This is a genomic window from Pseudomonas sp., assembly GCF_033723075.1.
Lineage (GTDB): Bacteria > Pseudomonadota > Gammaproteobacteria > Pseudomonadales > Pseudomonadaceae > Aquipseudomonas.
The window spans coordinates 1-114733 of record NZ_JAWVXU010000008.1 but is presented as its reverse complement, the minus strand read 5'-3'; the positions used below and the strand labels follow the sequence as shown (position 1 = coordinate 114733).

Annotated in this window: 109 protein-coding genes, 3 tRNA genes, 1 rRNA gene and 2 pseudogenes (1 of these 115 cut by a window edge); 58 read left to right on the top strand and 57 right to left on the bottom strand. The window is 62.0% G+C overall.

Going from position 1 to position 114733, the window contains the following annotated elements:
- Together R3355_RS11685 and R3355_RS11680 are read right to left on the bottom strand one after the other, a co-directional pair.
- On the bottom strand, positions 1 to 839 hold the 5' portion of the coding sequence (locus R3355_RS11685) for a GMC family oxidoreductase (RefSeq protein WP_318961331.1). It extends 823 nt beyond the left edge of the window; 839 of the gene's 1662 nt are visible here — the first part of the coding sequence; its start codon is at positions 837 to 839; its stop codon lies beyond the left edge, outside the window.
- 220 nt (positions 840 to 1059) lie between these two features.
- Complete coding sequence (locus R3355_RS11680) at positions 1060 to 1788, bottom strand: tellurite resistance TerB family protein (protein ID WP_318961329.1); 729 nt, start codon at positions 1786 to 1788, stop codon at positions 1060 to 1062.
- A 228-nt stretch (positions 1789 to 2016) separates the two neighbouring features.
- On the opposite strand from R3355_RS11680, the gene R3355_RS11675 reads away from it, so the two are divergent.
- From R3355_RS11675 to R3355_RS11635, 9 genes are all read left to right on the top strand, one after another.
- Entirely contained in the window at positions 2017 to 2928 is a 912-nt protein-coding gene (locus R3355_RS11675) for a LysR family transcriptional regulator (RefSeq protein WP_318961328.1), read from the top strand.
- A 139-nt stretch (positions 2929 to 3067) separates the two neighbouring features.
- On the top strand, positions 3068 to 4534 hold the full coding sequence (locus tag R3355_RS11670; RefSeq protein WP_318961327.1) for a gamma-aminobutyraldehyde dehydrogenase: 1467 nt from the start codon (positions 3068 to 3070) through the stop codon (positions 4532 to 4534).
- Between the two features lie 88 nt (positions 4535 to 4622).
- On the top strand, positions 4623 to 5774 hold the full coding sequence (gene ydcS, locus R3355_RS11665) for a putative ABC transporter substrate-binding protein YdcS (protein WP_318961326.1): 1152 nt from the start codon (positions 4623 to 4625) through the stop codon (positions 5772 to 5774).
- A 214-nt stretch (positions 5775 to 5988) separates the two neighbouring features.
- On the top strand, positions 5989 to 7032 hold the full coding sequence (locus R3355_RS11660) for an ABC transporter ATP-binding protein (protein ID WP_318950923.1): 1044 nt from the start codon (positions 5989 to 5991) through the stop codon (positions 7030 to 7032).
- Position 7033: 1 nt separating this feature from the next.
- Positions 7034 to 7984 (top strand): ABC transporter permease, encoded by a 951-nt coding sequence (locus R3355_RS11655; RefSeq protein WP_318950922.1) that lies wholly within the window; start codon positions 7034 to 7036, stop codon positions 7982 to 7984.
- Positions 7974 to 8783, top strand: a complete 810-nt coding sequence (locus R3355_RS11650) for an ABC transporter permease (protein WP_318950921.1) — start codon at positions 7974 to 7976, stop codon at positions 8781 to 8783. The genes R3355_RS11655 and R3355_RS11650 overlap by 11 nt, the downstream gene beginning before the upstream one ends.
- Before the next feature lie 47 nt (positions 8784 to 8830).
- A complete protein-coding gene (locus R3355_RS11645) occupies positions 8831 to 10255 on the top strand; it encodes a gamma-aminobutyraldehyde dehydrogenase (protein WP_318961325.1) in 1425 nt (474 codons plus the stop codon).
- A gap of 140 nt (positions 10256 to 10395) precedes the next feature.
- The gene (locus tag R3355_RS11640; RefSeq protein ID WP_318961324.1) at positions 10396 to 10872 is read left to right on the top strand and encodes an ester cyclase; all 477 of its coding nucleotides are present in this window, start codon (positions 10396 to 10398) and stop codon (positions 10870 to 10872) included.
- A gap of 235 nt (positions 10873 to 11107) precedes the next feature.
- On the top strand, positions 11108 to 11779 hold the full coding sequence (locus R3355_RS11635) for a transglutaminase-like cysteine peptidase (protein WP_318961323.1): 672 nt from the start codon (positions 11108 to 11110) through the stop codon (positions 11777 to 11779).
- 180 nt (positions 11780 to 11959) lie between these two features.
- On the opposite strand, the gene recJ is transcribed toward R3355_RS11635, so the two are convergent.
- Together recJ and R3355_RS11625 are read right to left on the bottom strand one after the other, a co-directional pair.
- A complete protein-coding gene (gene recJ, locus R3355_RS11630; protein WP_318961322.1) occupies positions 11960 to 13672 on the bottom strand; it encodes a single-stranded-DNA-specific exonuclease RecJ in 1713 nt (570 codons plus the stop codon).
- 119 nt (positions 13673 to 13791) lie between these two features.
- Positions 13792 to 14331: a YaeQ family protein gene (locus R3355_RS11625; RefSeq protein WP_318961321.1), complete on the bottom strand. Its 540-nt coding sequence runs from the start codon at positions 14329 to 14331 to the stop codon at positions 13792 to 13794.
- Between the two features lie 817 nt (positions 14332 to 15148).
- On the opposite strand from R3355_RS11625, the gene R3355_RS11620 reads away from it, so the two are divergent.
- From R3355_RS11620 to R3355_RS11570, 11 genes are all read left to right on the top strand, one after another.
- A complete protein-coding gene (locus R3355_RS11620) occupies positions 15149 to 15421 on the top strand; it encodes a hypothetical protein (protein WP_318961320.1) in 273 nt (90 codons plus the stop codon).
- Positions 15422 to 15528: 107 nt separating this feature from the next.
- Positions 15529 to 16014 carry a hypothetical protein gene (locus R3355_RS11615; protein WP_318961319.1) on the top strand — a complete coding sequence of 162 codons (486 nt, stop codon included), beginning with the start codon at positions 15529 to 15531 and terminating at the stop codon, positions 16012 to 16014.
- A gap of 118 nt (positions 16015 to 16132) precedes the next feature.
- Positions 16133 to 16750, top strand: coding sequence for a hypothetical protein (locus R3355_RS11610; protein WP_318961318.1), 618 nt, complete (start codon positions 16133 to 16135; stop codon positions 16748 to 16750).
- Positions 16751 to 16895: 145 nt separating this feature from the next.
- On the top strand, positions 16896 to 17534 hold the full coding sequence (locus R3355_RS11605) for an HNH endonuclease signature motif containing protein (protein WP_318961317.1): 639 nt from the start codon (positions 16896 to 16898) through the stop codon (positions 17532 to 17534).
- An 80-nt stretch (positions 17535 to 17614) separates the two neighbouring features.
- The gene (locus R3355_RS11600) at positions 17615 to 18484 is read left to right on the top strand and encodes a DUF5677 domain-containing protein (RefSeq protein WP_318961316.1); all 870 of its coding nucleotides are present in this window, start codon (positions 17615 to 17617) and stop codon (positions 18482 to 18484) included.
- 87 nt (positions 18485 to 18571) lie between these two features.
- Entirely contained in the window at positions 18572 to 18805 is a 234-nt protein-coding gene (locus R3355_RS11595; RefSeq protein ID WP_318961315.1) for a hypothetical protein, read from the top strand.
- A 91-nt stretch (positions 18806 to 18896) separates the two neighbouring features.
- Positions 18897 to 19232, top strand: a complete 336-nt coding sequence (locus tag R3355_RS11590; RefSeq protein WP_318961314.1) for a hypothetical protein — start codon at positions 18897 to 18899, stop codon at positions 19230 to 19232.
- Positions 19233 to 19331: 99 nt separating this feature from the next.
- Positions 19332 to 20126, top strand: a complete 795-nt coding sequence (locus R3355_RS11585) for a DUF5677 domain-containing protein (RefSeq protein WP_318961313.1) — start codon at positions 19332 to 19334, stop codon at positions 20124 to 20126.
- 87 nt (positions 20127 to 20213) lie between these two features.
- Positions 20214 to 20630 carry an SET domain-containing protein-lysine N-methyltransferase gene (locus R3355_RS11580; protein WP_318961312.1) on the top strand — a complete coding sequence of 139 codons (417 nt, stop codon included), beginning with the start codon at positions 20214 to 20216 and terminating at the stop codon, positions 20628 to 20630.
- Positions 20631 to 20727: 97 nt separating this feature from the next.
- Complete coding sequence (locus R3355_RS11575; RefSeq protein WP_318961311.1) at positions 20728 to 21183, top strand: hypothetical protein; 456 nt, start codon at positions 20728 to 20730, stop codon at positions 21181 to 21183.
- Between the two features lie 112 nt (positions 21184 to 21295).
- Complete coding sequence (locus R3355_RS11570) at positions 21296 to 21895, top strand: hypothetical protein (RefSeq protein ID WP_318961310.1); 600 nt, start codon at positions 21296 to 21298, stop codon at positions 21893 to 21895.
- A gap of 565 nt (positions 21896 to 22460) precedes the next feature.
- Here R3355_RS11570 and R3355_RS11565 read toward each other — a convergent pair.
- The 3 genes from R3355_RS11565 to R3355_RS11555 all read right to left on the bottom strand — a co-directional run bounded on the left by R3355_RS11565 (position 22461) and on the right by R3355_RS11555 (position 26966).
- The gene (locus tag R3355_RS11565) at positions 22461 to 23765 is read right to left on the bottom strand and encodes an amidohydrolase (protein ID WP_318961309.1); all 1305 of its coding nucleotides are present in this window, start codon (positions 23763 to 23765) and stop codon (positions 22461 to 22463) included.
- 43 nt (positions 23766 to 23808) lie between these two features.
- The gene (locus tag R3355_RS11560) at positions 23809 to 25236 is read right to left on the bottom strand and encodes an aldehyde dehydrogenase family protein (protein ID WP_318961308.1); all 1428 of its coding nucleotides are present in this window, start codon (positions 25234 to 25236) and stop codon (positions 23809 to 23811) included.
- Between the two features lie 311 nt (positions 25237 to 25547).
- Positions 25548 to 26966 carry a Xaa-Pro peptidase family protein gene (locus R3355_RS11555; protein WP_318961307.1) on the bottom strand — a complete coding sequence of 473 codons (1419 nt, stop codon included), beginning with the start codon at positions 26964 to 26966 and terminating at the stop codon, positions 25548 to 25550.
- A gap of 568 nt (positions 26967 to 27534) precedes the next feature.
- Here R3355_RS11555 and R3355_RS11550 point away from each other — a divergent pair.
- Both R3355_RS11550 and R3355_RS11545 read left to right on the top strand, forming a co-directional pair.
- Positions 27535 to 28734, top strand: a complete 1200-nt coding sequence (locus tag R3355_RS11550) for a CaiB/BaiF CoA-transferase family protein (RefSeq protein ID WP_318961306.1) — start codon at positions 27535 to 27537, stop codon at positions 28732 to 28734.
- Between the two features lie 20 nt (positions 28735 to 28754).
- Positions 28755 to 29018 carry a hypothetical protein gene (locus tag R3355_RS11545; RefSeq protein WP_318950077.1) on the top strand — a complete coding sequence of 88 codons (264 nt, stop codon included), beginning with the start codon at positions 28755 to 28757 and terminating at the stop codon, positions 29016 to 29018.
- 50 nt (positions 29019 to 29068) lie between these two features.
- On the opposite strand, the gene R3355_RS11540 is transcribed toward R3355_RS11545, so the two are convergent.
- The 4 genes from R3355_RS11540 to R3355_RS11525 all read right to left on the bottom strand — a co-directional run bounded on the left by R3355_RS11540 (position 29069) and on the right by R3355_RS11525 (position 32980).
- Positions 29069 to 29326 carry a ribosomal protein L7/L12 gene (locus tag R3355_RS11540; RefSeq protein WP_318961305.1) on the bottom strand — a complete coding sequence of 86 codons (258 nt, stop codon included), beginning with the start codon at positions 29324 to 29326 and terminating at the stop codon, positions 29069 to 29071.
- Between the two features lie 153 nt (positions 29327 to 29479).
- On the bottom strand, positions 29480 to 30811 hold the full coding sequence (locus tag R3355_RS11535; RefSeq protein WP_318961304.1) for an MFS transporter: 1332 nt from the start codon (positions 30809 to 30811) through the stop codon (positions 29480 to 29482).
- A gap of 228 nt (positions 30812 to 31039) precedes the next feature.
- Entirely contained in the window at positions 31040 to 32062 is a 1023-nt protein-coding gene (gene hemH, locus R3355_RS11530; protein WP_318961303.1) for a ferrochelatase, read from the bottom strand.
- Positions 32063 to 32074: 12 nt separating this feature from the next.
- Positions 32075 to 32980 (bottom strand): TIGR01777 family oxidoreductase, encoded by a 906-nt coding sequence (locus R3355_RS11525; protein WP_318961302.1) that lies wholly within the window; start codon positions 32978 to 32980, stop codon positions 32075 to 32077.
- 376 nt (positions 32981 to 33356) lie between these two features.
- Here R3355_RS11525 and R3355_RS11520 point away from each other — a divergent pair, with 376 nt between their 5' ends.
- The 12 genes from R3355_RS11520 to R3355_RS11465 all read left to right on the top strand — a co-directional run bounded on the left by R3355_RS11520 (position 33357) and on the right by R3355_RS11465 (position 43829).
- On the top strand, positions 33357 to 34343 hold the full coding sequence (locus R3355_RS11520; protein WP_318961301.1) for an NAD(P)/FAD-dependent oxidoreductase: 987 nt from the start codon (positions 33357 to 33359) through the stop codon (positions 34341 to 34343).
- Entirely contained in the window at positions 34340 to 34585 is a 246-nt protein-coding gene (locus tag R3355_RS11515) for a TIGR02450 family Trp-rich protein (protein ID WP_318961300.1), read from the top strand. Before R3355_RS11520 ends, R3355_RS11515 begins: the two co-directional genes overlap by 4 nt.
- A gap of 414 nt (positions 34586 to 34999) precedes the next feature.
- Positions 35000 to 35968 (top strand): YbgA family protein, encoded by a 969-nt coding sequence (locus R3355_RS11510; RefSeq protein ID WP_413243502.1) that lies wholly within the window; start codon positions 35000 to 35002, stop codon positions 35966 to 35968.
- Positions 35969 to 35970: 2 nt separating this feature from the next.
- Positions 35971 to 36933 (top strand): MerR family transcriptional regulator, encoded by a 963-nt coding sequence (locus R3355_RS11505; RefSeq protein ID WP_318961299.1) that lies wholly within the window; start codon positions 35971 to 35973, stop codon positions 36931 to 36933.
- Positions 36930 to 38378 (top strand): deoxyribodipyrimidine photo-lyase, encoded by a 1449-nt coding sequence (gene phrB / locus R3355_RS11500; protein ID WP_318961298.1) that lies wholly within the window; start codon positions 36930 to 36932, stop codon positions 38376 to 38378. Before R3355_RS11505 ends, phrB begins: the two co-directional genes overlap by 4 nt.
- On the top strand, positions 38375 to 38797 hold the full coding sequence (locus R3355_RS11495; RefSeq protein WP_318961297.1) for a nuclear transport factor 2 family protein: 423 nt from the start codon (positions 38375 to 38377) through the stop codon (positions 38795 to 38797). Before phrB ends, R3355_RS11495 begins: the two co-directional genes overlap by 4 nt.
- Positions 38794 to 39552, top strand: a complete 759-nt coding sequence (locus tag R3355_RS11490; protein WP_318961296.1) for an SDR family NAD(P)-dependent oxidoreductase — start codon at positions 38794 to 38796, stop codon at positions 39550 to 39552. Before R3355_RS11495 ends, R3355_RS11490 begins: the two co-directional genes overlap by 4 nt.
- Complete coding sequence (locus R3355_RS11485) at positions 39549 to 40796, top strand: NAD(P)/FAD-dependent oxidoreductase (RefSeq protein WP_318961295.1); 1248 nt, start codon at positions 39549 to 39551, stop codon at positions 40794 to 40796. Before R3355_RS11490 ends, R3355_RS11485 begins: the two co-directional genes overlap by 4 nt.
- Positions 40796 to 41608: a DUF1365 domain-containing protein gene (locus tag R3355_RS11480; RefSeq protein ID WP_318961294.1), complete on the top strand. Its 813-nt coding sequence runs from the start codon at positions 40796 to 40798 to the stop codon at positions 41606 to 41608. Before R3355_RS11485 ends, R3355_RS11480 begins: the two co-directional genes overlap by 1 nt.
- Positions 41595 to 42869 carry a cyclopropane-fatty-acyl-phospholipid synthase family protein gene (locus R3355_RS11475; RefSeq protein WP_318961293.1) on the top strand — a complete coding sequence of 425 codons (1275 nt, stop codon included), beginning with the start codon at positions 41595 to 41597 and terminating at the stop codon, positions 42867 to 42869. The genes R3355_RS11480 and R3355_RS11475 overlap by 14 nt, the downstream gene beginning before the upstream one ends.
- Positions 42862 to 43389 (top strand): DUF2878 domain-containing protein, encoded by a 528-nt coding sequence (locus tag R3355_RS11470; RefSeq protein WP_318961292.1) that lies wholly within the window; start codon positions 42862 to 42864, stop codon positions 43387 to 43389. The genes R3355_RS11475 and R3355_RS11470 overlap by 8 nt, the downstream gene beginning before the upstream one ends.
- A gap of 122 nt (positions 43390 to 43511) precedes the next feature.
- Positions 43512 to 43829, top strand: a complete 318-nt coding sequence (locus R3355_RS11465) for a YkgJ family cysteine cluster protein (protein ID WP_318949783.1) — start codon at positions 43512 to 43514, stop codon at positions 43827 to 43829.
- A 63-nt stretch (positions 43830 to 43892) separates the two neighbouring features.
- Here the strand turns inward: R3355_RS11465 and R3355_RS11460 are convergent, their stop codons facing one another.
- The 6 genes from R3355_RS11460 to hemA all read right to left on the bottom strand — a co-directional run bounded on the left by R3355_RS11460 (position 43893) and on the right by hemA (position 49535).
- A complete protein-coding gene (locus tag R3355_RS11460) occupies positions 43893 to 44408 on the bottom strand; it encodes an acyloxyacyl hydrolase (RefSeq protein WP_318961291.1) in 516 nt (171 codons plus the stop codon).
- 114 nt (positions 44409 to 44522) lie between these two features.
- Positions 44523 to 45311, bottom strand: coding sequence for a glutamate racemase (gene murI, locus R3355_RS11455; RefSeq protein ID WP_318961290.1), 789 nt, complete (start codon positions 45309 to 45311; stop codon positions 44523 to 44525).
- A complete protein-coding gene (locus tag R3355_RS11450) occupies positions 45301 to 46062 on the bottom strand; it encodes a molybdopterin-synthase adenylyltransferase MoeB (RefSeq protein WP_318961289.1) in 762 nt (253 codons plus the stop codon). Before R3355_RS11450 ends, murI begins: the two co-directional genes overlap by 11 nt.
- Positions 46063 to 46143: 81 nt before the next feature.
- Complete coding sequence (gene prmC, locus R3355_RS11445) at positions 46144 to 46971, bottom strand: peptide chain release factor N(5)-glutamine methyltransferase (RefSeq protein ID WP_318961288.1); 828 nt, start codon at positions 46969 to 46971, stop codon at positions 46144 to 46146.
- A gap of 191 nt (positions 46972 to 47162) precedes the next feature.
- A complete protein-coding gene (gene prfA, locus R3355_RS11440) occupies positions 47163 to 48245 on the bottom strand; it encodes a peptide chain release factor 1 (RefSeq protein WP_318949778.1) in 1083 nt (360 codons plus the stop codon).
- A gap of 9 nt (positions 48246 to 48254) precedes the next feature.
- On the bottom strand, positions 48255 to 49535 hold the full coding sequence (gene hemA / locus R3355_RS11435; protein WP_318961287.1) for a glutamyl-tRNA reductase: 1281 nt from the start codon (positions 49533 to 49535) through the stop codon (positions 48255 to 48257).
- A 187-nt stretch (positions 49536 to 49722) separates the two neighbouring features.
- Here hemA and R3355_RS11430 point away from each other — a divergent pair, with 187 nt between their 5' ends.
- The 10 genes from R3355_RS11430 (at position 49723) to R3355_RS11385 (ending at position 57062) form a co-directional block, all read left to right on the top strand.
- Positions 49723 to 51453: a tetratricopeptide repeat protein gene (locus R3355_RS11430; protein ID WP_318961286.1), complete on the top strand. Its 1731-nt coding sequence runs from the start codon at positions 49723 to 49725 to the stop codon at positions 51451 to 51453.
- Entirely contained in the window at positions 51453 to 52070 is a 618-nt protein-coding gene (lolB, locus tag R3355_RS11425; protein WP_318961285.1) for a lipoprotein insertase outer membrane protein LolB, read from the top strand. Before R3355_RS11430 ends, lolB begins: the two co-directional genes overlap by 1 nt.
- On the top strand, positions 52067 to 52942 hold the full coding sequence (gene ispE, locus R3355_RS11420) for a 4-(cytidine 5'-diphospho)-2-C-methyl-D-erythritol kinase (RefSeq protein ID WP_318961284.1): 876 nt from the start codon (positions 52067 to 52069) through the stop codon (positions 52940 to 52942). Before lolB ends, ispE begins: the two co-directional genes overlap by 4 nt.
- A gap of 18 nt (positions 52943 to 52960) precedes the next feature.
- Positions 52961 to 53035: transfer RNA gene (locus R3355_RS11415), tRNA-Gln, on the top strand.
- 55 nt (positions 53036 to 53090) lie between these two features.
- Positions 53091 to 53165, top strand: a tRNA-Gln gene (locus R3355_RS11410).
- Between the two features lie 46 nt (positions 53166 to 53211).
- Entirely contained in the window at positions 53212 to 54153 is a 942-nt protein-coding gene (locus R3355_RS11405; protein WP_090505108.1) for a ribose-phosphate pyrophosphokinase, read from the top strand.
- A 115-nt stretch (positions 54154 to 54268) separates the two neighbouring features.
- Positions 54269 to 54901, top strand: a complete 633-nt coding sequence (locus R3355_RS11400) for a 50S ribosomal protein L25/general stress protein Ctc (RefSeq protein WP_318961283.1) — start codon at positions 54269 to 54271, stop codon at positions 54899 to 54901.
- A 69-nt stretch (positions 54902 to 54970) separates the two neighbouring features.
- Entirely contained in the window at positions 54971 to 55561 is a 591-nt protein-coding gene (gene pth, locus R3355_RS11395; RefSeq protein ID WP_318950990.1) for an aminoacyl-tRNA hydrolase, read from the top strand.
- A gap of 20 nt (positions 55562 to 55581) precedes the next feature.
- Positions 55582 to 56679 (top strand): redox-regulated ATPase YchF, encoded by a 1098-nt coding sequence (gene ychF, locus R3355_RS11390; RefSeq protein ID WP_318950989.1) that lies wholly within the window; start codon positions 55582 to 55584, stop codon positions 56677 to 56679.
- Between the two features lie 185 nt (positions 56680 to 56864).
- Complete coding sequence (locus R3355_RS11385; protein ID WP_318961282.1) at positions 56865 to 57062, top strand: hypothetical protein; 198 nt, start codon at positions 56865 to 56867, stop codon at positions 57060 to 57062.
- A 68-nt stretch (positions 57063 to 57130) separates the two neighbouring features.
- On the opposite strand, the gene R3355_RS11380 is transcribed toward R3355_RS11385, so the two are convergent.
- Positions 57131 to 58555, bottom strand: a complete 1425-nt coding sequence (locus R3355_RS11380; protein ID WP_318961281.1) for a sigma-54 dependent transcriptional regulator — start codon at positions 58553 to 58555, stop codon at positions 57131 to 57133.
- Complete coding sequence (locus R3355_RS11375) at positions 58545 to 60002, bottom strand: HAMP domain-containing sensor histidine kinase (protein ID WP_318961280.1); 1458 nt, start codon at positions 60000 to 60002, stop codon at positions 58545 to 58547. The genes R3355_RS11380 and R3355_RS11375 overlap by 11 nt, the downstream gene beginning before the upstream one ends.
- A 551-nt stretch (positions 60003 to 60553) precedes the next feature.
- On the opposite strand from R3355_RS11375, the gene R3355_RS11370 reads away from it, so the two are divergent.
- The 4 genes from R3355_RS11370 to R3355_RS11355 all read left to right on the top strand — a co-directional run bounded on the left by R3355_RS11370 (position 60554) and on the right by R3355_RS11355 (position 66222).
- On the top strand, positions 60554 to 61909 hold the full coding sequence (locus R3355_RS11370) for a hypothetical protein (protein ID WP_318961410.1): 1356 nt from the start codon (positions 60554 to 60556) through the stop codon (positions 61907 to 61909).
- A 38-nt stretch (positions 61910 to 61947) separates the two neighbouring features.
- Positions 61948 to 64176, top strand: coding sequence for an Ig-like domain-containing protein (locus tag R3355_RS11365; RefSeq protein WP_318961279.1), 2229 nt, complete (start codon positions 61948 to 61950; stop codon positions 64174 to 64176).
- Between the two features lie 111 nt (positions 64177 to 64287).
- Entirely contained in the window at positions 64288 to 64782 is a 495-nt protein-coding gene (locus tag R3355_RS11360) for a curlin (RefSeq protein WP_318961278.1), read from the top strand.
- 60 nt (positions 64783 to 64842) lie between these two features.
- Positions 64843 to 66222, top strand: a complete 1380-nt coding sequence (locus R3355_RS11355) for a curlin (protein ID WP_318961277.1) — start codon at positions 64843 to 64845, stop codon at positions 66220 to 66222.
- 441 nt (positions 66223 to 66663) lie between these two features.
- On the opposite strand, the gene R3355_RS11350 is transcribed toward R3355_RS11355, so the two are convergent.
- From R3355_RS11350 to R3355_RS11255, 20 genes and pseudogenes are all read right to left on the bottom strand, one after another.
- The gene (locus tag R3355_RS11350) at positions 66664 to 67497 is read right to left on the bottom strand and encodes a CsgG/HfaB family protein (RefSeq protein ID WP_413243506.1); all 834 of its coding nucleotides are present in this window, start codon (positions 67495 to 67497) and stop codon (positions 66664 to 66666) included.
- Positions 67498 to 67533: 36 nt separating this feature from the next.
- Positions 67534 to 67959 carry a curli assembly protein CsgF gene (locus R3355_RS11345; RefSeq protein ID WP_318948755.1) on the bottom strand — a complete coding sequence of 142 codons (426 nt, stop codon included), beginning with the start codon at positions 67957 to 67959 and terminating at the stop codon, positions 67534 to 67536.
- The gene (gene csgE / locus R3355_RS11340) at positions 67956 to 68330 is read right to left on the bottom strand and encodes a curli production assembly/transport protein CsgE (RefSeq protein ID WP_318961275.1); all 375 of its coding nucleotides are present in this window, start codon (positions 68328 to 68330) and stop codon (positions 67956 to 67958) included. The genes R3355_RS11345 and csgE overlap by 4 nt, the downstream gene beginning before the upstream one ends.
- A gap of 113 nt (positions 68331 to 68443) precedes the next feature.
- A complete protein-coding gene (locus R3355_RS11335) occupies positions 68444 to 68968 on the bottom strand; it encodes a type II secretion system protein (protein WP_413243501.1) in 525 nt (174 codons plus the stop codon).
- The gene (locus tag R3355_RS11330) at positions 68955 to 69329 is read right to left on the bottom strand and encodes a type II secretion system protein (protein WP_318948752.1); all 375 of its coding nucleotides are present in this window, start codon (positions 69327 to 69329) and stop codon (positions 68955 to 68957) included. Before R3355_RS11330 ends, R3355_RS11335 begins: the two co-directional genes overlap by 14 nt.
- Positions 69330 to 69333: 4 nt before the next feature.
- The gene (locus R3355_RS11325; protein ID WP_413243500.1) at positions 69334 to 69807 is read right to left on the bottom strand and encodes a type II secretion system protein; all 474 of its coding nucleotides are present in this window, start codon (positions 69805 to 69807) and stop codon (positions 69334 to 69336) included.
- Between the two features lie 438 nt (positions 69808 to 70245).
- A pseudogene (locus R3355_RS11320) lies at positions 70246 to 72060 on the bottom strand (secretin N-terminal domain-containing protein); the annotation flags it as partial.
- Entirely contained in the window at positions 72057 to 72584 is a 528-nt protein-coding gene (locus R3355_RS11315; RefSeq protein ID WP_318961273.1) for a hypothetical protein, read from the bottom strand. The pseudogene R3355_RS11320 and the gene R3355_RS11315, both read right to left, overlap by 4 nt.
- Entirely contained in the window at positions 72584 to 73132 is a 549-nt protein-coding gene (locus tag R3355_RS11310) for a GspMb/PilO family protein (RefSeq protein WP_318961272.1), read from the bottom strand. The genes R3355_RS11315 and R3355_RS11310 overlap by 1 nt, the downstream gene beginning before the upstream one ends.
- A complete protein-coding gene (locus R3355_RS11305) occupies positions 73119 to 73664 on the bottom strand; it encodes a pilus assembly protein (RefSeq protein WP_318961271.1) in 546 nt (181 codons plus the stop codon). The genes R3355_RS11310 and R3355_RS11305 overlap by 14 nt, the downstream gene beginning before the upstream one ends.
- Position 73665: 1 nt before the next feature.
- Positions 73666 to 74472 (bottom strand): hypothetical protein, encoded by an 807-nt coding sequence (locus R3355_RS11300; protein WP_318961270.1) that lies wholly within the window; start codon positions 74470 to 74472, stop codon positions 73666 to 73668.
- Positions 74453 to 76168, bottom strand: a complete 1716-nt coding sequence (locus tag R3355_RS11295) for a GspE/PulE family protein (RefSeq protein ID WP_318948746.1) — start codon at positions 76166 to 76168, stop codon at positions 74453 to 74455. The genes R3355_RS11300 and R3355_RS11295 overlap by 20 nt, the downstream gene beginning before the upstream one ends.
- 68 nt (positions 76169 to 76236) lie before the next feature.
- Positions 76237 to 76803 carry a response regulator gene (locus R3355_RS11290; RefSeq protein ID WP_318948745.1) on the bottom strand — a complete coding sequence of 189 codons (567 nt, stop codon included), beginning with the start codon at positions 76801 to 76803 and terminating at the stop codon, positions 76237 to 76239.
- 237 nt (positions 76804 to 77040) lie between these two features.
- Positions 77041 to 78009, bottom strand: coding sequence for a peptidylprolyl isomerase (locus tag R3355_RS11285; RefSeq protein ID WP_318961269.1), 969 nt, complete (start codon positions 78007 to 78009; stop codon positions 77041 to 77043).
- 18 nt (positions 78010 to 78027) lie between these two features.
- Positions 78028 to 79584 carry an ABC transporter substrate-binding protein gene (locus tag R3355_RS11280; RefSeq protein WP_413243505.1) on the bottom strand — a complete coding sequence of 519 codons (1557 nt, stop codon included), beginning with the start codon at positions 79582 to 79584 and terminating at the stop codon, positions 78028 to 78030.
- 16 nt (positions 79585 to 79600) lie between these two features.
- On the bottom strand, positions 79601 to 80224 hold the full coding sequence (locus tag R3355_RS11275; RefSeq protein ID WP_318961267.1) for an SCO family protein: 624 nt from the start codon (positions 80222 to 80224) through the stop codon (positions 79601 to 79603).
- A complete protein-coding gene (locus R3355_RS11270) occupies positions 80221 to 80880 on the bottom strand; it encodes an SCO family protein (RefSeq protein ID WP_318961266.1) in 660 nt (219 codons plus the stop codon). Before R3355_RS11270 ends, R3355_RS11275 begins: the two co-directional genes overlap by 4 nt.
- A gap of 55 nt (positions 80881 to 80935) precedes the next feature.
- A complete protein-coding gene (locus R3355_RS11265) occupies positions 80936 to 82927 on the bottom strand; it encodes a YncE family protein (RefSeq protein ID WP_318961265.1) in 1992 nt (663 codons plus the stop codon).
- 124 nt (positions 82928 to 83051) lie between these two features.
- Positions 83052 to 88823 carry a manganese-oxidizing multicopper oxidase MnxG gene (gene mnxG / locus R3355_RS11260; protein ID WP_318961409.1) on the bottom strand — a complete coding sequence of 1924 codons (5772 nt, stop codon included), beginning with the start codon at positions 88821 to 88823 and terminating at the stop codon, positions 83052 to 83054.
- Between the two features lie 538 nt (positions 88824 to 89361).
- Positions 89362 to 89976 (bottom strand): lytic transglycosylase domain-containing protein, encoded by a 615-nt coding sequence (locus R3355_RS11255; RefSeq protein WP_318961264.1) that lies wholly within the window; start codon positions 89974 to 89976, stop codon positions 89362 to 89364.
- Positions 89977 to 90161: 185 nt separating this feature from the next.
- Between R3355_RS11255 and gspG the strand changes: the two genes are divergently transcribed.
- From gspG to R3355_RS11240, 3 genes are all read left to right on the top strand, one after another.
- Positions 90162 to 90596 (top strand): type II secretion system major pseudopilin GspG, encoded by a 435-nt coding sequence (gene gspG / locus R3355_RS11250; RefSeq protein WP_318951171.1) that lies wholly within the window; start codon positions 90162 to 90164, stop codon positions 90594 to 90596.
- 14 nt (positions 90597 to 90610) lie between these two features.
- The gene (locus tag R3355_RS11245) at positions 90611 to 91801 is read left to right on the top strand and encodes a type II secretion system F family protein (RefSeq protein ID WP_318961263.1); all 1191 of its coding nucleotides are present in this window, start codon (positions 90611 to 90613) and stop codon (positions 91799 to 91801) included.
- 316 nt (positions 91802 to 92117) lie between these two features.
- Positions 92118 to 92194, top strand: a tRNA-Met gene (locus tag R3355_RS11240).
- A gap of 480 nt (positions 92195 to 92674) precedes the next feature.
- Here the strand turns inward: R3355_RS11240 and R3355_RS11235 are convergent.
- The 6 genes and pseudogenes from R3355_RS11235 to R3355_RS11210 form a co-directional block, all read right to left on the bottom strand.
- Positions 92675 to 93094 carry a type II toxin-antitoxin system VapC family toxin gene (locus tag R3355_RS11235; protein WP_318961262.1) on the bottom strand — a complete coding sequence of 140 codons (420 nt, stop codon included), beginning with the start codon at positions 93092 to 93094 and terminating at the stop codon, positions 92675 to 92677.
- Entirely contained in the window at positions 93091 to 93336 is a 246-nt protein-coding gene (locus tag R3355_RS11230; protein ID WP_079200831.1) for a FitA-like ribbon-helix-helix domain-containing protein, read from the bottom strand. The genes R3355_RS11235 and R3355_RS11230 overlap by 4 nt, the downstream gene beginning before the upstream one ends.
- A gap of 35 nt (positions 93337 to 93371) precedes the next feature.
- Positions 93372 to 93642 (bottom strand): annotated as a pseudogene (locus R3355_RS11225) (tyrosine-type recombinase/integrase); the annotation flags it as partial.
- A gap of 47 nt (positions 93643 to 93689) precedes the next feature.
- The gene (locus R3355_RS11220; protein ID WP_318961261.1) at positions 93690 to 94016 is read right to left on the bottom strand and encodes an excalibur calcium-binding domain-containing protein; all 327 of its coding nucleotides are present in this window, start codon (positions 94014 to 94016) and stop codon (positions 93690 to 93692) included.
- A 121-nt stretch (positions 94017 to 94137) separates the two neighbouring features.
- On the bottom strand, positions 94138 to 94413 hold the full coding sequence (locus R3355_RS11215) for a hypothetical protein (RefSeq protein WP_318961260.1): 276 nt from the start codon (positions 94411 to 94413) through the stop codon (positions 94138 to 94140).
- Between the two features lie 79 nt (positions 94414 to 94492).
- Positions 94493 to 94768, bottom strand: coding sequence for a hypothetical protein (locus tag R3355_RS11210; protein WP_318950789.1), 276 nt, complete (start codon positions 94766 to 94768; stop codon positions 94493 to 94495).
- A gap of 362 nt (positions 94769 to 95130) precedes the next feature.
- Here R3355_RS11210 and R3355_RS11205 point away from each other — a divergent pair, with 362 nt between their 5' ends.
- From R3355_RS11205 to R3355_RS11195, 3 genes are all read left to right on the top strand, one after another.
- Complete coding sequence (locus R3355_RS11205; protein ID WP_318961259.1) at positions 95131 to 95358, top strand: hypothetical protein; 228 nt, start codon at positions 95131 to 95133, stop codon at positions 95356 to 95358.
- Positions 95359 to 95478: 120 nt separating this feature from the next.
- The gene (gfa, locus tag R3355_RS11200; RefSeq protein ID WP_318961258.1) at positions 95479 to 96057 is read left to right on the top strand and encodes an S-(hydroxymethyl)glutathione synthase; all 579 of its coding nucleotides are present in this window, start codon (positions 95479 to 95481) and stop codon (positions 96055 to 96057) included.
- A 213-nt stretch (positions 96058 to 96270) separates the two neighbouring features.
- A complete protein-coding gene (locus tag R3355_RS11195; RefSeq protein WP_318961257.1) occupies positions 96271 to 96804 on the top strand; it encodes a DUF3087 domain-containing protein in 534 nt (177 codons plus the stop codon).
- Between the two features lie 150 nt (positions 96805 to 96954).
- Here the strand turns inward: R3355_RS11195 and R3355_RS11190 are convergent, their stop codons facing one another.
- Together R3355_RS11190 and can are read right to left on the bottom strand one after the other, a co-directional pair.
- Positions 96955 to 97839, bottom strand: coding sequence for a DMT family transporter (locus tag R3355_RS11190; protein ID WP_318961408.1), 885 nt, complete (start codon positions 97837 to 97839; stop codon positions 96955 to 96957).
- Positions 97840 to 97867: 28 nt separating this feature from the next.
- A complete protein-coding gene (gene can / locus R3355_RS11185) occupies positions 97868 to 98512 on the bottom strand; it encodes a carbonate dehydratase (protein WP_318950796.1) in 645 nt (214 codons plus the stop codon).
- A 328-nt stretch (positions 98513 to 98840) separates the two neighbouring features.
- Between can and R3355_RS11180 the strand changes: the two genes are divergently transcribed.
- The gene (locus tag R3355_RS11180) at positions 98841 to 99248 is read left to right on the top strand and encodes a hypothetical protein (protein WP_318961256.1); all 408 of its coding nucleotides are present in this window, start codon (positions 98841 to 98843) and stop codon (positions 99246 to 99248) included.
- Here the strand turns inward: R3355_RS11180 and rimI are convergent.
- The 6 genes from rimI to R3355_RS11150 form a co-directional block, all read right to left on the bottom strand.
- Complete coding sequence (gene rimI / locus R3355_RS11175) at positions 99237 to 99689, bottom strand: ribosomal protein S18-alanine N-acetyltransferase (RefSeq protein ID WP_318950800.1); 453 nt, start codon at positions 99687 to 99689, stop codon at positions 99237 to 99239. The two genes, R3355_RS11180 and rimI, sit on opposite strands and share 12 nt — an antisense overlap.
- Positions 99690 to 99756: 67 nt before the next feature.
- Entirely contained in the window at positions 99757 to 100545 is a 789-nt protein-coding gene (locus R3355_RS11170) for an energy transducer TonB (protein ID WP_318961255.1), read from the bottom strand.
- A complete protein-coding gene (locus R3355_RS11165; protein ID WP_318950803.1) occupies positions 100542 to 102089 on the bottom strand; it encodes a 2-isopropylmalate synthase in 1548 nt (515 codons plus the stop codon). Before R3355_RS11165 ends, R3355_RS11170 begins: the two co-directional genes overlap by 4 nt.
- A 405-nt stretch (positions 102090 to 102494) precedes the next feature.
- Entirely contained in the window at positions 102495 to 103739 is a 1245-nt protein-coding gene (locus R3355_RS11160; RefSeq protein WP_318961254.1) for a saccharopine dehydrogenase family protein, read from the bottom strand.
- A gap of 30 nt (positions 103740 to 103769) precedes the next feature.
- Positions 103770 to 104867 (bottom strand): carboxynorspermidine decarboxylase, encoded by a 1098-nt coding sequence (locus tag R3355_RS11155; protein WP_318961253.1) that lies wholly within the window; start codon positions 104865 to 104867, stop codon positions 103770 to 103772.
- 301 nt (positions 104868 to 105168) lie between these two features.
- Positions 105169 to 105777, bottom strand: a complete 609-nt coding sequence (locus R3355_RS11150) for a hypothetical protein (RefSeq protein WP_318961252.1) — start codon at positions 105775 to 105777, stop codon at positions 105169 to 105171.
- A 236-nt stretch (positions 105778 to 106013) separates the two neighbouring features.
- On the opposite strand from R3355_RS11150, the gene mksB reads away from it, so the two are divergent.
- The 3 genes from mksB (at position 106014) to mksF (ending at position 110860) form a co-directional block, all read left to right on the top strand.
- Complete coding sequence (gene mksB / locus R3355_RS11145) at positions 106014 to 107258, top strand: Mks condensin complex protein MksB (protein WP_318961251.1); 1245 nt, start codon at positions 106014 to 106016, stop codon at positions 107256 to 107258.
- A gap of 75 nt (positions 107259 to 107333) precedes the next feature.
- Positions 107334 to 108029 (top strand): Mks condensin complex protein MksE, encoded by a 696-nt coding sequence (mksE, locus tag R3355_RS11140; RefSeq protein ID WP_318961250.1) that lies wholly within the window; start codon positions 107334 to 107336, stop codon positions 108027 to 108029.
- The gene (gene mksF / locus R3355_RS11135) at positions 108026 to 110860 is read left to right on the top strand and encodes an Mks condensin complex protein MksF (protein ID WP_318961248.1); all 2835 of its coding nucleotides are present in this window, start codon (positions 108026 to 108028) and stop codon (positions 110858 to 110860) included. Before mksE ends, mksF begins: the two co-directional genes overlap by 4 nt.
- Before the next feature lie 60 nt (positions 110861 to 110920).
- On the opposite strand, the gene R3355_RS11130 is transcribed toward mksF, so the two are convergent.
- The 4 genes from R3355_RS11130 to rrf all read right to left on the bottom strand — a co-directional run.
- A complete protein-coding gene (locus tag R3355_RS11130; RefSeq protein WP_318961247.1) occupies positions 110921 to 113221 on the bottom strand; it encodes a PqiB family protein in 2301 nt (766 codons plus the stop codon).
- A complete protein-coding gene (locus R3355_RS11125; protein ID WP_318961246.1) occupies positions 113214 to 113837 on the bottom strand; it encodes a paraquat-inducible protein A in 624 nt (207 codons plus the stop codon). Before R3355_RS11125 ends, R3355_RS11130 begins: the two co-directional genes overlap by 8 nt.
- A complete protein-coding gene (locus R3355_RS11120; protein ID WP_318961245.1) occupies positions 113824 to 114483 on the bottom strand; it encodes a paraquat-inducible protein A in 660 nt (219 codons plus the stop codon). Before R3355_RS11120 ends, R3355_RS11125 begins: the two co-directional genes overlap by 14 nt.
- 156 nt (positions 114484 to 114639) lie before the next feature.
- Positions 114640 to 114733, bottom strand: a 5S ribosomal RNA gene (gene rrf / locus R3355_RS11115); the annotation flags it as partial.

Below are 114733 nucleotides of genomic sequence, written 5' to 3'. Positions count from 1 at the left end.
CCCAGGCGCTGCAATAACGGCCGCGGGCCGATGCCCGAACGCTGCAGCAGGGCCGGGGTGCCGATCGAGCCGGCGCACAGGATGATCTCGCGGCGCGCCCGGACCAGCCGCTCGCGTCCCTGCCAGCGCAGACTCAGCGCCTCGGCCCGGCCCTCGGCAAGAATCACCCGCTGCACCTCGGCACCGGTCAAGACGCGCAGATTGGGGCGCTGGCGAATATCGCGGAGGAAGGCCTTCGACGCATTCCAGCGCACGCCGCGGCGCTGATTGACCTGGAAATAGCTGCAGCCCTCGTTATCGCCACCGTTGAAATCCTCGATGCTGGCGATGCCGCTCTGCCCGGCCGCCTGACGGAAGGCCTCCAGCACCTGCCAGGACAGGCGCTGGCGTTCGACCCGCCACTCGCCCGTCGCGCCGTGCACTTCGCTGCTGCCGGCGAAATGGTTCTCCGTGCGCCTGAACAGCGGCAGGACATCGTCCCAGGCCCAGCCCGGATTGCCGGCCGCCGCCCAGCCATCGTAGTCGCGGGCCTGGCCACGCATGTAGATCATGCCGTTGATCGACGAGCTGCCGCCCAGCACCCGGCCACGCGGGTACTTCAGCGCACGGCCGTTCAGCCCGGACTCGGCCACGGTTTCGTAGCACCAGTCGGTGCGCGGGTTGCCGATGCAGTACAGGTAGCCGACCGGAATATGGATCCACGGATAGTTGTCACGCCCGCCCGCCTCCAGCAGCAACACCCGCACCGCCGGGTCGGCAGACAGGCGATTGGCCAACAGGCAGCCGGCCGGGCCGGCACCGACGATCAGGTAGTCGTAACTGTCCTCGAGTTGCTGCATCGGTGCCCTCGCTGTAGCCATTGCTGTTGGAATGGACAACAGCCTAGCCGCTTGGGCCGCGCGGCAAGATGATCTTTTGGTCTGAGATGGTCGCGGTGACTAGCAGTAGGCCCTATGTTTTCTTATGCGCAGCCTCGCAGAACGTAGGAGCGGCGGGGGCGCCTCCTACAAAACACCCGAAAACCAAGCCCGGGCTGCACCCGGGCTACAGGGTCGCATTTCAGCCGGCGTTCAGTTCCACACGCACCTGGGCTTCCAGCTCGCTCTTCAGCGCCGGATCGAGCTTGAGCTGACGGGCCAGCTCCTCCAGGTAGGCGCGCTCCATGAAGTGCTCCTCATCGACCATCAGGACGCTGGCGATATACATCTCGGCGGCCATTTCCGGGCTGGTTGCCGCGCGCGCCACGTCGGCCGGATCCAGCGGTTTGTTCAGCTCGGCCTCGAGCCAGCGCTGCAACTCGGCGTCATTGGTCAACTTGACCAGTTCGCCTTCGATCAGCTGGCGCTCACGCGCATCGACATGCCCATCCGCCTTGGCAGCGGCCACCAGCGCCTTGAGAATACCCTGGCTATGTACCTCGGCCTGCGGCGCCGGCAAGCGATCGAGGGTTTGCGGTTCGCCTTGCGGCGCTTGCGCCTGCTGCGCCTGCCAGTTGCCATAGGCCTTGTAGGCGATCACCCCGAGCGCGGCCAGGCCGCCATAGGTCAGTGCCTTGCCGCCCAACTTGCGGGCACTCTTGTTGCCCAGCAGCAAAGCCATGGCACCGCCAGCCAAAGCGCCACCACCGGCCCCGGAGAGCAGACCGCCCAGGCCGCCGCCAGTCCCACCGGGCAACAAACCACCCAACCCACCGGCGGCGGAGCCCTTGCCGGTTGTTTGCCCAGTCTTGTTCTGCAGCAGATCCTGACCGGACTTGAGTAGCTGATCGAGCAATCCGCGGGTGTTCATCGACACGTCTCCTGGGTAACAAAGGTGCAAATAAGACCGCCAGACCAAATGGAAAATTCCTGCAGTCACCGGCGGATTGCATCGAGATGTTGCCGCCGCGCAACCTTGCGAGTCACACGCCGCGCGTGCATAAAGGACAACATTTGGCGTTCTACAAAAACGAACGCCATGGTGTATTTTCGACAAACAGTACCGCAAGCCTGCCCAGCACCCGGTTGGTAGCCCACGATGATGACCCTGCGCCAGATCCGCCACTTCATTGCCGTCGCCGAGACCGGCTCGATCTCTGCCGCGGCCCAGGCCGTGCACATTTCCCAGTCGACCCTGACCCTGGCCATCCAGCAACTGGAGGACGAGATCGGCGTCAGCCTGTTCAACCGCCACGCCAAGGGCATGTCGCTGACCCACCAGGGTCACCAGTTCCTGCGCCAGGCCCACCTGATCCTGGCCACGGTGGACAACGCCAAGCGCAGCCTGCAACAGAGCACCGACCAGGTTGCCGGCAGCCTGACCATAGGCGTGACCAGCCTGGTGGCCGGCTACTACTTGGCCGATTTGATCACCCGCTTCCAGCGCGCCTACCCCAACGTCGACATTCGCGTGATGGAAGACGAGCGCCCGTATATCGAGCACCTGCTGGTCAGCGGCGAAATCGACGTCGGCGTACTGATCCTGTCCAACCTGGAAGACCGCCACGCCCTGCAGACCGAGGTGCTGACCCACTCGCCGCTGCGCCTCTGGCTGCCGCCGCAACATCCGCTGCTGGAGCATGACAGCATCAGCCTGGCGGACATCGCCAGCGAACCGCTGATCCAGCTGAACGTCGACGAGATGGACCTGAATGCCCAGCGCATCTGGTCCGGCGCCGGCCTGCAGCCGCACATCACCCTGCGCACCGGCTCCACCGAGGCGGTGCGCAGCCTGGTCGCCGCCGGCCTGGGCCTGTCCATTCAACCGGACATGACCTACCGCCCCTGGTCACTGGAGGGCGACATCATCGAAGCCCGCGCCGTGGCCGACCTGACCCAGACCCTCGACGTCGGCCTGGCCTGGCGCCGCGGCAGCGCGCGACCGGCGCTGGTCGACCCCTTCCTCAGTGTTGCCCGCGAGCAACCCGCTGGCCGCAAGCCATCTATTTAATAGAACGCAGCGTTCAGTATTAAGAATTTGTGAGCCTCACGCCCAGGATCTAGTCTCTCCTTCGCACAACGAGAAGAGCGCATAGGGCGTGAGTCCTATAGCAGCCCGCAGCTCCAAATAAGAACAGAGAGCACACCGAATGGCTGGCGTAACGAACCCCACGTCCTTTTGCCGTGAACTGTTGATCGACGGTCAACTGCTGGCCGGTGCGGGCGCAGATGAGCAGATCCTCAATCCGGCCAACGGTCAAGTCCTGACCCAGATTGCCGAAGCCTCGAGCGAACAGGTCGAAGCCGCCATCCTGGCAGCGCACCGGGCGTTCCCCAGCTGGTCGCGGACCACCCCGCAACAGCGCTCACTGATCCTGCTTGGCATCGCCGACGCCATCGAACGGCGCGCCGACCAGTTCGCCGGCCTGGAAGCCCTGAACTGCGGCAAGCCGCTGCATCTGGCCCGGCAGGACGATATCAGCGCCACGGTGGACGTGTTTCGCTTCTTCGCCGGCGCGGTGCGCTGCCAGACCGGCCAGCTGTCCGGCGAATACCTGCCGGGCTATACCAGCATGGTGCGCCGCGACCCGATCGGCGTGGTCGCCTCCATCGCGCCCTGGAACTACCCGCTGATGATGGCGGCCTGGAAAATCGCCCCGGCCCTGGCCGCCGGCAACACCCTGGTATTCAAACCCTCCGAACACACCCCGCTGTCGATCCTGGCCCTCGCCCCGGTGCTCGCCGAACTGCTGCCACGCGGTGTGCTGAATATCCTCTGTGGCGGCGGCGAAAGCGTCGGCAGTCACCTGGTCAGCCACCCACGGGTGCGCATGGTGTCGCTGACCGGCGACATCGTCACCGGGCAGAAGATCCTCCAGGCCGCAGCCAAGACCCTCAAGCGCACCCACCTGGAACTCGGCGGCAAGGCACCGGTAATTGTCTGCAACGATGCCGACCTGCAAGCGGTGGTCGAAGGTGTGCGCACCTATGGCTATTACAACGCTGGCCAGGATTGCACTGCCGCCTGCCGCATCTATGCTCAAACAGGTATCCATGACCGTTTAGTCGCGGAGTTGGGTGATGCCGTGAGCAGCCTGCGCTTTGCCTGCAAGACGGACGCGGACAACGAGATCGGCCCGCTGATCAGCGCCCGCCAGCGCGATCGGGTCGCCAGCTTCGTCGAGCGCGCCCTTGGCCAACCGCATATCGAGCGGGTGACCGGCGCCGCCGTGCACTCCGGCTCCGGTTTCTATTACCAGCCGACCCTGCTCGCTGGCTGCAAACAGGCCGACGAAATCGTCCAGCGCGAGGTGTTCGGCCCGGTGGTCACCGTCACCCGCTTCGACGAACTGACGCAGGCAGTGGACTGGGCCAACGACTCCGAATACGGCCTGGCCTCCTCGGTGTGGACCGGCAACCTGGACAAGGCCATGCAGGTCGCCGCTCGCCTGCAGTACGGCTGCACCTGGATCAACAGTCACTTCATGCTGGTCAGCGAGATGCCCCATGGCGGCCTCAAGCGCTCCGGCTACGGCAAGGACCTGTCCAGCGATTCGCTGCAGGACTACAGCGTGGTGCGCCACATCATGGCCCGCCATGGCCAGCAACTGGATTGAGTGAGTCATACCGACAAGTAGCCCTGACCGGCTGTGCAACGCGACGTTCAACTGCCCCGAGCCCGACAATAAACAAGAGGGAAACCCAATGTTCGTGCAAAAAACCGCTTTGTTGAGTGCGCTGGCCAGCGCACTGCTGGCCAGCGCCAGCCTGCAGGCCGCCGAAACGCTGAAAGCGCTTGGTGACGGCGAAGGGCGCCTGGATATCGTCGCCTGGCCCGGTTATATCGAGCGCGGCGAGACCGACAAGGGCTACGACTGGGTCACCGGCTTCGAGCAGCAGACCGGCTGCATGGTCAACGTCAAGACCGCCGCCACCTCCGACGAGATGGTCAGCCTGATGGCCAAGGGCGGCTATGACCTGGTCACCGCCTCGGGCGATGCCTCGCTGCGCCTGGTCGCCGGCAAGCGCGTCCAGCCAATCAACATCGACCTGATCCCCAACTGGAAGACCGTCGACGAACGCCTCAAGCAGGCACCCTGGCACACCGTTGCCGGCCAGCATTACGGCACCCCCTATCAGTGGGGGCCGAACGTGCTGATGTACAACAGCAGCGTGTTCAAAGAGCCACCGACCAGCTGGAAGGTGGTGTTCGAGGAGCAGACCCTGGCCGACGGCAAGAGCAACAAGGGCCGGGTGCAGGCCTATGACGGGCCGATCTACATCGCCGACGCGGCGCTCTATCTCAAGGCCAGCAAACCGGAACTGGGGATCGACGACCCCTACCTGCTCAACGAGGAGCAGTACGCCGCTACCCTGGCACTGCTGCGCCAGCAACATTCGCTGGTCCACCGTTACTGGCACGACGCAACGGTGCAGATGAGCGACTTCAAGAATGAAGGGGTGGTCGCCTCCGGCTCCTGGCCGTACCAGGTCAACGCCCTGCAACTGGAGAAACAGCCGATCGCCTCGGTGGTGCCGGTAGAGGGCGCCACCGGCTGGGCCGACACCACCATGCTGCACGCCGAGGCCAAGCACCCGAACTGTGCCTACAAGTGGATGAACTGGTCGCTGGAGCCCAAGGTACAGGGCGATCTGGCCGCCTGGTTCGGCTCCCTGCCAGCGGTGCCGGCAGCCTGCCAGGGCAATGAGCTGCTGGGTGCCGAGGGCTGCAAGACCAACGGCTTCGACAACTTCGACCGGATCGCCTTCTGGAAAACCCCGCAGGCCGAAGGTGGCAAGTACGTGCCCTACAGCCGCTGGACCCAGGACTACATCGCGATCATGGGCGGCCGCTGATTGTGGCATCGCGCTGGCTGCGCGGTATTCGTAGGGTGGACGACGCTTTTCTCGTCCACCACCCAGCACCGCTGGTGGATGGATAGAGCGCCATCCACCCTACGAGGCCAGACATTGGTTCCATCGTTACCCAGCCCCTGCCCCGGCAGCCCGTGTCGGCAAAACCTGGCAGCCAGGACGGGATGGATGGTTTTTTCTCCTGGAGTTTTTTGACATGACCCTTGCAGTGCAATTTACCGGTGTGTCGCGCGTGTTCGGCGAGGTCAAGGCCGTCGACCGGGTGTCCATCGACATCCAGGATGGCGAGTTCTTTTCCATGCTCGGCCCCTCGGGCTCGGGCAAAACCACCTGCCTGCGCCTGATCGCCGGCTTCGAGCAGCCCAGCGCCGGCAGCATCCGCATTCATGGCCAGGAGGCCGTCGGCCTGGCGCCCTATCAGCGCGACGTCAACACGGTGTTCCAGGACTATGCGCTGTTTCCCCACATGAACGTGCTGGACAACGTCGCCTATGGTCTCAAGGTCAAGGGTGTGGGCAAGAGCGAGCGCTATGCCCGTGCCGAAGAGACCCTGGCCCTGGTCGCCCTGGGCGGCTACGGCGCCCGCAAACCGGCGCAACTGTCCGGCGGCCAGCGCCAGCGCGTGGCCCTGGCCCGCGCCCTGGTCAACCGACCGCGGGTGCTGCTGCTGGATGAACCACTCGGTGCGCTCGACCTCAAGCTGCGCGAACAGATGCAGGGCGAACTGAAGAAACTGCAACGTCAGCTCGGCATCACCTTCATTTTCGTCACCCACGACCAGACCGAGGCACTGTCGATGTCCGACCGTGTGGCGGTGTTCAACAAAGGCCGCATCGAGCAGGTCGACAGCCCGCGCAATCTCTATATGAAACCGGCAACCGCGTTCGTCGCCGAGTTCGTCGGCACCTCCAACGTTGTGCGCGGCGAGCTGGCCAAACGTCTCACCGGCCAGGCCCTGCCCTTCTCGATCCGCCCCGAACACATCCGCTTCGCCGACGACCAGGCAGCCGGCAGCGGCGAAGTGGAAGTCTGCGGCCTGCTGCACGACATCCAGTACCAGGGCGCCGCCACCCGCTATGAAATCCAGCTGGAAAACGGCCAGAACCTCAGCATCAGCCAGGCCAACGACCAGTGGCAGGCCGGCGCGCCGGTTTACCAGACCGGCCAGCCAGTCACCGCGCGCTGGGCGCGGGCGGCCATGATTGCGCTGCAGGATGCGATCCCCGGCGAGGGTCGCTGAGATGGAGGCGTCGCTGAAAGCCCGCACACCACGGCCAGCCAATGGCCCGCTGCACCGCCTGTCCAACCTGCTGTACCGCAAGCCGAACCTGTACCTGTCGCTGCTGCTGATCCCCCCGCTGCTGTGGTTCGGTGCGATCTATTTCGGCTCGCTGCTGACCCTGCTCTGGCAAGGCCTGTACACCTTCGACGACTACAGCATGACGGTGACCCCGCAGTTGACGCTGGACAACCTGGCGGCGCTGTTCCTGCCGGCCAACTACGACATCATCCTGCGCACCCTGAGCATGGCCATCGCCGTATCGCTGGCCAGCGCCCTGCTGGCCTTTCCCATCGCCTACTACATGGCGCGTCACACCACGGGCAAGACCAAGGCGTTCTTCTATATCGCGGTGATGATGCCGATGTGGGCCAGCTACATCGTCAAGACCTACGCCTGGACCCTGCTGCTGGCCAAAGGCGGGGTGGCCCAGTGGTTCATCGACCAGCTCGGTCTGGCGCCGGCGCTGCACTTCATCCTGAGCATTCCCGGAGTCGGTGGCAGCACCCTGTCGACCTCGCACCTGGGGCGCTTCCTGGTGTTCGTCTACATCTGGCTGCCGTTCATGATCCTGCCGATCCAGGCCGCCCTGGAGCGCCTGCCGCCCTCATTGTTGCAGGCCTCTGCCGACCTTGGCGCGCGCCCCTGGCAGACCTTCGTCCAGGTGATCCTGCCGCTGTCGATTCCGGGCATCGCGGCCGGCTCGATCTTCACCTTCAGCCTGACCCTGGGCGATTTCATCGTGCCGCAGCTGATCGGCCCGCCCGGTTTCTTTATCGGCAGCATGGTTTATGTGCAGCAAGGCGCAGTCGGCAACATGCCAATGGCCGCCGCCTTCACCCTGGTGCCGATCGTGCTGATCGCCATCTATCTGTCCATCGTCAAACGCCTGGGGGCCTTCAATGCACTCTGACAAAGCGTCTTGGGGCCTGAAACTGGCGGCCTGGGCGGGACTGCTGTTCCTTCATTTCCCGATCCTGATCATCTTCATCTACGCCTTCAACACCGAGGAGGCAGCCTTCAGCTTCCCGCCCCAGGGCTTCACCCTGCACTGGTTCAGCGTGGCCTTCGCCCGGGCCGACGTGCTCGAGTCGATCAAGCTGTCGCTACAGATCGCCTGCCTGGCCACCCTGATCGCCCTGTTCCTCGGCACCCTGGCCGCCGCCGCGCTGTACCGCCGCGACTTTTTCGGCAAGGAAGGCATTTCGCTGATGCTGATCCTGCCGATTGCCCTGCCCGGCATCGTCACCGGCCTGGCCCTGCTTGCCGCGTTCAAGACCCTGGATATCGAGCCGGGGATCTTCACCATAGTCGTCGGCCACGCCACCTTCTGCGTGGTGATCGTCTACAACAACGTGATCGCCCGCTTCCGCCGCACCTCCTACAACCTGATCGAGGCCTCGATGGACCTCGGCGCCGACGGCTGGCAGACCTTCCGCTACATCATCCTGCCCAACCTCGGCTCGGCCCTGCTGGCCGGCGGCATGCTGGCGTTCGCCCTGTCGTTCGACGAGATCATTGTCACCACCTTCACCGCCGGTCACGAACGCACCCTGCCGCTGTGGCTGCTCAACCAGTTGAGTCGCCCGCGCGACGTGCCGGTGACCAACGTGGTGGCAATGTCGGTGATGCTGGTGACCATGCTGCCGATCCTCGGCGCCTACTACCTGACCAGGGGCGGTGAAGGCGTCGCCGGCAGCGGTGGCAAGTAAGCCCGTCCGCATTAATTCGTAGAAGCCCCCAACCAGAGGATTTCGCAATGCAAAGCAAACTGCTGATCAATGGCCGACTGGTCGCCGGGGAAGGTGCCAGCCTGGCGGTGCTCAATCCGGCCCTCGGCGCGCCGCTGCTGCATATCAACGAGGCCAGCGCCGAGCAGGTCGATGCCGCCGTGCGTGCCGCCGACGCCGCCTTCGACGGCTGGTCGCAGACCGCGCCGAAAGACCGTGCGCTGTGTTTGCTGCGCCTGGCCGACAGGATCGAAGCCCATGCCGAGGAGCTGGCCAAACTGGAGTCGGACAACTGCGGCAAACCCTACGCCGCCGCACTCAACGACGAGATCCCGGCCATCGCCGATGTGTTCCGCTTCTTCGCCGGCGCCAGCCGTTGCCTGCGCGGCAGCGCTGCCGGCGAGTACCTGGCCGGCCACACCTCGATGATCCGCCGCGACCCGATCGGCGTGGTCGCCTCGATCGCGCCCTGGAACTACCCGCTCATGATGGCCGCCTGGAAGCTCGCCCCAGCCCTGGCCGCCGGCAATACCGTGGTGCTCAAGCCGTCCGAGCAGACCCCGCTGACGGCCCTTAAGCTGGCCGAATTCCTCGCCGATATCTTCCCCGCCGGCGTGGTCAACATCGTCTTCGGCCGCGGCGCCAGCGTCGGCAGCCCGCTGGTGAGCCACCCCAAGGTGCGCATGGTGTCGCTGACCGGCTCGGTCGCCACCGGTTCGAATATCATCGCCAGCAGCGCCGCCTCGGTGAAGCGCCTGCACATGGAGCTGGGCGGCAAGGCGCCGGTGCTGATCTTCGACGACGCCGACATCGCCGCGGCGGTGGAAGGCATCCGCACCTTCGGCTTCTACAACGCCGGCCAGGACTGCACCGCCGCCTGCCGCATCTATGCGCAGAAAGGCATCTACGAGAAATTTGTCGCCGAGTTGGGCGCCGCCGTCGGCTCGATCAGGCACGGCATCCAGGGCGACGCCAGCACCGAACTGGGCCCGCTGATCACCGCCGAGCACCGCCAGCGCGTGGCCGGTTTCGTCGAGCGGGCCAGCGCCCAGGCGCATATCGAAGTGGTTACCGGCGGCAAGGCACCCGCCGGTGACGGTTTCTTCTTCCTGCCCACGGTGCTGGCTGGCGCCCGGCAAAGCGACGAGATCGTCCGCCGCGAAGTGTTCGGTCCGGTGGTTTCGGTCACCCCGTTCGACGACGAAGCCCAGGCGCTGGCCTGGGCCAACGACTCCGATTACGGCCTGGCCTCCTCGGTGTGGACCAGCGACGTCGGCCGCGCCCACCGCCTCGCCGCGCGCCTGCAGTACGGCTGCACCTGGGTCAACACCCACTTCATGCTGGTCAACGAAATGCCCCATGGCGGGATGAAGCTGTCCGGCTACGGCAAGGACCTGTCGATGTATGGGCTGGAGGACTACACCGCCGTGCGCCACGTGATGTTCAAGCACTGAAGACGCCTGCGTAGGCTGGCATCTACCCACGAACCCCGTAGGGTGCGCTGCGCGCACCACAGGCTTGCGAGAACTCGCTGGTACGCACGGCCTAGGCGGCCCCGCGCACCCTACGAATCCCCCCAGCTGGAGCAATAACAATGAAAAATGCACTGCGCAGCATCGCTTTTATCGCCCTTGCTACCCTTGCCGGCCTGGTTCAGGCCGCAGACGACGCCAGGGCCATCGTCGACGGCTACATGGCCGCCTGGAATGCCCACGACGCCGAGCAGGCCGCGACCTTCCTGGCCGAGGACGCGGTGTACTTCGATGCCACCGTCGGCACCCCGCAGAACGGCAAGGCGGCGGCACGCGACAATGTGATCAAGGTGTTTATCGACGCGGTGCCGGACCTGAAGTGGGAAATGACCAGCGAGCCGATCGTCGGCGCCGATGGCATCGCCTTCCAGTGGCGGTTCAGCGGCACCAACAGTGGTGCCTGGGGTCCAGACACCCCGGCCACCGACAAGCCACTGAGCTTCGAGGGCGTCAGCTTCATCCGCATCAAGGACGGCAAGATCGCCTATCAGGGCGACTACTACGACGCCCTCGGCTTCAACAAGCAGCTGGGCTGGTAAGGCCAGCGCGCCGCCGGTCCGAACCGGCGGCGCCCTCCTGCGCAACGACCTCCCGCCACAGTCACTCCCCCGTGCAGTTCGTCGGTTAATCGGGGGAAACCCTCAAATAGTGTTTCCCATCACATACCGCCTCTATGCGCTCACTAATTGACGTCGGTAGGATGACGGCAAAACCGGGTAAAACTCGGCCAAGGCTATGGATGGCTCAACAGTCCAGCGCAGTCAGCCCCCGACCATGCCCCGATTTCCTCTCAGCCTCGCCCGCACACTGCCCATTAGCCTGGCAATCCTGCTGGCCATGGCCGCCACCCCCTGCCTTGGGGCCTCCCTGCCCGCCGCTTCCGCCCTCGACCAAGCCATCGAGCAAGCACGGCTGAGCAGTTGGCGCAGCCTGATCGAGCAGGGCGGCGCCCTGGGCGAGCGCAGCAAACTGCAAACGGTCAACGACTTCATCAATCGCTCGGTGAGCTATGGCAGCGATCGCGAAATATGGGGCGCGGACGAATACTGGGCGACACCGGCGCAGACCCTGGCGCGCGGCCGCGGCGACTGCGAAGACTTTGCCATCGGCAAGTACTTCACTCTGGTGGAGATGGGCGTGCCCAGCGAGAAGTTGCGCCTGACCTACGTCAAGGCCCTGTCGATCAATCAGGCGCACATGGTCCTGGCCTACTACCCGAGCCAGACGGAACAGCCACTGATCCTCGACAACCTTGAGCCGCGGATCAAGCCGGCCGCGGAACGCCGCGACCTGCTGCCGGTGTATGCCTTCAACAACCACGGGATCTTCCTGGCCAAGGCGCCGCAGCAGAAATCCGCGCAACCGCCGCAAATGCTCTCGCGCTGGAGCGATGTCAACGAACGCGTCCTCGCCGATGAGCGACGTCTGCAGGCCAACCAGGGCTGACACCGCTCCGCCCACTACCTCGAGCAATCCGCGACCTGCAGGCTGTCACTCGCCGCAGGCAGTGCACCAGGGTTCAGCGGCGCGGTACAAAAGCTGGCGGGTTGTCGCTTCGCTCCGATCGGAACGCCGCCCGGACCGCCCTACCTGCAGGCAGTGCACCGTCAATTAGCGAGCGACAGCTCAGCGCGGCGCCAGGTGCGCCACCATCAGTTGCACGCTTTCCCGGCCGCGGTACTCGTTGACGTCCAGCTTGTAGGCCAGCTCGACCCAGCGCACGGTGGGATTGGGCCAGATTTCGCGGTCGATATTGAAGGCGATGCCGTCCAGGGTCTGGCCGCCGCATTCGGTCTTAAGCACCATTTTGAGGTGCTTGTCGCCGACCAGGCGCTGCTGCACCACCTGGAACACGCCATGGAACAACGGCTCGGGGAAATGCTGGCCCCAGGGCCCGGCATTGCGCAGCTCCTTGGCCAGGGGCAAATGAAACTCTTCGACCGACAGGGCGCCGTCGGAGAGCAAGCGCCCGGTCAGGTCGTCTTCGCACAGCTGGCGCCGCACCTCGGCATCGAAGGCGGCGGCAAAGGCGCCGAAGTTGGCTTCGGGCAGGGACAGCCCCGCCGCCATGGCGTGCCCGCCGAACTTGCTGATCAGCTGCGGATGCCTGGCCGCGACGGCATCCAGGGCATCACGGATATGAAAGCCCGGCACCGAGCGCGCCGAGCCCTTGAGCACGCCATCGCCGGCATCGGCGAAGGCGATGGTCGGCCGGTGGTAACGCTCCTTCATGCGCGAGGCGAGAATGCCGATCACGCCCTGGTGCCAATCCGCCTCGAACAGGCACAGACCGAACGGCATGTCCTCCAGCGGCAGATCCTTGAGCTGGGCCAGGGCCTCACGCTGCATACCCTGCTCGATGGCCTTGCGGTCCTGGTTGAGCTGATCCAGCGCCACCGCCATGTCGCGGGCCAGGGCCTCGTCTTCGCAGAGCAGGCATTCGATCCCCAGGCTCATGTCGTCCAGACGCCCGGCCGCATTCAGGCGCGGGCCGAGGATAAAGCCCAGGTCGGTGGAGGTGATGCGCTCCGGCTGCCGCCCGGCCACCTCGAGAATCGCGCGCAGGCCCGGCCGCGCGCGCCCGGCACGAATCCGCGCCAGGCCCTGATGGACCAGGATGCGGTTGTTGGCGTCCAGCGGCACCACGTCGGCGACGCTGCCCAGCGCCACCAGGTCGAGCAGCTCGGCCAGATTCGGCTCCGGCCGCTGCGGACTGAACCAGTTCAGCTCGCGCAAGCGCGCGCGCAGCGCCAGCAGCACATAGAAAATCACCCCGACCCCGGCCAGCGCCTTGCTCGGGAACTCGCAGCCCTGCTGGTTGGGATTGACGATGGCATCCGCCGCCGGCAGCTCGGCCCCCGGCAAGTGGTGATCGGTGACCAGCACCATCAGCCCCGCCGCCTTGGCCGCCGCCACGCCCTCGACGCTGGAGATGCCGTTGTCCACGGTGATCAGCAACTGCGGCTGGCGCTGCAGCGCCACCGCGACAATTTCCGGGGTCAGGCCGTAGCCATACTCGAAACGGTTCGGCACCAGGTAGTCGACATGGGCCGCGCCGAGCATGCGCAGACCGAGCATGCCAACCGTGCTGGCGGTGGCGCCATCGGCGTCGAAGTCGCCGACGATCAGCATGCGCTGGCCCTGCTCCAGGGCCAGCACCAACAGTTCGACCGCCGCCTCGATGCCCTTGAGCTGCTGATAGGGCAGCAGACGCGCCAGGCCCTTGTCCAGCTCGACCTGCGACTGCACGCCGCGGGCGGCATACAGACGGGTCAACAACGGTGGCAGATTACCCAGATCGGGCAGGATGGCGGGTAGCGGGCGGGCTTCGATGCGCATCTTTAGCTCATGTCAGAGGATTGTGTGGGCAGGAGCCAGCTTGCGGGCGATCCGGCGAGGGTCTCGGCAGGAACGCCAGCCAGAAGCAGGCGTGCGCCCTGGCTCCGACACAAGAGGTCTTATCGTTCGCCGATCAGCCACTCGATCGGCACTTCATGCTGACCGCGCTCATCGGTGACAAACAGCTCGCCGTCGCTGATCATCACGCTCCAGCTCAGCGCCCGCGGCATATCCAGCGCCAGGCTGGCCAGCGCTTCCTGATCCAACGCCACCACATTGATGTTCTTCAGGCTGCGCACCGGAGCGAGCACCTTGGTCTGCCAGACGCGCAGGTTGCCGTAGGCCACCAGGCTGAACTTCTCGGTGCGCCGCGAGCACCAGGTGATGCGGTCGCTGTCCGGCTGGCCGACTTCGATCCAGTGCAGCACGCGGTCGTCCAGGCTCTTCTCCCACAGCGCCGGCTCGTCCACGTCCGACAGGCCGCGACCGAACGCCAACTGCTCGTCATAGAACAGCGCATAGGCGATCAACCGCGCGGCCAGGCGCTCTTCGGTTTCCGATGGGTGCTTGGCCACGGTGAAGCGCAGGCTTTGATAGACGCTGCGGTCGATGTCGGTGAGGTTCAGATCGATCTTGTAGGTGGTGGACGGCAGGGCCATGGGCGGGCTTCTTGGCTGGGCGAAAAGGTCGCAAGTCTAACCCGAAACGGCCGGCGCCGGACCAACCACCCGGCCAACAGGGCATTTTCCGTTCGCCGCCGCGCTTGGCGAACCAGCGACCGCATGCCCCGCCCGCTGGTGGCACGACAGGGTTGAAATGTCGGTTAAACGCCAGGCGTGCGCTGCCAGGCCGCAGGCGCCTTGGCTTGGTTCGAGCGGCACGCTGGACTATGCTCGGTCAAACCAAGGGAATGTCAGCCCCCGCCTATCCGGCAAGGACCGTCGTTACTCCCTTTTTTGTCATGTAGTCGCCAGCCCCGTTATGCGCAGGGGCGGCGGTAGCCTGCCTGAGTCACTGCTAGCAGGCCGTCGGACTCGACCGTCCGGGTAATAGGCAACACGGGTATCTCCGTGGAGATTTGCAGCGCAAATCGTGGGTGTCCCCTGTGCTGCTCAACGATCCAGCGGACTCAGCACAGCCCAACCGCCGCGGTTGAGCAAAAAGTCTTATCTGACCCTATTTGTTCCATTTCCAGCATGTGGCGGTAGTGATGAAATCGAACAAAACGCCTGACCCACTCGCAATAGACGCGCGCTCTGTCCGAATCGAATAGCGTTTGAGGCGAATCTGCTTGTGCATCTGATCGAGCAAGCGGGGCTTTCCGTTCATGGTGTATAACTCCCTTATACGGTCATCCGACCGCTGCAATGCCTGGCCTAGACAGGGATAGACGAGAGGAGAAGGAATGTTATCCACCACGACCGTAAAAGCGTTATCACACCAATTGGTGTCTATTTATAGTTAGGCATACAAACCATGTACTACCAAATACTCATCAACGGAATGTCTCTAGGGATATTTGGTCATCCAAACGTTCAGAATATGCACCTTTCGCTCATGGTAACTGCAGAACGAAGAGAGATTTTCGCCAATGCTGTTTGCCAAGAAGGTGAAGATCTATACATGATTGACTGGCTTCAATACCAAATCACTGTAGAAGATGTTGTCGAGTTCAAGCAAGTATTAGAAGGCCCGGTTCCGGAGCCTCGCAAGAAGTACAAAATTCGAGCATCAGTGCAAGATGCCTAACAATGCGCTCAACTGACGCTCACTTCGTTCGCTGGACGTCCAAAAGCTACGCTTTTGGCCGCCCGTTAGCTTAACCGTTATACGTTACCACAAGGAACTAATTAGCAATGTCCGTCTACAGCAATGAGTACGAAGAATTTTTGTTTCATAGGATTGATGATTCAGATTTGCTGACAGGCTTTGTTATTGGGCACTTGGTGGTTGAGCACCTTCTTGAAGAGATACTTCTAAGTTACGATAGCAAGCTTAAAGAGCATTTTATGTCATTAACCCATAGTAGAAAAATTACCCTTATAAATTCCTTGGGGTTGGTTCCAGATGAAGTGGCAAGTTGTCTGCAAAGCATTAATAAGATGAGAAACAAATTTGCTCATCAGCTAGGTTTTGCGCCAAATAAAGGTGAATTGTTGAATCTAATATCTAAATGCAGAGCTAGCTTTAACGACATGACCGATGGCCTTGAGCAGCTTGAAGGGGCTTTAACAGACTCGGAAAGCCTACTTGAAGCGCAAGAGAAGTACGGAGTTGGGCTGGCCGATCTGTTTATTCAAGTGGTTTACGACTTGGAAGGGTACGCTAATAAAGATGCATAGCGAGAAAACGTATAACAAACCGCTCAAATTCGTTCCGGCCACAAAAAACCGTGGCCTCCACCGGACTCGCTAACGCTCGCCGTTTAGCGGGGCGTTAGGTACCTCTACAGGAATAATGATGCCAACCAATACAGAACATGAAAACAACATTACAGACTTCCCTTCAAACGAAAGCAAAATTCCAGAAAGACTTCCAGAAGAAACATTAATCAGGATTAGAGCTTACGAAGAAGAGCAAAAAATCAAATCAGCAGAAACAAAGAAAGTTATATATTTATTTTCTTTAATTTCACTCGTATTTCTTTTGCTAATCATGGCATCCATAAGAAATCCAGGCATATACGAAATAGACCAAGACACCTTACTATTCATAAACAAAGGGTACAACGCACTTATACTTTTAACTATACCCTTTCTTCTGGGAATGATTGGCGCCATTGCCAGGCTGCTATTGTCAGGCATAAAAATAACCCAAGAACTTTCCTTAACAATTGGCTCAGGGTTGATGGCAGTATTCTCATGGGTCGGCATTAAGAGCGGTGTATTATTAGCAATTATCGCACCACATATAGAGCAACAAGGAATAGGGGCTGAGGAACTAGCTAGCTCTTCAAGCGACTTTTATACAATGGTACTAGTTGCAGTTTTCGTCGGCATGTTTTCTACAAACCTGTATTTGTTCATAAGTCAGCGTGTTGAGCAGCTTTCTAATAAAGATCAAGAGTCCAAAAATTAGTGCTCAGGCCCCTAACAAGTGGTTCAAGTCGCTCGCTTCGCTCACTCGGGACGGGCTAAAGCCCGCCCCTTAACCAAACGTTAGGTTACAAGCCATGATTTGCACGAAATGTGGAGGGACCCGTTTCAATAGCTGGAATCGCTGCATGGACTGCCGTAATCAGCGCGCAAAGGTTCGCACCGAAAAGATCAAGAAAAATGGCGGCTCACATACGAGCGCAGAGTGGAAATTACTTCTAGCAAGAAGTCCAACGTGCGCGGTATGCGGAAGGCTTTGGTCTGAAGTACCAAAACGCCCAGACCCTCGTTATAAGCACACCTGGACAAAAGGTCACAAGATACCAATTCACCATGGCGGGTCAGACGACATCTCGAATATTCAAGTCGAGTGTTATGAATGTAATTTCAAGAAGAACGCCGGGAAGCTCAGTATAACCAAAACTGCACTTCACAATAAAATCTCTACATCCACAACAGAAAATATTATGGCAACTTCTCAAGAGAGATTCTCCAAAAAATTTAGTTTTGTACTCCACAATGAAACTGAAGTATTTCCAGTTCAAATGAAGCGGCGAGATACAGGGTCCATTGCATTTAGGATTTCTCCTGGCGGTACGGGTGGAAATACCCTTGAGGCCAGCGAGGAAGTGGATGAGGAAACAATGGTACGGAAGGTGCTTAACGAAGGCTATGCGGTTCGTTGCAAATCCTTGGACGGCAACACAAATGGCCTATACAAACACGGCCATCGGTCTGTGCGTGAAGTCCGCCGAAATGTAACCTAACTAGTGGTTCAAATCGTTCGCTTCGCTCACTGGGACTGGCTAAAGCCCGCCCCTTAACCAAACGTTAGGGTAAACAACTTATGTCCGCAGACGAGGAGTTACCACTGCTGGATGCTTTGCGAGGTTTGGCAATGCTTCAGCAAGAGTTCTTACGCCTTGCACTCTTCGTCGCATCCCAAGGCTCCACGACATATGAGGGCGAAACCCTGACTTGTAGCCTCTCGGACGCACAACGACGTACAAGCACATTGCTAGCAATGGGGGCAGGACAGTCTGTCGAGTCCCTTTTACACATTGCCAAACAACGCGGAATTCCTGTCCGCGACGCCTATCCAATCGCACGGTCAGCTGTCGAGTCTTTCGTAAATGCAAGCTACCTCCTAGCGGAGTCAAATGCGGTTGCAGACCGAGCCGTTAGGTACATCGAATTCGCCGCATGGAGGCAACACAATCGGAAATTCGGAAGTGGCAAATACTCGATTGAAGTCCGCACAGACCCTGACCCTGCATCGACACTTGCATCTAAATTTCCCGAATTTACAGGCAAAGGAAACGGAAGCTGGACCAACCTAGATATGCCAAGTCGTATCAGGCGGGTAGGTGAACTTGCAGGGCGCAAGGCTGGATCGCGGCTACTCGCAGCATATGGACTGATCTATTCGCTCTCGTCTGAGGTCATTCATGGCTCACCCTTTGGCGCGAGCTTCTTTTATTCAGCCCACCTCAAAGGAGAACACACCACAGACGCCTTCATCGCTGGAACGGTTCGGCAGTTAGAGGAAATCCTCATTGCAGTTCTTCACGCCGGATGTGGGTACTTGGCTGCCTTCTTTGAAAAGCAGCATATGCAAGCAGGGCTTGATGCCGAAGAAAAGCTATTCAAACGGCTTATGGCGCTGAGTACCAAACCGGCATCAGCCTTTCCTCACGAAAATGGTGGAAAACCCTAACTAGTGGTTCAAATCGTTCGCTCCGCTCACTGGGACGGGCTAAAGCCCGCCCCTTAACCAAACGTTAGAGAAATAAGAGGAAGTCCTATGCGCGGCAACTTGAAGCTAAATGAAGGCGACACGCTTGTTCAAGAGAGCCATCGGTCTAAAGGGCCGTTGGCAGAGACAGATATCTACACATACTCCATCGTTAATGCTCAAGGAGAAAAGGTCGGCTCTGTTGTGCATGTTGATCACACTTCCATTAAAGGCTTTAACCGCTCTCAATCGGTAGAGCAACGAGATATTTCAGGAAATTTGGTCGTTGATGTTAGGTGGTAGTTTATTCCTCTAACAAGTCGCTCAAGCCGTTCGCTGCGCTCACTGGGACGGGCTAGAGCCCGCCCCTTAGCTTATCGTTAGGTTAACAACCATGCGCATAATCACTATCCCGAAATTAATATATATTTTTGTCACCTGCACACTACTTGCCTGCAGCTCAATTGACTACCATCTAACGGAGTTTAGGCCGAAGGAGCAAACACCTGAATATCAAATCTATGAGTACAAATCTTTTGCCGATGCGGTCTATCCGAATGATAGCGAAAATGCTGAACAAACAAGAATGCAGTGGCTTGAAAAATGGATCAAAAACAACGGGCATAAAGATGCTTCTTATGAAGTCCTATCAAGAAAACCAGTAGTGCGTCAGGTAGGCGCCTTTGGGACTATTTACGATATTTACTATGAAGTAAAAGTAAAACGTTAACCTAACAAACGGTTCAAGTCGTTCGCTTCGCTCACTGGGACGCCAAAAAGCTGCGCTTTTTGCCGCCCCTTAACCTAAACGCTAGGTGCTTTTTGAAATATGAGTGGATTTCAAGAGCTAATAGAAAGCTTTGATTTTATAACTGAGATTGCATATGACTTATCTCAGCAGTTTGACGGCGTTCAAACAGAAGATAGAAAACGAAAAATATCGACTTACTACTTGGCAAAAGTTGTACCAGAGTGCATGTCACTATTAAGAGTAATGCCCGGATCAAGGTACACCAGCGCAGGGGAGCTATTTGATTTTTCGTCGTTCTGCTCAATCTCTAGGAGCTTGATTGAAGCGGCCAACCTGCATTGGTATTACTGCATAGAGAACACAGACACGGAAACGTCTGACTTCCGTTTTTATCTGTATGATTTTCATGATCTAAAATCGACAATTCAACTCTGTAATTTTTTTGGCGGCGAAGAGAAGGAACAAGATCCTCTTCAAGAAAAATACAACAAGCTAAAAAATATAATTAAAGACAACCAAATATTTAAAAGTCTACTACCTGAAGTTCAGAGACAAATTCTGAAAGGGCGCAAATGCTCGGACATTAACCAAACTGAAATATCCGAGAGCCGAAGTCTCAATGTGAACACGTTTAATTCTATTTATAAAATACTATCTACAAACGCTCACTCTACCCCTTCGGCAATAAGTGCACTCGTCTATTCTAGAGTCCACAGCAAAGAACTTCATGAGAAGCTTGCAGCATTAGTGCTTTCATATGTAGTCTCATTTATTGCAGACATGGTAAGGACAATTGGCGAAATATGGTCTTTAGAATTCGCCAAATATGAATCAGCAGAAATAATTAGATTCTACTCAGAAGATTTGAGTTAAAGCACCTAACAAGGCGCTCAAATCGTTTGCTCCGCTCACTGGGACGGGCTAAAGCCCGCCCCTTAGCTTAATCGTTAGGTGTCAGTGATGCATTTCAAAGTATGCGATTGTGCAGAAATCCGCGATACAGGCACCGCTAAGGGTCGGGGTGTCTTTGCCACACGGCAAATCGAGCAAGGCGAGATCATTGAAATCAGCCCCGTTGTGTTGGTTCAGTGGAGCGAGCTTCCTGAATCATTAGAACTCGTAGTTTTCAATTGGGGGGAACTAACTAAAGGCCCTTCAGAATCTGCAATTTCCCTAGGCTGGGGCAGTATGTACAACCACGATAACCCTGCCAATGTTCGCTACGCTGCCAATGCCGCAAGTTGCTCCATGGCCTTCTCAGCAGCGCGCCTGATTGACGCTGGCGAGGAGCTTACAGTTAACTACAACGAGTCCCACGGCGACATTCACTCGTCAGAGGATAATTGGTTCCAAGCTAGAGGCATCACGCCTATTTAAGGCTGGCACCTAACAAGTGGTTCAAACCGTTCGCTTCGCTCACTGGGACGGGCTAAAGCCCGCCCCTTAACCAAACGTTATACAAAGCGGCCATAAAATGAGCACACCCAATAAAGCCGTATGTCCTCATTGTGGCATATCAATAGAACAAGCAAGATTAGAACGACATTTGCACAACGCACACAGTCAAGAAAAGCTGGAGCAAAAAGCTCGCCTAGAAAAATCGCTAGAAGAATTGGTCCTCTGCGAAATATGCAAAACCCACGTAAAGCGGAGAGACCTAAAGAGCCATGAGAATCAAGCTCACAAATTCAAAGAACTATCAAAACTCAAAGGTAAACCGTTCGTAACATCACATGTAGAGCGAACATGCTCATGCTGCAGCAAAATCAAAACTGAGACCTACGCATACTTAGGAAAAAACAACAATATCTCTAAGTATTTGTGCAAAAAATGCAAGGCCATCATCAATCAGCGCATGGCAGGCAAAAAAATAGATGCCTTGGATCGCAGCATTTTTGTAGCAATTGAGTCAAACAGACGAAAACATTAACTCAGGCACTGCAACGCCATGTATAACAATTGGTTCAAACCGTTCGCTTCGCTCACTGGGACGGGCTAAAGCCCGCCCCTTAACCAAACGTTATGCACACAAGGAAGAGGCCATGAGCAAACCTGACATCGCACTGATATATGAAGAAAGCCTTCCGGAAGATCTATTCCAAGATTTCAAAGAGGGGCTAAGCAATGAAAAAATTAAGGTATCAGTCGAGTCTAGACCTCCAAGTGGGCCTCAAGCATGCCTAGAATGGTTCATCTTTCCACTTGTAGCTGCTTACATTTCAAAGCCATATTTCGAAGCTTTTTTCGGAGAAATGGGGAAAGACCATTACGCCATTCTCAAGAAAAAGCTTTCTGAAACCACGATAAAAGTGATGTCTCAACCAAAAATTGAGCCAGTGCTTTACGGCACAAAAGGGAAAATCAGTAAAGACAACCCTTACACCTTAGCCTTCGCAATATATGCAGAGGCTAATGACAATCACAGATTCAAACTACTTATTCCAAAGCCAGCAGATGACAATAATTACAATGAACTTATTGAAATATTCCTAGAATTTCTATCGGAATACCATTCAGGTCTAAAAGAACTTAGCGCTATCGGTTTCGACAAAAATAACAGACCTCCTAGTGGCTTGATTTTTGTACATGTAAACCCTGCCACAAAAACAATAGAGTGGCTTGACCACATGAAGAGCACATAACAAATGGTTCAAACCGTTCGCTTCGCTCACTGGGACGGGCTAAAGCCCGTCTCTTAACTAAACGTTAAGATGCCTCTGGAGATTTAATGAGACTTGTAAGTATTGCCATCGCAGCCACCATGCTCGCCGCTTGCGCATCGTCCCCAGTGCCAACTGACAAGACAACGGTAGTTCCCGCAGCCCGAATTTACGATTCCAGGTTCAGTACCCCCGTGCCTGGCAGCGGGCATATCATCATCAAGCGAGATGCGGGTTACATTGGACTGGACTGTGATAACTTCCTGTCTGTTGACGGAGTGAAAATTGCGCAACTTGAACCGTCGGAGCGAATCGAGTTTTTCCTCAGTCCTGAAGAACATGTGGTTGCTGCGAGTCGCTCCCGTTCCTGCGGCGGAGAGATCCGAGAGCTATCTGTCATGCCTGACACCAATGCAACCAAAACTTTTCGAGTTTGGGTTGGGCCCAACGGTCTTCTTGAATTTCAGCGGACCGCGCTCTAGATCACCGACATGTAACAATTTATTCAAGCAGACTCTGCTTCGCTGAAAACAATAGGAGACACCCGTCACCCATCCATCACCAGCCGTTCGAACAGCAGCACTCCCCAGCCGAGCATCTGTTCATCGAAGTCGAAGGTGCCACAGTGATGGCCGCCGCCGACCGGCGAACCCAGAATCAGATGAGTCGCCTCGCCGCCCTGCTCGCGCACCTTCTGGATGAGGAAACCCGCATCCTCGCTGGCCGATACCAGAAAGCTGTCCTGCAGCAGTGCCTCGGGCAAGCCGATCGCCAGCGCCGTCGCCGCGACCCGCTCGGCCAGCTCGCGGCTGTTGGGGTAGCTGGAAAACTCGGCGAACAGCTCGCGCGTCCAGGTCACGCCGTTCATGCGGGCCGCGCCGTCGAGCACCTGCTCTGCCGCGACGGCCATGAAGTCGCAGATGGCATTGTCGGCGCCACGTACCTCATAGCGAAATCGCACCTGGTCGGCGATCACGTTGTGCGCATTGTCGGAGGCGAAGCGCCCGACATTGACCCGTGACATGCCGGCGCTGTGGCGCGGCAGGGCATACAGGCCCTGCACCGCCTGGCAGGCGGCCAGCAGCGCATTGCGGCCATCCTGGGGCGCATTGCCGGCATGGCTGGCGCGGCCATGGAAGACGACATCATAGATTCGGGCCGCAATCCAGGTGGCGTCGAGAATGATCCGGTAGCGGTCGACAATCCCCAGATGCAGCGTCAGGAAACGTTGCACCTCGGCCATCTGCGGCAGCCCGGCGAACAGCGCGCCACCGCCGGCCACCTCCTCGGCCGGCTGGAAGAACAAATGCACCTTGCCGGCCCAGCGCGCGCGGCTGGCCGCCAGCCGACGCGCCAGCCCAAGGCCAATGGTCAGATGGCCGTCATGGCCGCACGCATGCATGATGCCGGCATGTTCGGAGGCGAAGCCCTCGGCCACCGGCACATGCTCGGCGGCCTGGCTTTCCGTGATCGGCAGCGCATCGATATCGAAGCGAAAGCCGAACACCGGCCCCGGCTGCGCGGGCGGCAAGACGCCTTCCAGCGTTGCCACGAGACCGGTGCGATTGCCCTGCATCGACGGCAGATAGCGGTTGTCGGCACCGAGCACCTGTTCGGCCCGGGCATAGGCGATACGATCCGTTTCAGCATCCGGCGGATTGGGCGGCTTCTGCGTGCCGTAAAGAGCCTGCCCCCAGGCAACGGCAAAGCCCAGGGCTTCGAGCTCGGCGCACAGCCGCGCCGTGGTCAGGTATTCGGTCCAGGACAGCTCGGGGGTACGGTGAAAACAGCGCCGCGTTTCACTCAGCTCCCGCATCAGCGCGGGATCCGGGCAGGAAGGTAGTAGTGCCATGTCAGACTCCCGGGGCACCATCCGCTGGCGCCCGCTATCAGATCTATTTCAGCTGGCTGGGATCCAGGTTCACCGATTTGCGCGCACTGAAGGCCTGCAGCCCCTCGGGGGCCAGCGCCAGCGAGCCGTTACCGGAGGCACGCTGGCCGATCCAGCCAAGCCGGGCATCAACGAAATTGCAGCGATTGACATACACGGTGCCGGTATCGACAGCCGCCACAAAGCGTTCGGCGCGCTGCCGTGACTGGGTGAAAATCGCTGCCGTCAGGCCATAGCGGCTGTTGCGCACCTGCTGCACCGCCTCGTCGTCATCGGCCACCTTCATGACCGGCAGAACCGGTCCAAAGGTTTCCTCCTGCAGCACCCGCATTGTCGGTGCCACCTCGGCCAGCAGCGTCGGTTTCAGGAAGGCCACGCCGCCGATCTGCTCGGTCTCGCCGCCGGTACAGACCCGGGCGCCGCCGTCCTGTGCCTGGCGCACCATCTCGAGCAGTCCGTTGACCGCCCGCTCACCGCCGTGCAGCGGCCCCAGGGTCGTTTCGGGCGCCATCGGGTCACCGCTCTTCTCGGCCTCCATGATCGCCTGGGCCCGGGCCAGAAAATCGTCGTAGCGGCTGGCGTGGACGAACACCCGTTTAACCGCGCAACAGGATTGTCCGGAGTTATGCAGCCGGCCGATTTTCACGGCCCAGAAAGCGGCCTGCTCGAGATCGGCATCCTCGGCGACATAGGCGGCATCGCTGCCACCCAGTTCCAGCGAGCACTGGATAAAGGGCTCCGGCACTTCATTGAAGGCACGCTTGGCAACGCTCTGCTGCACCATGCGACCGCCCTGCACCGACCCGGTAAAGACCACGTGATTGATATCGGCCTGTTCGATGATGCGTGCCGAGACCTCATAATCGACGACCGCGTGGGTCAGCAGATGATCGATTCCGGCCATCGAGCCGAAGGCCTGCTCGAAATGGTTGCCGACCGAGGGTGCGGTGCTGTGCTTGAGCACCACCGCATTGCCACTGAGCAAGGCGCAGACGGTGCCGTTGATGGCACAGAACAAGGGGTAGTTCCAGGGCGTAATGATATAGACCACCCCCTTGGCGCGGCACTCGATGCGCCCTTCGAACCCCTCATCCTCGTACTCTGGATGGCGTACGGGCTGGAGCGCCCCGTCGGCCGCGAACCGACACAGGTACTCGGCCCGTTCCAGCATGAAGGTCAGCTCCTCCTTTGCCGCCGCAAGCGGTTTGCCGACTTCCCGCGTGATGCCTTCGGCAATCGCATCGCAGTGCTCACGAAAATAATCCAGCGCCGCGAGCACATGCCTCGCCCGCTCGGCCGGACTCAGCGCCTGCCAGGTACGGGACGCCTGCTGGGCGGCGTCGATACGCATGCTGACTGCCTCGAAACTTTCCGATGGCTGCGAGAACACCTGCTCCCCGGTAAAGGGGTTGTGGACTTCAATCTGGCTCATGATGGATGTGCCTCCTGATCTGCTATGGATCCTTTGCGGATACCGATTGCCCGATCTGACGGGATGCGATGTGCGGTTGGGCCGGCAGAGCCGGGAGCCTGGCTTCGCTGCCCCAGGCTTGCCACACCTGAAAAGGCCGCGCCGCCAGATCCCTGTGCCTGTCAGTCGTGCGGCCCGACCGCTTGAGGACTGGATAAGCGACTGAGGTGATTGACGAGTTGATCGATATTCATCGAGGGGGGCGGAGCGAATGAAAATAGATCACGCCACCCCCTTTGGTTTTGCGTGCATGGGTGCCTCCAGGCCGGATGTCATCTAACCAGCACGTCCCGGTTCACCAGCGTGAGGAATTTGCAGCCGTCCGCCGTCACCTCCACGGTATCGGACAGGAAGGCATCGCCGATGCCGGAATTCAGCAGCCAGCTCATCAGGTGGAAGGTCATGCCTTCGCGCAGACGCATCTGCGACTTTCGCCGCAGCCCGACCGGTACGCCGCTGCCCGACCAGCTCGGCGGATAGCCGATACCGATCGAGTAGCCGCAGTGATGACGCGAATAGTGCGACAGGCCATTGCGATCGAGCACCGCCTGCCAGGCCTCGTAGACATCGCCGGCCAGAACCCCGGGCTTGATCACATCGGCGGCGGCCATCATCGCCTCCTGACACACCCCATTGACCTTGATCGCCTCGTCTGGCGCCTCGCCGATAAAAACGAAGCGTCCGACCGGGGCATGATAGCGCCGCGCACAGCCCGCCATTTCGAGGAACAGCAGATCGCCCTGGACCAGCGTCATATCCTCCCAGGTGCCGTGCTCATGGGCCAGGTTGCGGGTCGAGCGGACCAGCGGCACGAAGCCGGGATAGGTACCGCCGCGGCGGAACATCGCATCGTAGATCGCCGCCATGATTTCGCGGGCATTGACGCCGGGGCCGGCCGCGGCGATGGCCGACAGCATCATCGAGTCCGATATTGCCGCCGCCTGGCGCGTCAGTTCCAGCTCGGCCGGCGACTGCACGATGCGGACATCGTCGACGAGGTTATCGAGCTGCTGCCAGTCTGCATCGGCTACGCCATTCATGATCCCTTCGGCAATCGAGTAGGGCAGGAAGGTGCTGTTCATGTCGATGCCGATCACCGCCTTCGACAGACCGGCGTCCGCCAGGGCCTTCACCGTGTCGCGCACCGCCGCGCTGGGCATCATGTAGGGCCGGCGCCGCGGTTCGCGGGTCGGTGCGCCCATGGTCAGCGCCCAGGTTTTGTCGATCAGTTCATTGTCGGCGCTGGCGCCGGGCGGCGGCTCGGTGCCATCGGTATAGCCGACATGCAGCACATCGGGCGCCTGGTCGCGCACCGTGGCCTTCTCCATCGCCCGGGTGATAAGCACCGGCTGACCAGTGGCAGGCAGGATCAGCAGCTGGCAGGCAAAGTAGCCCTGGTGGTCCAGCCCGGTGAGGTAGTAGATATTTTCGGGACTTGCAATCAGGCAGGCATCCAGCCCGCGGGCTGACATGCCGTCCCGGACCTGGCGACGACGACGCTCGTATTCTGCATCGTCAAAATAACGGCCACTGATGTTGCTCATCCTTGTGTCTCCCGTTGTTTGAGGGCCTGACTGGCAACTCGTCAACGTTGCAAAACAGTAGGGCCACTTCGAAACCTCTTGACCGAACCATGCGCCCCACGCCCTGCACTCCGCAACCGGTACCGACAGCGGCAAGAAGAACGGCATCCACTCTGCAGTCACACCACAGGGGCGATCCAAGGTTCATTCCAGCCTAGGAGACATCGGCGCGGATTAACATGATCATGAATAAACTTCATGATAAGACGATGTTTGAGCGGACCAGGGCCTCGTCATGGCTCCAGCCCGAGCCAGGGCCAGGCTGAATCTGGCATCAAGCGGGGACTCAGCCATCCGGCCAGCGTGATTGCCGTGGGGATCAAGTACTGCGAGCCGGTGAAAAACGCTCCTCCCCATCACCACTCGCCGCAGGCAGTGCACCGTCGATTACCGCTGCGACACACGATCCGGCCGGCTGTCGCTGCACGGCGAACGGGCGCACCAGGCAGCCACAAACAGAGGGGTAAGGAGAAAGTCACAGGCGGGAAACCATCCAGATTCTAAAAACGCAGCGCATCCGTTGGTGACGGCAATTCAACCCGATATCACCGCTCGGTTGAGCCGTCAAAACCGCCAACCCCATCGCAGCGGCAACAACGAGACCAGGCAATCGGCATATGACGCGACAGCACATAATCGAATAGGCTTGACCCGCAATCCGCCACGGACCCTTTCGATGAGCACAGCCAACAAACCCCTCACCGGCCTGAAAGTGATCGAACTCGGCAGCCTGATCGCCGGGCCCTTCGCCGCGCGCATCTGCGCCGAGTTCGGTGCCGAGGTGATCAAGGTCGAGTCGCCGGACGGCGGCGATCCGCTGCGCAAGTGGCGCAAGCTGTACGAGGGCACATCCTTGTGGTGGTTCGTGCAGGCACGCAACAAGCAGTCGATCACCCTCAACCTCAAGCATGCGCAAGGGCTGCAGGTGCTGAAGCAGCTGCTGAGCGAGGCCGATATCCTGATCGAGAACTTCCGCCCCGGCGTGCTGGAAAAGCTCGGCCTGGGCTGGGAGGTATTGCACCAACTCAACCCCAAGCTGGTGATGGTGCGCCTGTCCGGCTTCGGCCAGACGGGCCCGATGAAGGGCCAGCCGGGCTTCGGCGCGGTAGGCGAAGCCATGGGCGGGCTGCGCTATATCACCGGCTTCGAGGATCGCCCGCCGGTGCGCACCGGGATTTCCATCGGCGATTCGATTGCCGCACTCTGGGGGGTGATAGGCGCACTGATGGCGCTGCGCCACCGCGAGGTCAATGGCGGCCAGGGCCAGGTGGTCGACGTGGCGCTGTACGAGGCGATCTTCGCCATGATGGAAAGCATGGTGCCGGAGTTCGACGTGTTCGGCTTCATCCGCGAGCGCAGCGGCAATATCATGCCCGGCATCACGCCCTCCTCGATCCATACCAGCAGCGACGGCAAGCACATCCAGATCGGCGCCAATGGCGATGCGATCTTCAAGCGTTTCATGCTGGCCATCGAGCGCCCGGACCTGGCTGCAGACCCGAGCCTGGCCAGCAACGACGGCCGCGACGCGCGCCGCGACGAGCTGTACGGGGTGATCGACCGCTGGGTCGGCGCGCTGCCGCTGGAGCAGGTGCTCGATGCATTGAATCGGGCCGAGGTGCCGGCCAGCCGCATCTTCAGCGCCGAGGACATGTTCGGCGACCCGCAGTACCTGGCCCGCGAAATGCTGCTCAGCGCCAAGCTGCCGGACGGCAAGCCGTTCAAGATGCCCGGCATCGTGCCCAAGCTGTCGGACACCCCGGGCGGCGTCGAATGGACCGGCCCGGAGTTGGGCGAGCACACCGAGCGGGTACTCGCTGCACTAGGCTATGACAGTGAGGCCATTGCCGAACTGCGCCGTAACGGCGCCGTCTGAACGCGGCCAGGAGTAGTGCCATGCTTGCCGACGAACCTTCACTCCCCGATGAAGTGCTGCTGGTTTTGCGCCAGGACAGGCGCAAGGAGGCCATCGAACTGCTGCAGGTTCGCCAGGGGATCAGCGCACAAGAAGCCGAAGAACGGATCAACCGCTACCTGGAGGAAAATCCGCCGGCGCCTTTGCGCGGCCCCGGCGTAGTGGTCAGAAGCAAGCTCAATGCCCTGGTCTGGCTGGGCCTGATCGTCATGATGGCGCTGGTCTATCTGCTGCTGGCCGGCTAAAGCCGAAGTCAGCCACAGCCGGTCCCCCTAGGTGCGCCCTCGACGCCGGTTCAGAGCCTCCGGCTGAACAGTATCAGCAGCCCCAGCAGCAGGATCAGCGTCAGCCAGAACCACGGGCCGTGACCGCCCAGCGGGCGTCTCGACTTGCGCAGATGGGGATGCTCCTGCACATAGCACTCGACCGCTTCCTTGGCTTCCTTGAGGCCGAGCCCCTGGTTTTCACGCAGCAACTTGATCGCCTCGATCTTGCGCCCACGCTCGAGCGCCTCGATGACCTCATGCGGCATTTCTTTCGGAAACTCGTTCATCGCCTGCCTCGCGCCGGGTTGACGCTGACTCACCCAAAGCCTAGCTGGCTATCGCGGCACCTGCAGGCGGACAAAAGAACAGCGCCGTACCCGCAGAAGTCACCTCGGCAAGCCAGCCGGCCCTGACCTGGCCAAGGCAGTACGCGCACGCTCTCAGGCCTCCTTGGCCGCCCATTGCTGCAGGCGCACCACGCTGTCCCGATAGGGTTTGAGGCTCATGCTCAGCAACACGACCGAGCTGAATACGGCGATGCTGGTGACGATCAGCAGCGAGTAGCGCAGCGCCTGGTCGTCGCCGAATACATAGTCGGTCACCAGCGCCACCGCCGTCGGGCCGATGCCCAGGCCGATCAGGGTGATGACGAACAGGTAGATCGCCGAGGCCTGGCCGCGCATCGAGTTGGGCATGATTTCCTGGATCGCCGCCGGGGCGACGCCGAACGGCATGCTCAGGAAGAACACCGCCGGGGCGATCAGAATCGCCGCCCAGAGCGCGCTTTCCATCAACGGGAAGGCCAGCACGAAGGGCACTGCACCTAGGGCGGCATACAGACCGACACGCATATTGGCGTCGCTGCTGCCGCGCCTGGCCATCCAGTCGGCCAGACGCCCGCCGAAGACGATGCCCAGGCAACCGAATACCGCCACTATGCTGCCGTAGACGATGCCGACCTGGCCGGCGTCCCAGCCGTAGGTGCGGATGAAGAAGGTTGGAATCCAGGCCGCACTGCCGTACCCGGCGAATGCCAGGCCGGCGAAGCCGAAGTTATGGCAGAGCACGGTGCGTTTGTTGGCGCGGATATAGCGGCCGACATCCGCCAGCGGCACCGCGACACCGGCGCCGACACCGCGCCGGGCCGGTTCCTTGACCGCCAGCATGAGCAGGGTGAAGAGCACCCCGGCGGCGCCCAGGGCGAGAAAAATCAGCTGCCAGGGGCGCACTTCGCCGACCACCGGCAGCAACACGTCGCCCTGGGCCGAGGCCAGCTTGATGACCAGGCCGCCAAACAGAAAGGCCAGCCCCGAGCCCAGATAGACCCCCATCGAGTAGACGCTGATGGCGGTGGCGCGGCGCTCGGCGGGGAAGCTGTCGGCGATCAACGAGTAGGCCGCGGGCGACAGGGCCGCCTCGCCGACGCCGACACCGATCCGGCAGATCAGGAACTGCCAGTACAGCCTGGCCATACCGCAGGCGGCGGTGGCCGCGCTCCAGAACAGGATGCCGATGGCGATCAGCCCGCGCCTGCTCCTGGTATCGGCCAGGCGCCCCAGGGGAATGCCGCATACGGTATAGAACAGGGCGAAGGACAAGCCCATCAGCAGGCTCATCTGGGTGTCGCTGATCATCAGGTCGCGACGGATGGGGCCGACCAGCAGGTTGAGAATCTGCCGGTCGATAAACGACAGCACGTAGGCCACCATCAAAATGGCGACAGTAGCCCAGGCGCGGGTACTGGAGGGATAGCCTTTATTGTTGTTGGGCACTGGCGGTCTCCTCGGCACCGCTTACGCGATGCGCGACGGTTGAAAGTGCCGCCAGCTTAGGCCGATATACACAGCGGTGAGTATCGCCCGGAGGTGTTATCAAACTGCCGAATGCAACGCATCCTTTCGGGCGAATGGTCCGCCCGGCAAACCCTAACCTGGATTACCCGCAGTGCAGCGCGACGGACGGACTGCTCCGGAGCCCCATCCGTCGCTGCCAGCGTGCCGTCAGAGCATCAGTGGCGCCCGTTCGCTGAGGGTCTTGAGCGCCGCTACCCAACTCGGGTGATCGTTGAGGCAGGGCACCAGCTGCAGGCTTTCGCCACCGGCGGACTGGAATTGCTCCAGACCGCGATCGCCGATCTCCTCCAGGGTTTCGATGCAGTCGGCAACGAACGCCGGGCACATCACCAGCAGTTTCTTCACGCCCTGCCCGGCCAGCGCCTCGAGGCGGCTTTCGGTATAGGGTTCGATCCACTTATCCCGCCCCAGACGCGACTGGAAGGACACCGACCACTGCTCCGGACGCAGGCCCATGCGCTCGGCAAAAGCGGCGGCGCTGCGCATGCACTGCGCCCGGTAGCAGGTCGCGAGCACTTGCGGCGGTGCTGTCTGGCAGCAGTCGGGGCCTTTGAGGCAGTGCTTGCTTGGGTCGAGCTTGCGCAGATGGCGCTCCGGCAAGCCGTGAAAGCTCAGCAACAGGTGGTCGAAGTCCTGTTCGAGGTAAGGCCTGGCGCTATCGACCAGGGCATCGATGTATTCCGGCTGGTCGTAGAACGGCGGCAGGATGGAGAAACCCATGTCCAGATTACCCGCACGCACCACCCGCCTGGCTTCCTCGATCACAGTAGTGGTGGTGCTGTCGGCAAACTGCGGATACAGCGGCGCCAAGGTCACCTGCTGGATGCCTTGCGCCGCCAGACGCTGGAGCACCGTCTCGATCGATGGCTCACCGTAGCGCATCGCCAGTTCGACCGGGCCCTGGGTCCACTGCGCCTTCATCGCCGTCTGCAGGCGCCGGCTCAACACCACCAGCGGCGAGCCGTCCGCCCACCAGATCGACGCATAGGCATGGGCCGAGGCTGCGGGTCGTTTGATCAGAATCAGCGACACCAGCAAGCGCCGCAGCGGCCAGGGCAAGTCGACCACATAGGGGTCCATCAGAAATTGATTGAGGTAGCGCCGTACATCAGCCACTTCGGTCGACGCCGGGGAGCCCAGGTTGACCAGCAGCAAGGCGTGATTGCTCATGCAGAATCCTTATCAGTCAGTGTCGCCCAGCAGATCCGCCAGGGCCGTATCCAGATCGGTGAAACGAAAACGAAAGCCGGCCTCGCTCAGGCGCACCGGCAAGGCACGCTGACCGCCCAGCAGCAGGCCGGACAATTCGCCCAGACCGGCGCGCAACACCACGGCCGGCACCGGCAATAGCACCGGCCGGTGCAGGGCACGGCCCAGCGCACGGGCAAACTCGGCATTGCGCACCGGGTTCGGGCTGCAGGCATTATAAGGACCGCTGGCCGACTCCTGCTGCAAGAGAAAATCCATCAGGGCGATTTGATCGGCCACATGCACCCACGGCATCCACTGCCGACCATCGCCCAGGCGCCCGCCCAGACCGAGCTTGAATGGCAACAACAGGCGCTTGAGAAAGCCACCCTCACGAGCCAGCACCAAACCGGTGCGCACCAGCACCACACGAATGCCCAAGGCTTCGGCGCGCTGCGCGGTCTCCTCCCAGGCGCCGCACAGTTGCGCGGCGAAATCCTCGCAGACCGGCGGCGTATCCTCGTGCAGCTCACGCTCGCCGCCATCGCCATACCAGCCCACCGCCGAACCGGACAACAATACCCGCGGCCGCTCGGTGCGCCCCTGCAGCCAGCTCAGCAACTGCTCGGTAAGGGTGATGCGACTGGCCCACAACAGGGTCTTGCGCTTGCTGGTCCAGGGCCGGTCGGCAATCGGCGCGCCGGCCAGATTGACCACCGCGTCCACCGGCTCAGCGCCCAGTTCTTCGAGCTGACCGATGCCGCGCACCTGCGCCCCGCACAACGCCGCGACCCGCTGCGGGCTGCGGCTCCACACCGTCAACTGGTGGCCCTGCTGCGCCCAATGGCGACAAAGACCGCGACCAATCAACCCGGTCCCACCGGTGAGCAATATATGCATGGCATCCTCCTCGCATGGCATTCGCCAACCTGATAGCCATCAGTCTGGTTTATCAGGGGGCAACGTGCCTTTAATCCGGCTCAGGATTGTCTTTAATGAAGAGAGGCACGATTGAATCCGATAAGCCCTGTACATACAACAATAATTGTACAGGTATTGTTTAAATAGTAGCCTGGCAAGCCACTGGGAGAGGCAGCGAGCGACGGTCAGTCGAAGACCGGCCGAGTCAAGGAGTGTACGAGCTGTACAAGTGACTCGCGATGCTCGCCCCAAGGGGCCAGCCCTGGCTGTTACTCCGCTTCGCTACGTTGCAGCCGCATAGCCGAGCGCAGTAGCCTTTCAACAGCCTGCAAGCGCTCCACAGCAAGAGGTAGATATGACCGCACCCATCGCCATCATCGGCACCGGCATTGCCGGACTGTCCGCCGCCCAAGCCCTGCACACCGCCGGACATGAGGTTCAACTGTTCGACAAAAGCCGTGGCAGCGGCGGCCGCATGGCCAGCAAGCGCAGCGATGTCGGCGCCCTGGACCTGGGCGCGCAGTACTTCACTGCCCGCGATCGCCGCTTCGTCGATGTGGTCCAGCAGTGGCAGGCCCGCGGCTGGGTCGCCGAGTGGACGCCGAACCTCTATCACAGCAAAAACGGTCAACTCAGCGCCTCGCCGGACGAGCAGGTGCGCTGGGTCGGCAGCCCGCGCATGAGCGCCATTACCCGCGCCATACTCGGCGCCTTGCCGGTGCATTTCTCCTGCCGGATCACCGAAGTGTTCCACGGCACGCAACACTGGAGCCTGCAGGACGCCGAAGGGCATAGCCACGGCCCCTTCAGCCATGTGGTGATCGCCGCCCCGGCACCGCAAGCCAGCGCCCTGCTGGCGGCCGCGCCGAAACTCGCCGGCGCAGCTTCCAGCGTGGTCATGGAGCCGACCTGGGCAGTCGCCCTGGCCTTCGCCACCCCGCTGGACACCAAGGTCGACGGCTGCTTCGTCCAGGACAGCCCGCTCGACTGGCTGACGCGCAACCGCAGCAAACCCGGCCGCGATGGCAGCCCGGACACCTGGGTGCTGCACGCCAGCAGCAGCTGGAGCAAACAGCACCTGGACATGCCCAAAGAGGCGGTGATCGAACAGTTGCACGGTGCCTTTGCCGAGCTGATCGACTGCGCCATGCCGGCGCCCATCTTCAGCCTGGCGCACCGCTGGCTCTACGCCCGCCCTGCCAGCGCCCACCAGTGGGGCTCGCTGGCCGATGTCGACCTGGGCCTCTATGCCTGCGGTGACTGGTGCCTGTCCGGCCGAGTCGAGGGTGCCTGGCTGAGCGGTCAGGACGCGGCGCGCAAACTGCTGGCACACCTGCAATGAGCGGTGCAGCGGCCAAGGCTACCGCCAGGCACCGCCTCAACCCAGGCAAACTACTGCTGTCCAAATGGACGGCAGTACAGCCGCAAAATCGCGAGAAACACTTCCTGGTCAGCGAACTGTTCTGCGATGAACAAGGCCAGGTGCTGCAGATCGAACTGCAGGCAGTGCTCAGCCAACGCTGCCAGCGCCTGGACTGGCGAGCACTGGAAGATGCCATGAGCTGGCACATGGGCTGGAAGTAGCACAGCCTCGATCAGCCTGCCGCCACTGCGGCAGGTCTGCGCCCGCACGAGTGACACGCCAGCGGTTAAGCGTTCACATATGACCGATAGTGAGTCACGGGTGGCCCGCGATAGCCTCGATCAAGGGCGCTGCGCGCCAGCGCCGCTAAAGCGCCTCCCACGGTCAAGTGTTTCAGTTTGCCGGCTACTCCCAAACCGACATTTCAACGCTGCTTCGACACTAGTCGACTCCTCCTCTTTCATCCCCATGCCAGCGAACCGCCGACATCGCACAGCGCGGCGGTCGACGCCTGCCCGGCCAAAAAACGTCACAACAACTGTACAAAACATTTGACTTGTACAATTGCGCACCTATGATGAACACAAGTTGTACATCCACATTTTTATGTACAAGAAAACATCAGAGGTTGTGCCATGAACCTGCCCCAGGTCGCCACCAGCAAACCCAAACTCGCCATCAGCGCCTGCCTGCTTGGCGCGGAAGTGCGTTACAACGGCGGCCACAAGGAATCACGGTTGTGCAACCGCGTCCTCACCGAGTATTTCGATTTCGTCCCGCTGTGCCCGGAAGTGGCTATTGGCTTGGGCACCCCGCGCGAACCCATCCGCCTGGTCGGTGACCCCGCCGCGCCCCGCGCAGTGGGTACCGTGCAGCGTGAGCGCGACCACACTGAAGCGTTGGCGGCCTACGGCGCCCAGATGGCAGGAGCGCTGGACGATATCTGCGGCTACATCTTCATGCAGCAATCACCGTCCTGTGGCCTGGAGCGGGTCAAGGTCTACCAGGACAACGGCCGCCCCAGCGAACCCAAGGGCCGCGGCCTCTACGCCGAGGCGTTCTGTGCCCGCCGCCCGGACCTGCCGGTGGAGGAAGATGGCCGGCTCAACGACCCCATCCTGCGCGAGAACTTCATCACCCGCGTGTTCGCCTACGCGCAATGGCAGCAACTGCTGCGCGACGGCCTGACCCGCAAGACCCTGCTGGACTTCCACTCGCGCTACAAATACCTGCTGATGGCCACCCATCCGCTGCAATACAAGGCGCTCGGCCGCCTGCTCGGCAACCTGCACCAGCATGACCTGCAGGAACTGGCGCCGCGCTACTTCAGCGAACTGATGGCGGCATTGAAGAAGTGCGCGACCCGGCGCACCCACAGCAACACGCTGCAGCACCTCAGCGGCTACCTCAAGAAAGCCCTGAGCAGCGCAGACCGCCAGGAAATGCAGCAGCTGATCGGCCAATACCGCGACGGCATCGTGCCGCTGGTGGTACCCCTGACCCTGCTCAAGCATCACTTCCGGCGTCACCCGCACGACTATGTGGCCACCCAGGTTTATCTGCAGCCACACCCGGAAACCCTCAGTCTGCGTAACGCCCTCTGATCATGGATGAACTCACTCAGCAACTGACCCAGCACGACGAGCCCGCCGCTGCTGGCGATGATTACCAGAGCGCATTGGCCAAGGGCTTCCTGCCGATTCGCGACGTCGCCCGGCTGACCGGAGTCAACGCCGTGACTCTGCGGGCCTGGGAACGCCGTTATGGCCTGATCGTGCCGCACCGCACGCCCAAGGGTCATCGCCTCTACTCGGCCGACCATGTGGCGCAGATCCACACCATCCTCACCTGGCTCAACCGGGGCGTTTCGGTTGGCCAGGTCAAGGGCCTGCTGCGCGCCAACCAGCCGGCGTTTGCCGAAGCCACCTCGCAATGGGACGAGAAATGCCAGCGCCTGCAGGAGGCCATCTGCAACCTGGCCGAGCGCCGCCTGGACGAGTGTTTCAACAGCGAGCTGGCGCTCTACCCGCCGCACACCCTGTGCAAACAGCTGCTGCTACCCCTGCTCGATGCCCTGGAACTGCGCTGGCGCGGCCAGTTCGGCGCCCAGGCCGAGCGGGTGTTCTTCTATTCCTGGCTGCGCAGCAAGCTCGGCGCGCGGCTGTACCACAACAACCGCCAGCAGAGCGGCGCCCCCCTGCTGCTGGTCAATCTTTCCGACTTGCCGATGGAGCCGGGGCTGTGGCTCACCGCCTGGCTGGCCAGCAGTGCCGGCTCGGCGGTGGAGGTCTTCGATTGGCCAGTGCCACCGGCGGAGCTGGCCATGGCGATCGAGCACATCCAGCCCAAGGCGCTGCTGCTCTATTCCAGCCAGGCGCTGCACAGCGCGCATTGGCCGCGCCTGCAGGCGGGCTACAGCTGCCCGTGCCTGGTCATCGGCCCGGCGGCGCACATCCACCACCAGGAGCTGCAGGCCCTGGCCCGACAGGACAGCGCGCTGGACATGGCGCCAGACCCGCTGAGCGCCCTGCACATTCTTTCCACTCGCAACCTGCTGGATAGCCAATGACCACCTCACAACTGCTATGGCTGCGCACCGACCTGCGCGTGCAGGACAACAGCGCCCTGGCCGCAGCCATGGCGGCCGGGCCGACGGTCGCCCTGTTCCTGCTCAGCCCCGGGCAATGGCAAGCCCATGACGATGCGCCGAGCAAGGTCGATTTCTGGCTGCGCAACCTGGCCGAACTGAGCCGCGAACTGGGCGCCCTCAACGTGCCCCTGCTGGTGCGTCAGGCCGACGACTGGAGCGCCGCGCCGCGGGTAATCGCCGAGCTCTGCCAGCAATTGCAGATTGGCAGCGTTCAGGTCAACGAGGAATACGGCGTCCACGAAAGTCGCCGCGACCAGGCCGTGGCCCAGGCGCTGGACGCGCTCGGGATCAACTTCCGCAGCCACCTCGATCAGCTATTGTTCCGCCCCGGCAGCGTGCTGACCAAGTCCGGCGGCTATTTCCAGGTCTACAGCCAGTTCCGCAAGGTCTGCTACCAGCGTCTGCACAGCGCCCTGCCCGCGCCGGTCAAGCGCCCGTCCGCGCAGCTGCCGCTGCCTATCGCCAGTGACCCGATTCCCGACGCAGTAGCGGGTTTTACGCCACCCGCCGCCAGCCTGCGCCTGCTCTGGCCAGCCGGCGAGGAGGAAGCCAACAGACGCCTGCTGGACTTCGCCGACGAGCAGATCAACTACTACCAGAGTGAGCGCGACTTGCCGGGCAAACCCGGCACCAGCCGCTTGTCCGCCTACCTCGCCGCCGGTGTGCTGTCGCCACGCCAGTGCCTGCACGCCGCCCTGCAAGCCAACCGGGGCGAGTTCGACAGCGGCAACAGCGGCATCGTCACCTGGATCAACGAGCTGCTCTGGCGCGAGTTCTACAAACACATCCTGGTCGGCTACCCGCGCGTGTCCATGCACCGCGCGTTCCGCCCGGACACCGACGCCCTGGCCTGGCGCCAGGCGCCGGACGAACTGGCCGCCTGGCAACAAGGCCGCACCGGCTTGCCGATCATCGATGCCGCGATGCGCCAGCTGCTTGCCACCGGCTGGATGCACAACCGCCTGCGCATGATCGTGGCGATGTTCCTGACCAAGAACCTGCTGATCGACTGGCGCGAAGGCGAGCGCTTCTTCATGCGCCACCTGATCGACGGCGACCTGGCGGCCAACAATGGCGGCTGGCAGTGGAGCTCGTCCACCGGCACCGACTCGGCCCCCTACTTCCGCATCTTCAACCCGCTCAGCCAATCGCAGCGCTTCGACCCGGACGGTCGCTTTATCCGCCACTGGCTGCCCGAATTGACCGGCTTGAACAACAAGGACATCCACAACCCGGCAGCCATGGGCGGCTTGTTTGGCGTGGCGGATTACCCGCGGCCGATGGTCGACCTCGGCAGCAGCCGCGCCCGCGCCCTGGCAGCCTTCAAGCGCCTGCCGCAGCTGGCGGCGGAGACACCGGCATGAGCGATTTTCTGCGTCAGTTCGCCCAGGGCTTCGCGGCCCTGAACAAGGACAACCTCGAGCGCCTCGGCGACTTGTACAGCAACGATGCACTGCTGCGCGACCCGCTGCATGAAGTGCGCGGGCTGGCCGACATGCAGCGCTATTTCGCCGAGCTGTACGCCAATGTCAGCGAGCTGCGCTTCGATTTCTACGGCTTCGATCAGGTGCGCCCGGGCGAAGGCTACCTGCGCTGGACGATGAGCTACCGCCACCCGCGCCTGGCCGCCGGCCAGCTGATCCGTGTGGAAGGCTGCTCGCACCTGCTGTGGACCGACAAGGTTCATCAGCACCGTGATTTCTTCGATGCCGGCGGCCTGCTCTACGAGCACCTGCCCCTGCTCGGCCAGGCCATCCGCTGGCTGAAAAGGCGACTGGCATGAGACGCATCTGGCTCACCGGCGCCAGCAGCGGCATCGGCGCGGCCCTGGCCGAACTGCTGCTGCAACGCGGTCATCGCCTGGCGCTCAGTGCGCGCACGGCTGCGCCCTTGCTGAGCCTGGCCGAGCGCTACCCCGGGCAGGTTCTGGTAGCCCCTGGCGATCTCAGCGACGCCGCCCAAGTCCGGGCGATCGGCGAGCGCATCGCCCAGCTCTGGGGGGCACTGGACACCGTGATTCTGAATGCCGGCACCTGCGAATACGTCGACGTACAGGCCTTCGAGGCCGCGATGATCGAGCGGGTGGTGCGGGCCAACCTGTTCTCCGCCAGCTACTGCATCGAAGCGGCGCTGCCGCTGCTGCGCCTGGGCCGTGAGCCACACCTGGTCGGCATCGGCAGCTCGGTGACCTACCTGCCGCTGCCGCGCGCCGCGGCCTACGGCGCCTCGAAGGCCGGCATGCGCTACCTGCTGGAAGCACTGCGCCTCGACCTGGCGGCCGAGGGCATCGCCGTCACCTTGGTCAGCCCCGGCTTCGTCGACACCCCGCTGACGCAGAAGAACGATTTCCCCATGCCGATGCGCTGGCCGGTGGACAAGGCCGCCCGGCATATCGCCGAGCGGCTGGAGCAGCGCCCCTACGAGATCGCCTTTCCCGGGCCCTTCATCGCCATCCTGCGGCTGCTGGCCCACCTGCCCAAACGCCTGCAGGTGGCCATCGGCACACGCATGGCCCGCACCGCCGAGGACCGCGCATGAGAATCGCCATTATCGGCAGTGGCATCGCCGGCCTGACCAGCGCCTACCTGCTCAATCGCAACCATGCGATCACCCTGTTCGAGGCCGGCGACTGGGTCGGCGGCCATACCCATACGGTGGACATCCAAGTCGACGGTCACCCCTACGCGATCGACACCGGCTTTATCGTGTTCAACGACTGGACCTACCCGAACTTCATCCGCCTGCTCGAGCAGCTCGGCGTCGGCTACAAACCCACCGAAATGAGCTTCTCGGTGACTGATCCGCACAGCGGCGTGGAGTACAACGGCCACACCCTCAACAGTCTGTTCGCTCAGCGCCGCAACCTGCTGTCGCCGAAGTTCTTCGGCATGCTGCGCGACATCCTGCGTTTCAACCGCGAGGCACTGGACGACCTGCAGCAGCAGCGCATCGATGCCGCCACCAGCCTCGGCGACTACCTCGAGCAGCGCGGCTACGGCGAGCGCTTCATCCAGCACTACATAGTGCCGATGGGGGCGGCGATCTGGTCGATGTCGCTGGCCGACATGCTCGGCTTCCCGCTGCAATTCTTCGTGCGCTTCTTCAACAATCACGGCTTGCTGTCGCTCAGCAACCGCCCGCAGTGGTGCGTGGTCGAAGGCGGTTCGCGCAGCTATGTGGCGCCCTTGTGCTCCTCGTTCAAGCAGCACATTCGCCTGAACTGTCCAGTGCTACGGGTCGAACGAGACGAGCACGGCGTCACCCTGCATACCCGCGCCGGCCGCCAGCGTTTCGACAAGGTGGTGTTCGCCTGCCACAGCGACCAGGCCCTGGAGCTGCTCGCCGCCCCCTCGCCGACCGAGCAGGAGATTCTTGGCGCCATGCCCTATGCCGACAACGATGTAGTGCTGCACAGCGACACCCGCCTGCTGCCCAAGCGCCGCCTGGCCTGGGCCAGCTGGAATTATCGCCTGGGCGGGTCGGGCAGCCAATCGGCGGCGGTGACTTACAACATGAATATCCTTCAGGGTATTCACAGCGACACCACCTTCTGCGTCAGCCTCAATCAGACGGCACTGATCGACCCGAGCAAGATCCTCGCGCGCTATCGCTACGCCCACCCGCAATACAGCCTGGCCGGCGTGGCCGCACAGGCACGTTGGGAAGAACTGCTCGGCGCCCGGCACAGTTATTTCTGCGGTGCCTACTGGGCCAACGGCTTCCATGAAGATGGCGTGGTCAGCGCCCTGCGCGTGGCGCGCGCCTTTGGCGAGGAGCTGTGATGAACAGCGCCCTGTACAACGGCTGGGTGCAGCATCGGCGCTTCACCCCCAAAGCCCACAACTTCCGCTATCGCATGGGCCTGCTCTACCTGGACCTGGACGAGCAGCAGCAACTGTTCGACCTTTCGCCCCTGGCCGGCAATGGCCGCTGGGCGCCGTTCGCCTTTCGCGAGACCGACTACCTGCCGCAGTTCACCCGCGCCGGAATCAGCCTGAGCGATGCCGTGCGTCAGCGCGTCGGCGCGGCCCTGGGTCACAGGCCGCTGGGCTCGATCTGCCTGCTGACCCAGCCGCGCAGTTGGGGCCTGGCCTTCAATCCGGTGAGTTTCTTCTACTGCCATGACGCCGACGGCCGTCTGGAGGCGATCCTCTGCGAGGTGAGCAATACCCCCTGGCGCGAGCGCTATCACTATGTGCTGCCGGCAGACGGCGACGGCCATCAGCACTTCGCCGTGGCCAAGGCCTTTCATGTCTCGCCCTTTCTGCCGCGCGAGCTGGAATACCGCATGGCCTTCAGCCCCGCCGGCGAACGCCTGGGTATCCATATGGCCGACTGGATGAGCGACGGCCAGGGCGCGACCAAGGTGTTCGACGCCAGCCTCAGCCTGCACCGCAGCCCACTCGATCGCGCCAGCCTGCACGCCTACCTGCGCAGTTTTCCCTGGATGACCGGCAAGACCGTTGCGGCCATCTACTGGCAAGCCCTGCGCCTGCTGCTCAAGCGCATCCCCTTATTCAGCCATCGAGCCGCGCAAGGTCAATTCCGCGTCGCTCGCCCAGTGTCGAAGGACGTGCCCCATGAAAAGCTCTAGCCTGCCATCCGCGAAAACCTCGGTGCGTGCCGGCAGCGGCATCGGCGCCAGCCTGCTGCGCCACGCCGTCCTGCGCCAACTGGGCCAGTTGCGTCACGGTCACCTGCGGCTCATCGACGGTGATGATTTTCTCGATTTTGGCGATGCCAATGCCAGTCTGCGCGCCGAGATCCGCGTGCTGGACGGCGCCCTCTGGGGTCTGGTCGCCGGCAACGGCTCGATCGGCGCGGGCGAGGCCTACATCCACGGTTACTGGAGTTCACCCGACCTCACCGCGGTGATTCGCGTGTTCGCCGGCAACCTGGAACTGCTGGACGCCATGGAGCGCGGCCTGGCTCGGCTCGGCCGCCCTGTCGTGCAGAGCCTGCACTGGCTCAATCGCAATACCCGCAAGGGCTCGCGCAAGAATATCGCCGCCCACTATGACCTCGGCAACCAGCTGTTCGAGCAGTTGCTCGACCCGACCATGATGTACTCCGCGGCCATGTTCGCGCGCCCGGACGACAGCCTGGAGCAGGCGCAACTGCACAAGCTCGAACGCATCTGCCAGAAACTCGCGCTCAAACCCGGCGATCACCTGCTGGAAATCGGCACCGGCTGGGGCAGCATGGCGATCCATGCCGCCACCCGGTACGGTTGCCAGGTGACCACCACCACCTTGTCGTGCGAGCAATACGCCTACACGGAGCGACGCATCGCCGAACTCGGCCTGGGCGATCGCATCACCCTGCTGCTGGAGGACTACCGCGACCTGCAGGGCCAGTACGACAAGCTGGTGTCGATCGAAATGATCGAAGCCGTCGGCCACCGCTTCCTGCCCACCTACTTCAAGCAGTGCGCGCAGCTGCTGAAAGATGACGGACTGATGCTGCTGCAAGCCATCACCATCCGCGACCAGCGCTACGAGCAGGCGAAACACAGTGTCGACTTCATCCAGCGCTATATCTTCCCCGGCGGCGCGCTGCCCTCGGTGCACAAGATGCTGGAAATCATCACCGCCAAGACCGACATGAACCTGCACCACATGGAAGACTTCGGCCAGCACTACGCGCGCACCCTGCGCCTGTGGCACGCCAACCTGCAGCAGGCCCGGCACAAGCTCGAGCAGCTCGGCTACGACGAACACTTCTATCGGCTCTGGGAGTTCTACCTGTGCTATTGCGAGGGCGGCTTCATCGAGCGCACCATCGGCACCGCGCAATTACTGCTGGCCAAGCCGGCGGCGCAACCGCAACCCCTGCTAGGAAACTTCGATGCCTAAACTGATCGCCAATGCCCTCCTCTTTCAGCTCGGCTGGCTCGCCTGCGTATTCGGCGGCGACAGCCTGTGGCTGCTGCTGGTCGCGGCGGCAGTGGCGGTGCACCTGCTGTGGGTCAGCAACTGGGCCGCCGAGGGCAAACTGCTGATCAGCGTCTTTCTCGCCGGCAGCGCCCTGGACAGCTTCCTGCTCAACCTCGGGGTGTTCGACTTCGGCGAGCCGCGCAGCCTGATCCCGCTGTGGCTGGCCCTGCTCTGGCTGTTGCTGGCCACCACGCTCAACCATTGCCTGGCCTGGAGCGCCCGGCCCTGGTGGCGCGCCAGCCTGCTCGGGGCCTGCGCCGGCCCGCTGTCCTACTATGCGGGCGCGCAGATCGCCGGAGTCGGCCTGCCTTATGGCACCTGGCCGACCCTGCTCCTGCTCGCCGTGATCTGGGCCCTGGTGATGCCCGTGCTGCACGGGTTCGCCAAGCTCTACCGCAGCCAATACGAGCAAAGCGTGCGCGCGCGCCAATCGACCTAGGCTGCGCGAGCTGGATCAGGCTTGTGCATTCTCAGGCTGCACATTCATCGGTGCGCACGGCGCACCCTGCTTTGGTCGGCCGGATACAATGCGGCCCCGCGCCTGGCGTACACTGCACCGCTATGACCGAACCAACCCAGATCCCCCTCAGCCAATTGCCCAGCGAAGCCGCCGTCAGTTGCAGCAACTGCGCCGCCTGCTGCTGCCAGCTGGAAGTCATGCTGATCACCGACACCGGGGTGCCGCCGCGCTTTATCGCCACCGACGACTGGGGCGGTGAAGTCATGCATCGCCTGGATGACGGCTGGTGTGCGGCGCTGGATCGCGACACGATGCGCTGCACCATCTACGAGGTGCGCCCGCTGATCTGCCGCGAATTCGAGACCGCCTCCCCCGAATGCCTGGACGAACGCCGCGGCATGACCAGCATCTATCGCTGAAGTGGGCTTATTTGAAGGAACAAAAAAAATCGGCCCACAGGCCGATTTTTTCTTTGCCGCGCCCTAGAAACTCAAGCGGTAATGCAGGGTGTAGGCCTCGATGCCACCGTTCGGCTCCTTCAGCCCGGCATTGGAGTAGTGCAGCGCGCGCAGGCCAACTTCCTGATCGGCGAAGCGCAGGCCAACGCCGAGGCGATCCTCGAACTGGAAGGACGAGCCCAGGTTGCTGCCTTCCAGCTCGGTGCTGGAGAAGAAGGCCAGGCCGACTCCAGCCTCGATGTAGGGCCGCACGTTGTCCCCGCTGAACTCATAGACGAACACCGGACTGAACGACAGGCTGTGGTTGCTCGCCGTCTTGTCGCCTTCCCAGTAGGTATAGCCGGCATCCCAGTAGCCACCCAGGTGGCCGGTAGAGCTTTCCATCCAGCGGTGGCTGAAGTCGACTTGAGTGCCCAGCCGATAGACCATGGTCGATTCGTCGGACTGGCCGATGGCGAAGGTCACATCGGCGGCTTGCGCTGCACCAACCGCGCCCAGGGTCAAGGCCGCCAGCGCAGCCGCAGAAAACAGCTTAGTCATGGGAATATCCTTTTTTATTCGGTGGAAGGCGCTCCACCCTTCGCTGCTGGAAGTATAGAAATTTTTGTTCCTAGTGAAAGGCTGGAAAGAAATAAAAGTCCAGCCTTGCCCCAGTCACAGCGCCCTGACTGGTGCCGGCTCACCCCACAACCGCGGTAATACTGCCTGCATGCGCAGCGGTTCGGCGCTCGACCAGAAGCGCGCCGCCTGCGCCGGCCCATCGGCCAGCAACTGGCGCTCGCCGAGTATACGTCGCAATTGCCGCGCAACCGCCGCGCCGGTGTCGATCAGGCTGACGGCTTCAGGCAGCAACTCGCGCAACAGCGGTTTGATAAAGGGGTAGTGGGTACAACCGAGGATCAGCGTGTCGCAGCCCTCGGCCAGCAGCGGTTGCACCCAGCCGCGCAGTATGTCGCGGGTCTGCGCACCATCCAGGTCGCCGGCCTCGATACGCTCGACCAGTCCCGGGCAAGGCTGGGTAATCACCCGCACATCGCTGGCGAAGCGGTCGAGCAAGGCGGCGAACCTGGCGCTCTTCAGGGTGCCGGTGGTGGCCAGCACCCCGACCACCCCCGAGCGGGTCGCGGCGGCGGCCGGCTTGACCGCCGGTTCCATGCCGACGATCGGTAACTGCGGATACAGCTCGCGCAATTCGGCGACACCCGCCGCGGTGGCGGTGTTGCAGGCCAGCACCAGCGCCTTGGCGCCTTGCCCGAGGAGAAATCCGGCCAGCAGCCGGCAGCGCTCGCGGATGAATTCCGGGCTCTTCTCGCCATAAGGCACATGACCGCTGTCGGCTATATAGAGCAGCGACTCATTGGGCAGCAGCGCGCGAATCTCGCCCAGCACCGACAGACCGCCGACGCCGGAATCGAACACGCCGATGGGCGCGTCATTGCTCATGGCCGGCACCGCCACAGACGCTGCACGCCGGGTCACGCTTGACCCGCAGCTCACGAAAACGCGAACCCAGCGCATCGATCAGGAGCAAGCGGCCGACCAGCGGCTCACCGAACTGGGCCAGCAATTTCAGGGCTTCCAGGGCCTGCAGGCTACCGACCAGGCCCACCAGCGGGCCGACCACGCCAGCCTCGCTGCAGGTCAGTTCGGCTTCGCTGCCGTGGCCGTACAGGCAGTGATAGCAGGGGCTGTCGGCACGCCGTGGATCGAATACCGAAAGCTGCCCCTCCAGGCGAATCGCCGCGCCGCTGACCAGCGGCTTGCACGCCGCCACGCAGGCGGCGTTGACCGCCACGCGGGTGGCGAAGTTGTCCGAGCAGTCCAGCACCAGATCCACCGCAGCCACGGCGGCGGCCAGGGAATCGTCGTCCAGCGCCTGGCGATGGCTGTGCAGACGCAGCTGCGGATTGATCGCCAGCAGGCGTCGCGAGGCCGAATCGACCTTGCTCTGGCCGATGCTCTGGGTGTCATGGACGATCTGCCGCTGCAGGTTGGTCAGGTCCACCGTGTCGAAATCCGCCAGGTGCAATTCGCCAACCCCGGCCGCGGCCAGATACAGCGCCACCGGCGAGCCCAGCCCGCCCAGGCCGACGATCAGCGCGCGGCTGTGCTTGAGGCGCAACTGGCCGTCGATATCGATCTGTTGCACCAGGATCTGCCGGCTGTAGCGCAGCAATTCTTCGTCAGTCAGCATCGTTGCCTGCCTTTGTAGGCGCGGCCCATGGCCGCGGAAAAATCACAGGGAGTTCGCGGTCATGGACCGCCCCCACGAACATCATGCCCATTGTCCCAGGCTGATACGTTCGTGGCCGCCGAGGTCATGGCGGCTTTCCACCGCCGTGAAGCCCCGCGCCATCAGCAGCTCGCGCACCGCCGCCGCCTGATCGAAGCCGTGCTCCAGCAGCAGCCAGCCCGCCGCGTCGAGATAGGCCGGCGCCTGTCCGATGATCAGACGAATATCGTCCAAACCGTCCTCGCCCGCCACCAGCGCGCTGCTCGGTTCGAAGCGCAGATCGCCTTCGCCCAGATGATGATCGCCAGCGGCGATATACGGCGGGTTGCTGACGATCAGCTGATAACGCTGACCGGCCAGCGCGGCAAACCAGTGACTCTGGCAAAAACGCGCATTGGCCAGCTTGAGTCGCGCGCGATTGCGCTCGGCCAGGGCCACCGCCTGCGGCACCCGGTCGACGCCGGTGACCTGCCAGGCCGGCCTTTCGCTGGCCAGGGCCAGGGCAATAGCGCCGGTGCCGGTGCCCAGATCGAGCACGGCCGCAGGCGTGGCCGGAATCAGGGTCAATGCGCTTTCCACCAGCACCTCGGTGTCCGGCCGGGGAATCAGGGTGTGCGCCGCGACGTCCAGCTCCAGGCTCCAGAAGCCCTGGCGGCCGAGAATATGCGCCACCGGCTCGCCGGCCTGGCGCCGCGCCAGGTCGGCGGCAAAGCGCGCGCCCTGCTCGGCGTCGACTTCACGCTCGGGCCAGGTGTGCAGGTAGCTGCGCGACTTGCCCAGGGCGTGGCCGAGCAGCAGTTCGGCATCCAGCCGCGGCGTCGGCGAGTCGGGCAGTTCGGCGTTGTTGAGCAAGGATTCGATGGTGGCCATGTTTCTCTCGTAGGGTGGATCGGGGCGCGTAGCTCGCGCTGTATCGATCCACCGTGCGGGCTCCTGGTGGATGAAAAAGCGTCATCCACCCTACGTACTGGCGAATACCGCTCCCCTCTCCCTAACCCTCTCCCCAAAGGGGCGAGGGGATCAATCGGTGCACGCCGTGCAATCGCATCATGCCGGTGCCATCAATCGCCCAACGCGGCCAACTGGTCGGCCTGGTATTCCGCCAGCAGCGGCTCGATCACCGCGTCGACACCACCGGCCATCACTTCATTGAGCGAATACAGGGTCAGGTTTATGCGGTGATCGGTGACCCGGCCCTGGGGGAAGTTGTAGGTGCGAATGCGTTCGGAACGGTCGCCGGAGCCCACCAGCAATTTGCGCGTATCGGAAATCTCCTTGTGCGCGGCGGCGTCCTGCTGGTCCTTCAGTTTTGCCGCCAGCCAGGCCATGGCCCGTGCGCGATTCTTGTGCTGGGAGCGCTCTTCCTGGCACTCGACCACGGTACCGGTGGGAATGTGGGTGATGCGGATCGCCGAGTCGGTGGTGTTGACGTGCTGACCGCCGGCACCGGAAGAGCGGTAGGTGTCGATGCGCAAATCGGCCGGATTGATGTCGATATCGGCCTGCTCATCCGGCTCGGGCAACACCGCCACGGTGCACGCCGAGGTGTGGATGCGGCCCTGGGATTCGGTCTCGGGCACGCGCTGTACGCGGTGGGCGCCGGACTCGAACTTGAGCTTGCCATAGACATTGTCGCCTTCGACCCGGGCGATCACTTCCTTGTAGCCGCCGTGCTCGCCTTCGCTGGCCGAGAGAATCTCGACCCGCCAGCCGCGCCGTTCGGCATAGCGCGAATACATGCGAAACAGGTCGCCGGAGAAGATCGCCGCCTCGTCGCCACCGGTGCCGGCGCGCACTTCGAGAAACACGTTGCGGCCGTCGCGGGGGTCTTTTGGCAACAGCATGCGCTGCAGGTTTTCTTCCAGTTCGATCAGTTTCTCTTTGGCCTCGGCGACTTCTTCCTCGGCCATTTCACGCATGTCCGGGTCGCTGTCCTTGAGCAGCGCCTGGGCGCCCTCGAGATCGGCCTGCACCTTGCGAAACGCCCGAAACGCGCTGTTAACCGGCTCGATCTCGGCATATTCGCGGGAGTAAGCCCGGAACTGGTTCTGATTGCCGATCACTTCGGCATCGCCAAGCAGCGCAGTCAGCTCTTCGAAGCGGTCCTGCAGCATGTCGAGTTTATTGATCAGTGACGCTTTCATTGCAGGCCTTTATTTATTCACCGAACTGGACGGCGCGCCCTCATCGAGGGCAAAGAGTTCCTGGGCCACGCCGAGCGCATCGACGCGGCCATCGGCAGAGAGTTTTTTCAGCTGCACGCTGGGCGCATGCAACAGTTTGTTGGTCAGCCCGCGTGCCAGTTGCACCAGCACCTCCTCGGCCGAACTGCCGTTATTGAGCAGACGCATGGCCTTGGCCAATTCTTCATCACGCAGGCGCTCGCCCTGCTGGCGATAGGCCTTGAGCACATCCACCGCGGCCAGTTCACGCAGGCGCAGCATGAAGGTCTCGGCTCCCGCGGCGACCAGTTCCTCGGCCGCCTGCGCGGCGCCCTGGCGGCTTTTCAGGTTCTCCGCGATCACTTCATGCAGGTCGTCGACGGTATACAGGTAGACGTCGTCGAGCTCGCCGACCTCGGCCTCGATATCGCGCGGCACGGCGATGTCGACCATGAAGATCGGCTTGTGCTTGCGCTTTTTCAGTGCCCGCTCGACCGCGCCCTTGCCGAGAATCGGCAACTGGCTGGCGGTGGAGCTGATGACGATATCGCTGTTGATCAATTCGTCCGGAATTTCCGAGAGCAGCACCGCATGCGCACCGAACTGCTCGGCCAGGCTGCTGGCGCGCTCCAGGGTGCGGTTGGCCACGACGATGCGCTTGACCCCCTGCTCGTGCAGGTGTCGCGCCACCAGGCTGATAGTCTCGCCGGCACCGATCAGCAGCGCCTGGCTACGGTGCAGGTCGCTGAAGATCTGCTTGGCCAGGCTCACCGCGGCAAACGCCACCGACACCGGGTTCTCGCCGATAGCGGTATCGGTGCGCACGGTTTTGGCGGTGCTGAAGGTGGCCTGGAACAGGCGCCCGAGCAGCGGACCGACGGTGCCGGCCTCGCGGGCCACGGCATAGGCGGACTTCATCTGGCCGAGAATCTGCGGCTCGCCCAATACCATCGAATCCAGCCCCGAGGCCACGCGCATCATGTGGCGCACCGCGGCATCGTCCTCGAGCACGTAGGCACAGGCACGCAGCTCGTCGAGATTGAGTTTGTGGTACTCGGCCAGCCAGACCAGCACCCCCTCGACAGTCAGCACGTCCTGTTCGAGGTACAGCTCACTGCGGTTGCAGGTCGACAGAATCGCCGCCTCACGGCTGGCCGTGCACTGGCAGAGCTGCTGCAAGGCCTCGACCAACTGCTCCGGAGAAAAAGCCACGCGTTCGCGTACAGCCACCGAGGCGGTTTTATGGTTGATACCGAGGGCAATAAAGGCCATGCAGAGTCGCTGACAGGAAGATAAGCGCGCAATTGTCCTACTTCGACAGAGTGAGAACAACCACCGCCGAATATTGTCTTAGCAGACACCACGCAGCTATCGAGACTCGCCCCATGGGCTTGCCCTACGGCTTGTGTCATGATGCCCCGACCGCAGGTTAGTCGCCGTTCTCTCTATGATTGTCTCTATGAATAGATCATTCGCGTTGCTGGCCGCCCTTGCTTTGTTAGGCGGTTGCCAGACATTTATCGCCCCCGTATCAGATGGCACACCGCCAGTGGAAGAGGCCCCCGCCGGAGCAGAAGCGCCGAAGCCCGAGGTCTATGCCTCGTTCAGCCAGGAAACCCTGCTCGCGTTGCTCACCGCCGAACTGGCCGGGCAGCGCAACCGCTTCGATATCGCCATCGGCAACTACGTGCAGCAGGCCCAGGCGACCCAGGACGCCGGCGTGGCCGAGCGCGGTTTCCGCATTGCCGAATACCTCGGCGCCGAACAAGCCGCGCTGGATACTGCGCTGATCTGGGCGAAAAATGCCCCCGACAACCTCGACGCCCAGCGTGCCGCCGCCATTCAGCTGGCCCGCGCCGGCCGCTATGACGAATCCATGACCTACATGGAGCAGGTGCTGCAACGCAAAGGCGACACCCACTTCGATTTTCTCGCCCTGTCCGCCCTCGAAACCGATGCGGATACCCGCGCCGGCCTGCTGCAAAGCTTCGATCGCCTACAGAGCAAGTACCCGGACAATGGCCAGCTGCTATTCGGCAAAGCCTTGCTGCTGCAGCAGGACGATCGCCCGCAAGAGGCGCTCGAACTGCTCGAAGCACAATCGGCCAAGCAGGACGAAATCAGTCCATTGCTGCTCCACGTGCGCCTGCTGCAAGGCCTCGATCGCGGCGATGAGGCCCTGCCGCTGTTGCAAAAAGGCATCAGCCTGCACCCCGACGACAAACGCCTGCGCCTGACCTATGCCCGCTTGCTGGTCGAGCAGGACCGCATGGACGACGCCAAAGGCGAGTTCAGCGCGCTGCTGCAACAGTTCCCCCAGGACGACGACCTGCGGTTCTCGCTTGCCCTGGTCTGCCTGGAAGCCGAAGCCTGGCGCGAGGCCATCGTCTACCTCGAAGAGCTGGTCGAACGCGACAGCCACGTCGATGCTGCCCACTACAACCTGGCGCGCGCCTACGAAGCCCTTGGCGAAAAGGACAGCGCCCTGATCGAATATGCCCTGGTCGGCCCCGGCAACGACTTCCTCCCGGCCCAGGCGCGCCAGGCGCAGCTGCTGTTCGACAGCAAGCGCTCGGCAGAAGCCTCGCAACGCCTGAGCCAGGCCCGTACGGCACAGCCCGACTATGCCATCCAGCTCTACCTGATCGAAGCGGAAGCCCTGGCCAGCAACAGTCAGCACGGACAAGCCTGGCAAGTGGTGCAGCAAGCGCTGGAGCAATTCCCCGACGACCTCAACCTGCTCTATACCCGCGCCATGCTCGCCGAAAAACGCGATGACCTGGACCTGCTGGAGCAGGATTTGCGCTTCATCCTCGAACGCGAGCCGGATAACAGCATGGCGCTCAACGCGCTGGGCTACACCCTGGCCGACCGCACCACGCGCTACGACGAAGCCAAGGAGCTGATCGAACAAGCCCTGCGACTCGACCCGCAAGACCCGGCGATTCTCGACAGCCTAGGCTGGGTCAACTACCGCCTGGGCAATCTCGACGAAGCCGAACGCCTGCTGCGCCAGGCGCTGAAACGCTTCCCCGACCACGAAGTCGCCGCCCACCTCGGCGAAGTACTCTGGGCCCAGGGCAAGCAGCGTGAAGCACGTAAAATCTGGGCCAACGCCCTCAAACAACAACCTGACAGCACTGTATTGCGCAGCACCCTGCTGCGCCTGACCGGATCAGAGACGTTTTGATGCTTGTTCGCCAGCTCCTCGTATTCAGTTTGATAGCCCTGCTCGCCGGTTGCGCCGGGCTGACCTCCCGTGAAGCCCTCGAGGGCGAAGGCAGCCCGGCACTCTGGCAAAGCCACAAACAACAGATCGGCAGCCTCGACGCCTGGCAAATCAGTGGCAAGGTCGGCATTCGTGCCCCACAGGATTCCGGCAGCGGCACCCTGTTCTGGCTGCAGCGCCAGGACTACTACGACATTCGCCTGTCCGGCCCGCTCGGCCGTGGCGCCGCGCGCCTGACCGGACGCCCAGGCGCCATCCAACTGGAAGTGGCCAACCAGGGCCGCTACCAGGCCACCTCGCCCGAACAACTGTTGCAGCAACAGCTGGGCCTCAACCTGCCGGTCTCGCACCTGCTGTGGTGGATTCGCGGCCTTCCCGCGCCGGACAGCAAGAGCCGCCTGACCCTGGACGGCGACAGCCGCCTGGCGCAACTGAGCCAAGCCGGCTGGCAGGTCGAGTACCTGCGCTACGCCGAGCAGGACGGCTACTGGCTACCAGAGCGCCTCAAGCTGAGCGGTCACGACCTGCAAATCACCCTGGTGATCAAGGACTGGCAACCGCGCCAGCTCGGCCAATGACCCCGCCGGCAATACCCGCAGCGGCCGAACTGGTTCTGCCGGCACCGGCCAAACTCAACCTGATGCTGCATATCCTCGGCCGTCGCGCCGATGGCTATCATGAGCTGCAGACCCTGTTCCAGTTTCTCGACTTCGGCGACGAGCTGGGTTTTGCCGTGCGCGCAGACGGCGCCATCCGCCTGCACAGCGACCTCCCCGGCGTGGACCACGACAGCAACCTGATCGTGCGCGCCGCCCGCGCCCTGCAACAACAGGCGGGCTGCGTGCTGGGTGCCGACATCTGGCTGAGCAAACGCCTGCCCCTGGGCGGCGGCATCGGCGGCGGCAGCTCGGATGCGGCAACCACCCTGCTCGGCCTCAACCACCTCTGGCAGCTGCACTGGGATGAAGATCGCCTGGCCAGCCTGGGCCTGAGCCTGGGGGCCGACGTACCGGTTTTCGTTCGCGGTCGCGCCGCCTTTGCCGAAGGCATTGGCGAAAAACTCACCCCGGTGACCCTCAGCGAACCCTGGTTTCTCGTGGCAATTCCGCAAGTCCTTGTCAGCACTGTGGAAGTTTTCTCCGACCCTGAGTTGACACGGGATACGCCGCCCATTAAAGTTCGCAGCCTTCTTGAGGGGGGCAGTCGTAATGACTGTCAGCCAGTCGTCGAGAAGCGTTACCCAGAAGTACGTAATGCGCTGATCTTATTGAATAAATTTGTATCGGCAAAACTGACTGGAACTGGAGCTTGTGTGTTTGGGAGCTTCCCAAACAGGGTCGATGCTGATAAAGTCGCCCGCCAACTTCCAGCCACTCTGCCAAGTTTTGTGGCACAAGGTCGTAACATCTCGATGTTGCACCGCGAGCTTGAAGTTTTGGCAAAGAAGTGAATGAGTAGCATCGGTTACAGGGGCGTCGCCAAGCGGTAAGGCAGCAGGTTTTGATCCTGCCATGCGTTGGTTCGAATCCAGCCGCCCCTGCCATTACTGCCTCAGGGCAGCGATAAACCGACAAGCAGCATTGGGTTACACACGATACAGGGGCGTCGCCAAGCGGTAAGGCAGCAGGTTTTGATCCTGCCATGCGTTGGTTCGAATCCAGCCGCCCCTGCCATTTTCTATACTCATCCAGGTATACCCTCAGCCGGCAGGTACTGCGCGTGTCCAAGATGATGGTCTTTACGGGGAACGCTAACCCCGATCTGGCGCGACGTATCGTACGTCAGCTGCACATCCCCCTCGGCGATGCTTCTGTCGGAAAATTCTCCGACGGCGAGATCATGATTGAAATCAACGAAAACGTCCGCGGTAAAGACGTATTCCTGATTCAGCCGACGTGCGCGCCAACCAACGACAACCTGATGGAACTGGTAGTGATGGCCGACGCCTTCCGCCGCTCCTCAGCCACCCGAATCACTGCTGTCATCCCCTACTTCGGCTATGCCCGCCAGGATCGCCGCCCGCGCTCCGCCCGCGTGGCAATCAGCGCCAAAGTCGTGGCCGACATGCTCACCGTAGTAGGCATCGACCGGGTTCTTACCGTCGACCTGCACGCGGATCAGATTCAGGGCTTCTTCGATATCCCGGTAGATAACATCTACGGTTCGCCAGTATTGGTGGACGATATCGAAGACCAGCGCTTCGACAACATGATGATCGTCTCCCCGGATATCGGCGGTGTGGTGCGTGCGCGTGCCGTCGCCAAATCCCTGGGTGTTGACCTGGCGATCATCGACAAGCGTCGCGAGAAAGCCAACCAGTCCGAAGTGATGCACATCATCGGCGACGTGGAAGGCCGTACCTGCATCCTGGTCGACGACATGGTGGATACCGCCGGCACCCTGTGCCACGCGGCCAAAGCGCTGAAAGAACATGGCGCCGCCAAGGTCTTCGCCTATTGCACCCACCCGGTACTCTCGGGCCGTGCGATCGAAAACATCGAAAACTCCGTACTCGACGAGCTGGTGGTGACCAACACCATTCCGCTGTCCGCCGCCGCGCAATCCTGTTCGCGTATTCGCCAACTGGATATCGCCCCGGTAGTCGCTGAAGCGGTACGCCGTATCAGCAATGAAGAATCGATCAGCGCGATGTTCCGCTAACCCGGAAGTCGCCCTGAACGCGAAACGCCCTACTGTGTTGGTGGGGCTTATTACCTAACCGTCCGGTCGCTGGTCGCAAGCGTGAAGGGCGGTTTGGTTATTTTGGAGAAGTGAAATGACTGTTGAATTTGCCTTGAATGCCGAAGTGCGTTCCGACCTGGGGAAAGGTGCGAGCCGCCGCCTGCGTCGTAACGTTGCCATGGTTCCCGCGGTCATCTACGGTGGCGAAAAAGCCCCGCAGTCGATCAGCCTGCTGGCCAAAGAACTGGCCAAGCTGCTGGAGAACGAAGCCTCGTTCAGCCACGTACTGACCCTGAACGTCGCCGGCAGCAACGAAAGCGTCCTGATCAAAGCCCTGCAGCGTCACCCGGCCAAAGGCTACGTGATGCACGCCGACTTCATCCGCGTGATCGCCGGCCAGAAACTGACCGCCCACGTCCCCCTGCACTTCCTCAACCAGGAAACCGCAGTTGGCGTGAAGACCCAAGGTGGCGAAGTTTCCCACACCCTGGCTGAAGTTGAAGTTTCCTGCCTGCCGAAAGACCTGCCGGAATTCATCGAAGTCGACATGGCTGCCGTTGAAATCGGTCAGATCCTTCACCTGTCCGACCTGACCCTGCCGAAAGGCGTTGAACTGGTTGCACTGGCTCATGGCAACGACCTGGCAGTGGCTAACATCCACGCTTCGCGCGTAGTCAAAGACGTAGTAGAAGGCGAAGAAGAAGAAGGCGAAGGCGCTGCCGAGTAAGTCTCGCACCGCCGGAAACCAGCCCTGACGCATTAGCGGCTGGGCTATTTCCACGAAAGGGCTCCTGACATGACTGCCGTACAACTGATCGTCGGCCTGGGCAACCCAGGCCCCGAATACGACCAGACCCGGCATAATGCAGGGGCCCTTTTCGTTGAGCGCCTGGCTAGCAACCAGGGCGTCAACCTAAGCGCTGATCGCAAATATTTCGGCCTGGTGGGCAAGTTCAGCCATCAGGGTCGCGACGTTCGCCTGCTGATCCCCACCACCTTCATGAACCGCAGCGGCCAGTCCGTAGCGGCGCTGGCGAATTTCTTCCGCATTCCGCCGGAAGCCATTCTGGTGGCCCACGACGAACTCGACATGCTCCCCGGCGTCGCCAAACTCAAACAAGGTGGCGGGCACGGCGGGCATAACGGCCTGCGCGACATCATCGCCCAGCTCGGCAACCAGAATAACTTTCACCGCCTGCGGCTCGGCATCGGCCACCCGGGGCACAGCAGCATGGTGTCCAACTTCGTCCTCAGCCGCGCCCCGCGCAGCGAGCAGGAACTGCTCGACACCAGCATCGACTTCGCTCTCGGCGTACTGCCGGAGATGCTCGCTGGCGACTGGAACAAAGCGATGCTCAAGCTGCACAGCCAGAAAGCCACCTCTTAACTCTCCGCGAGGGATACACCATGGGATTCAATTGCGGCATCGTCGGCCTGCCCAACGTCGGCAAGTCCACCCTGTTCAATGCCCTTACCAAAGCCGGCATCAGCGCGGAGAACTTCCCCTTCTGCACCATCGAGCCGAACACGGGCATCGTGCCGATGCCCGACGCACGCCTGGAAGCCCTGGCCGCCATCGTCAAGCCCGAGCGCGTGCTGCCGACCACCATGGAATTCGTCGACATCGCCGGCCTGGTGGCCGGCGCCTCCAAGGGTGAAGGACTGGGCAACAAATTCCTCGCCAACATCCGCGAGACCGACGCCATCGCCCACGTGGTGCGCTGCTTCCAGGACGAGAACGTGATCCACGTCTCCAACAGCGTCGACCCCAAGCGCGACATCGAGATCATCGACCTGGAGCTTATCTTCGCCGACCTCGACAGCCTCGAGAAACAGCTGCAGAAGGTCACCCGCAACGCCAAGGGCGGTGACAAGGAAGCCGTGGCGCAAAAGGCCCTGATGGAAAAACTGATCCCGCACTTCAGCGAAGGCAAGCCGGCGCGCACCCTGCTCAAGACCCTGAGCGACGACGACAAGCAGCTGATCAAGAGCTTTCACTTGCTGACCGTCAAGCCGGTAATGTACATCGCCAACGTCGCCGAAGACGGCTTCGACAACAACCCCCTGCTCGACGTGGTGCGTACCATCGCCGATGCCGAGGGCGCCATCGTGGTACCGATCTGCAATAAACTGGAAGCCGAAATTGGCGAACTGGAAGACGACGAGAAAGCCGAATTCCTCGCCGACCTGGGCATGGAAGAACCAGGCCTCAATCGGGTGATCCGCGCCGGCTACGAACTGCTCAACCTGCAGACCTACTTCACCGCCGGGGTGAAGGAAGTCCGCGCCTGGACCGTACGCATCGGCGCTACCGCTCCCCAGGCCGCCGCGGTGATCCACACCGACTTCGAAAAAGGCTTTATCCGCGCCGAAGTCATCGCCTACGACGACTTCATCCAGTTCAAGGGTGAAGCTGGCGCCAAGGAAGCGGGCAAATGGCGCCTGGAAGGCAAGGAGTACATCGTCAAGGACGGCGACGTCATGCACTTCCGCTTCAACGTCTAAGCGCGACGCCGGATGCCGGCGGACACCGCCCCCCCGTACTCACCCTGTGATACGGGGGTTTTCTTATCCCGCAACGTCCACCGTGATTCGTTGTGATCCGAGTTTTAACCGGGTACGCCACCGGCGCACGAAGCCTGAACCGGATACAAAACCCTGGGCAAGACTCAGAAGCCAGAGGTAGAGGCATGCTGCCTGACACCCCATGCCGCACCGCCAAACCCAGGGCGCTGATCATGCAAGGCATCAACCCGGCCCACAACCGGCAGCTAGCGCTGATCAAGCGGGGACAGGAAAACGCCACCACATTCGAAAACACTACAAAGGCATGGCTGGCCCTGAAGGATTGGGAGGACGTGACCAAGACCAGGCGGCCGCGGCTGTAAGTGCCTGCTGCACCAGACCGTCCTTAGCGTTTTCGATCATCCCTGACACGGACTGAATCCCACTGCGGTCAATGCGGCCGCTCCGGCCTAGCCAACCCCAATCTTTCGATTCGATAACGCAGCATGTCTCGCGTGAGCCCAAGTAGTCGTGCGCTCTTGGTGACGTTCCAATCGGTCTTGCTCAGCGTACTGACAACCATCTCGCGCTCGACCTCGGGTTGATTCAACCCTGAAATGTCTCCAGCTCTGTCGCTGCATTCCGACCGCTGGACACCGTCATAACTGCAAAACTCACCCTTCAGGTTAGAGCAGACGGTCAACTGGGCAGGGGTGATCAGGCTCCCTTGTGCTAGCAAAACGCTCTGTTCGAGCATGTTGCGCAACTCACGCACATTACCTGGCCAGCTATAGCTTAATAGCAAGGCCTCGGCCTCAGCCGAGAACTTCAGCCCCGGTTTACCGTAGCGTTTGCTGTGCACATTGAGGAAATGGCGAGCAAGGTGCAACGCATCGTCGCCTCGTACATACAGACGCGGAACCTTGATCGAGATGATGCGCAGGCGAAAGAACAGGTCGCGGCGAAATTTGCCTTGCTGCACCATCTGCTCGAGATTGCAATTGGTTGCGCTGATGATGCGCAAATTGACTTTGCGCTCCTTCACCGAACCGATGCGGCGAATGGTGCGGTCCTCAAGCAGCTTGAGCAACTTGGCTTGCAGGGCGAGGTCCATCTCGCCCACCTCATCGAGGAACAACGTACCGCCTTCCGCCGCTTCAACCAAACCAGCCCGACGCTCCTTGGCGTCGGTGAATGCACCTTTCTCATGACCGAAAAGCTCAGCCTCCAGCAGATGAGCCGGGATCGAGGCGCAGTTGATCTCGACAAAAGGACCGCTGCGGCGCACACCGTCGAAATGCAGCGCCCGCGCGACCAGTTCCTTGCCGGTTCCGGTTTCGCCCTCGATCAATACCGCGGGCAGGTCAGCGTCGGTCATGCGGCTTTCCGCATCGAGCAACTGCCGGACCATATTCTTTAGTCCCTGCATCGCGGGCGAGTCACCGACCAGCGCAGCCAGCCCGGTATCCTGAGCATCGCGCTTCTGATAGTAGGCCAATTTGTGCTCGACACGCCGTGCATCCATCGCCTTGTCGATCAGCAGCTTGAGCTCGGCCAATGCCACAGGCTTGGTCAGATAGTGGAAAGCGCCTGCTTTCATCGCCGACACAGCGTCATCGATGTTGCCGTACCCGGTCATCATGATCAATTTGATCTGGGGTGCGCTGACGTGAACCTGGGTGATCAGTTCAAGTCCACTCATGCCTGGCAAGGAATGATCGCTCAGCAGCAAGTCCGGCTGTTGGGTCTTGAGGAATTCGAGAGCCTGCTCGGCCGAGTGACAAACCCATGCCTCGTAGTTTTTACGCTCGAGATAGGTCTGAATGTTTTCGGCCAGTTTCTCATCATCCTCAACAATCAGTATGCTATGTTCCATAACGCTCTCCCTCCGCCACTCTAAAACTCAAGCACACGCTGGTTCCTTCCTGCTCTCGACTGATCAGGCTGACCTTTCCGCCAAAGCGTTCCATGATTCGCTTCACCATCACCAGCCCTACTCCAAGCCCGCCTTGCTTGGTGGTGTAGAACGGTTTGAAGGCCATCATTTCCTGTTGTCGCGACATGCCCTTGCCATTGTCACTGATGGTCATGTGCAACCATCGACTGACACTGTCTTGCTCGATTTTCACTCCCAGTCGCCCACCTTCTGGCATGGCCTCGATGGCGTTAGCCAGCAGGCTGTTAAGCACCTGGGAGAGCAACACCCGCTGGCTTACCACCGCCGGTACAGACTCAGCGGCGAACTCAACTTGAACCTTCGACCGTTTGATCTGGTGATCGAAGGCATTCAGGGTGTCGCGTATAGCCTCAACCGGCTCTACCGTTTCGGGCTCGCCACTGAGTGGACGTGAGGTGATCAGCAGATCGCGCACCCATTTCGACATGCGATCGACCTGATCGATGATGTCGTGGATATTTTTCGATGCAGGTTGACCGGCCAGCTCCAGCGCCAGTTCGGCGCTGGAGCGAATTACCGCAAGTGGATTGCGCAAACTGTGAGCCACCGAGGAGGACATTTCACCCAGGGTCACGAACGCTTCATTGGAAATCAGTTGCTGTTGCTGAGACGCGAGCAAGGCTGAAGCCCGACGAACTATCCAATACAGGCTGAAGTAAATCAGCCCGCCGCCAATCGCCGCGGTGAGCCAGATAACCACATAACCGCGCTGGATCCTGGCAATCAGGTCCATCGGCTCCTTGTAAATCTCGATCATCGACATGACATTGCCCGCGCTATCGAGAAGCGGGATGTAGTTTTCGATAAACAGATTTTCCGGCATGCGCAGAAACTTCTGTTCGATTTTACTATCCGAAACTTTGTAGTGGCTGGAGGCAACTCTTTGCTTCAAGCGAAAGGCCTCCTCCAGATAGTGATTGCTTGAATCCGGCTTGCCGATCAGCTCCGGGTTGGTCGACCAGATGATCACGCGATCAGGCGCGTAGATATTGGCCAGCAGGACATCGGGCAAGTTGCTGATGTGATCAAGAAACTCCTTACGCGAGACTTTCAGCACTTGCTGGGTGACGGCAGGTTGTGAGACGTCCCGACGTGGGTCGAGATACTCAGTCATGGGCATGTCGGAGGGTAGTTCGGCGTAGCGGACTTGAACGTCAGCGATTGCCTGAATGAACTGAGCACTGAGCATGGCATCCCGCTCGATACTTTCGTCCACCACGAAACGGGTAGAAATGACGCCAAGGCTTATCGCGACAGACGCGATGATGACCAGGCTAGCCAATGAAAACCAACGCAACAGGTTGAATTGCTTCGTGGTTGTCTCTCCATCCAACATACCTTTCTCCCCGACAGACGGCACCGCCATGAGGACGTCCTGTCCGCGAGACTCCAGCTAGGTACTTTTTTGCTTTTGAATAGTTATAGTCCACCCGCATAGCGACGATTAAATAACCAATCGCAATTAGTTAAATTGCATTCATCGTTTTATTTGCATTTATTTTTTGGCGTCAAATACTTAACCCAAGCAGACTATTGCCGGGCTAAATACTATTAATAAGCTCAATGACTACAGCTGCACCCGCCCATCTTGTTAACCCCCGCGACCGTAACCATTGAACGCTGGTTCGGCTTGGTAATTGATCAATCAGGTCAATCGAACCTGCTGTTCAGTTGCAATCCTTTTTATATCTCTCTTTCCCCGCTTCCCCCCCAAATACCCCCAAACCTGGGGGGCCCCCTCCTGGAACTGACTGTCTTTATTCTCTCTGTTCCCCGCACAAGCCCGACCTAGACGCGTTGCTGCATTATTTTCAGAAATGGTACGGATGTTGCCATGACCTATGCAGCCTGCCAGTGGCCAAGCAAATCCACATGAGGCGGGGTTCATCGCGGGAGAGAGAACTCATGCAGAGCAAAATGTCTATTTCCTCGGCGACCATCATGCTCATTGTCGCCACGAGCCAATCAGTCCAGGCCGCACTGTTTAGCCTGGATCCGGGCCCCTACCTTCCTGAGAATGCTTCTTTCGCCGCCTGGTATCAGGATACCCATGGCCGCGCCCTCGACCTGTGCCTGTCCAAAGTGCTCAGTTCCCGCGTCCCCACTGTACCCGGGGACGCGCCTTCCTACATGTGCTCGCTGCTACCTTCACCTGGAGTTTTTGACGACACTCAACCGCTGGTATTCCCCAGCAACTTCCCCGACGAGGCGTTCTGGTTCACTGGCGATGCCGCCATCACAGACGCCGTCACGGGAATCGACTTGCTCTACGTCTCGGCCCTCGAGGCCGCCTTCAGCGGCGGGTTGCCCGCCGACGGCGAGCAGATCAGCTTCGCCCGCATCCGCGTCCGCGTCGACCTGCCGGCGCCCGGCACCTACACCATCACCCATCCCTATGGCGTCGAAGTGTTCGAGGTGAGCGCAGACGATATCGGTGCCGATGGCGTACGGGCGATCAACATGACTCGCGACATCGGCATCGGCGCGCCGAAAACCTACAGCGGCGCGCTTGCCGGCGATATTGGTCCCTTCCTGCGTAGCGTGAACGGCCCTTATAGCGAGACCAACCCGGAAACCGGTCAAGTCGAAAGTTTTGTCGGCGACCCCAACCTCGAAGAAGCAGTAACCGGCAGCCCGTTCGGCACCAATTACCTGCGCATCGAAGGCCCCAACGGCATCGACCTGCGCACTGACCTGTTCGCCGTGTCCGGCAAGCTTTCAAGCGTGGTCCTGCCGACCCCGGCGATCGTCGAACGCGCCACCTACTCGCGCAGTACCGACGCCAGCGGCGCCACGGCGCAGCAAGATGTGTTCGTGCAAGCCCCGCCACCGCCTGGCACGAGCAGTTTTGTCGATACCGCCAGCGCCACCGTGGTGATGACCGAGGCCAATGCCACGGGCAACTGGTACGGTCAGTCAGGCAGCGAGCCGACACCCCTGGCCAACGTCAACATCAGTGCGGACAACAGCGCAGCCATCGCCAGCAGTACGCCCACCACCCTCGCCGCCCCTCTGGTCGACCTAGTGATAATCCACCGGGCCGAGTACAGCCTGGCTTCCGGTGACCTGACGCTAGAGGCCAGTACCAGTGACGAAACCGCCCCTCCCACGCTGAGCGCCAGCGCCAGCAACGGTTCGACGATCGGCACACTCAGCGGAGCGGGCGCCCTCAAGACCCTGACAACCCGTATCACGCCGATTCCCCCTGCGCGCGTCACCGTGACGTCGGCGAACGGCGGCAGTGATAGTGAAGACCTGGTCATCCTCCCCTGAAGTAATCCTAGACATGCTCTTTCGAGCCTGGAGGCATCATGTACAAGTGGCCAGGAAATCTCGTCATGGCTCTAGGACTGGCGGCCAGTATGGCCAGCACAGTTCAGGCCGAACTCACCGCCGTCGACCCGGGGCCCTACACCGCGGCGACCGGCAACTTTCCACGCTGGTATGAGGACGCCGATGGTCTAGCCCTCGAGCTGTGCCAGTCCAAGGCTTTGAGTTCCAGGGCTGCGGCGGCTCCCGGTACCTACATGTGTACATTGAACGCGGAACCGGGCGTATTCGACGACAACCTGCCGATGGTGTTTCCGAACAACTTCCCCAGCGAGCTGTTCTGGTTTCTCGCCGAGACCAGCATCCCCGACACGGGCAATAGCGGCTACGAGCTGGATGTCTACGTCGCTGCCCTGGAAGCCGCTTTCGCCCTTGGGCTACCCGCTGTCGGGGACCAACAAAGCTTCGCGCGCATCCGTATCCGCGCCTCGGTCCCGGTAGCGGGGTCCTACACCATCACCCATCCCTATGGCGTGGATACCGTCGTGGTCACCACACCCGGACGTCGAGCGATCAACATCACCCGCGACATCGGGATCGGTGCACCGGGTGACTTCGGTGGCGCCCTCACCGGCGATATCGGCCCATTCCTGCGGAGTGTGAATGGCCCCTACACCGAGACCAACCCGGACACCGGGACAGTTGAAACCTTTGTCGGCGACCCGAACCTGACCGAAGCGGTCACCGGCAGCCCGAACAACACCAACTTCGTGCGCATCGAAGGACCGGCCGGGACCCTCGAAACCAACCTGTTCGTGGTATCGGGCAAGGTGCTCGATTCGCGCCCCGCAACCCCCGTGGAAGTAGAGCGCTCCAGCTACAGCCGCACAGCGACCCAGACCCGAATCGAAGTGTTCGCCACTGCTCCTGCGGACGCCACGCTGTGTTTCCGCGAAACCCTGGACCTGGTCGATGGCACCCCACCATCGCCCTGCCTGATCGACCTGATCGGTGAAAACGGTTATTTCTTCGCGCACGACCCGGCCCCACTGACATTGTCGCCTTTCGTGGTGGTCACCGCGACTCACCCCACCGGAGTGACCCAACCGACGTCGGTGTCGAGCCCATTGGCCGACATCGTCAAGATCGATAGCGCACGCTTTTCCTGGGACGATCGGCGCCTAACCGTACAGGCCAGTTCCAGCGACCAGCTGACGGTTCCGGACTTGGTCGCCCAAGGCTTCGGACGGCTGTCCAAGGCGGGATCGACGCAGACCCTGACCGTCGACAACCTGCCGCAGCCACCCGCCAGCATCACGGTGAAGTCCGCCGCTGGCGGCTCGGATACCGAGCTGGTCACAGTCGCGGGTAGTCCACTGCCAGTCGGGCCCAACCAGCCACCGCTGGCCGTCGATGACATTGCCAGCACCAGTTCCGGAGTGCCGGTGACCATTGGGGTCCTGGCCAATGACAGCGATCCCGACAACGACACACCGCTCAGCGTGGTCGAGTTGACCCCACCCGCCAACGGTCAGGGCAGCGTTGTCCTGAATGGCAGCACCTCGGTGATCTACACACCACCCACTGCGGTCAACGGCGCACCACTGGTCACGAGCTTCACCTACCGGGCTCAGGATGCCCGCGGCGAGCGCTCGGAACCGGCCACCGTCACGGTCACCGTGAGCCCTAACCAGGCCCCTGTGGCAGTCAACGATAGCGCCGCCACCCTGGGCACGGCACTGACCATTGACGTGCTGGCGAACGACAACGACCCGGAAGGCAATACGCCGCTGAGCATCGTCGGCCTGACCCAACCAGCTCCAGGCCAAGGCACGGTCAACACCAATGGCCTGACTCTGACCTACACGCCGCCGACCTCGATCACCAGCGCCTTCACTGCGACCTTCAGCTATCAGGCTCAGGACTCGCTCGGCGCAGTGTCGACGCCAGCCACCGTGAGCATATCGGTATCGCCACCTCCAGCTGCCGCGGAGAACTTGACGGTAGGCAATGCCGTGGTGCGTGACCGCAACAGAAACCGCTACCGCTGGGACCTTGATGGCCAGACCTCCTTGGCCACCGGCAACACCATCACCGTCGAGGTATCGACCACCTCCGGGCCAGTAACCCTGGGCACCGCGACCCTGAGCCTGGCCGGGCGCTGGAGGATTTCCGTCGACACCACGGACATCACCCCATCGGCGAACCCGACTGCGACCGTGCGCTCGGCCTTCGGCACGGTGATCAGCGTACCGCTGGTAACACGTTAGGACGACGCCTGTCGTCGATCACCGGCTGTCTGGTAGGCAGCCGAGATCGACGTCAGGCCCGGCTTTAGACCATCAACCAGGACTCAGTCGAGCGCGCCAAAGGACAAGTTCATGCCACTGCCATCGCGTTTCCGCCCAGGCTGCATCGCCGCTCTCCTCGGCCTCTGGCTGAGTAGCCCGATGCTGCAGGCGGCAGACCTGATGGACAACTTTGACCTGGCGGGCAATGCCGACCTGTTCGACCTGCCTGGCAACGCCGCCCTGTCCACATTGGTCGATCAGCGCGCCCTGGTGCAACAGCAAGGCCAGAGTAACCAGGCATTGCTCAACCAGGATGGTCAGTCCCTGCTGGGGCTGATCGTGCAGGTCGGCGACGCACAGGAAGCATTCATCCTGCAACAGGGCATGGACCAGATGGCCATGGTCAGCCAGCAAGGCTATGGCAACCAGGCGTACATATCGCAGATCGGTGCCTACAACCAGGCGCAGATAGTTCAGAACGGCACCTACAACGGTGCTCGCATCGAGCAGTCCGGGGAGGGACTGCAAAGCAGCGTCACCCAGTATGGCAACAACCAGAGCGTGCTGGTCCTCCAGTATCGCTGAGGCCGTTAACCCTCACTTGTGTCGTGCACTCAGGAAAAACACCCTCCAGGAGGCAATACCATGTTTCAGATCAAACCTCTCGCGGCAGCTGTTCTGACCGTCATCAGCATCCAGGCCATGGCCGATGACAGCACCTCAACCCAGAATCAATTCGGCGACGACAATATCGCCGATGTCACCCAGAGCGCTGCCAGCTTCAGTAACGCGACCCAAACGCAAGATGGTACGGGCAACTATGCCGAGGTCTACCAGGCGTTCACCACCAGCACCGCACAACAAACCCAGAGTGGCGACTACAACGCGGCCTTCGCCGAACAGAACGATGATATGGGCAGCAGCTCGATGCAGACCCAGTCGGGTGTGCTCAACGATGCCGCCAGCATCCAGCTACTCGGCGACACCAGTACTTCCACGCAAACCCAGAGCGGTGATGAAAACCGGGCCCTCAGCTGGCAGGAAGAACAGAGTGAAAGTAGCGCCACGAACAACCAGAACGGCAATTTCAACGATGCCTCGATCACCCAGGTAGTCGGCAGCGGCAATACCGCGAATATCACTCAGGCTGGCGACGACAACTTCGCCGGCACCTCACAGCAGTTCGAGGATGACAGCACGATCAGCCTGCAACAGTCCGGCGATTTCAACGATGCCTATGTCGACCAGTACGGCGGCGCCAACAACGACGCTAGCGTGCTGCAGTCCGGTACCGGCAACTTCTCGGAAACCTGGCAAGACGGCCAGCTGGCCAGCATTTCCACCATCACCCAATCTGGTACCTATAACGAAGCAGTGGTCGATCAGACCACAGGCGGCGACAACCAGGCGACGGTCTGGCAAGACGGCGACTTTAACGCCGTGCAGGCAGAGCAATACGACGCCTACGGGGTGGCCGTAAACGTCAGCCAAAGTGGCGGTGCCGACAACCTCAGCTACCTCCATCAGGAAGGTAGCGACCACAGCCTGACGGTCACCTCGGTCGGCGACGGCAACAAAGTCTATGCAGGCACCCCCTTCGATACCAATGCCGGCGGCCAGTACGGCGCCGCTCAGCAGGCTGGGCTGACCCAGTACGGCACGGATAACCAGGTGAATCTCAGCCAGGCAGGCAACAACAACGAGCTGTACTTCACGCAGGATGGCACAGGCAATATGCTGACCTCCGTGCAAAGCGAGGGCGGTAACCTTGCTTCGGGCTACAGCAATGGCGACTACAACAGTGTCGAACTGAATCAGTCCGGCAGCGGCAACGAGGCATCGGTCGCGCAACAATATGGCGACAACAACCTCGCCAGCATCGTGCAGACCGATAGCGGCAACTACACCACGGTCACTCAAGGTGGCTCAAGCAACGCGGCCTACGTCAACCAGGCCAGCTTCGGCCAGACCGCCTATGTCAATCAGTACGGCACAGGTAACACTGCAACCGTAAATCAGAACTAGGCCGGCTCCGGCTCAATGCCGCCCAATGGGCGGCATTGTTTTTCCCACACACGAGTGAACTCCCAGTGTTAGTCAGCCTGTTGTCCGGAGTCGTACTGGCGGGCGTATCCACCGTTACCCCAACGCTCGAGATACGTCAGTTTGCCCCCCTGCAATCACAGGTATCGTTGTGCTTTCAGGGTACGGGCCAAGCGGTGCGCTTCGAGCTTGTGGTGCTCGCCAGCGGTCCGGCGGGACGCAGCCGCTCTCGACAGAACGGTCAGCTGCGGGCGAATGCTGCTCCAGCCTGCCCGGTCAACAGTCAGATAGGCGCGCCCGCTAGCAGTCAGGTTGAGGCCCGGCTGCGCTGGTGGGTCGATGGGATTGAACAAGACGCCGAATCCAGGTCGATCCGGCTGGAGTAAGCGGTTGCCCGGGCTTGCTGACTAGCCGCAGTGCCCGTCAGCGCAGGGGTTCTGGACGTGCCTGGCTGAGGTACTTGGGCAGTGACGTCTTATCGAAGGAACCTTCGTCCGCCGCCTGCCACAGCCCGCGCTCAATACCCTGAGCCACCAGATGAGCCACGGCCGCTTCGATGGCCGACAGCACACAGAGCTGCGCCGGTTCATTGGTGGTGTAGCCCGCCTCGACTTCCAACAATTCCTTGAACTCAATGAATTTGAATACGCCGGCATTGCGCCCGACCGAGTAGATGGTCTTGGAGGTCATGACGTTGGCCAGCACCAGACCGCTGCGCACATCCACCGCGCGCAAATTCACCGACACCTGATCCACCCGGTACTCCCGGGACAGGCTGATGCCCAGGTAGGCCGCCCCCTCGCCACCACTGCGCACATTGGTGTCATAGGCGATGACCCCGCCTTCCAGCAGGATGTTCGCGGCCTGCAACGAGGGTAGATCGGCCTGGATATTGACGGGGGTATTGGGCTTGTTCTGCGAGGCGCGAATGATCTTGCGCTCGGTCAGGATGTTCTGCAGACCCTCGCGCTCCAGTACCCTGAACCAGCCGCTGACCTGCAGCGCGTCGACCAGCATGCTGGCGGCGCCCTGGGTCACGCTGGTGGAGAATGAGCTGGCGGGCGTCGGCTTGTATTGTCCGGTCTGATCGCGGAAACCGTACACCGCAGCGACCAAACGCCCTTTGGGACGCGGCAGGGCCAGCAAGTCGTAATAGGTCGAGGCCCGCGGCGTCAGGGTCGGGATCGCCCCATTCTGCTCCGCCGGCATGGGCTCGCGGAGGGCGCAGCCTTGCAGGGTAGCGAGCAACAGCGCCATCGCTAGTAGTCTGTTCACGGTCTTTTGCTCCCTACATCAATTGATGGGTGCGAGGCCATTGACGACGATTTCCGACACTTCGCCGGTCAGCCGATCGGTGATCAAGATATTCAGCGAGCCGTCGACATCCACCAGGTTGATGATGAACGAGTCGGTGGTCAGACTGCCTTCATTACCGCTCTCGATGTCGGTCAGCAACTGCGACAGCAAGCGCGACTCCAGCTGACTGGTGAAGCGCTGCAAGGCGGTGGTGCCAGTCCTGCTTAACCGATCCTCGAGATCGGGGTCCTTTTCATTGTTTTGCGCCTGGGCATTGGCCAGCAACCAGGAGCCATTCAGTGGATTACCACCGAACCTGGGATTGACCGGGGTATAGACCAGCTCGGTCGCCTGGACCGAACCCAGCAGACCGATACCCACGAACGCAGTGCTGAGTGAGACCCTCAGGGTTTTCTTGTTCATAGCTCGTCCCTCTCCATATCGAAGGTGTCGTACAACAAATTTTCCAACTTGAGCCGGGAGATCTCCTCCAGTACCTGGTCTGCCGCCTGATAGGCGGCCGGCTGCAGCAGTGCAGTATTGGGGGCCAGGAAACTGCGATAGAGCACCCGCCCCTCATATTCCACCCACACCAGGCTGCCCCAACGGGCCGATGGCCGCTCGCGGACCACCAGGTTGAAATCCAGCTGGCTGGCATCGCGCAGGCGCTCGGTGAAATAGCGATAGAACTCATGGCCGATATTGGAAATGCTGTTGTCGACGATGAAACCCATGATTTCGTCTTCGTCGGCCTGCGCGGTTGCCAACAGCAACAGCATGATCAGGCCAGCCATACACGGCCTGCCAAACCTGTGCCGCTGGGTGCTCTGCGCGTCGCGGCGGCTTGCGTGTACGCCAGCCAGCGGCAACCGCCGCTGCACATTCAGCGTCTGCCCGCTCCGCGTGCTCATTGCGCTCCTCGCTTGGGCGCGCGCTGACCGGTCTGCGCCCCCATCAGAAACGACTTTTCCGCGACGAACTGCCAGTCGCTGTAGCTGCCCATGCCCTCGAAATCGACCCACTGCGCCGGGAAATGCGCCTGTTTCATCGGCTTGCGCTGCGAGCGGCTGTACACCCCGGCAATACGCCCATCGAAGGAGCGCAGCAGGCCCCACTCGCTGCTGCCGGTCATCGGGTCCGGGTAGAGGCGCCGCAGGTGCCGTTGCGTGGCGGGGAAACGCCGGTCATCGAGCAGTTCGTCGAGGCTCTGCGGATACAAGGCGACGCCGGGAGAGCGCCGGTAATAGCTGCGCAGCGCCTGGGCATACTGGCTGCCCACCCAGAGCAATTCACGCTCCTTGGCCCGCTGGCTGATGGTCGACCAGAGTTGCCCCGCTCCGGCCAGCGCCGTGCCCATCAGCACGATGAGAAACAGCACGCCGATGTAGCTGAAGCCGCGATGGCCAGCCGCCAGATGCTTACCATTCCGCATACAAACTCCCATCCCGCGCCCGTCCTGTGGCGCCGCTTCTGACATCGCCGACCTGACCTGGGGCGCTGTCAGGAGGCGGCACTATCACCCAGAGGTCGCTGCGTTCGGCAATCGGGTCCTGCGGCAGGCTGCGCAGATAACGCTGCGCCACCAGCTCTTCAATCGACTCCGGGTAACGGCCGGTGTCGCCATAGAACTGGTCGAGCGCCTCGCGCATCACCGCCAGACTCTGCTGCAGCGTGGTTTCCTTGGAGTTTTCCAGGCTGGAGAAATAGCGCGGTACGGCGATGGTCATCAGGGTGGCAATGATCGCCATGACCACCAGCAGTTCGATGAGGGTGAAGCCCGAGTGCCGTCGCATGATTTCACCACTCCCGATAAGGAATACCATTGAGGCCGGTGCCGCGCGCCAGGGAGTAGACATCGAAGACGTCTTCCCCCTCCCGTGGATCATCTGCCGGGCTGGTGTAGGAACGCAGGCCCCAGTTTTCCGCCGCCTGCAAGCGCGCATCGGCGAAGGGATCGCGGGGGATCCGACGCAGGAAGTAAATGCGCTCGCCTTTGACGCTGCGCAGGTCGCGGACCCCGTCCACCAGTTCCTGCAGTGACGGCGGGTAGCCGGAGCTGCTCAGTGATTTCTCGATATGCCCGGCGTCGGCCACCATCTTGTACGCGTCGATCGCATCACGAATCTGGTACAGGGCGATCTTCAGATCCTGCTCCTTGCCCCGACGGATCACCGTCTCGGTCAGCGGCGCAGCGATACTGGCGAGCAGCGCGATGATGGCCATGGTGATGACCACCTCGATCAATGAGAAACCGCGCATTGGCCGGCGCATGACTCAGGGCCTCACTGTCAGCGTCTGCGACGGCGGCAAGACGGCGCTCAGCAGTTGGTTGCTCTGACCGAACGCAGAAAAGTTCACCAGCCGTAGCGGCATGCCGTCGTGACTGGCCTCGAGCGCCCGCACCCGCACCCGCAGCAAGCTGCCCTCGCCCATGGCGCCGTGACTGGCGGAACGGGATTGGGCGGTGAACAGGGTGCCGGCATGCTCGTCCAGGCGGGGCGAGAACGAGGTCGGCGCGCTGTCGCGCTGCAGCAGATCACCTTCGAGGACTTCCAGCACCTTCAGCGTCGCCGGATCGTAGGCCACCTGCAGCGTCGAGCTGCGCAGGGGCTGACCGGTCTGGACCTGCAGCTCGATGATCGCCTCCTCCCCGGCGCCCAGCGCGGCCGGCCCGCTCCAGTTCAGCGCCAGCGGATCGACCAGCGGCAGCCCGGCGGCCTCGGGCAACGCCAGCTCTGCGCCAGCCGCCGCGGCGCCGCGTACGTCGGCCGAGCGCATGCGCATGCTGGCCTCGGTACCGGAGAAGAACTCCATGTCGTAGGGACTCTGGTACGGCAGGTTGCGGATGATGCGCGGGGTAATGGAGAGCACCAGCTCGGACTTGCCGTAGGTATCCTTGTTGCTGCCGAACAACCGGCCCAGGCCTGGAATGTCGCCCAAGCCGGGAATCTTGTTGCCGGTGGCACCGTGATCGTTGCGCACCAGCCCCGCCAGCACCTGGGTCTCGCCATCGTGCAGGCGCAGCACGGTGGTCGCGTTGCGGGTGTCGACCTGCACCGGGATAGTGCCCTGGCGGGTGGCTTCCAGCGGCGTCGCATTGCTCACCTCCAGCGCCACGTTGATTGCCACCTCGTTGTTCAGGTGCACCGTGGGCTGCACTTCCAGTTTCAGGCCGACATCCAGGTAAGTGATGCTCTCGGTGATCACCGGCCCCTGTGTCGAGGGCACTGAGGTGGCGCTGACAATAGGTACCCGCTGACCGATATGGATCCGCGCCTGCTGTCGGTTGCTGACCCGAATGACCGGACTGGCCAGAGTGTTGATGTCGTTGTCCTGGGCATTGATGCGCAGCTGCGGCGACGGCGCGATGGAGATGCGTCCCGAGTCGATCCCGCGCAGTTGGTTGAGGATACTCACCGAGCTGCCATCGGCATTGAGCACGCCGAAGCTATTGGGCCACTGCAACCCGAGGTCGAGGATGCGCTGGCGCGAGACTTCCATCACCTCGACCTCGAGTACCACTTCCGGGTCAGACTGGTCGTTGGCCAAAAACAGCTTCTCGGCCATGCGCACCGCATCGGCGGTGTCGCGCATGGTCAGGGTATTGAGTCGTTCGTCGACGAATACATCGCGGGTTTTGAGGATGGTCTTGACCATGTTCAGCGCCGTGTTGGCATCGGTATTGGTCAGGTAGAAGGTGCGCACCACCAGGTCCTGGTAGTCCTTGAGCTTCTGCGGGGTGTCCGGGTAGATGATGATGGTGTTGTCGTTGACCACCTTCTGCAGCAGCTGGTTTTGCTGGAGCAACAATTCCACGGCATCTTCGATCGCCACCTGGCGCACGAAGATGGTGGCCTTGAGGTCGGGGCGTAGATCCTTGTCAAAAATGAAGTTCAGCCCTGCGGTCTGCGCCAGCACTTCGAAAATCATCTTCAGGCTGGCGTCACGAAACTCCAGGGTCACCGGCTGGTCGAGCCTGGAGCGCAGCTGTGGGTATGGCACCGCGCTGCGCGCGCGGACTTCCTCGATGCCCCGCTGCAACTCGAGGGCACCCGGGTTCTGCGGATCCAGCGCGACAATCGCGTTCATCTGCCGCTCGGCACCGCTCAGGTCACCACGGCGCAAGGCCGTTTGGCCCTGCTGGTGCATCTCGCCGAGGTTGCGCAGTTGCTCGATCCGGCGGAGCTCTTCACTGGCGCGAAAATTATTTGGTTCTATGCCCAGCACCCGTCGATAACCGGCACCGGCGGACTGGAAATCACGCAGGGCGCGTGCCTGATCCGCATGGGTCAGCAGCAGGGTCACCACTTGGGTACGCTGGGTGGTCAAGGCAAGTTGCGCCCGGGTATCGCGCGGAGATTGCCTGACGGCCTGTTCCAGGCGGGCCAGGCCTTCCTCGTAATGGCCCTCTTCAATCAATCCCACGCCTTGGCGACGGATCGCATCCCCGGCACAGCCGGCCAACAGCACAGCGCCAATCAATAGAGCCCATACCAAGCCCGTCGAGCGTATTTTCCTGCTCATAAACTGCTCCCCACAGACAACGACTGCGTGCTGTTCAACGGCAGGTAGACCAGGGTCATTTCCGTCCCGCTGATTCGCTCGACTCGGTAGGTCCCCTCGATCACATCGCCGACGGACACCGTGAAAATGGTCTCGCCGCGCAGCAGAAACACGCGCAGGCGTTGGCTGTCATCCAGCTTGCCGAGAAACACGAAAGGCAGTGGCGGCGACACCGGTGCCTGCTGCACGGGCGCTGCCGCGGGGACAAAGACAACCGGTTGCAAGGCCGGCGCGACGTACCAGCTGTGGGCGGCGAACAGGTCGCTGTGCGGCAGACTCGTCAGGGCCGGCTGCGCGGTTGCCAAGGATGGTGCAGGCTGCTCACCCGAGCGCAGGCCGCTGAGCGGGCCTTGCTCGCTCGTCGAGCTGGTCTGCGGTTGCAGAATCGGCTCTACCGACTCCTCGGCGAAGTAATTGGGGATAAGGGTTATCACTCCAGCAACGCTGAAGAAGGCCAGCCAACAGAGAAGACGTCGGGTATCCATCACTGCCTCGACAAATACAGGGTCATGCGCAGCCGACCCTCGAGTTCGGTTTCAGCGATCTGCTTGCGCTTCAGCTCAAGATCTTCGAGCACCAGCGCCGGCATCTCGGCCAACAGTGCGTGGAGAAAGCGTCGCTGCTGTGGATAGCTGCCGCGCACCGGCAACAGAATCTGATAGCGCGCCAGCCGGGTCTTGGGGTCGATGCCGAGCGAGTACTCGCCACTGTCCAGGGCAATTCGCTCACGGCTGGCCAATGCATAGATGCGATCGATCGCCGTGGTCGCCTCCAGTTGCGCGGGCAAGGTCTGGCGGAAGGCGTCCAGCTGCCGCCCCGGCGCCATGGGCTGCGCTAGCGTGCCGCTGTCGATGCGGGCCAGCCGCTCCTGGCCGCGAGCACTGCGCTCGGCCAGTTCAAGCAGGGTCTGCCGACCCGACAACAGCCCCAGCCCGGCGTACGCCAGCGCCAAGAGGATCAGGCTGGCACCGCACAGGCCCGGCCAGCCCAGCCGCAGCGCCTGCTCGTGAAGAATCAGCCTAGGGACGCGCATCCTTGACCTCCCAGGTTGCCAGTAGGTTGAAGCGAATCGGTCGCTCCGCCACCTGACTGACGACCTCGTGATTGAGCAGCGAGACATCGCGCAACTCGGCGCTCTGCTCCAGGCTGCGGTGAAACACCAGCATCGCCTGCAGATCACGGGCTTCGGCGGCAATCCGTAACTGCCCCTTGCGCGCATCCGGGGCCAGCGACAGTAGCGCGATGTCCTGGCGCTGCAGCGACTCCAGGGTGGTGAACAGGGCGTCCCAGGGCAGCTTCATTTGCGCCGAGAGGCGGCGCATTTCCGCCAGGCTGGCCGCCTGGGCGCGACTCTCCCCGGCTGACAGCGGCGCCAGCGCGACGCCGCCAGCCTGCAACAAACCCTCGATATGGCGCAGCTCGCCGGCGCGCAGCGCCGTCTGTTCGGCGAGATGCAGGTGCTCCAGAAGGGTCAGCGCGCTCACCAGCAGTCCAGCCGCCAACAGCCCCCAGCCCATGGGGCTGGCGATTCGCCGACGCTGGAAGTCGAGTTCGAGATGGCGCATATCAGTTCACCACCAGGCTCATGGCGTGCAGGGGATCGCCGCCCTGCCCCAAGGGCAACAGCACATCGAGGCGCTGCACCGCCTGCGTGTCGCCGGCAACCTGCTCAGCGCGGCCGGGGGCGTGCAGGTAGACCGGTGCCGGTGCCCGGTCATCCAGCTGCTGCAGCTGGTTTTCCCGGGCGATCAGGGCATCCAACGCCGTGGTGGAATCGCTCAGCGACACCGAGCGCACGCTTGCCCAGCCACCTTCGCGTGCCAGCAACAGACTGCTGCGCCCGGGTTCGGCGACGATGAACAGGAATTCCTCCCGCGCCAGGGCCTGGCTGAAGTGGTTGAACGCCGCCATCAGATAGGGTTGCACCGACACCAGACAGCAGCCGCTGGCCTGGGTGTCCGTCTGCAGCCGCCCTAGTAGTCCCTCTGGGAGCGCCGCAGCCAACCGCGCGCGACCCGCCGCCTCGGGCGACAGCCGCATGACCCAGCCCGCCGCCGACTCGGCATAGATGTCTTCGAAACAGAGGCGCGCGTAGCTGGCCAGTTCCTCCGGGGAGGTGACTTGCTCGACCCAAGGGACCAGCAGCACCCGGGTGAAATGATTGGACAGCAGCACGCGCAGCTCGCCGCGGGCCTGAGCATATTGCTCCAGCAACCGCGCCAGGGCATCTGCCGCGGCGGGCCAGGCGGGGTATTGAGCGGCGTTGAAGTCTGCGCGGCCGAGCAGCTCGCTGCTGGCATGCCGCTGCAGGTAGAGGCCGACACTGTAGGCACCGAGCACGGCGGTATAGGTCTTACGCGACGAAAGTGACACGATTGATCTCCTCCAGCGTAGTGCGACCATCGCGTACCAGTTCCAGCGCCGAGCTGCGCAGCAGACGCAGGCCGCGACGGCAGGCCAGCTCCTTGATCCGCGCAATCGGCTGACGCTCGATGATCAACTGGCGAATCTCGTCATCCAGTTGCAGCAGTTCGGCAATCGCCGTACGGCCGCGATAGCCGGTACCGCGGCAGCGGCCGCAACCGGCGCCGTGAACGAAGTGATAATCCTTGGCTGCCAGCGGTTCGATTCCCGAGGCGAGCAGCTCCTCGCGCCCCGGGCTGACGCTCGCCGCACAGCCCGAGCAAACCAGGCGAATCAGGCGCTGGGCGAGCACCGCGTTGAGCGCGGAGACGAAGCTGTAGGGGTCTACTTCCATTTGCGCGAAGCGGCCGATCACATCGAACACGTTGTTGGCGTGGATGGTGGTGAACACCAGATGGCCGGTGAGCGCCGACTGCACGGCGATCTGGGCGGTGTCCGGATCACGGATCTCGCCGACCATGATCTTGTCCGGGTCATGCCGCAGGATCGAGCGCAGGCCACGGGCGAAGGTCAGTCCCTTCTTCTCGTTGACCGGAATCTGCAACACCCCCGGGAGCAGGTATTCGACCGGGTCCTCGATGGTGATGATCTTGTCCATGCCATGGTTGATCTCGGTGATCATGGCGTACAGGGTGGTGGTCTTGCCGCTACCGGTCGGGCCGGTCACCAGGACCATGCCATAGGGCTCGGCCGCCAGCCGCCGTAGCTTGTCCAGGGTCGCCGCCTCGAAGCCCAAGGCCTCCAGACGCACCCCCTGGATCTGGTCGGCCAGGTCCTGCTTGTCGAGCACCCGCAACACCGCGTCCTCGCCAAAGATGCTCGGCATGATGGAGATACGGAAGTCGATCTGCCGGCCGCTGATGCCGATCTTGAAACGACCATCCTGGGGCACCCGCTTCTCGCCGATGTCCAGCTCGGCCATCACCTTGACCCGGGAGATGACCTGCTCGGCGATTTCCACACCCTGCACCCTGTTGATACTGCTGAGCACGCCGTCGATACGGTATTTGATGACCAGGCCGGTGCCGGTCATGCCCAGGTGGATGTCGCTGGCGTGCATTTTCAGTGCATCGTAAAGCGTGGAGTTGACCAGTTTGACCACGACGCTGGCGTCCTCGCTGATGCGCGCCAGCGAGAGGGTTTCCAGGGTTTCACTGTCGACCGATTCGCTGGTCTGAGGCGCCAGCGTATCGATGGCGTGGGCGCTCTCTTCATGGCGGGCCAGGTAACCGGCCAGATCGTCATGATGCACCAGGTAGAGCGGCGCTCCGTGCAGGCACTCATCGATCCAGGCCAGGCGTGCAGCATCGAAGGGGTCGGCGAAGACCCCTACCACTGCCTGGCCCAGATGGATCATGGCGAATTCGCGCCTGAGAGCCTGGGCCAGCGGCAGTCGGTCGAAAGCCGGGTTGCAGTTGAACAGCGTCTCGCTGTCCAGGGTGGGATAGCGCAGGGTGGCGCCCAAGCGGCAGGTGAATGTGCCGACGTCGAGCCCCGCCAATTCCTCCAGTTGTTTGACCAGGCGCTTACCCGGTTCGTCGCAACGCTCACGCGCGCTGCGCAACAGCGCGGCATCGAAAGGTGCCGCGGGCCGCTCTGCGGCAATCACCGGCACTCGCCCAACTACAAGGGAAAGGTTTTCCATGAAAGGCTCTCCTACATCCTTGGGGCACAGGGTTTATCGACACCGCCCGCTCACTCAGCCGGGCACGCTTACGGCAGCCCTTCCTCCCTGGCTGATTCTTGATCCTCGACATCCCGCGCCGTTGCCTGGCTCTCCTGCATGCCACGGCGGTCCACCAAGACCCAGCTGCCGTCATACACCCGCAAGGGGAAGTTGACTTCGTTGTGGCGCCGCCGCTCGACCAATACCTCGAGCTCTTGCTGGTCATCGGCTAATGGCGGCTCTTCGCCGTCCGGGCTCATCAGCCGGCTGACCACCCGGCCCAACTCGGCGAGCGGAAAGGGTTTGAACAACACATGACCAATTCCCCGCTGAACAGCCCCATCCCAGACCTCGTAGGTCGGTTGTGCGGTGATCAACACGGACTTGCAGTCGAAGCCTCGGTCAATCGCATCGAGCATCTGAAAACCGTCCATATCCGGTAAGCGGAAGTCGAGCACTATGACGTCCGGTGTGAAGCCCTCGCTGACAGCCAGGGCGATGGCGCTGGCGCCGTCGTTGGCTATCAGCACCTCGAAGCGCAGCAGCTCGAGGTAGGCCTTGAGGTTCTGCGCGAGGATCTTCTCGTCCTCGACCACCAGTACTTTATTCGCCACGGCGATACTCCTAATGCGAAAGGCTGGTTGAATTCCTGGCTCAAGGAGTGCGCCTTTAGTTCTACATAAGCACAGGCCATGCCAGCTATAAATTAACCAAGCGGGCTCTCTATGTATCTGAATTTAAAGGATAGAAGCAGGAGACACGGATAAGTGTAGGCCCCTGGTTGGGGAAACAGCGGGGCAGCCGACCCGCTTCCCCCAACTCTGGGGGAAGCACGGGGGAAAAACGAAGGGTTACAAGGCTGTTAGCACTTCAATCTTGCTCCCCGCGCGCAGCCGCTCCAAGGCGGCTGTGCGGGCCTGGGCCTGACGCTGACCGAGGAGCATCTGCCGCACGATGCTCAAGCCCTGGGCTTGCTCGAGCGGCTCGCTCGGCCGATGCGCCTCGAGCTTGATCAGGTGCCAACCGTAGGGGCTGCGCACCGGCTCGCTGACTTCGCCTGGGCGCAAGGCAAAGGCCGCGGCCTCGAACGCGGGGACCATCTTGCCACGGGAGAAATAGCCCAGGTCCCCCCCTTGCTGCGCATGGGCGTCCTCGGAATGGCGTTGCGCCAGTTCCGCGAAATCTGCCCCGGTGCGAATCTGCTGCAACAAATCGCGGATGCGCTGTTCGGCCTCGCGCGCCACCGCGGCGTCGGCTCCAGCCGGCACCGCCAACAGCAGATGGCGCGCGCGAACCTGCTCCGGGCGCACCAGGCGCGCCTGATTCTCTTCGTAGACGCGGCGCACCTCCTGTTCATTTATCGGCGCTGGCTGGCTCAGCACCTGCAGCACTTGGCTGGCGACCAACTCGTGCCGCAGGTAATCGGCGTAACTCGTTTCGTCGAAGCCTGCCTCGGTCAGCGCACGGGTGAACGCATCCGCGCTGCGAAAGGCCGAGCGCTTGGCCTCCAGCTCCTGCTGTACCTGAGTGTCCTCAACCTTCACCGCGAGGCGCTGGGCTTCCTGCCATAGCAGTTCCTTGTCGATCAGTTGCTCCAATGCCTCGCGCTTGAGACGTTTGTACGTGCTCGGGCTGCGAATCGCGCCAACACTGCGACCCTGGGTACTGAGGTAATCGCTGAAATGCCGCTCGAGGCGAAAATTGCTGATTTCCACCCCGTTGACTCGCGCGGCCAGCCCCACTTCCTGAGCCCGCAGTGGCAAAACCAGGGCGAGCAACACAACCGCGAGCAGCCCGCTCAGCGCCTCGGTAGGTTTCACGGTCAGTCACTCCTCTACTTACAGTTGGGGTTCTAACTTGATGTAGTGCCCGGTGGGCCATAGGCGCTGGCCTTGCAGATCCACCTTGACGATATGCGCGCCCGCGGCCCCCACGCGCTTACCCGGACCGAAGCCGAGCGCTGGGGTCAAACCGGTGTGAAAACCGTGCAGGTTCTCCAGCGCTGTCACCAGTTTTTCCCGGCTGGCATCGCGACCGGCGCGCTTCAACCCCTCGCCCAGCAGCATGACCGCGCTATAGGTAGTGACCTGCAACAGCGCATGTTGGCCGGCTATCTCGCTGCGCTGGCGTACCGCAAGCAGGTCGGCAATCCCGCCGGGGGTCCAATCCCCCGGCAGGAAGGGATAGGCGAGGAACAATCGCTCGGAATAGCGCCGCGGCACCTGCATGACCGCGGCAGCCACCTGGCTCGAGGTGGCGAACAGATAGGGGCTGGGCTCGGCGTCGTGCAGCGCAGCGGCGAGCACGCTGAATGAGTCGCTCGAGCCGAGAAAGAACACCGCCTGGGTATCCCGGCCAAGCAGTCCGATCTTGTTCTCCAGGTCTTCCTGGCGAAAGCCGAGCAACCGCACCTTTGACCAGTGCCGCCCGCGTAGCCGAGCGGCCAAGCCCTCGGCGAGGGGCCGTAAGCCAGCGTCTTGTGGGTAGGCGATCAACGCCACCGGGTCGCTCAAATCAAGATTGCCGCTGGCGAAGTCGCCGAGGACGAACAACTGCTCACGCAGTCCAGGCAGCGGATCGAAGATCAAAGGGTTCGAGCGCTCCCCGGCCAACTGGGTCAGGGGGCCAATCACCGGCAACCCAGTGGTCTCGACCAGCTCGCTAAAGTGTCCCTCAAGGGCCGGCGCCAGCGGGGCAACCAGGGCGAAGACCTGCTGTTCAAGCAACGTGCGCAGCGCCGCCTCGGCCGTGACGCGATCCGGGCCCGGATCGCCAATCACCAATTCGAGCCTGCGGCCATAAATCCCGCCCGCGTCGTTGATTCTGCCGATCACCCCGGCCAGCACCGCGGCAACGGTTTTGCCCGACGCCGCGAGTGGTCCGTTGGCCGGCAACAGGGTGCCGATGCGCAGCAATTCGTCCTGCACACCGGGGTCGCGATCGTCTTCGAGGCGCTTGAGGTATTGAGTCAGGTTGGTCATATCGCGCAGCGACATGACAAAGCGCGGCATGGCCGGATCGAGCCGATTACCGGCCGGATCGCGACCTTCGGACAGCGCCCGGGTGAAGGCGGCCTCGTCGTAGGGCGGATGGCTGCGGCCGCTGTCGAGCCGCAGGCCGTACGCCGTACTCAGGCGTTGCCAGGTGATGTCCGGTGGCCGCACCCCGCCTTCGGGACGGCCACGGCCATCGGCACCGTGACAGTTGGCGCAGGGCAGCAATGAGGCCGGCAGCGAGGTATTCCCGGCGCCGACCAGAGCATAGATCGGCGCGTCAGATGAGCCCGTGCCGCCCAGGTAGATGCGCTTGCCGGCGGCTTCCTGCGGCGTCAATTCCAGCGCCGCGGTCAGGGTCGCCCAGCCCAGGGATCCGATCAGCAGCCATGGCCAGTGCATCATCGTGCTCACCTTCCTAGCGGCCGGCGACGGGTTCGGTCAACAGCTGCAGCCGCTGGGCAATCGCCCCTACCGGAGCATCGGGGCGGATCTTGCTCCAGCGCTTGTTGGCGACATCACCAGCGATCAGCTGGGTCGAGTGTTCCTGCGGGCTGCGCGACAGTTGGCCGAGCCGGCCCAGCACCACATCGAGCTGATCCTTGGGCCCGGTAAGGAACGTCCAGTTCGGATCATCCGCGCTGTGCTTGCGCGCGTAGGCCTTCAGCGCCTGGGGTGAGTCGTTCTCGGGGTCGCTGCTCAGTGAGATAAAGTGCACCCGGCCGGCATCCTCACCCAGGGCATCGCGCACGTCCTTGAGCTTGCGGGTGATCAGCGGGCAGGCATCCTCGCAACTGGTGAAGATCACGTTGAGCAACACCACCCGCCCTGCCAGCACGTCGCTGTAGAAGCGCACTTCCTGGCCGTCCTGGTTGAGCAGGCGGGTATCGGTGAAATAGCTGCGTGCATCCAGGGTGCTACCGCCCTTGACCTCCTGTACCACCGGGCCGGCCTGCACCTGCTCATGGTCTTGGTGGGCCAGGGCGAGCGAACTTAGCAGGCTGGCACTCAGCGCCAGGTTGATCCATCTGCATGGCCTCATGGCCGAACTCCCGGTTCGGTGGCGGTTTGATGGGATGCATGTGCACTGTGCTCACGCGCGGCGCCGAGTTCCTCGACCTTGGCGACCAGCACCGAGGGATCGGTGAAGCCGTAGAAGCTGGTCCACTGCGCACTGCGCCCGTCGCCGACCAGGATCACCGGCTGATGATCTTCATAATCCGCCGACCAGGTGCCCAGCCCTTTCAGCGTGTCGGTAACGGCCTGAACCGACCCGGTCAGCCAGGCCCAGCCCGGACCGGGCTGGTAGCGCTGCGAGTATTCGCGCAAGCGGGCCGGGGTATCGCGTAGCGGATCGACACTGATCGACACCAACTGCACCTGGGCGCCGACCCGCTCGCCGAGTTGCCGCTGCACCTTCTGCATGATCGCCGAGATCACCGGGCAGACCGTGGTGCAGCTGGTGTAGATAAACCCCATCACCACGATCTTGTCCGCCACCAGATCTTCCCTGAGGCGCACCGGGTACTCCTGCCGATCGGTCAGGGTGACATCGGCGAAGCGCACCTGTGTGCCCGCTGGGGGCTGCTCATGGACCTGGTGTGCGGAATGGTCCTGTGTTGAATGGGCCTGAAGCGGACCGCCCGCCAGGCCCAACACAAGCAAAACGGTGCTGAGTTTGAGTGGATAACCTGACATGACTGTTCTCCTACGGCAGTGGCAGAAAACCTGGCGAAACAAGGCAGCGTCGGTTTCAGGGCGCGCCCTTGACCTTGGCACTTGCAACCGGGTGGGCGCGCAAACTGGTGTAAGGCAGGTCGCCGAACTTCAGCCCCAGCGAAGTCGAGCCGACATGCAGGTAGTAGGCGCCGGCCTCCTCGATGGGCACCTGGGCCTCGTAGACCCCGTTGCCCACTTCCTGGGCGGCGACCTCGTGCGGCCGTGCACTCGGCGCGAGAAAATAGCGCAGGCGGATGTCCTCGACGCCGATTTTCGGCTGGTCCAGGCTGCCCTGGAGCAGGCGGAAACGCACCGCGGCCGGGGAGCCGACGCTCACCCATGGGCTGTCCTGGAGAAACATGATGCGCAGAGTCGTGCGCAGTTGTTGCAGCTCCGGGTTCGTCTGTACCTCGGCGGTGAAACAGTGGAGGATTTCCGGCTGATTGAGCATGAAGGCCACGTCGAATCGGCCCGCGGCCGGCAGCTTGACCCGCGCACTGAAGACCCCGGGCTCCTCCTCGCGCAGGCTGCGATCCACCACGCCGGCTGCCCGCGCCGCGTGCCCCCGGTTGAGGTAACCGAACATCGGCGCGTTCATTCCTTCCATATAGAAGTAGGTGGTGTTGTCCACCGGGTTGACCACGAACACCGCAGCATCGTCGCGCGCGGCGGAGAAGCTGGCCGCCAGTGGCAGGTCACCGGCCAGCTTCGGCGCTTGCGGGCCAGCCTCGAAGCCCAGCACGCTGGGTTGGCGGCCCTTGCCCAGGGAGTTCAGGTCGACCATCGATACCTTGGGCGTGGCCAGCCCGCGAATGTAGGCAAAGCCACGGGTGAACATCAGCTGATAGGGCTCGGCGGCGACGTCCAGGGTATGCAGCACTTCATCGCTGCCAGCGTCTATCACCGTGGCGCTGTTCTCCAGGGTATTGAGGACGAAAGCGTAGCGCCCGTCTTGGGTAACCCGCAGCGGCCCTATGCCCTGTTGCAGGGTGATCACCTTGCGGGTCTTGAAGCTGCGCGTGTCGATCACGGTAACAGTGCCGGCCTTGCCATCGGCGACATACACCGCCCCGGACAGCGCCGATTGCGCCACCGCCAGCGGATGCGGCCCAGTGGGGATCTGCCGTAGCACCTTGAGCGTCGCCACATCGAATACCGTCAACATGCCAGCGTCGCGACTGGTGACGAAGGCGTGCCGCGAGTCTTCGCTGAAGGCGATTTCATGATGGCCCTTGCCGGTCGCCGCGCTCAGCACCGGTTCCAGGGTCCGGGTGTCGATCACCGTCACCCCGCTGTCGGCCTCGCTGCTGGCATTGTTGCCCACCCACAGATAACGACCATCGGGCTGCAGGGCAACGCGCACCGGCTGTTTACCGGCCGCGATATTGCTCAGCACCTTGAAGTTTTCCGCATCGATCACCGCTACCTCACCGGCATCCGGCATGGAGACAAACAGTCGCTTGTCGTCGGCACTGGTCACCCAATCCATGGGCGCCTTCTTCAGTCCAATGCGAGTCAGGGTGCTGGTGATCCCGGCCACCGAGGTCAGCGGGTCGATCACCATGATGCTCGGGTCCTTGTTGAGGATCAGCAGGTAGTAGCTGTTGAGATCGAGCATCGGCCGTACGCCCACCGCCCCCCGCAGGTACTGGCCTATCCGGGTCTTGCAGGCCATTTGCCCGCCCTGTTGCCCGGGAACGTTAAGCGCCTGATCGAGCCAGACGCCTGGCACCTGCCCGCGCAACGGCTGTCCGGACGCGACATCGCTGAGGCGAAAACGGATATCGGCGAACTGTCCTTCGGTTAGCACGCCCCCCGACGTCACCGGGCGCGCCTCGAAATCGATGGCGATGCCGTCGCGTTCCAGGTGGCCGCGGGCGCTCGTATTCGGGCCGGCTGCCGGCAGCGGTGTCGCGGCGGCCACCGCAGGCGTTGCGGCGCTACTGGCTGGTGTGACCGCCGCAAGGCTGCCGCTCAGCAGCAGAGCGATACCGGCAACCAACAGCGGGTTATGTACGCGCTTCATTAGGCTGTCCCCCAGGATGGGCGGACTCGGCTCACAGGAACCGTCCAGCCCCTTTCAATTAATACTGCTACGTCCCCAGCGGCCGGCCCGCAGCAGGCTGCCAGGCCGGTCAACCAGGTATCGACTAGCGTGAAGTCCTTCTGACACGCGTCGGCTCAGGCGGGGCGGCCAGCGGCACCTGTACCGCCGCGGCCTGCTCCACCCGCAACAGGCCCCACAGCCCACCGGCGTTGCCGAACGCAGCGTCGTCGCGATACAGGTAATCGCCCGGCACCGCATTACCGCCCCCGGCACTGGGGAACAGGAAGCTGAAGTGGGCGGCAGGCAACACGCTTTCCTGGGCGCCGCTGTAGCGCGTCAGCGGGTTGTAACCGAAGCGCACCGAGCCGATTCCCGGAAACTGCATGGGGTAACCGTAGGCATCGTTTTTCTCCGACTCGAAGGGCTCTTGCGCGAAGATGTGCCCATCCAGCTTGAAGGTCACCGCACGGCTACCGCCCGCCGGCATGGTCACGTGGGTGCGGAACGGCTGGCCAGGCTTCACCGTCAGCACCGGGGTCACCGGATCGCCGCCCACCAGCGCGTTGCTGTAGGCCATATGGGCATTGGTGATATCACCCCAGCCCCCGCCGCCTGCCATGCCGAACGGCGCATCCGGTGCGCTGGCGAAGCGGTACCACAGCGGCTCGTTCTTGTAGTTGAGGCTCATGCCCGAGTTGTCTTCCGGATCATTGGGCACGCCCACCCCTTCGGCCGCCATGGCCTGCACCGGTCGGCCGTTGGCCCAGCGCATATTCGCGCCCTTCTGCATGATCAGGGAGAATTCACGGTACTCCGCCTGCCCAGGCGCCTGTACGGTCGCCGCCGCGCGCATCCCCGCATCCTCGGTCCAGGTCGAACCCGCTGGCAGGATCGTCATAGCACCGCCGAGGCCCTTCTGCGGTTGCTTGATCACGTCCGCCGGCAACAGGTTGATGCCACCAAACTCGACCGGAGTCGCCGTGATCTTGTCGAGGTTACGCAGGGTCTGGGATACCGGGCGGCCTGCACGCGCCAGGTGCCCGGCGTAGTACTGGTAGGTCTTGCTCTGATAGGCGCCACCCGCAGTACGCGGTGCCACCGTCTGCACCGGATTGCTACCGACGTTGAAGCCATCGGACTGGGTGATGTCGTAGGCCAATAGCTGCGCATGCATGCCGACATGACTGGACGGACGCATCATATTGTTATTGAAGGTCGATGCGCCCTCCCGGCCCATCCTGTCGCGCTTGACCACCCCCTGCATGATGTTGAAGTCCGGCAGATCCGGCATGTTTTCCGGCAGGCGGTTTTCCAGATTGATGGTGATGCACTCGCCGGCAGTGGCGCGCAGCACCAGCGGCTCGACCGGCACCCCAGCCTTGAGTTTGCCGCTTATCGGGTCGAGATCGTTCTTGCGCACATACAGGATGGCTGTCGGGTCATGCAGCGGCCCAGACTGACCGCCGACAGTGGTCGTGACACCGGTTTCATCATCGACCACCGTGACCCGTGGAATGGTTACCACGCGCGGGTTGAACACCAGCGTGCCGCCCGCCGGATTGAGCGCGGCACCGACGTGCATGCCCTCACCTTGCGGGTCGCCCAGAGTCAGCCCCAGTGGGTTGTCGAGGATGTCGTTGGCCAGGGCCGCTACCACCTCATAGTGACGTTTCGGGGTCGAGCGAGTGCCTATGCCGCTGGGATTAGGCCCGAAGCGTGGACACACGCCATCGAAGTCCAGGGTATTACGCGCGGCCAGCGGGCGCGGATTGTTAGGCAGCGCGAACAAGTCGTTGCGACTGGTGGTGTAGTTGCGCAGCACCCCCCACATACCGGTCCAATAACCTTCCAGCGAGGCATCCATCGAGTACAGGTAGTCGGCGCTATCGGCAATGGCACTCGACAGCATCGACACGGGTGCCATGAACCCCATCTGCTCGGAGATGGCGACCATTTGCGACGCCTTCCAGCCCGAATTGGAGCCATTGCCGTAACCGCTGCCGTTCTGCAACCATTTGATGCCGTGCAGCGTGACGTTGTGCGCCTCCTCGTGGCCGCCGGCATGCATCCGCAGCCGCACGTTATCCCCCGAGTAAGACCGCAGCAGTGGAGTGAAAGGGTCCCCAGGCAGATCCCCCGCCTGGTTGATGTGCGGCGGAAATGTGGTGCTCGCCCCGGTCGGCCCCACGGCGGAGCTGATGGCGCTGGGTGCCAGGTTCAGCGCCGGAATGGCCCGATCGGTGCGGCTTTGCAGGGCATAGGCCAAGTCTCCGGCCAGCCCTTCGGCCTGCATCCCTGGCTTGCCATCCGGGGCCAGGCGATTCGGATCATAGATGCGCAACCCCACCGGCTCATGCCGATAGTTGACCACGAATATCCCCGGATCGTCCGCCGAGATTGCCTGTGGGCACGGACGGCTCGGGCAACCTGGCAGCTCGCCCCCCGCAGCCTCGATCACCGACTCCAGCAAGCCGCCGGAGTTCGGGCTCTTGCGCACCGGTGGATTGATCGCATAGCGGAAGCTCTCGGTCGATGTCGGATAGGCCGCCGCGTTGGGGATGCCATCGGGACCCGCGCCGACATACACCCCGGCTTCATAGGCGTGCTGGAAGTCGCTGAACTCCAGGAAGAACTCGCGGAAGCTGTCGTTCTTGCCGTCACCATCGATATCCCCGGTGGCGATCACCGCCTGCCAGGACGTTGGCCCGCCATCACTTCGGTTGTTCAGCGGTTCGCCGGTTTCCGCATGGAACCAGCTGGAGCCCGCCGGTTCGGTCAGCACCGTGGCATACAGACCGACCTGCTGATGGGTGGAAGGGCCGAGGTGGTCGTGAGTGAAGATATTACCCAAACCGCGATCGACGTTATGCACGTTGACCACCGGGTCGGCGAACCAACGCTGCATGGTGGTCCGCGCGCCGAGCCAATCGGCCCGACCGAACTGACCGAAGTATGGATGGCTTTTCGCTACCGGACAGTCCGGGCTGCCTTCGCGAGGATCGCCAGGCTCACAGCGGTTGAACGCGCGGATTGCGTGGATGCGCTCGACCACCGCCCCCGGTGCGAGCACGCCGTCCTCGTAGTTCCAGCCGTTGGCCGAGCCGTCGGCTGCGGTCAGGTCCCACTTCGGTAGGTGAATATGCTGACCGATCACGTCAGTCGGGGTCCGCACCTGGAAATCATCCAGTTCGTAGAGCGCCGGAATCAGGTTGGTGTGGTGATACATGGTGCAGTCGAAGGTGTTCATGCGCATCACCAAGGGCTCCGGCGGGCGCTGCTTGTTGATCACCGGTACCGCGTCCTCCCACAGGGTGAGGATGCGGGCTTGCGGGAAGTGGTAGCCGACCTTGTTGAACACCGCGTCGAACTGGATGTTCGCTCCCTTGTAGATGCGCGGTCGATCGGCGGTGAACATCGAGGTGCCACTGAACGAGGTCGCGCCCGGCTCACCACCGAAAAACTGCCCAAGGCCCGCCCCGGTGGTCAGGCGCATCTGCCGGTCATCCATGCACGGTTCGTTGTAGGGCGCGCCGCCGACCGGCAGAGCGCCATTGGTACGGAAGTCGCGGGGGACGACGTCCAGGTTGGGCATGACCGCGAAGCTCGGGTGTGAGGGTTGAGCGTGGTAGGCCATCGCCGACTGCTCAACATCGGTTCCCTCCTCCGGATAGAACACCGCCTTGGCCTTGTGGATGACCTTGGAGAAGTCCAGCGTGCTGGTGGTGACCTCGGCTTCGCCGCCGGCCGCCCAACCGTCCAGCGCATGCCGCGGCAGACCACCGTCCCAGCCTCCCGCCTGCGCCGGATCGAGCGATGCCCACAGCGCCTTACCGCTGTCACGCAGGGACTGGGCCAGGGCCGGGTCGAGCATGTCCAGCGGCGGCGTGGTGGGCCGTTGCCCGACTGTGCTTTCGATGCCGCCGATCCAGAACGGAAATCCTGGGTTCTTCAAGCTGCCGTCGGCGGTGCGGTTGGCTTCGCTGCGATCGACCAGGGCGACCGAGCCGACGATTCGGCCGTGCTCAGCGTCGTCGTCATACGCTGACCCATCTGCGGGTTCATCGTCGTCATGCTCGGCGAGCAGGGTGCCGCTGATCTTCGGCACCACCGCCACCTTGCCCGGCATCGGCGGCATGGCCTTGCCCGGCAAAGGCACCACCGCGGGGATCGGCGTCCCGGCGATGATTTCACCATCGGGCAAGGCGCGAGCTCCCGCCGCCGGCAAGCCGCTGCGCAGCGCAAACGGCGCCTCATGGAAACCGTCCTCGCCTTCGGCGGACACTGCGAGCCGGGTGCCCTCCTCCAGTACATCGTGAACCCGCCACATGGCCCACATGCCCTGGGCGAAGTGCGGGTAGAAGTGACAGTGGTAAATCGCATCGCCGGCCGTACGGTTGCGGTTTCCCGAGCCGCCGTAGGCGATTTCATAGGTGTAGCCCGACCCCGGGCCTATGCCCTGGGCATCCTTGTAGTCGGAGTTGTCGTCATTGGGGTTGAACAGCCACTGGTGGCCGTGCAGGTGGAACACATGTTGTTCGTGGCCGACGTGGGTGTTGCGGAATTTGACGAAATCGCCGATGTAGCTGTGGCTGACGTTGGACGGTTCGGCCGGGTACAGCGCCATGCTCGCCTTGATGCCGATGCTGTCCTTCGGCGGCACCTGGCCCGGGCGCAGCCCTTCCAGGCCAACGTTGGCCGGTACATCCACCAGCATCGCGGCGTCGCCGACGGCGTGGGCACTGAGGAAGAATTCCTCATAGGCACAGGATAAACAGTCGTGCATCGGCCCGACCCCAAGGCGGTTGGCGATCACCTCGGCGCCTACACCGGAAGAGCCGTAGTTGATCATGAACGCGTCACGGGTCGGCTGCAGTACATGGCCGAACACCGGGTCGGCCCAATATTCGGGGAAGGCCTGCGCCGCCACGCTCTCGTCATGAAAGATCGCAGAAAAATCGCGAAACGGTTCCAGCCGGTTGGGCAGTGCCGGGTTGCGTTTGCCCATACTCTCGAGCGGATAAGTCGAGGGAGGGAAACTGCCATCGGCATTCGGCCCGAGGACTATTGCATCGCTATGGCTGGCAATAATTTCGTTGCCATCGATCATGTTGAGGATCGGCGTACCGGCCTTGCCTTCGCTGATCCAGGGTTCGCGCATCGGGTAGCGCGCCTCGTAATCGACTATCGGTTGGCCGGCCGGCGTCCGACCAACGCTGGCCAGGCGCAGCTCCTCTTCGGTCACGGTATTGCGGTAGGTGCGGCCGTTTTTGGGGACTACCACCACCTGACCGAACAACCCGTTGGCCACGTTGCCGGCGCCGCCCTCTCCGCCGAACGTGGCGCCGTCGCTGCTGGCGACGAAGGCCCCCTCATGCTCGGCGTATAAGTTGTAACTACGGCTGGCCCCCGGAGCCAGCAAAAAATTGCCGTTGCGCCCGGTGTTGGCCGCAATGTCGGCAATCGAGTCGACGGCTTGCATGCCGTTGACCTTGAAGCCGATGTGGCGGTCGGTCACCTGGTCGTCTATCTGCAGTTCCGCCTCCACCTCGTCATGACGTGGATTGGCAGTGGCGGTCAGCAGGTTCTGCAGATTGACCCGCAGACAATCCCCCGCGGCGACTCGCAGCACCAAGGGCCGTGGGCGTTTGTCGGGGCGCAGCAATACCTTGCCCGGATCCGCGCGTCCGCCTTTGTTCAGCGGCACGTCGTGGTCATCGACCACATCCCCGCGCAGCGCGAAGATCATGCCGTTGACGTTCTGCGCGCCGAGCCGGTTGAACATCAGGGGCTGGTCGATCGCCACCACGTCGGCGACCAGGTTGCGCGCGCAACTGATCGCCGCCTCGGCGTCCTCGGTCGGCAGCAAGCCGGCCATCAGCAGCACCAGCAGCCCACCGATACCTGCGAAGCGCTCGCCCCCAGTTATTTTATGGGCCTGAGAGTGGAACATTGTGGATGCGATCTTCCGGTTCATCTTGGCTGACCTCGAGTTCGGGTGTAGCGATGCCACTGGGAGCAGACATATCCGTTGAAGCAATCCCTATGCCATGGATTTTTTTATTATTTTTCAGTGCCTTGCATCAGCAAGCGGGCGAGTCCGGGGGGGATTCCCCACTCTTTGCCCACGGTTTGCCCCGCTGGTTGACCGGCTGAAACCGGGGCAGGCATTCACCACAGGGCGAATACTCGACTCGCCCCTGGCCTGGACGCGTGCGCTCGACAGCCCTCAATAACACGGGTGCCATGAGGCTGTTATCTGGCAATGGAGGCTTTCCGGGCGAAGCAGCGCATAAGCCTTGCGCTATCGGAGCTGTCCAGCCGGCTTAGCGGCGAAGGGCCTTTCTGAGATGGAAATCCTCCCCCGCTAGTGGGGAACTTCCCCAGCAATGGGCGGGTAATAGCAGCTCAAATGATTAGAGCAGAGTGGCCGGCTCGCCCGCTTGCAAACGCTGGTAATGCTCAATGACCTTGGGTACATAACGCAGGGTTTCGGCATAGGGCGGGATCACTTTGCCCCTGTTGATAACCGCCGTGGGCCCCGCGTTATAGGCGGCCAAAGCCAGAGACAGATCGTTGTCGAACATGCCCAGCAAACGCTTCAGATAGCGGGCGCCGCCCCGAATATTGGATTCAGGGTCCCAGACATCGTCGACCCCCAGCTCGCGCGCGGTCGCCGGCATCAACTGCATCAGCCCGGCCGCACCGCTCTTGGAGAGTGCCATCGGGTTGTAGTTCGACTCGGCCTGAATCACCGCATGCAACAGGGCCTCGGGCAGATCGTGCTCGACTGCGGCGGCCATCACCAGCTCGACGAAAGGCCGTGCCCGCGCGGCCGTCTGGCGCTTGCTCGAGGGCGCTGACCGGGTCGCGGCTTCACGGCGCACGCGCACATAGTTGCGCCCCTCGCGATACACATTGGTCAGCATCACGCTGCCATCAGCGGCCACGGCTCGATAGATATCGGCCCGCACGCTCGGCGCGAAGATTGCGACAACAGCCACGAGCAGGCATAGGACCGACAGGCGCATCCTCGATTCTCCGGTGCAGGCCACCGCGGTTTAAGTCGCGGATAGTCAGTTGACTGTGGCGTTGCGCCACGCAAAGCCTATGCCGACATTCTGTCCCCCCACCCGGCGAGTGTGCCGAGTCGTCCTTGCATGTCTTTTGCATAGCGCTTGCTGTCATCTTTATGCACATGGCATTGGAGGCTTACATGCAATCGCATCCTCGCTGGGCCCTGCGGGGCCAATCCGGCTTCACCCTGCTCGAACTGCTGGTTGTTCTGGTGGTGCTTGGTCTGCTGGCTGGCATCGTCGCCCCCAAGTACTTCAATCAACTCGGCCGCTCGGAGATCAAGGTCGCCCGTGCGCAGATCGAGGGGCTCTCCAAGGCCATGGACATCTATCGCCTTGAGGTCGGTCGCTACCCGACAACCGAGCAAGGCCTCAACGCACTGGTGCAGCCACCCAGTGACGAGCCGAAATGGGCGGGGCCCTACTTGCAGAAGGCAATTCCCCAGGACCCCTGGGGACACGAGTACATATATCGCTCGCCGGGTGAGTACGGCGAATACGACCTGTTGTCGCTGGGCAAGGATGGCCAGCCCGGCGGTGACGGCGAGAATGCGGAAATCACCAGCTGGCAGTGATGGGCTCGAATACCATGCGCTATCAAGTCAAAGGGATGCGTAAACCAGCCGGCGTGGTCTCCCTGGTGATCGAGGCGCAGACCCCAGCCGATGCCTTGCGTCTGGCCGAGGAACAAGGCTTGCGGGTGTTGACCCTGCGCTCGGAACAGCGCTGGGCGCTGAGCCATTGGCGGGCACGCGAGACCTTTCCGCTGCTGCTGTTCAGCCAGGAGCTGACTACGCTGCTGAATGCCGGACTGGCCTTGATCGATGCCCTGGAAAGCCTCGCCGAGAAGGAGCCAGCACCCGAGGCGCGCAAGACGCTCACAGGCCTGGTGCGCCTGCTCTATGAAGGCAAATCGTTTTCCCAGGCGCTGAGCCAGTTCCCCGCGGTTTTTCCGGCACTCTACGTGGCTCTGGTCAAGTCCAGCGAGAAGACCGGCGCCGTGGGCGACGCCCTCGGCCGCTATGTGGCCTATCGCAGCCGCATGGACGAGGTGCGGCAGAAGATCGTCAGCGCCTCGGTCTATCCTTTGCTGCTGTTCGTAGTCGGTTGCGGGGTGCTGCTGTTTCTGATCGGCTACGTGGTGCCGCGCTTCAGCCTGGTGTTCGAGGGCCTCGGCTCCAACCTCCCCTGGCTATCACAGGTACTGCTGAAGTCCGGCTTGTTCCTGCACGCCCATCAGACCAGCGTGTTCGGCAGCATGCTGCTGGCGATAATCATCGGCAGTATGCTGCTCCGCCAAAACCGCGTTCGGCATGCCCTGAGCCGATTGATCGAAAAGATCCCGACGATACGCCGACGCCTATTCATCTATGAACTGGCGCGCTTCTATCGCTCGCTGGGCATTCTGCTGCAAGGCGGCATTCCGATGCTTACGGCCATGGGCATGGTCCGCGGCTTGCTCGGCGTGGCCGCCCGCAGTCGTCTCGACCAAGCCTGCGAACACATCCGCGAAGGCCATGCCCTGTCCAAAACCCTGGAAGAGAACCAATTGGCAACCCCGGTTTCTCTACGCATGCTGCGCGCCGGCGAGCAAGCAGGCAATCTTGGCGAAATGATGGAGCGCACCGCCGACTTTTATGATGAGGAAACCAGTCGCTGGATCGAGTGGTTTGTGCGGTTGTTTGAACCCCTGCTGATGGTTTTCATCGGTTTGATCATTGGTGTGATTGTCATCTTGATGTATATCCCGATCTTCGAACTGGCTTCGAGTATTCAATAGCACCAGCCGAGACGTTGCTTCCACAACGCCAGGCGAGGCCGGTGTTTCCCTCCCCGAGACAGATGTGGGTCGCCCAATCGGAGATGGCCACCAACACGACTGCACGCACCCACAACTTGAGCGAAGCAGCGTTACAGAAAGTCAGAACCGGCTACAAAAACCGGCACGAAACGAAGAGGCAATTCACCAAACCCAACGGTAACAAGCCGCACAGCAACCACTTCCGCCTCAATCTCTAAGCGCTTGATCGCGCGCGATAAATTTCGCCCCAAGGGTTGACAGAAGAACCCCGGGCGCGAATAATGCGCGCCACATCGGCTACGTAGCTCAGCTGGTTAGAGCATAGCATTCATAATGCTGGGGTCCGGGGTTCAAGTCCCTGCGTAGCCACCAAACAAAACAAGGGTTTAGCGAAAGCTAAGCCCTTTTTTGTGTGCGACAGTGACTACCAAGTGACTACGGCGTGCCCACACCTTTCGAAACGGCAGGATGCCTATGCAAAAGTTCGCCATATTTTTCTTCTGGGTAAGCCTATCGTTTGGGACGGCTGGATGGCTGGCCCTGAGTGGGCTCTCAGCTGATTGCTACTTTTCCCCCCTCCTGCGCCAGCCAGCGCCATGCAGTGCTTTGCAACAGCCTTAACATTAAGCAGTTTGCTGTTCTTTGCAGCAGTATCGCTAGCGACCATCGCATACCTGTGGCTTCCCTGGAAAAAGCAGCGCTTAGCTTTTTTCACTGTTATCGCACCATGCCTGCTTTTACTCACGCAATTTCACTAAGCGCAGCCACCTAGGCGAGATAGGCGGTCCTTGTGAGCTGCTCTAGAACGGGCTACGTATTGTAACCACTTAGGGTAGTCGCAGCATGTCCACGTCAAGCCTCCCAAGGATTGATCACGGGAACGCCCAGGTAGTCGAAGTGACGGACATTGCGCGTAGCGACTCGCGCATCATGCAAAGCGGCGATTGCGGCGATCTGCCCGTCAGCCATATCCACGACCGTGCCTTTCGCCTCACTCTCAGCGGCTAAGCCTGCATAGTGAACGGCCGCTTCTGTATCAAACGGAAGAATGCGGCCAGAAAAATCCTCTTCAAACATTAGTGTCGCCAGCTCTAGCAACCCTTGCTTGCGCTTGCCGTCAGGCATGCGGGCGATGCCGTAGAGAATTTCAGCAACGGTGATGGCACTGGTGAACAGCTCGCTTGAAGGCTGGGCATCAACCCACGCCAAGACCTCAGCAGCAGGCTTGGCCCGCATCAACTCGGATAGCACGTTGGTATCCAGCAAGATCATTCGTCAAAGCTCGCGGCACGGGCCTTGTCCTTACGAGCAGGCACCTCGAGGTCCACCCCACCAACGGCAGCGAATCGAGCGTTGATGCGACTACCCAAGCCACCGCTTTTTTCTGACTTAAACAGCGCATGACGAATAATGACCCTGACCTCTTCTTCCATCGAACGGCCATGGCTTGCGGCAACCACACGCAACTGAGCCTTGATGTCGTCGTCTAGGTTTCGAATAGTGATGCTGGCCATATCGCCTCCAAATGAAATCATTGATTGCATTGCTATCACCTAGAAGTATATCCGCACTGAGCAAGGGGCGACAGCCTCAAAGCGGACTCCAAATGATCCGGCGACAAGTGGGCATAGCGCATGGTCATGGTGATGGATGAATGACCAAGGATGCGCTGCAAGCTGAGGATATCCCCTCCCCCCATCATGTAATGACTGGCGAAGGTGTAGCGCAGGATGTGGGTTAGCTACCTGGCGTCTGAAAGCCACAGCGCTCATAAGCACTACGGAATGCAGCCGGCAGGACATGAACAACCGACCGCGTCCAAGGGTTTAACGAAAGGTGAGTGACTACAGAGTGCCCACAGCCGCCCTTACTGGCACCATTGGCTCTCACATGGAACGCCGTCATAGTCGCCATCCATCTTCGTTCCAGGACAGTTCTCAAGGAAGTAGGTGGCTTCTTCACAGGAACACATCTGGGAACAATGAGCTCGGCCATCACAGCTAAAGGAAGATGCCGCCGAGGCAGATAATGAAGTCGATGGATATCTGGCGTTACTGGAAGCACCCGTAATCACTGGGCGGCTCAACACGCTACCGTCGCTACCGATGTTGGTTATGACCGGGCTATGAGATAGCGTCGGGTAGTACTGCCACACAGCAAAACCAATCGCGACAATCAAAAGCAGTTTTTTCATTCCGTAGACTCCAAGATCCCTATTTCGGCGCAGGCTAGCTCTACGCCAAATTGCTTAAGCCTGGAGTACCCTCGTGCAAATCCTCAGGCAGCTCACCCACCTCAAGCTTCCCAGGGATTGATCACGGCAACGCCCAGGTAGTCGAAAAGGCGAACATTGCGCGTAGCGATTCGCGCATCATGCAAAGCGGCGATGCGGCGATCTGCCCGCCAGCCATATCCACGACCTTCCCTTTCGCCTCACTCTCAGCCGCTAGGCCTGCATAGCGAACAGCCGCATCCGTATCAAACGGAAGAATGCTACCGGCAAAACCCTCCTCGAACATAAGCGCCGCCAGCTCCCGCAAGCCTGCGGGTTGGCGAATGCCGTTCGCCATGCGCGCGATACCGTAGAGCATCTCGACAACCGTGATGGCGCCTATGAACAGCGCACATGCCCGCGTTGTGCCCAGGAGGACTCCTGGTGCGGTATGCGGGCTATCCCTCGGCAGATACGGCCGCCACCTCGAAACACATGCGCCATCCCTCGTTGTTGATGCCGAAGCGCCCGATAGAGACCGCCCTGTCGGGGTATATCAGCTGGAATCGCTCGCACAGTCTCAGCGCGATTGCCTGCTTTGTTTCCTGAGTACGATCCTCGGCGGCCACGTCGACATTGACGAACCGGGAATGGGCCCCCGGAGTTGGGTCAGGATCTGGCAGGCGGTTCGGCGGCATCAACTCATCCGCGTATTCCTGTGCTGTCTTGCTCACGGTGCATCTCCTGTCTTACGGCTTAATGATCGCTGGCGACCGATGCATGGGCTGTCGCTTGCGCCTGGATCGCGGGCTGCCCCTGCCCGCATCGTGCAGATCGGCGGGCAAAGCTGGCGACTCAAGGACAAGCTCGAGACAGGGCAAGTTCCCCGGTGAGAGCTTACGCCAATTAGTTGCCGATAAATGAATGCCCCATAACGCCTGGCCGAGCCGATTTTCAACCGGTATCGACAGCCAGGCGCGGCTTTTCGTTGTCGTCCGACCCTTACCCGACCTTTACACCTCACTGACCTCCCCTTACACCGTTCTGGTGTCTCATGGATGCGTGGATAAACCACCCCAGACTTAAGGAGACGGACATGCTAGCTCGCATTGCAATGCTCGCCCTGGCGGCAGCGTTTCTGCTGATGAGCGGCTGCGCCTATCACGAGTACAACGACCGCAGCAGGGACCATTACAGAGGCGCGGATCGCCACTACTCCATCGAACATCAGCACCCCGGCCTGCACAGGTACGAAGCTCAAAAGTACCGACACGACAAACATCGTCGGCATGATCGTGAGGCCCGCAAACGCAAGCATCGCTGAAATACCACGCCCCGCCACTGCGCGGGGCTTCTGGTTGCGCCCGCCCCTGCTAAGCTTAAATCTCCGCCCGGCAGGCTGATATAACAGCCCCGGACCTTCTGCTGACCAGGGAGGTGGGTAATGAGCAATGCATTTTCGATTCATCCGTCAGTCGACAACGGCATCCAGGCGGCGGCCAAGGATTTCGCTGGCGGCACGCTCGTCTGTCACTGCACCCAGGACCCCGTGCGGGTGCAAGTCGACGCGCAATCGGCCTACAACCACGCCTGCGGCTGCACCAAGTGCTGGAAGCCGAAGGGCGCGCTGTTCTCCGTGGTGGCGGTGGTGCCGCGCGACAAGCTCCAGGTCATTGACCACGCCGAGAAGCTGAGGGTGGTCGACTCCCAGGCCGCAATCCAGCGGCACGCCTGCAGCCAGTGCGGCGTGCACATGTACGGCCGCATCGAGAACAGCGCGCATCCTCTCTACGGGTACGATTTCATCCACACCGAACTGTCCCCGGACAAGGGCTGGTCGGCGCCACAATTCGCCGCATTCGTTTCCTCGATCATCGAGTCGGGCACCGAGCCGGCGATCATGGGCGCCGTACGTGCGCGGCTGAAAGCACTTGGCCTGGAGCCCTATGACTGCCTGTCGCCAGAACTGATGGATGCCATCGCCACACACGCCGCCAAGGCCTCCGGCGTGCTGAAGTCCTGACCTGACGCGGGGCAGAACCACTTGCGAGCGTAAGTCGCGGTAATGCTATGCCCCCCTTATCCCTGGCTGCGCCCGTCGGCTCACCTACAGCGCCACCCAAGCGTGGCCAACACAAGCAGCCTAGCCACAACGTTAATCGCACCCGCACGATGGCTCTGGGTGATAATGCCCGCCACATAGCTACCCACTCAACAGAGGAGTCCTGCGCAGGTGATGTTCGAGATCAAGCAGTTGAATCCTGAGAAATACCGCCAGCAAACGCGCCGCAGCACCCTGATCATTGCGCTGCTTTTTGTGCTGCTGGGCATGCTGCTATCTAGCGGCACCGTGCTGCTGTTCGGCGAACCCGGCGGCGATAATTTTCGCTGGAATCTGGGCGGCATTATTGCAGGGCTGCTGCTGACCGTGGCACTGGTGCGGTTCAAGTTCTGGCAGCAACCCTGGATGGCGCCGGCCGTCTACGGCTGGCAGCTCAAGCGCAGGCTGATGAGCATCACCAATGTCATGCACCACGTCACCGTCGGTGTCACCGCCCAGGATCCGAGCGCGATGAAACTGCTGCGTTTCTATCACCTGGGCCTGACCCAGATGCACCACCTGGACGGCAACTCCAGCGCCCTCAGCCAGATGATCGCGGAGATCAACCGACACAAGGAGTCTATGGCGGCCTTGGACATGGATACCGAGCAGAATCAGCTGGACCCGGCCTGGCTTGAGACAGTGAAGAAGGCCAACGCGGCGCGGTAACCGCGCCACTAGCCCACGAACAGCCGCTGGGTCTCGCTTCGCTCAGCCTGCGCTGCCGACCTACACGCCCACCCCATCCAACCGGGCCGCCTCGCCCACTTGATGGATAAGGCTGCGTGGGTATCCATGGGCAGGCCACCCCCCTGCCGATCAGCCGCGCTTGGCACTCATCTGCGTGCCCAGCAGCAGCCCGGTGAAGATCAGCCCGCCGCCCAGCCAGTGGAAGGCCTGCAGGCCTTCGCCCAGCAACAGCCAGCCGAGTACCGCGGTGAACACCGGCATCAGGTAACTGGCCAGCGCCGCCTTGGCCGCGCCGACCACGCGCACGCCGTGGTTCCAGGCGAGATACGCGACCAGCGAGGCGAATACCGCCGTATAGGCGATGGCGCCCAGGTTGCTCGGGGTGACGACGAAACTGGCGCCCTGGCTGAGCTCAACGAGGTAGAACGGCAGGATCAGCGGCACGCCGAGCAGCATCAACACGCCAAGCAGGGCCAGCGGAGGGATCGGCAGCAGGTACTTGGCCCAGCGTCGTAGCAGCAGGGAATACAGCGCCCAGTCGGCCACGGCCAGGAGCATGATCAGGTCGCCGCGGTTGAACGACAGCGCGGTCAGGGTTGTCCAGCTGCCCTGGGTGATCAGCACCAGCAGACCGATCGCCGCCAGGCCCATGCCCCACCAGGCGCGGCGTTGCGGCCATTCGCCGAGCAGCACGCCGGCGCCGATAAAGGTCATCAGAGGCAGGCAGGTGTTAACCAGGGTGATATTGATCGCCGCGGTAGTCTGCGCGGCGCTGTAGAGCATCGAGTTGTAGCCGGCGATGCCGAGGCCGCCGAGCACCAGCAGGCGCCAGCCGGCCGCACGCAACTGGGGACGATGGCGCCACAGCGGCGCCAGCACGAAGGGCAGCAGCAGGCTCAGGGCCAGACACCAGCGCCAGAACGACAAGGCGAATGGAGGGATCTCGCCGGCGAAGGCGCGCGCCACCAGGGCGTTGCCCGACCAGCAGAGCACGGCCAGCAGCAGGCCGAGCATGGCCAGGCGGCGTGAGCTGTGCACCACCTCAGTTCTGGCCGAGCGGACGCAGGCGGTATTGCGGCGGCAGCTGTTCGATGCCGCTGACGGTAACGTTGAGGTTCTTCCAGCGACCGTCCTTGATGCCGTAGATGCAGCCGTGTACCGACAGTTCCTGCCCGCGATGCCAGGCGTTCTGCACGATGGTGGTATGGCTGACGTTGGCCACCTGCTGAATCACGTTGAGTTCACAGAGGCGGTCGACCCGCTCCTCCTCGCTGGGCAAGGTCGCCAGGTGCTCGCGGTGCTCGTAATACAAATCGCGGATGGTCCGCAGCCAGCCGTCGATCAAGCCGAACTGGGTGTCCTGCATGGAGGCACGCACACCGCCGCAGCCGTAGTGGCCAGTGACCAGGATGTGTCTGACCTTGAGCACGTCGACCGCGTACTGGATCACCGACAGGCAGTTGAGGTCGGTGTGCAGCACCACGTTGGCGACGTTGCGATGGACGAATAGATCGCCCGGCAACAGGCCGACGATCTCGTTGGCCGGCACCCGCGCATCGGAGCAGCCGATCCACAGGTATTCCGGTGCCTGCTGGCGGGCCAGCTTGGCGAAGAACGCGGGGTCCTGCTGGGTGATGGCCTCGGCCCACCGTTCGTTGTTGTCGAAGAGGTGCTGTAAGTCACTCATGCCATCGGCTCCCTAAAGTATCGATGCGCACCATACGAAGCGCGCATGGCCTTTGACAAGCCACTTCGCCTTGTCGTCACAGCCGGAGTGATGCAGACAGTTTCAATTCATGCGCGCAGCAGCACCGACGGCTGTCCGCCCTCGCAGGGTGCCGCTCGCGCAGCAACACACTGTTACGCGCGCGATCAAACGGTCGCAATACCGCCGGAACCTGCCGACTCACATCAGTCGAACGACCCCACTCGAACGAGCGCAGAGGGAAATCAGCGGGAATCTTCCGCCCCCAGAACCGTCAACCCCCTATGGCTTCCCCAAAAAAGGAATACCGATGAGCCGATCCAGCACAACGAACGCAGCAGCCCAACTGGCCACGAACCAGCAAGAGAAGCACAAGCGCAATCGGGCGGCTGAGGAAGGACCGCCGAACGAGCCCAGTGCCCAAGAGCAGATAATGGAGGAGCTTTCCCCCGGCAAACGTCGTGCAGCAGGCCTGAGCGGCGATGACGATCGCGGCTATGGCCCCGACAGCGACGATCTGGAAGCAGAAGACCTGATCAGGAACGACGGCGCCCGCTCGCCCTTCGAGCAAGGTGAAGTGCAGGCAGCTGACATGGATCTGAGCATCGTCGACGCAGACGAAGCCGGTGCCGGTGATGTTCTCGATGAAGAAGAAATGGCCGGCCAGGAGCCGCTCAACTCAGCGCGACAGCGTACTCCGAACGGCTCAATCGATTAGCGTGCAGGCCATCACCAGCGCATCTTCGCGACCACCCACAGCCGGGTAGTAGTCGCGGCGCCGGCCGATTTCATTGAAACCGTAACGCTCATACAGGCGATAAGCAGACTGGTTGCTGGCGCGCACTTCGAGGAAGCATTCGCCGGCCTTGAGCGCCATGGCGCGCTGCATCAAGCGCTCCAGCAGCAACAAACCAAAACCACGGCCCTGGACCTCCGGCTTGATGGTGATGTTGAGCAGATGGGCTTCGTCGATGATCACGTTGATCACCCCGTGACCGACCTGCTGCTGCCCCTCGAACATCACCCAGCAATCGTAGGATTTGAGGCTGTCGAGGAAGATACCGCGGGTCCAGGGATGGCTGAAAGCGGCGTACTCGATCTTCAGCACCGCCTCTATATCCGCCTCGGTCATCGGACGGAAAGAAATTGCATCACTCATTCAGGTTGACTCAGCAGACGGTTGAAACAGGGGCGAAGGGGCGCAGACCAGACGCTGCTCGGCGTGTTCAAGAGTCTGCCAGCCAGCGTTGCCGCACCCGGCGCATGGCCTGCCACAGCTGGGCCTTGCGCGCAGGCTCGTCCATCAGCAATTCCAGCCCGGGCAGCGCCCAGGCCGCACCCAGGCCGTCGATCTGCAACTCGCGGTTATAGACCTCGGCATCGGCGTCGCCCGCGAAGCGGATGGCCGGCAAACCGACCAGCCACAGGCAGGTGCACGGTTGCTGTTCTTCCAGGCGCGCAGCGACGAAGCTCTGTACGTAATCCCGTGCGGCCTGCGGCCCCTGGTCCATGCTGCCGCGCGCCAGCAAGGGCCAACGTACTGGCTCGCCGACCAGTTGCGGGCTGTCCGGCAGGCCGGCGGCGCGCAGCAGGTCCTTGAGCAACAGGTAGGCAGGGTCGCGGCCCTGCAAGGGCTCGCCGGTGGGCAGCTCGACCAGCACGGCGCAGTCGCCGGCGCGCAACAGTTGCAACGCGAAACGCGGCGGCGCGACTACCGACTTGGTCGGCATGGGCGTCTCGGCCGCGTTGGCGGTGTCCACTTTGGCGCTGCGGGGGACGATGCTGGGTCGCGGCACCTCGATCTTCGGCCGTTCGGCTAGCGGCTCGGGCCTGCTCGGCGGCACAGGTTCGCTAGCGGGCGCAGCGACCGGCTCGGCCACGACGGACACCTCAGGCTCTGCTGGTTGCAGCAGCTCCGGGCGTGAGGGCGCGGCAAAGGGCAACTCCACACGCGGCAGCCAACTGGCCACCTGCATGGCGCTCAGATAGGCGCGACGCCGCAGCTCTGCAATCAAACGTCAGCCACCTGCGGGTGAGCCTTGTGCCCGGCCTGCATCAGGTTCAGGGCATTGATATAGGCCTTGGCCGACGCCACCAGAATGTCGGTGTCGGCACCATTACCGTTGACGATGCGCCCGGCCTTTTCCAGGCGCACGGTGACTTCGCCCTGGGAGTCGGTGCCCTCGGTGATGGCGTTGACCGAGTACAGTTGCAGGCTGGCCTGCGAACCGGCAATCGACTCGATGGCCTTGAAGGTCGCGTCCACCGGACCGGAGCCTTGCGCGGCTGCACTGCGCTCCTGGCCATCGACACTGACCACGATCTGCGCCTGTGGCACTTCGCCGGTTTTGCTCGCCACTTCCAGGCTCAACAGTTTGAAGTGCTCAGGTGCTTCGCCGCTCAGGCTGTCGGAAACCAGCGCCTGCAGGTCTTCGTCAAAAATCTCGTGCTTCTTGTCGGCCAGATCCTTGAAACGGGCAAAGGCGGCGTTCAGTTCGCCCTCGCCAGCCAGGACGATACCCAGCTCCTCCAGCCGCGCGCGAAACGCCGCACGCCCGGAATGCTTGCCCATGACCATCTTGTTGGCATTCCAGCCAACCGACTCGGCAGACATGATCTCGTAGGTTTCCCGGTGCTTGAGCACACCATCCTGGTGGATCCCCGATTCATGGGCGAAGGCGTTGGCGCCGACGATGGCCTTGTTCGGCTGCACCGGGAAACCGGTGATGCCGGAGACCATGCGCGAGGTGCTGAGGATGTGCGGGGTATCGATGCGGGTGTGCACGCCGAGCAGGTCTGCGCGGGTCTTGATCGCCATGACGATCTCTTCCAGCGCGGCGTTGCCGGCACGCTCGCCGAGGCCGTTGATCGTGCATTCCACCTGCCGCGCGCCGGCCACCACCGCGGCCAGGGAGTTGGCCACGGCCAACCCCAGGTCATTATGGCAATGCACGGAGAACACCGCCTTGTCGGCATTGGGAATGCGCTCGAGCAACTGACGGATCATATCCGCGTACTGGTGCGGAATCGCATAGCCCACGGTATCCGGAATATTGATGGTGCGCGCACCGGCATCGATTGCCGCCTCGACAATCCGGCAGAGGAAATCGATTTCCGAACGACCGGCATCTTCGCAGGAGAATTCCACGTCGGCACACAGGTTGCGCGCGCGCTTGACCGCATGCACCGCCTGCTCGACTACCTGATCCGGCTGCATGCGCAGCTTGTACTGCATGTGGATCGGGCTGGTGGCGATAAAGGTGTGGATACGCCCGGAGTTGGCGCCCTTGAGCGCTTCGGCGGCGCGGTCGATATCGGCATCCAGCGCCCGCGACAGGCTGCACACGGTGCTGTCCTTGATGGCGTCGGCAATCGCCTTGACCGCGGCGAAGTCACCCGGGCTGGCGATGGCGAAGCCGGCCTCGATGACATCGACGCGCAAGCGCTCCAGAGCCTTGGCAATGCGCAGCTTCTCTTCGCCGGTCATGGAGGCACCGGGGCTCTGCTCGCCATCGCGCAGAGTGGTATCGAAGATAATCACGCGGTCATTGCTGCTCATTGGAAATTCCTCACGGCTACGCAGAAGCACAGACCCGACCTGGGGGCCTATGTCGATAAGCGCTGATTGTCGCGTGAAACGCCGCGGGCGGGAAGCGTGGAAAGCAGCGGCACGCTGCGCATCAAAGCGTAGGGCGGGTGCAACCCGCCAATGGACAAGAGACTCCGGCGGGTTGCACCCGCCCTACAGGTCGCTCTCGCCCATCAACAGTCAGAAACAGGCACGTAGGGTGGATGTCGCTTTTTACATCCACCAGCAGCAGGCCACGAAGAAACAGCGGTGGAAAACGCTTCGCGGTTTTCCACCCTACGCCAAAAAAGCAAAACGCCCGCCAAAATGGCGGGCGTTTTGCTAATCGAGCGAGCGCTGACCCGGCTTAAACCAGCCAGGCCGACGCGCAGCCGATCAGAGGGCCTGATCCCAGGGGCGGTCGCCGTTGGCGTCTTTTATCCGGGTCGGCAGGCCCATCGCGTCCAGCAGCTTGAGGAACGGCTCGGCCGGCAGCTGTTCAACGTTGGCCATGCGCGCCACATCCCAGTCGCCACGGGCGACCAGCAACGCGGCAGCGACGGGCGGTACGCCGGCCGTATAGGAAATACCCTGGCTATCGGTCTCGGCATAGGCATCGGCGTGGTCGGCGACGTTGTAGATAAACACCTCGACCGGCTTGCCGTCCTTCGTACCCTTGACCAGATCACCGATGCAGGTCTTGCCGCTGTAGCCCGGGGCCAGCGAGGCCGGATCCGGCAGCACGGCCTTGACCACTTTGAGCGGCACCACCTGCAGACCTTCTGCTGTGGTTACCGGCTGCTCGGAGAGCAGGCCGAGGTTGTTCAGCACGGTGAACACATTGATGTAGTGCTCGCCGAAGCTCATCCAGAAGCGCACGTTGGGCACGTTCAGGTGTTTGGACAGGGAATGCACTTCGTCATGCCCGGTCAGGTACAGATTCTGCTCGCCGACCACCGGCAGGTCGTCGGTGCGTTTGACTTCGAACATGCTGTTGCTGGTCCACTGGCTGTTCTGCCAGCTCCAGACTTGGCCGGTGAATTCACGGAAATTGATTTCCGGGTCGAAATTGGTGGCGAAGTACTTGCCGTGGGAACCGGCGTTGACGTCGAGGATGTCGATCGACTCGATGCTGTCGAAGTACTGTTGTTGCGCCAATGCGGCATAGGCATTGACCACGCCCGGATCGAAACCGACGCCGAGGATGGCGGTCACGCCTTTTTCCTGGCATTCGCCCAGGTGTTTCCACTCGTAGTTGCCGTACCAGGGTGGCGTTTCGCAGACCTTGCCCGGTTCTTCGTGGATGGCGGTGTCGAGGTAGGCAGCACCCGTCTCCATGCAGGCTCGCAGCACCGACATATTGAGGAAGGCCGAGCCGACATTGATGACGATCTGCGATTCGCTCTCGCGGATCAGTGCCTTGGTTGCTTCTACGTCAAGGGCGTTCAGGGCATAGGCCTTGATTTCGGCCGGCTGCTTGAGGCTACCTTTGGCCTTTACGCTGTCGATGATGGCCTGGCATTTGGAGATGCTGCGCGACGCGATGGCAATACGACCGAGTTCGTCGTTGTGCTGCGCGCACTTGTGGGCCACCACCTTGGCGACACCTCCTGCACCAATGATCAGAACATTCTTCTTCAATTTCTTTGTACCTCCTTTAACCGTCGGCCTTCAGGAAAGGCTGGACAGGTAGTCGTCGAACCCAAATTCACGAACCACCTCGACGCTACCATCGAGCTGTCGTACTGCAATAGCCGGCATTTTAAGGCCGTTGAACCAGTTTTTCTTGACCATGGTGTAACCCGCTGCGTCGATAAACGACAGCCGATCGCCGATGGCCAGCGGACGATCGAACTGGTACTCGCCGAAGATATCCCCTGCCAGGCAGGATTTACCGCACACCATGTAGCTGTACTCGCCATCGCAGGGCGCCATCTTGGCGTCCAGACGGTAGATCAACAGGTCGAGCATATGCGCTTCGATGGAGCTGTCGACCACGGCCAGATGCTTGCCGTTGAACAGGGTGTCGAGCACAGTGACTTCCAGGGAGGCGCTCTGGGTGATGGCGGCCTCACCCGGCTCCAGATACACCTGCACGCCATAGGTGTCGGCGAACATCTTCAGGCGCGCGCAGAACCGATCCAGCGGATAGCCGTCGCCGGTGAAGTGAATGCCACCGCCGAGGCTGACCCACTGCACCTGATGCAGCAGATCGCCGAAGCGCTCCTCGATGGTGCCGAGCATCTGCTCGAACAGCTCGAAGCTGTCGTTCTCGCAGTTGTTGTGGAACATGAAGCCGGAGATCTTATCCATCACCGTGGCAATCTTTTCCGGGTCCCACTCGCCCAGGCGGCTGAACGGGCGCGCCGGGTCGGCCAGCAGGTAATCGGAGCTGCTCACCTGCGGGTTGACCCGCAGACCGCGCACCTTGCCGGCGGAAGCGTCGGCGAAGCGCTCGAGCTGGCCGATCGAGTTGAAGATGATCTTGTCGCAGTTGGCGAGCATCTCGTCGATTTCGTCGTCGGCCCAGGCCACGCTGTAGGCGTGGGTCTCGCCGGCGAACTTCTGCCGACCGAGCTTGAGCTCGTACAGCGACGAGGAGGTGGTGCCGTCCATGTACTGCTGCATCAAGTCGAACACCGACCAGGTGGCGAAGCACTTGAGCGCCAGCAGCGCCTTGGCACCGGACTGTTCGCGTACATAGGCGATCTTCTGCAGATTGCCCAGCAGCTTTTGCTTGTCGATGAGGTAGTACGGCGTCTTGATCATCTGTGTGCCTATACAGGTCGGCCGGCAGGAAATCAGCAGCGCCAACCCCCTCCCCAAAAAGTGGAGGCGAATTGTGCCGATAACCGGCGCATATCGAAAGAGCAATGGGGATATTTCGTCTGACAACCGACCGTTGGCGACGCTTTAGCGCAAGCCAGGCCGGGCCGCAGCCAAGCTCGAACGCCCATGGCGTATGGCTGCAGGCGCCAGCAAGGATGAACAGCAGGGATGACAAATTCATGACAGCAATCTGCCATGAAAACGGGCTGGCAGCGGGTTGATTATTACGGCGCCAGACGTTTCAGTCCTGGCGAAACAGCTCGAGCAGGTGCCTGGCAATGGCGCCCTTGATCGCATCGATGCTCGACGGCGAGCAGTGCGCCAGCCGGGCCGGGTCAATGCGGTGCAGGTGCAGCGACGGCATGCGCGCCTCGAACCCGCGCAGATCCTCCTTGATCAACACCGGCAGGAACGATTCGCCCCTCGATCGATAGCGCTGGATCAGCAGCCTGAGGCCATCCTGAAACGGCAACTCCTTGGAGGCCACCAGACGATTGTGGCTGGGGATCTTCAAGTAGAGACCGGGGTAGCCCATGGTTTCGCCCGGCAGGATATGGATACCGGTGGGTTCAACCGCATGGACCGGGATGTCATGGAAGGTCTCACTCCAGCAACGCTCGTCCGGGAGGATGGTGATGCCACCATGATCGCTCTGCGGCACCACGAAGCTGTAGCTGCTGTAGAGCGTTGCCGCATAAGCCGAGTAGACACACAGGCGGCTCTCGAAGCGCTGCAGGAAGGCAATCGCCTCACGGCGGTCGGTGATGGCATCGAGATCCCAGGCCAGGTCGTGCTGATCCTGCAACTCGCGCCAACAGGCATCGACATGGGCGGCGGAGGTGGACGACATAGACTCGATCCCTGCAGGCGGTTTGATCTACTAACGCAGAAAACATGCCAGCAAATTCAGGCACTTGAACAGGGCTCCCAGCGTATTCAGCTAGCCTGATCACCACTAGTGCGGGCGCAAACTGCCACATTGCGTCACCTCGGCACGCAAAGCGCCTCCGATCGGTTCGGGTTCAATCGATTGCCGGGCGATGCAGTACAATCGGCGTTTTTCCCAGATTGAGCGACCGGCCTTCGATGATCGATCCCAAGCGCGTACTGCGCGCCCTTGCCGAACACTGGACGTTGCTCGAACCGCTCTGCGAGCGCTTCGACACCGGCACCCTGAGCCTGATCGAGCTGCGCAAACAGCTGACGGCGCAGTTGCCAGAGAGCACGCCGGTGGACATTACCGCCCTTCTCGATCAGTGGATCCGCCTGGATATCCTGGTGCCGGTGGCCAAAAGCCCCAACCGCTTCGAGCTGAACGCACAGATCCACGATTTTCTCGCCTACCTGCGCCGTGAGCACCGCCTGGGCCTGTGTCTGGAGATCGAGGCCTATTTGCGCCACCTGGAGCGTCTGGCCGGCTATATCAAGGACGCCTTCGAGGTGCGCGACGCCGCAGATCTGGCCCGCCAGCTGCGCCTGCTGGATATGCGCGTGCGTGACGTGCTGAAGAAACTGGCCAACGACGAGCAGGCGCTGGTCGCCGTGGCCGAGCGGGCCAAGACCAGCGACCGGCAGATCCCCCTGCGCCAGCGTTACGCCGAGGTGCTGGCGACCTGGGACGAGTACGTCGAGCCGATGATCCAACTGGTCGCCGCCGACGGCGCCTTCGAGCAGGGCGTCAACCGCGTCGAGCACGTGTTGCTGCGCCTGCTCGGCGAACAACAGCGCCTCGGCCAACTGGTCGACGACGACCTGCTGCTGCGCACCCACGCGCGCATCCTGGAGATGCAGACCACCGCCCAGCTGACCCTGCGCCGCGCCCGCGAGCTGCTGCTGCCGCTGCGCGAGGAAGCCCGCCGGCACAACGCCGTCACCCGTGGCGCGGCCCTGGCCCTGGCGGCGATCCGCCGTAAAGGTCTGGACGCGGTGCCGCAGGCGTCCTTGCCGCTGTTCAGCCGGCCGCAGAGCACCTTTCTCGGTACGGCGTCGCAGGTCGAGGCTTATGTCTATGCCCTGGCCCGCTTCGAACCCAAGCCGGCGCAATTCCCCAAGGCCAGCAGCACGCGCAAGGGCGAAGCACCGCGCGCGCCACGCACCGCCCGCGAGATGATCGAGCGCTGCGAACAGGCGTTGCCATTGCCGGATTTGATGAGCTGGCTGCTGGCACAGGAGCCTGAAGGCGCCACCGACGAACTGCTGTATTGGTTCTCGCGCCTGTCGCGTGACGCGCGCTTTCAGCGCGAACGCCTGGAGCGCCGCGACTATTTGACCGCCGAGCATCAGGTCAGCCTGAGCTCCTTTGCCTTGCTCAGATCATCAGCTGGGCCGTAGGGTGCGCCGTGCGCACCACCCACGAACCGCGGTGCGCACGGCGCACCCTACGCATAACGCGCTCAATGGATCGCCATGAATATTGACCTAAAAGAACTCAGCCAACTGGCACCGATCTTCCGCGAGCTATTCAAGGGTTATCACGTCAGCCGCCGCGACCCGGAGCTGTACGCTCAGCTGTCCAACCAGCAGGATCAGTACCGTGCGCTGTTCAAGGCGCTCGGCTATGAGCTGGTCTGCGACAGCCGCGGCTTCTACTATTTCGTTCCCGAGCAGATGGGCGCCCAGGTCAACAAGACCGCCCAGCGTTTGGCACTGTTCACCTTCATCCTGGTCGAGCACCTCGCCGACCAGGGCCGCGACCCGTTGGCCGTGCTCGACGGTGGCAGCCTCGGCCGCGATGAACTGCCGGCGCTGCTGGAAAAATACCGCGACCTGTTCCTCCAGGCCGAGGTCACCAGCGTCGAGGAGCTGGAAGAAAAAATCATGCGCCGCCTGAACCAGCTGGGCTTTGCCAGCGAAGAAAACGGCATCTACCGCTTCCTCGCGCCCATGCACCGCTTCCTTGATGTCTGCCTGAGTGTGCAGCAAGACCGCGACCTGGCCGCCACGCTGCACAGCGCCCTGCCGCTGCCAACCCCGGTGCTGCTGGACGATGAAGCCGAGGACGACATCATCAGCCTCGCCGAGGATGAGCCGGCTCTCGACGAAGAAGATGCCCTGGCTCGTGCCATGGCCGACGAACGCGCCGTACAGGAGACTCTCGCATGAGCCAGGAGCGCTATGGCATTCGCCGCTTTGCCCTGTTGAACACCGCCGGCTACAGCCTCGGCCTGTTTCCCCTGGAAAACCCGCTGTCGGTCTACGGCGCCAATAACCTGGGCAAATCCGCCTCGATCAACGCCCTGCAGTTCCCCATCCTGGCACGCATGTCGGACATGAGTTTCGGCAAGTACAGCCTGGAGCAGTCGCGCAAGTTCTACTTCGCCACCGACACCAGCTACATCCTCGTCGAAGTCGCCCTGCCCCACGGCCCCCATGTGATTGGTGTGGCCGGGCGCGGTCCGGGTGGCGGTTTCGGTCACCAGTTCTTCGCCTACCAGGGCGAACTGGACCTGGCCCACTACCAGAAGGACGGCACCTGCCTGCGTCAGCGCGAGTTGTTCAACGCCCTGGAGCGTGACGGCATCAAGGCCTTTGAACTCAAGCCGGAAGAGCTGCGCCGCCTGCTGGTCGGCGGGCACACCTCGATCCCGCTGGACCTGACCCTGATCCCGCTGCGCTCGACCAGCGAGCAGAGCCTGAAAACCTTCCGCGCCCTGTTCATCAACCTGCTGCACATGCGCGAGATCACCGCGGCCAAGCTCAAGCAGCTGTTCCTCGATGCCTTCGAGCACAGCCTGCGCTCGGGCAGCGTCGACTATATCGCCGCCACCGAAGAGGCGTTCCGCGATGTGCGCCGTATGGAGCAGGACTACCAGGCGCTGGTCAGCGCCGGTCCGCTGATCGAAGCCCTGGCCGCCGGCGTGACCCAGCGCGAACAACTGCGCGGCAAGTTGCATCGCCTGTCGCCGCTGCTCGACTCCCTGCTCGGCACCTGGCAGGACTATGCCGGCGCGCGCCGCGAAGAGCTGGTGATCCAGGCCGAGCATTACCGAGACGAACAAGACGGCCTGCAGCACGAGCAACGCGGCGGCACCGCCGAGCTGATGCGCATGGAGCGCGAGATCAGCGAAATTCAGCGCTGGCTCGGTGAGCTGGCGGTACTGAAGAACCGTTTCGCCCTGGTCAGCGACGTGCAAGTACTGGAGGCGCAACTGCTCGCCGCCAAGGACGCCCACGACGAACTGGCCGGCGCCCTGGCGCAGTCACGACAGTTCTCCAGCGAGGATCTGGACGAGCGCCTGCGCGATCTGGACAAACGCCTCAAATCGGTCAAGCAGCAGCTCGAACACGCCGACAACAACAGCTACTCGCGCCTGCGCGAAGAGTTCTCCCAGGCCGACGTCGATCGCCTGATGCGCCTGTTCAATGGCCAGCTGTTCAGCCTGCCGCTAGGCGAGAAAGGCATTCAGGTTGCCGATGGCGATGCCTGGGTGAAATCCCTGGAAGCCGTGCTGGATGGCTTCAAGGGCGAGCGCTTCGAAGTGCCCGGCCTGTCCATCGACCTTTCCCATATCGAGCCGCCGGCCCTCCAGGCACTGGCCGACCGCGCCGCGCTGCGCGACCAGAAAGACCGCCTCGAGCGCGAATACAAGCAATTGAAAACCCAGCAGGCGGTGGCCGCCGACCGCGCCGCCAGCAAGGCTCAGTCCGAACAGTTGTACCAGGCCGTGCTGGACGCGCAGAAAGCCCTGGAGGACTTCCGCCGCAGCCAGACCCTGGCGGTGGAAGAAGACGCCAAGCTGGAACAGCTTGCTCAGTTGGAGGCGGCGCAGGATGGGCTCAAGCGCAGCAGCGATGCCTTTACCGAGCGGGTGCAGCAGCTGTCCGCCAAGCTGCAACTGATCGGCCGTCAACTGGCCGATCTGGAAGCCAAGCAGCGCACCCTGGAAGACGCCCTGCGCCGACGCCAGTTGCTGCCGGCCGACATGCCCTTCGGCGCGCCATTCACCGATCCGGTGGACGACTCGCTGGATAACCTGCTGCCCCTGCTCAATGACTACCAGGACGCCTGGCAGGGCCTGCAGCGGGTCGACGGGCAGATCGAAGCCTTGTATGCCCAGGTACGCTTGAAAGGCGTGGCCAAGTTCGACAGCGAGGACGACGTCGAGCGCCGCCTGCACCTGCTGGTCAACGCCTACGCCCACCGTCAGGACGAAGCCATCACCCTGGCCAAGGCGCGCCGCGCCGCGGTCACCGATATCGCCCGCACCCTGCGCAATATCCGCAGCGACTACGATAACCTGGAACACCAGCTGGCCCTGTTCAACCGCGAGATCAACAAGCGTCAGGTCTCCAACCTGGAGAGCTTCCGCATCGTCCTGGCGCCGAACAAGGAGGCGCTCAAGCATATCGACCAGATCATCCACAGCGCCGGCCAATACGAGCAAGGCGAGACCCTCTCGGTATTCGATCTGCATCAGAGCGCCGATCAGGACAGCAAGAACGAGGAAGCCAAGGAATACCTTGCGCGCCTGGTCGCCGCGAACAACAACCAGCTGGGCCTCAAGGATCTGTTCGAGCTGGCCTTCGAAATCACCAAGGTGCATGGCCAACCGGTGATCCACACCGACATCGACGGCGCCGCGTCGAACGGCACCACCATGACCATCAAGGCGCTGACCAACATGTACCTGTTGCTGCACCTGATGGATCGCGATCAGGCCGGACGTATTCGCCTGCCCTACTACCTGGACGAGGCGGCGGACATCGACGAGAAGAATCAGCAGGCGCTGATCGAAACCAGCCTGCAGCTCGGTTTCGTGCCGATTCTGGCCTCGGTCAAGCCCCAGGTCTCGGCCCATGTGGCCATCGACCTGGAAGGCGGTAGCGGGCCGAACGGCATCTATATCGACGAAGCGGATTGGAAGTACATCCAGCGTCGGGGAACCAGCAACCTGCAGCCCCCCCAACCTGTCGAGGTGGTCGAGCCGGCCTGAACCAGTAGTCACATATAACCAGGCCCGCCTATGCGGCCCTGGTTATATGCGCCTTGCCTATTATTTCGGCAAGGCGATCTTCGGCGCCCAGCGCAGCCACTCTTCCTGCGGCTCGTCGAACAGGGCAAAGGTCTGTCCCTGCCTGGCCTGGTTGCTCGTGGGCTCCTCTGGAGTGGCAAACGCCACACCGCCTTCGATAATAGTTTCCAGGGATTCGCTACGCACCTTCACCCCCTTGAACAAGCCCGCTTCGACACCGATGCCGGAGGTACTCCAGAAGCGGCTGCCGGTGCGCACCAGGCCGGCATAACGCGGTTCGACCAAGAGATGGATCAACACCCGATCCGCGGTCGGCCCGAGCTCATAGCCGGTCACCTTGCCCACCGGCACTTCGCGGTAGGTCACCGGCACACCGGATTTCAGTGAGCTGCGCCGCGCCGCGCTGAGCACCAGGCGCAAGCCAAGCTCGCTCATGGCCTGATTTGGCGGTTCGGTTAGCGCAACAAACTCGGTCTGTTTGACTCCAGCCCTATTCGCCGGCAGCACTTCCAGGTACGGGCCACTGACCAGGGTATCCAAGTTGGTCACCCGGGTCAGGCTGAGCTCCGGCTTGACCACCCAGAACTGGCTACCCACCCGGGCGATCTGCTGAGTCGCCAGGGTCACGCGGGCGTGCAAAAGTACCGCCTGCAGGTCATCGCTGAGCTCGATACTGTCGACCTGGCCGACATCCAGGCCTCTGTAGCGAATCGCTGTACCCGGGCCCAGGCCATCGCCGCGGTCCACCCGAATGCTAATCGCCACGCCATCGCGCATGGCCACTGCGCGACTCTCGTATAGATGAAAGCGTGGCACTCGTCTGGCTGGTGCCGGGGCCTGCAGATCCGTGGTATCGAACCCGATGCCGCCAGACAACAGGGTCTGCAGCGACTCGCTCTTGACCTCGAGCCCGGACAAACCGCCTTTCAAGGTAATCCCACTGGCATTCCAGAACCGCGTTGAGCTGTTCACCAGATGCGCGTACTCGGGCTCGACATGTAGACCCAAAACCACCCGTCGGTTATTGCGCGAGAGCTGAACGCTCTGCACCGACCCGACCGCCACTTGCCTATAGAGGACCGGGCTACCGACCTCCAGCGAACCACGGTAATCGCTGAACAGCACCAGGTGCAGGCCGGGCGCGTCCAGATTGAGCGGCGGCGCCTTGGGCCGCGCCTCGAAGTCACGCTTGGCCGCAGCACCTTTTTCGCCGGGGCGCACGGCAATGTAATTGCCCTTGACCAGAGCCTCGAGACCGGTGATCCCGGCCAGGGAAATCGAGGGTTTGACCACCCAGAACTCGGTGCCTTCAACCAGAAAATCTTCGGTACGCGGATCGAGAGTCAACTCGGCCAAGGCGCCGGTGAGGTCATCATTGACCTTGAGCGCCTTCAAGGTGCCGGCCTGGATCCCGTTGTACAGCACCGGCGTGCGTCCGGCCTGCAATCCTTCGAAATCGGTCATTTTGACCAACACCCTGATGCCGGCCTGGGCCGCTTCAAAATCTTCATACAGGCGAAACGGGATGCTCGGGTCAGTCGCCGGACTATCCGTGCGATGTTCCGGCGTGGCGAAGGCGATCCCTCCCGCCACTATGCTGGCCAGCGACTCACTGCGCAGCTTGAAGCCCGACAATCCGGCGTCGATGCTGATGCCGCTGGCATTCCAGAAACGCGTATGTTTACGCACCAGAGCGGCATAAGTCGGTTCGATATAGAGCTTCACCTCTACCGTGCTCTGATCGTCGGCGAGGCCATAGCTTTTCACCCGGCCTACCTGAATCTGTTTGTAGAACACCGGACTGTCACGGTTCAGTGAGCCGAGGCGCTCGGCCTTCAGGGTCAGGTGCAACCCAGGCCGATCATCCGATAAAGGGGGAGGCTCGGGCAGCGCCACAAACTCCAGAGCCGGTTCACCGTCACCTGGACTGACCGCAATGTAGTTACCCGACACCAGGGTTTCCAACCCGGTGATGCCCACCAGGCTCACGCTTGGTTTGACCAGCCAGAAGCGTGTATTGCTGCGCAGATGCGGCTCAACTTTCTTGTGCATTTCCACAGTGGCGACAACCCCGAGGTTCGGGCCACTGTCGTCCAAAACCATAGCCTTGACCTTGCCGATCGCCATGCCCTTGTATATCACTTCCGTCTTGCCGGCCTGAATGCCTTCACCACTGGGGAAAATCACCTGAATTTCGATCCCCGCCTCGCTATAGGCGCGCCAACCCAGCCAGGCACCAATCAGCAAGGCAATCAGCGGCAATACCCAGATGGCAGACCAGTTGGAAGCAGGGCGCGTTCTCGCCATGGGTAAATCAGTCATGGTCGGCATCCGACTCCGTGTTATCCCAAATCAAGCGGGGATCGAAAGTTAAAGCTGCAAGCATCGTCAAAATCACCACGCTGGCGAAGGCTATCGAGCCGAAACCAGGCTCGATACTCGCCAGACTGCCGAACTTGACCACGGCCACGAGAATCGCAATGACGAAAATATCCAACATCGACCAGCGCCCAATCCACTCGATAAAGCGGTACATGACAATCCGCTGGCGTACCGACATGGGTTGCCGGCGCTGCACCGAATACAGCAGCAGGGAGATACCGACCAATTTGAAGGTCGGCACCAGAATACTGGCAATGAACACCACCGCGGCAATCGGCAGCATTCCGAGATTCACCAGCTCGATGACGCCCGACATAATGGTGTCAGACTGTCCCTTGCCCAGCGAATTAACGGTCATGATCGGCAGCAAGTTGGCGGGGATGTACAGCAGCGAGGCAGTCAGCAGCAATGCCCAAGTGCGGACCAGGCTGTCAGGACGACGCGCATGGATGACGCCCCCGCAGCGCGTACAGAACTGCTTATGACTGTCAGGCTCCAGCTTATTCAGCTTATGGCATTCGTGGCACACCAACAGGCCCGCATCAATCGCGCGCATATGCATCCTCCCCGGATAACGCCCGCCAGATCTGATGCGGGGACATCGTCACCTCCAGCCACACCTGAACCAATAGCAAACCCACGAAACACAGCAAGCCCATCCCCAGGCTCAAGTCAGCAATATCGGCCAGCTTGACGATTGCGACCAGGATGCCCATCAAATAGACCTCGAGCATGCCCCAATCACGCAGGTGGTGATAAATCCGGTAGAACAGCAACCCATAGCCACGACCAATGTCCCAGGCAATGCTCAGCAACACCAGTAACTGGCAGAGCAGCTTGAGCAACGGCACCGCCATGCTACAGAGAAACACCACCACCGCCACGCCCTGCATGTCGCTCTCATACAGCCCAACCACACCACTCCAAATCGTGTCCTCGGTCGTTTGACCGAGCAGGTTGAGCTGCATGATCGGCAGGAAATTGGCAGGAATGTAAAGCAGCAAGGCCGCAAGCACCAGGGCCAGGCTACGTCGTATGACTTGGTGGCGGTGCGAGTAAAGCTCATAGCCGCAACGCGGACACTCGGCTCGCTCACCATCAGCCAGCGGCGGCCTGCGCATCAAGAGATCGCACTCATGGCACGCAACCAACTCATCCAGTGACAGCGTCGACAAGTCATGAGTGTCAGCCGAATCGGCCATATGCAAAGGCTCAAGCGAAGTGAATGACTATTCTAGACGAGCAGAGCACAGAACCGTGCCTCTGACATAGCTGGACGGGTTGCCTTCACCTGGCCTTTCTCGCGCGCAAAGACAAACCCCCCACCTGCCTACGCAGATGGGGGGTTTGGAATACAAGCTTGACGATGACCTACTCTCACATGGGGAAACCCCACACTACCATCGGCGATGCATCGTTTCACTACTGAGTTCGGGATGGGATCAGGTGGTT

Coding starts and splice junctions, on each gene's coding strand:
- R3355_RS11650 (WP_318950921.1), top strand. CDS start 7,974: ATGCACTCTGACAAAGCGTCTTGGGGCCTGAAACTGGCGGCCTGGGCG.
- R3355_RS11400 (WP_318961283.1), top strand. CDS start 54,269: ATGACTGTTGAATTTGCCTTGAATGCCGAAGTGCGTTCCGACCTGGGG.
- R3355_RS11595 (WP_318961315.1), top strand. CDS start 18,572: ATGCGCGGCAACTTGAAGCTAAATGAAGGCGACACGCTTGTTCAAGAG.
- mnxG (WP_318961409.1), bottom strand. CDS start 88,823: ATGGCCGGCTTGCTGCCGACCGAGGACGCCGAGGCGGCGATCAGTTGC.
- R3355_RS11615 (WP_318961319.1), top strand. CDS start 15,529: ATGTCCGTCTACAGCAATGAGTACGAAGAATTTTTGTTTCATAGGATT.
- R3355_RS11335 (WP_413243501.1), bottom strand. CDS start 68,968: ATGCGGAATGGTAAGCATCTGGCGGCTGGCCATCGCGGCTTCAGCTAC.
- R3355_RS11610 (WP_318961318.1), top strand. CDS start 16,133: ATGCCAACCAATACAGAACATGAAAACAACATTACAGACTTCCCTTCA.
- R3355_RS11540 (WP_318961305.1), bottom strand. CDS start 29,326: ATGAACGAGTTTCCGAAAGAAATGCCGCATGAGGTCATCGAGGCGCTC.
- R3355_RS11590 (WP_318961314.1), top strand. CDS start 18,897: ATGCGCATAATCACTATCCCGAAATTAATATATATTTTTGTCACCTGC.
- R3355_RS11520 (WP_318961301.1), top strand. CDS start 33,357: ATGACCGCACCCATCGCCATCATCGGCACCGGCATTGCCGGACTGTCC.
- R3355_RS11195 (WP_318961257.1), top strand. CDS start 96,271: ATGTTCGAGATCAAGCAGTTGAATCCTGAGAAATACCGCCAGCAAACG.
- R3355_RS11310 (WP_318961272.1), bottom strand. CDS start 73,132: ATGCGCGTCCCTAGGCTGATTCTTCACGAGCAGGCGCTGCGGCTGGGC.
- R3355_RS11180 (WP_318961256.1), top strand. CDS start 98,841: ATGAGCCGATCCAGCACAACGAACGCAGCAGCCCAACTGGCCACGAAC.
- R3355_RS11430 (WP_318961286.1), top strand. CDS start 49,723: ATGAATAGATCATTCGCGTTGCTGGCCGCCCTTGCTTTGTTAGGCGGT.
- R3355_RS11490 (WP_318961296.1), top strand. CDS start 38,794: ATGAGACGCATCTGGCTCACCGGCGCCAGCAGCGGCATCGGCGCGGCC.
- ispE (WP_318961284.1), top strand. CDS start 52,067: ATGACCCCGCCGGCAATACCCGCAGCGGCCGAACTGGTTCTGCCGGCA.
- gfa (WP_318961258.1), top strand. CDS start 95,479: ATGAGCAATGCATTTTCGATTCATCCGTCAGTCGACAACGGCATCCAG.
- mksF (WP_318961248.1), top strand. CDS start 108,026: ATGAGCCAGGAGCGCTATGGCATTCGCCGCTTTGCCCTGTTGAACACC.
- phrB (WP_318961298.1), top strand. CDS start 36,930: ATGACCACCTCACAACTGCTATGGCTGCGCACCGACCTGCGCGTGCAG.
- R3355_RS11125 (WP_318961246.1), bottom strand. CDS start 113,837: ATGCGCGCGATTGATGCGGGCCTGTTGGTGTGCCACGAATGCCATAAG.
- R3355_RS11485 (WP_318961295.1), top strand. CDS start 39,549: ATGAGAATCGCCATTATCGGCAGTGGCATCGCCGGCCTGACCAGCGCC.
- R3355_RS11570 (WP_318961310.1), top strand. CDS start 21,296: ATGAGCAAACCTGACATCGCACTGATATATGAAGAAAGCCTTCCGGAA.
- R3355_RS11245 (WP_318961263.1), top strand. CDS start 90,611: ATGCGCTATCAAGTCAAAGGGATGCGTAAACCAGCCGGCGTGGTCTCC.
- lolB (WP_318961285.1), top strand. CDS start 51,453: ATGCTTGTTCGCCAGCTCCTCGTATTCAGTTTGATAGCCCTGCTCGCC.
- R3355_RS11555 (WP_318961307.1), bottom strand. CDS start 26,966: ATGCCGTTCTTCTTGCCGCTGTCGGTACCGGTTGCGGAGTGCAGGGCG.
- R3355_RS11120 (WP_318961245.1), bottom strand. CDS start 114,483: ATGGCCGATTCGGCTGACACTCATGACTTGTCGACGCTGTCACTGGAT.
- R3355_RS11155 (WP_318961253.1), bottom strand. CDS start 104,867: ATGATCAAGACGCCGTACTACCTCATCGACAAGCAAAAGCTGCTGGGC.
- R3355_RS11270 (WP_318961266.1), bottom strand. CDS start 80,880: ATGTCAGGTTATCCACTCAAACTCAGCACCGTTTTGCTTGTGTTGGGC.
- R3355_RS11380 (WP_318961281.1), bottom strand. CDS start 58,555: ATGGAACATAGCATACTGATTGTTGAGGATGATGAGAAACTGGCCGAA.
- R3355_RS11495 (WP_318961297.1), top strand. CDS start 38,375: ATGAGCGATTTTCTGCGTCAGTTCGCCCAGGGCTTCGCGGCCCTGAAC.
- R3355_RS11280 (WP_413243505.1), bottom strand. CDS start 79,584: ATGCACTGGCCATGGCTGCTGATCGGATCCCTGGGCTGGGCGACCCTG.
- can (WP_318950796.1), bottom strand. CDS start 98,512: ATGAGTGACTTACAGCACCTCTTCGACAACAACGAACGGTGGGCCGAG.
- R3355_RS11515 (WP_318961300.1), top strand. CDS start 34,340: ATGAGCGGTGCAGCGGCCAAGGCTACCGCCAGGCACCGCCTCAACCCA.
- R3355_RS11565 (WP_318961309.1), bottom strand. CDS start 23,765: ATGGCACTACTACCTTCCTGCCCGGATCCCGCGCTGATGCGGGAGCTG.
- R3355_RS11365 (WP_318961279.1), top strand. CDS start 61,948: ATGTACAAGTGGCCAGGAAATCTCGTCATGGCTCTAGGACTGGCGGCC.
- R3355_RS11465 (WP_318949783.1), top strand. CDS start 43,512: ATGACCGAACCAACCCAGATCCCCCTCAGCCAATTGCCCAGCGAAGCC.
- R3355_RS11350 (WP_413243506.1), bottom strand. CDS start 67,497: ATGGCGCTGTTGCTCGCTACCCTGCAAGGCTGCGCCCTCCGCGAGCCC.
- hemA (WP_318961287.1), bottom strand. CDS start 49,535: ATGGCCTTTATTGCCCTCGGTATCAACCATAAAACCGCCTCGGTGGCT.
- R3355_RS11275 (WP_318961267.1), bottom strand. CDS start 80,224: ATGAGGCCATGCAGATGGATCAACCTGGCGCTGAGTGCCAGCCTGCTA.
- R3355_RS11190 (WP_318961408.1), bottom strand. CDS start 97,839: ATGCTCGGCCTGCTGCTGGCCGTGCTCTGCTGGTCGGGCAACGCCCTG.
- R3355_RS11150 (WP_318961252.1), bottom strand. CDS start 105,777: ATGTCGTCCACCTCCGCCGCCCATGTCGATGCCTGTTGGCGCGAGTTG.
- R3355_RS11475 (WP_318961293.1), top strand. CDS start 41,595: ATGAAAAGCTCTAGCCTGCCATCCGCGAAAACCTCGGTGCGTGCCGGC.
- R3355_RS11470 (WP_318961292.1), top strand. CDS start 42,862: ATGCCTAAACTGATCGCCAATGCCCTCCTCTTTCAGCTCGGCTGGCTC.
- R3355_RS11505 (WP_318961299.1), top strand. CDS start 35,971: ATGGATGAACTCACTCAGCAACTGACCCAGCACGACGAGCCCGCCGCT.
- R3355_RS11255 (WP_318961264.1), bottom strand. CDS start 89,976: ATGCGCCTGTCGGTCCTATGCCTGCTCGTGGCTGTTGTCGCAATCTTC.
- prfA (WP_318949778.1), bottom strand. CDS start 48,245: ATGAAAGCGTCACTGATCAATAAACTCGACATGCTGCAGGACCGCTTC.
- R3355_RS11620 (WP_318961320.1), top strand. CDS start 15,149: ATGTACTACCAAATACTCATCAACGGAATGTCTCTAGGGATATTTGGT.
- R3355_RS11600 (WP_318961316.1), top strand. CDS start 17,615: ATGTCCGCAGACGAGGAGTTACCACTGCTGGATGCTTTGCGAGGTTTG.
- R3355_RS11355 (WP_318961277.1), top strand. CDS start 64,843: ATGTTTCAGATCAAACCTCTCGCGGCAGCTGTTCTGACCGTCATCAGC.
- R3355_RS11655 (WP_318950922.1), top strand. CDS start 7,034: ATGGAGGCGTCGCTGAAAGCCCGCACACCACGGCCAGCCAATGGCCCG.
- mksB (WP_318961251.1), top strand. CDS start 106,014: ATGATCGATCCCAAGCGCGTACTGCGCGCCCTTGCCGAACACTGGACG.
- R3355_RS11215 (WP_318961260.1), bottom strand. CDS start 94,413: ATGCTCTACGGTATCGCGCGCATGGCGAACGGCATTCGCCAACCCGCA.
- murI (WP_318961290.1), bottom strand. CDS start 45,311: ATGAGCAATGACGCGCCCATCGGCGTGTTCGATTCCGGCGTCGGCGGT.
- R3355_RS11305 (WP_318961271.1), bottom strand. CDS start 73,664: ATGCGCCATCTCGAACTCGACTTCCAGCGTCGGCGAATCGCCAGCCCC.
- R3355_RS11460 (WP_318961291.1), bottom strand. CDS start 44,408: ATGACTAAGCTGTTTTCTGCGGCTGCGCTGGCGGCCTTGACCCTGGGC.
- R3355_RS11385 (WP_318961282.1), top strand. CDS start 56,865: ATGCTGCCTGACACCCCATGCCGCACCGCCAAACCCAGGGCGCTGATC.
- R3355_RS11165 (WP_318950803.1), bottom strand. CDS start 102,089: ATGAGCAGCAATGACCGCGTGATTATCTTCGATACCACTCTGCGCGAT.
- R3355_RS11345 (WP_318948755.1), bottom strand. CDS start 67,959: ATGAACAAGAAAACCCTGAGGGTCTCACTCAGCACTGCGTTCGTGGGT.
- R3355_RS11675 (WP_318961328.1), top strand. CDS start 2,017: ATGATGACCCTGCGCCAGATCCGCCACTTCATTGCCGTCGCCGAGACC.
- R3355_RS11480 (WP_318961294.1), top strand. CDS start 40,796: ATGAACAGCGCCCTGTACAACGGCTGGGTGCAGCATCGGCGCTTCACC.
- R3355_RS11525 (WP_318961302.1), bottom strand. CDS start 32,980: ATGCATATATTGCTCACCGGTGGGACCGGGTTGATTGGTCGCGGTCTT.
- R3355_RS11670 (WP_318961327.1), top strand. CDS start 3,068: ATGGCTGGCGTAACGAACCCCACGTCCTTTTGCCGTGAACTGTTGATC.
- R3355_RS11315 (WP_318961273.1), bottom strand. CDS start 72,584: ATGGATACCCGACGTCTTCTCTGTTGGCTGGCCTTCTTCAGCGTTGCT.
- R3355_RS11330 (WP_318948752.1), bottom strand. CDS start 69,329: ATGCGACGGCACTCGGGCTTCACCCTCATCGAACTGCTGGTGGTCATG.
- R3355_RS11510 (WP_413243502.1), top strand. CDS start 35,000: ATGAACCTGCCCCAGGTCGCCACCAGCAAACCCAAACTCGCCATCAGC.
- mksE (WP_318961250.1), top strand. CDS start 107,334: ATGAATATTGACCTAAAAGAACTCAGCCAACTGGCACCGATCTTCCGC.
- R3355_RS11575 (WP_318961311.1), top strand. CDS start 20,728: ATGAGCACACCCAATAAAGCCGTATGTCCTCATTGTGGCATATCAATA.
- csgE (WP_318961275.1), bottom strand. CDS start 68,330: ATGGCTGGCCTGATCATGCTGTTGCTGTTGGCAACCGCGCAGGCCGAC.
- R3355_RS11220 (WP_318961261.1), bottom strand. CDS start 94,016: ATGAAAAAACTGCTTTTGATTGTCGCGATTGGTTTTGCTGTGTGGCAG.
- hemH (WP_318961303.1), bottom strand. CDS start 32,062: ATGAGCAATCACGCCTTGCTGCTGGTCAACCTGGGCTCCCCGGCGTCG.
- R3355_RS11325 (WP_413243500.1), bottom strand. CDS start 69,807: ATGCGCCGGCCAATGCGCGGTTTCTCATTGATCGAGGTGGTCATCACC.
- recJ (WP_318961322.1), bottom strand. CDS start 13,672: ATGCGCATCGAAGCCCGCCCGCTACCCGCCATCCTGCCCGATCTGGGT.
- R3355_RS11295 (WP_318948746.1), bottom strand. CDS start 76,168: ATGGAAAACCTTTCCCTTGTAGTTGGGCGAGTGCCGGTGATTGCCGCA.
- R3355_RS11450 (WP_318961289.1), bottom strand. CDS start 46,062: ATGCTGACTGACGAAGAATTGCTGCGCTACAGCCGGCAGATCCTGGTG.
- R3355_RS11265 (WP_318961265.1), bottom strand. CDS start 82,927: ATGAAGCGCGTACATAACCCGCTGTTGGTTGCCGGTATCGCTCTGCTG.
- ychF (WP_318950989.1), top strand. CDS start 55,582: ATGGGATTCAATTGCGGCATCGTCGGCCTGCCCAACGTCGGCAAGTCC.
- R3355_RS11585 (WP_318961313.1), top strand. CDS start 19,332: ATGAGTGGATTTCAAGAGCTAATAGAAAGCTTTGATTTTATAACTGAG.
- R3355_RS11640 (WP_318961324.1), top strand. CDS start 10,396: ATGAAAAATGCACTGCGCAGCATCGCTTTTATCGCCCTTGCTACCCTT.
- R3355_RS11635 (WP_318961323.1), top strand. CDS start 11,108: ATGCCCCGATTTCCTCTCAGCCTCGCCCGCACACTGCCCATTAGCCTG.
- R3355_RS11375 (WP_318961280.1), bottom strand. CDS start 60,002: ATGGCGGTGCCGTCTGTCGGGGAGAAAGGTATGTTGGATGGAGAGACA.
- prmC (WP_318961288.1), bottom strand. CDS start 46,971: ATGGCCACCATCGAATCCTTGCTCAACAACGCCGAACTGCCCGACTCG.
- gspG (WP_318951171.1), top strand. CDS start 90,162: ATGCAATCGCATCCTCGCTGGGCCCTGCGGGGCCAATCCGGCTTCACC.
- R3355_RS11130 (WP_318961247.1), bottom strand. CDS start 113,221: ATGACTGATTTACCCATGGCGAGAACGCGCCCTGCTTCCAACTGGTCT.
- R3355_RS11230 (WP_079200831.1), bottom strand. CDS start 93,336: ATGGCCAGCATCACTATTCGAAACCTAGACGACGACATCAAGGCTCAG.
- R3355_RS11205 (WP_318961259.1), top strand. CDS start 95,131: ATGCTAGCTCGCATTGCAATGCTCGCCCTGGCGGCAGCGTTTCTGCTG.
- R3355_RS11550 (WP_318961306.1), top strand. CDS start 27,535: ATGAGCACAGCCAACAAACCCCTCACCGGCCTGAAAGTGATCGAACTC.
- R3355_RS11645 (WP_318961325.1), top strand. CDS start 8,831: ATGCAAAGCAAACTGCTGATCAATGGCCGACTGGTCGCCGGGGAAGGT.
- R3355_RS11545 (WP_318950077.1), top strand. CDS start 28,755: ATGCTTGCCGACGAACCTTCACTCCCCGATGAAGTGCTGCTGGTTTTG.
- R3355_RS11580 (WP_318961312.1), top strand. CDS start 20,214: ATGCATTTCAAAGTATGCGATTGTGCAGAAATCCGCGATACAGGCACC.
- rimI (WP_318950800.1), bottom strand. CDS start 99,689: ATGAGTGATGCAATTTCTTTCCGTCCGATGACCGAGGCGGATATAGAG.
- R3355_RS11360 (WP_318961278.1), top strand. CDS start 64,288: ATGCCACTGCCATCGCGTTTCCGCCCAGGCTGCATCGCCGCTCTCCTC.
- R3355_RS11235 (WP_318961262.1), bottom strand. CDS start 93,094: ATGATCTTGCTGGATACCAACGTGCTATCCGAGTTGATGCGGGCCAAG.
- R3355_RS11605 (WP_318961317.1), top strand. CDS start 16,896: ATGGACTGCCGTAATCAGCGCGCAAAGGTTCGCACCGAAAAGATCAAG.
- R3355_RS11625 (WP_318961321.1), bottom strand. CDS start 14,331: ATGGCCCTGCCGTCCACCACCTACAAGATCGATCTGAACCTCACCGAC.
- R3355_RS11680 (WP_318961329.1), bottom strand. CDS start 1,788: ATGAACACCCGCGGATTGCTCGATCAGCTACTCAAGTCCGGTCAGGAT.
- R3355_RS11560 (WP_318961308.1), bottom strand. CDS start 25,236: ATGAGCCAGATTGAAGTCCACAACCCCTTTACCGGGGAGCAGGTGTTC.
- R3355_RS11660 (WP_318950923.1), top strand. CDS start 5,989: ATGACCCTTGCAGTGCAATTTACCGGTGTGTCGCGCGTGTTCGGCGAG.
- R3355_RS11370 (WP_318961410.1), top strand. CDS start 60,554: ATGTCTATTTCCTCGGCGACCATCATGCTCATTGTCGCCACGAGCCAA.
- ydcS (WP_318961326.1), top strand. CDS start 4,623: ATGTTCGTGCAAAAAACCGCTTTGTTGAGTGCGCTGGCCAGCGCACTG.
- pth (WP_318950990.1), top strand. CDS start 54,971: ATGACTGCCGTACAACTGATCGTCGGCCTGGGCAACCCAGGCCCCGAA.